The organism is Fumia xinanensis, assembly GCF_014384905.1.
GTDB lineage: Bacteria > Bacillota > Clostridia > Oscillospirales > Ruminococcaceae > Fumia > Fumia xinanensis.
In genome coordinates this window covers 115,343-230,685 of the sequence record NZ_JACRSV010000004.1, presented here as the reverse complement: position 1 = coordinate 230,685, position 115,343 = coordinate 115,343, and the positions used below count along the sequence as shown (strand labels likewise).

At 44.3% G+C, this 115,343-nt stretch carries 99 protein-coding genes, 1 pseudogene and 1 other annotated feature (2 of these 101 running past the window's edge); of the genes and pseudogenes, 64 read left to right on the top strand and 36 right to left on the bottom strand.

Translation table 11 applies throughout. The annotated features are described in order from the left end of the window. Together H8710_RS12160 and H8710_RS12155 are read right to left on the bottom strand one after the other, a co-directional pair. A protein-coding gene (locus tag H8710_RS12160) for a DUF4855 domain-containing protein (protein WP_249296106.1) crosses the window boundary here: on the bottom strand, positions 1–1,058 show its beginning. The gene continues 5,221 nt to the left of window position 1, outside the view; the window shows 1,058 of its 6,279 coding nt (coding positions 1–1,058); it begins with the start codon at positions 1,056–1,058; the stop codon falls past the left edge of the window. A 497-nt stretch (positions 1,059–1,555) separates the two neighbouring features. Continuing rightward, a complete protein-coding gene (locus tag H8710_RS12155; RefSeq protein WP_249296105.1) occupies positions 1,556–7,087 on the bottom strand; it encodes a DUF4855 domain-containing protein in 5,532 nt (1,843 codons plus the stop codon). Between the two features lie 275 nt (positions 7,088–7,362). Between H8710_RS12155 and H8710_RS12150 the strand changes: the two genes are divergently transcribed. After that, complete coding sequence (locus H8710_RS12150; protein WP_249296104.1) at positions 7,363–8,199, top strand: AraC family transcriptional regulator; 837 nt, start codon at positions 7,363–7,365, stop codon at positions 8,197–8,199. 153 nt (positions 8,200–8,352) lie between these two features. Here H8710_RS12150 and H8710_RS12145 read toward each other — a convergent pair whose 3' ends face one another. Together H8710_RS12145 and ileS are read right to left on the bottom strand one after the other, a co-directional pair. Next, on the bottom strand, positions 8,353–13,740 hold the full coding sequence (locus H8710_RS12145; protein WP_249296103.1) for a discoidin domain-containing protein: 5,388 nt from the start codon (positions 13,738–13,740) through the stop codon (positions 8,353–8,355). A gap of 415 nt (positions 13,741–14,155) precedes the next feature. Next, entirely contained in the window at positions 14,156–17,317 is a 3,162-nt protein-coding gene (ileS, locus tag H8710_RS12140) for an isoleucine--tRNA ligase (RefSeq protein WP_249296102.1), read from the bottom strand. Between the two features lie 473 nt (positions 17,318–17,790). Between ileS and H8710_RS12135 the strand changes: the two genes are divergently transcribed. Further along, positions 17,791–18,024 (top strand): helix-turn-helix domain-containing protein, encoded by a 234-nt coding sequence (locus H8710_RS12135; RefSeq protein WP_249296101.1) that lies wholly within the window; start codon positions 17,791–17,793, stop codon positions 18,022–18,024. 36 nt (positions 18,025–18,060) lie between these two features. Here the strand turns inward: H8710_RS12135 and H8710_RS12130 are convergent, their stop codons facing one another. From H8710_RS12130 to H8710_RS12100, 7 genes are all read right to left on the bottom strand, one after another. Further along, positions 18,061–20,145, bottom strand: coding sequence for a glutamine synthetase III family protein (locus H8710_RS12130; RefSeq protein ID WP_249296100.1), 2,085 nt, complete (start codon positions 20,143–20,145; stop codon positions 18,061–18,063). Positions 20,146–20,193: 48 nt separating this feature from the next. Beyond that, positions 20,194–20,757, bottom strand: coding sequence for a sugar O-acetyltransferase (locus tag H8710_RS12125; RefSeq protein ID WP_249296099.1), 564 nt, complete (start codon positions 20,755–20,757; stop codon positions 20,194–20,196). A gap of 10 nt (positions 20,758–20,767) precedes the next feature. After that, the gene (gene asnA / locus H8710_RS12120) at positions 20,768–21,781 is read right to left on the bottom strand and encodes an aspartate--ammonia ligase (protein WP_249296098.1); all 1,014 of its coding nucleotides are present in this window, start codon (positions 21,779–21,781) and stop codon (positions 20,768–20,770) included. 151 nt (positions 21,782–21,932) lie between these two features. Continuing rightward, the gene (locus H8710_RS12115; protein ID WP_249296097.1) at positions 21,933–23,198 is read right to left on the bottom strand and encodes a methionine gamma-lyase family protein; all 1,266 of its coding nucleotides are present in this window, start codon (positions 23,196–23,198) and stop codon (positions 21,933–21,935) included. A 25-nt stretch (positions 23,199–23,223) separates the two neighbouring features. Continuing rightward, positions 23,224–24,243: a M42 family metallopeptidase gene (locus tag H8710_RS12110; RefSeq protein WP_249296096.1), complete on the bottom strand. Its 1,020-nt coding sequence runs from the start codon at positions 24,241–24,243 to the stop codon at positions 23,224–23,226. A 3-nt stretch (positions 24,244–24,246) separates the two neighbouring features. Continuing rightward, entirely contained in the window at positions 24,247–25,290 is a 1,044-nt protein-coding gene (locus tag H8710_RS12105; RefSeq protein ID WP_249296095.1) for a zinc-binding metallopeptidase family protein, read from the bottom strand. A gap of 764 nt (positions 25,291–26,054) precedes the next feature. Further along, the gene (locus tag H8710_RS12100; RefSeq protein ID WP_249296094.1) at positions 26,055–26,336 is read right to left on the bottom strand and encodes a DUF1294 domain-containing protein; all 282 of its coding nucleotides are present in this window, start codon (positions 26,334–26,336) and stop codon (positions 26,055–26,057) included. Between the two features lie 126 nt (positions 26,337–26,462). Here H8710_RS12100 and H8710_RS12095 point away from each other — a divergent pair, with 126 nt between their 5' ends. From H8710_RS12095 to tig, 4 genes are all read left to right on the top strand, one after another. Further along, positions 26,463–27,716, top strand: a complete 1,254-nt coding sequence (locus H8710_RS12095) for a carboxylate--amine ligase (RefSeq protein ID WP_249296093.1) — start codon at positions 26,463–26,465, stop codon at positions 27,714–27,716. Beyond that, a complete protein-coding gene (cuyB, locus tag H8710_RS12090; RefSeq protein WP_249296092.1) occupies positions 27,713–28,483 on the top strand; it encodes a cysteate racemase in 771 nt (256 codons plus the stop codon). Before H8710_RS12095 ends, cuyB begins: the two co-directional genes overlap by 4 nt. A 25-nt stretch (positions 28,484–28,508) precedes the next feature. Then, positions 28,509–30,353 (top strand): asparagine synthase (glutamine-hydrolyzing), encoded by a 1,845-nt coding sequence (gene asnB, locus H8710_RS12085; RefSeq protein ID WP_249296091.1) that lies wholly within the window; start codon positions 28,509–28,511, stop codon positions 30,351–30,353. 221 nt (positions 30,354–30,574) lie between these two features. Further along, on the top strand, positions 30,575–31,690 hold the full coding sequence (gene tig / locus H8710_RS12080) for a trigger factor (protein WP_249296090.1): 1,116 nt from the start codon (positions 30,575–30,577) through the stop codon (positions 31,688–31,690). Positions 31,691–31,773: 83 nt separating this feature from the next. Here tig and H8710_RS12075 read toward each other — a convergent pair whose 3' ends face one another. Both H8710_RS12075 and H8710_RS12070 read right to left on the bottom strand, forming a co-directional pair. Continuing rightward, positions 31,774–33,006 (bottom strand): 5-bromo-4-chloroindolyl phosphate hydrolysis family protein, encoded by a 1,233-nt coding sequence (locus H8710_RS12075; RefSeq protein WP_249296089.1) that lies wholly within the window; start codon positions 33,004–33,006, stop codon positions 31,774–31,776. Positions 33,007–33,167: 161 nt separating this feature from the next. Beyond that, positions 33,168–33,902 carry a DUF3298 and DUF4163 domain-containing protein gene (locus H8710_RS12070; RefSeq protein WP_249296088.1) on the bottom strand — a complete coding sequence of 245 codons (735 nt, stop codon included), beginning with the start codon at positions 33,900–33,902 and terminating at the stop codon, positions 33,168–33,170. 237 nt (positions 33,903–34,139) lie between these two features. Between H8710_RS12070 and H8710_RS12065 the strand changes: the two genes are divergently transcribed. Genes H8710_RS12065 through H8710_RS12050 form a run of 4 tightly spaced genes read left to right on the top strand, consistent with a single transcriptional unit; the run spans position 34,140 to position 39,043 of the window. Beyond that, positions 34,140–36,323 (top strand): DUF6259 domain-containing protein, encoded by a 2,184-nt coding sequence (locus H8710_RS12065; RefSeq protein WP_249296087.1) that lies wholly within the window; start codon positions 34,140–34,142, stop codon positions 36,321–36,323. 16 nt (positions 36,324–36,339) lie between these two features. Beyond that, a complete protein-coding gene (gene murQ / locus H8710_RS12060) occupies positions 36,340–37,254 on the top strand; it encodes an N-acetylmuramic acid 6-phosphate etherase (RefSeq protein WP_249296086.1) in 915 nt (304 codons plus the stop codon). Beyond that, entirely contained in the window at positions 37,251–38,189 is a 939-nt protein-coding gene (locus tag H8710_RS12055) for a BadF/BadG/BcrA/BcrD ATPase family protein (protein ID WP_249296085.1), read from the top strand. Before murQ ends, H8710_RS12055 begins: the two co-directional genes overlap by 4 nt. Further along, a complete protein-coding gene (locus H8710_RS12050) occupies positions 38,186–39,043 on the top strand; it encodes a MurR/RpiR family transcriptional regulator (RefSeq protein WP_249296083.1) in 858 nt (285 codons plus the stop codon). The genes H8710_RS12055 and H8710_RS12050 overlap by 4 nt, the downstream gene beginning before the upstream one ends. Positions 39,044–39,105: 62 nt before the next feature. Here H8710_RS12050 and H8710_RS12045 read toward each other — a convergent pair whose 3' ends face one another. The 5 genes from H8710_RS12045 to H8710_RS12025 all read right to left on the bottom strand — a co-directional run bounded on the left by H8710_RS12045 (position 39,106) and on the right by H8710_RS12025 (position 44,079). Then, positions 39,106–40,839, bottom strand: a complete 1,734-nt coding sequence (locus H8710_RS12045; RefSeq protein WP_249296081.1) for a proline--tRNA ligase — start codon at positions 40,837–40,839, stop codon at positions 39,106–39,108. Between the two features lie 115 nt (positions 40,840–40,954). Next, positions 40,955–41,185, bottom strand: a binding site (T-box leader). Positions 41,186–41,278: 93 nt separating this feature from the next. Further along, on the bottom strand, positions 41,279–41,866 hold the full coding sequence (locus H8710_RS12040; RefSeq protein ID WP_249296080.1) for an accessory gene regulator ArgB-like protein: 588 nt from the start codon (positions 41,864–41,866) through the stop codon (positions 41,279–41,281). Next, positions 41,866–42,006, bottom strand: coding sequence for a cyclic lactone autoinducer peptide (locus tag H8710_RS12035; protein ID WP_249296078.1), 141 nt, complete (start codon positions 42,004–42,006; stop codon positions 41,866–41,868). Before H8710_RS12035 ends, H8710_RS12040 begins: the two co-directional genes overlap by 1 nt. Positions 42,007–42,060: 54 nt before the next feature. Further along, complete coding sequence (locus H8710_RS12030; protein ID WP_249296076.1) at positions 42,061–43,350, bottom strand: sensor histidine kinase; 1,290 nt, start codon at positions 43,348–43,350, stop codon at positions 42,061–42,063. A gap of 9 nt (positions 43,351–43,359) precedes the next feature. After that, positions 43,360–44,079, bottom strand: a complete 720-nt coding sequence (locus H8710_RS12025; protein ID WP_249296075.1) for a LytR/AlgR family response regulator transcription factor — start codon at positions 44,077–44,079, stop codon at positions 43,360–43,362. A gap of 639 nt (positions 44,080–44,718) precedes the next feature. On the opposite strand from H8710_RS12025, the gene H8710_RS12020 reads away from it, so the two are divergent. The 5 genes from H8710_RS12020 (at position 44,719) to H8710_RS12000 (ending at position 49,586) form a co-directional block, all read left to right on the top strand. Next, on the top strand, positions 44,719–45,603 hold the full coding sequence (locus H8710_RS12020; RefSeq protein ID WP_430413315.1) for a DUF6017 domain-containing protein: 885 nt from the start codon (positions 44,719–44,721) through the stop codon (positions 45,601–45,603). Positions 45,604–45,679: 76 nt separating this feature from the next. Further along, a complete protein-coding gene (locus tag H8710_RS12015; RefSeq protein WP_249296071.1) occupies positions 45,680–46,363 on the top strand; it encodes a hypothetical protein in 684 nt (227 codons plus the stop codon). Positions 46,364–46,382: 19 nt separating this feature from the next. Beyond that, positions 46,383–46,985: a hypothetical protein gene (locus H8710_RS12010; RefSeq protein ID WP_249296069.1), complete on the top strand. Its 603-nt coding sequence runs from the start codon at positions 46,383–46,385 to the stop codon at positions 46,983–46,985. A 71-nt stretch (positions 46,986–47,056) separates the two neighbouring features. After that, on the top strand, positions 47,057–48,469 hold the full coding sequence (locus tag H8710_RS12005) for a leucine-rich repeat domain-containing protein (protein ID WP_249296068.1): 1,413 nt from the start codon (positions 47,057–47,059) through the stop codon (positions 48,467–48,469). Between the two features lie 154 nt (positions 48,470–48,623). Beyond that, entirely contained in the window at positions 48,624–49,586 is a 963-nt protein-coding gene (locus H8710_RS12000; RefSeq protein WP_249296065.1) for a ParB N-terminal domain-containing protein, read from the top strand. 63 nt (positions 49,587–49,649) lie between these two features. Here H8710_RS12000 and H8710_RS11995 read toward each other — a convergent pair whose 3' ends face one another. Beyond that, entirely contained in the window at positions 49,650–50,156 is a 507-nt protein-coding gene (locus H8710_RS11995; protein WP_249296134.1) for a hypothetical protein, read from the bottom strand. Positions 50,157–50,379: 223 nt separating this feature from the next. On the opposite strand from H8710_RS11995, the gene H8710_RS11990 reads away from it, so the two are divergent. From H8710_RS11990 to H8710_RS11775, 44 genes are all read left to right on the top strand, one after another. Further along, positions 50,380–50,745: a TnpV protein gene (locus tag H8710_RS11990; RefSeq protein WP_249296132.1), complete on the top strand. Its 366-nt coding sequence runs from the start codon at positions 50,380–50,382 to the stop codon at positions 50,743–50,745. Next, complete coding sequence (locus H8710_RS11985; protein WP_249296131.1) at positions 50,742–57,305, top strand: GNAT family N-acetyltransferase; 6,564 nt, start codon at positions 50,742–50,744, stop codon at positions 57,303–57,305. Before H8710_RS11990 ends, H8710_RS11985 begins: the two co-directional genes overlap by 4 nt. 92 nt (positions 57,306–57,397) lie before the next feature. Further along, positions 57,398–58,636, top strand: a complete 1,239-nt coding sequence (locus tag H8710_RS11980; protein ID WP_249296063.1) for a HipA domain-containing protein — start codon at positions 57,398–57,400, stop codon at positions 58,634–58,636. Between the two features lie 59 nt (positions 58,637–58,695). Continuing rightward, complete coding sequence (locus H8710_RS11975; RefSeq protein WP_249296061.1) at positions 58,696–59,571, top strand: hypothetical protein; 876 nt, start codon at positions 58,696–58,698, stop codon at positions 59,569–59,571. 62 nt (positions 59,572–59,633) lie between these two features. Further along, positions 59,634–60,686, top strand: coding sequence for a DUF3991 and TOPRIM domain-containing protein (locus H8710_RS11970; protein WP_249296059.1), 1,053 nt, complete (start codon positions 59,634–59,636; stop codon positions 60,684–60,686). An 89-nt stretch (positions 60,687–60,775) separates the two neighbouring features. Then, positions 60,776–61,219 (top strand): hypothetical protein, encoded by a 444-nt coding sequence (locus H8710_RS11965; protein WP_249296057.1) that lies wholly within the window; start codon positions 60,776–60,778, stop codon positions 61,217–61,219. A gap of 101 nt (positions 61,220–61,320) precedes the next feature. Continuing rightward, positions 61,321–61,659 carry a nucleotidyltransferase family protein gene (locus H8710_RS11960; protein ID WP_249296055.1) on the top strand — a complete coding sequence of 113 codons (339 nt, stop codon included), beginning with the start codon at positions 61,321–61,323 and terminating at the stop codon, positions 61,657–61,659. Continuing rightward, positions 61,637–62,053, top strand: a complete 417-nt coding sequence (locus H8710_RS11955) for a HepT-like ribonuclease domain-containing protein (protein WP_249296053.1) — start codon at positions 61,637–61,639, stop codon at positions 62,051–62,053. Before H8710_RS11960 ends, H8710_RS11955 begins: the two co-directional genes overlap by 23 nt. Before the next feature lie 89 nt (positions 62,054–62,142). Beyond that, a complete protein-coding gene (locus tag H8710_RS11950) occupies positions 62,143–62,379 on the top strand; it encodes a hypothetical protein (protein WP_249296052.1) in 237 nt (78 codons plus the stop codon). A gap of 220 nt (positions 62,380–62,599) precedes the next feature. Further along, positions 62,600–63,085 (top strand): MT-A70 family methyltransferase, encoded by a 486-nt coding sequence (locus tag H8710_RS11945; protein ID WP_346727116.1) that lies wholly within the window; start codon positions 62,600–62,602, stop codon positions 63,083–63,085. 52 nt (positions 63,086–63,137) lie between these two features. Continuing rightward, the gene (locus tag H8710_RS11940) at positions 63,138–63,626 is read left to right on the top strand and encodes a ribbon-helix-helix protein, CopG family (RefSeq protein WP_249296048.1); all 489 of its coding nucleotides are present in this window, start codon (positions 63,138–63,140) and stop codon (positions 63,624–63,626) included. A gap of 106 nt (positions 63,627–63,732) precedes the next feature. Further along, complete coding sequence (gene mobP3, locus H8710_RS11935) at positions 63,733–64,971, top strand: MobP3 family relaxase (protein WP_249296046.1); 1,239 nt, start codon at positions 63,733–63,735, stop codon at positions 64,969–64,971. A gap of 60 nt (positions 64,972–65,031) precedes the next feature. Beyond that, the gene (locus H8710_RS11930) at positions 65,032–65,349 is read left to right on the top strand and encodes a hypothetical protein (RefSeq protein ID WP_249296044.1); all 318 of its coding nucleotides are present in this window, start codon (positions 65,032–65,034) and stop codon (positions 65,347–65,349) included. A gap of 43 nt (positions 65,350–65,392) precedes the next feature. Next, complete coding sequence (locus tag H8710_RS11925) at positions 65,393–66,091, top strand: hypothetical protein (RefSeq protein WP_249296042.1); 699 nt, start codon at positions 65,393–65,395, stop codon at positions 66,089–66,091. A gap of 165 nt (positions 66,092–66,256) precedes the next feature. Continuing rightward, positions 66,257–67,246, top strand: coding sequence for a Fic family protein (locus H8710_RS11920; protein ID WP_249296040.1), 990 nt, complete (start codon positions 66,257–66,259; stop codon positions 67,244–67,246). Between the two features lie 133 nt (positions 67,247–67,379). Next, complete coding sequence (locus tag H8710_RS11915; RefSeq protein WP_249296038.1) at positions 67,380–67,745, top strand: hypothetical protein; 366 nt, start codon at positions 67,380–67,382, stop codon at positions 67,743–67,745. 12 nt (positions 67,746–67,757) lie between these two features. After that, positions 67,758–68,492, top strand: coding sequence for a DUF7768 domain-containing protein (locus H8710_RS11910; protein ID WP_249296036.1), 735 nt, complete (start codon positions 67,758–67,760; stop codon positions 68,490–68,492). After that, positions 68,489–68,950, top strand: coding sequence for a TRAG family protein (locus H8710_RS11905; protein ID WP_249296034.1), 462 nt, complete (start codon positions 68,489–68,491; stop codon positions 68,948–68,950). Before H8710_RS11910 ends, H8710_RS11905 begins: the two co-directional genes overlap by 4 nt. Positions 68,951–68,952: 2 nt before the next feature. Continuing rightward, entirely contained in the window at positions 68,953–69,507 is a 555-nt protein-coding gene (locus tag H8710_RS11900) for a hypothetical protein (RefSeq protein ID WP_249296032.1), read from the top strand. Continuing rightward, entirely contained in the window at positions 69,491–71,062 is a 1,572-nt protein-coding gene (locus H8710_RS11895) for a VirD4-like conjugal transfer protein, CD1115 family (protein ID WP_249296130.1), read from the top strand. Before H8710_RS11900 ends, H8710_RS11895 begins: the two co-directional genes overlap by 17 nt. Before the next feature lie 37 nt (positions 71,063–71,099). Then, the gene (locus H8710_RS11890; RefSeq protein ID WP_249296030.1) at positions 71,100–71,465 is read left to right on the top strand and encodes an Mbov_0395 family pilin-like conjugal transfer protein; all 366 of its coding nucleotides are present in this window, start codon (positions 71,100–71,102) and stop codon (positions 71,463–71,465) included. A gap of 83 nt (positions 71,466–71,548) precedes the next feature. After that, positions 71,549–71,827 carry a DUF6133 family protein gene (locus H8710_RS11885; RefSeq protein WP_249296028.1) on the top strand — a complete coding sequence of 93 codons (279 nt, stop codon included), beginning with the start codon at positions 71,549–71,551 and terminating at the stop codon, positions 71,825–71,827. Between the two features lie 70 nt (positions 71,828–71,897). After that, positions 71,898–72,206, top strand: coding sequence for a SpoVG family protein (locus H8710_RS11880; protein WP_249296027.1), 309 nt, complete (start codon positions 71,898–71,900; stop codon positions 72,204–72,206). 60 nt (positions 72,207–72,266) lie between these two features. Next, a complete protein-coding gene (locus H8710_RS11875) occupies positions 72,267–73,100 on the top strand; it encodes a conjugal transfer protein TrbL family protein (protein ID WP_249296025.1) in 834 nt (277 codons plus the stop codon). Between the two features lie 65 nt (positions 73,101–73,165). Beyond that, positions 73,166–73,375: a mercury transporter gene (locus H8710_RS11870; RefSeq protein ID WP_249296023.1), complete on the top strand. Its 210-nt coding sequence runs from the start codon at positions 73,166–73,168 to the stop codon at positions 73,373–73,375. 46 nt (positions 73,376–73,421) lie between these two features. Next, entirely contained in the window at positions 73,422–73,760 is a 339-nt protein-coding gene (locus H8710_RS11865; RefSeq protein ID WP_249296021.1) for a hypothetical protein, read from the top strand. After that, positions 73,745–74,968: a DNA (cytosine-5-)-methyltransferase gene (gene dcm, locus H8710_RS11860; RefSeq protein ID WP_249296019.1), complete on the top strand. Its 1,224-nt coding sequence runs from the start codon at positions 73,745–73,747 to the stop codon at positions 74,966–74,968. Before H8710_RS11865 ends, dcm begins: the two co-directional genes overlap by 16 nt. Next, positions 74,965–75,078, top strand: a complete 114-nt coding sequence (locus tag H8710_RS11855) for a DUF3789 domain-containing protein (RefSeq protein WP_249296017.1) — start codon at positions 74,965–74,967, stop codon at positions 75,076–75,078. The genes dcm and H8710_RS11855 overlap by 4 nt, the downstream gene beginning before the upstream one ends. Beyond that, positions 75,071–75,661: a hypothetical protein gene (locus H8710_RS11850; RefSeq protein WP_249296015.1), complete on the top strand. Its 591-nt coding sequence runs from the start codon at positions 75,071–75,073 to the stop codon at positions 75,659–75,661. Before H8710_RS11855 ends, H8710_RS11850 begins: the two co-directional genes overlap by 8 nt. Next, the gene (locus tag H8710_RS11845; RefSeq protein ID WP_346727114.1) at positions 75,655–76,107 is read left to right on the top strand and encodes a prepilin peptidase; all 453 of its coding nucleotides are present in this window, start codon (positions 75,655–75,657) and stop codon (positions 76,105–76,107) included. The genes H8710_RS11850 and H8710_RS11845 overlap by 7 nt, the downstream gene beginning before the upstream one ends. A gap of 22 nt (positions 76,108–76,129) precedes the next feature. Further along, positions 76,130–76,909, top strand: a complete 780-nt coding sequence (gene cpaB, locus H8710_RS11840) for a Flp pilus assembly protein CpaB (RefSeq protein ID WP_249296013.1) — start codon at positions 76,130–76,132, stop codon at positions 76,907–76,909. Further along, positions 76,899–77,654: a CpaE/TadZ family protein gene (locus H8710_RS11835; RefSeq protein ID WP_249296011.1), complete on the top strand. Its 756-nt coding sequence runs from the start codon at positions 76,899–76,901 to the stop codon at positions 77,652–77,654. The genes cpaB and H8710_RS11835 overlap by 11 nt, the downstream gene beginning before the upstream one ends. Next, entirely contained in the window at positions 77,644–78,999 is a 1,356-nt protein-coding gene (locus H8710_RS11830) for an ATPase, T2SS/T4P/T4SS family (RefSeq protein ID WP_249296009.1), read from the top strand. The genes H8710_RS11835 and H8710_RS11830 overlap by 11 nt, the downstream gene beginning before the upstream one ends. Further along, positions 79,000–79,929, top strand: a complete 930-nt coding sequence (locus H8710_RS11825) for a type II secretion system F family protein (RefSeq protein ID WP_249296007.1) — start codon at positions 79,000–79,002, stop codon at positions 79,927–79,929. A 63-nt stretch (positions 79,930–79,992) separates the two neighbouring features. Further along, positions 79,993–80,865 (top strand): secretion protein F, encoded by an 873-nt coding sequence (locus H8710_RS11820; RefSeq protein ID WP_249296005.1) that lies wholly within the window; start codon positions 79,993–79,995, stop codon positions 80,863–80,865. 9 nt (positions 80,866–80,874) lie between these two features. Further along, on the top strand, positions 80,875–81,270 hold the full coding sequence (locus H8710_RS11815; protein WP_249296003.1) for a DUF4320 family protein: 396 nt from the start codon (positions 80,875–80,877) through the stop codon (positions 81,268–81,270). Then, positions 81,267–81,812: a hypothetical protein gene (locus H8710_RS11810; protein WP_249296001.1), complete on the top strand. Its 546-nt coding sequence runs from the start codon at positions 81,267–81,269 to the stop codon at positions 81,810–81,812. The genes H8710_RS11815 and H8710_RS11810 overlap by 4 nt, the downstream gene beginning before the upstream one ends. A 150-nt stretch (positions 81,813–81,962) precedes the next feature. Continuing rightward, positions 81,963–82,514, top strand: coding sequence for a DUF6550 family protein (locus H8710_RS11805; RefSeq protein WP_249296000.1), 552 nt, complete (start codon positions 81,963–81,965; stop codon positions 82,512–82,514). Between the two features lie 88 nt (positions 82,515–82,602). Then, on the top strand, positions 82,603–84,327 hold the full coding sequence (locus tag H8710_RS11800) for a DUF8193 domain-containing protein (protein ID WP_249295998.1): 1,725 nt from the start codon (positions 82,603–82,605) through the stop codon (positions 84,325–84,327). Positions 84,328–84,521: 194 nt separating this feature from the next. Continuing rightward, a complete protein-coding gene (locus H8710_RS11795) occupies positions 84,522–85,208 on the top strand; it encodes a TraC-like domain-containing protein (RefSeq protein ID WP_249295996.1) in 687 nt (228 codons plus the stop codon). A 24-nt stretch (positions 85,209–85,232) separates the two neighbouring features. Next, positions 85,233–87,083: a VirB4 family type IV secretion system protein gene (locus H8710_RS11790; RefSeq protein WP_249295994.1), complete on the top strand. Its 1,851-nt coding sequence runs from the start codon at positions 85,233–85,235 to the stop codon at positions 87,081–87,083. 51 nt (positions 87,084–87,134) lie between these two features. Continuing rightward, positions 87,135–87,911: a M23 family metallopeptidase gene (locus H8710_RS11785; RefSeq protein WP_249295992.1), complete on the top strand. Its 777-nt coding sequence runs from the start codon at positions 87,135–87,137 to the stop codon at positions 87,909–87,911. Further along, positions 87,911–88,063 (top strand): hypothetical protein, encoded by a 153-nt coding sequence (locus H8710_RS11780; RefSeq protein WP_249295990.1) that lies wholly within the window; start codon positions 87,911–87,913, stop codon positions 88,061–88,063. Before H8710_RS11785 ends, H8710_RS11780 begins: the two co-directional genes overlap by 1 nt. Beyond that, positions 88,041–89,069, top strand: coding sequence for a hypothetical protein (locus tag H8710_RS11775; RefSeq protein WP_249295988.1), 1,029 nt, complete (start codon positions 88,041–88,043; stop codon positions 89,067–89,069). The genes H8710_RS11780 and H8710_RS11775 overlap by 23 nt, the downstream gene beginning before the upstream one ends. Positions 89,070–89,797: 728 nt before the next feature. On the opposite strand, the gene tkt is transcribed toward H8710_RS11775, so the two are convergent. The 16 genes from tkt to H8710_RS11695 all read right to left on the bottom strand — a co-directional run bounded on the left by tkt (position 89,798) and on the right by H8710_RS11695 (position 110,646). Then, positions 89,798–91,822 (bottom strand): transketolase, encoded by a 2,025-nt coding sequence (gene tkt, locus H8710_RS11770; protein WP_249296128.1) that lies wholly within the window; start codon positions 91,820–91,822, stop codon positions 89,798–89,800. Positions 91,823–92,162: 340 nt separating this feature from the next. Beyond that, positions 92,163–92,909, bottom strand: a complete 747-nt coding sequence (locus H8710_RS11765) for an SDR family oxidoreductase (protein ID WP_249295986.1) — start codon at positions 92,907–92,909, stop codon at positions 92,163–92,165. Positions 92,910–92,926: 17 nt separating this feature from the next. Further along, entirely contained in the window at positions 92,927–93,922 is a 996-nt protein-coding gene (locus tag H8710_RS11760) for a biotin synthase BioB (protein WP_249295984.1), read from the bottom strand. Further along, complete coding sequence (locus tag H8710_RS11755) at positions 93,915–94,931, bottom strand: radical SAM protein (protein ID WP_249295982.1); 1,017 nt, start codon at positions 94,929–94,931, stop codon at positions 93,915–93,917. Before H8710_RS11755 ends, H8710_RS11760 begins: the two co-directional genes overlap by 8 nt. Continuing rightward, positions 94,924–95,862: a hypothetical protein gene (locus H8710_RS11750; RefSeq protein WP_249295980.1), complete on the bottom strand. Its 939-nt coding sequence runs from the start codon at positions 95,860–95,862 to the stop codon at positions 94,924–94,926. Before H8710_RS11750 ends, H8710_RS11755 begins: the two co-directional genes overlap by 8 nt. After that, positions 95,840–98,215, bottom strand: coding sequence for a non-ribosomal peptide synthetase (locus H8710_RS11745; RefSeq protein ID WP_249295978.1), 2,376 nt, complete (start codon positions 98,213–98,215; stop codon positions 95,840–95,842). The genes H8710_RS11750 and H8710_RS11745 overlap by 23 nt, the downstream gene beginning before the upstream one ends. 15 nt (positions 98,216–98,230) lie before the next feature. Next, positions 98,231–99,334 (bottom strand): nucleotidyltransferase family protein, encoded by a 1,104-nt coding sequence (locus H8710_RS11740; protein WP_249295976.1) that lies wholly within the window; start codon positions 99,332–99,334, stop codon positions 98,231–98,233. Positions 99,335–99,362: 28 nt separating this feature from the next. Further along, entirely contained in the window at positions 99,363–101,033 is a 1,671-nt protein-coding gene (locus H8710_RS11735) for an ABC transporter ATP-binding protein (protein WP_249295974.1), read from the bottom strand. A 27-nt stretch (positions 101,034–101,060) separates the two neighbouring features. Next, complete coding sequence (locus H8710_RS11730) at positions 101,061–102,824, bottom strand: ABC transporter ATP-binding protein (protein WP_249295972.1); 1,764 nt, start codon at positions 102,822–102,824, stop codon at positions 101,061–101,063. A gap of 2 nt (positions 102,825–102,826) precedes the next feature. After that, complete coding sequence (locus H8710_RS11725; protein WP_249295970.1) at positions 102,827–103,234, bottom strand: hypothetical protein; 408 nt, start codon at positions 103,232–103,234, stop codon at positions 102,827–102,829. 5 nt (positions 103,235–103,239) lie between these two features. Then, positions 103,240–104,952: a non-ribosomal peptide synthetase gene (locus H8710_RS11720; protein WP_249295968.1), complete on the bottom strand. Its 1,713-nt coding sequence runs from the start codon at positions 104,950–104,952 to the stop codon at positions 103,240–103,242. A gap of 22 nt (positions 104,953–104,974) precedes the next feature. Next, positions 104,975–106,132, bottom strand: coding sequence for a hypothetical protein (locus H8710_RS11715; RefSeq protein ID WP_249295966.1), 1,158 nt, complete (start codon positions 106,130–106,132; stop codon positions 104,975–104,977). Next, entirely contained in the window at positions 106,122–107,153 is a 1,032-nt protein-coding gene (locus H8710_RS11710) for a phosphotransferase (protein ID WP_249295964.1), read from the bottom strand. The genes H8710_RS11715 and H8710_RS11710 overlap by 11 nt, the downstream gene beginning before the upstream one ends. Next, positions 107,074–108,198 (bottom strand): pyridoxal phosphate-dependent aminotransferase, encoded by a 1,125-nt coding sequence (locus tag H8710_RS11705; protein WP_249295962.1) that lies wholly within the window; start codon positions 108,196–108,198, stop codon positions 107,074–107,076. The genes H8710_RS11710 and H8710_RS11705 overlap by 80 nt, the downstream gene beginning before the upstream one ends. 14 nt (positions 108,199–108,212) lie before the next feature. Continuing rightward, the gene (locus H8710_RS11700; RefSeq protein WP_249295960.1) at positions 108,213–109,262 is read right to left on the bottom strand and encodes an ATP-grasp domain-containing protein; all 1,050 of its coding nucleotides are present in this window, start codon (positions 109,260–109,262) and stop codon (positions 108,213–108,215) included. Positions 109,263–109,749: 487 nt separating this feature from the next. Continuing rightward, complete coding sequence (locus H8710_RS11695) at positions 109,750–110,646, bottom strand: ArsR/SmtB family transcription factor (protein WP_249295958.1); 897 nt, start codon at positions 110,644–110,646, stop codon at positions 109,750–109,752. A gap of 137 nt (positions 110,647–110,783) precedes the next feature. Between H8710_RS11695 and H8710_RS11690 the strand changes: the two are divergent. From H8710_RS11690 to H8710_RS11680, 3 genes and pseudogenes are all read left to right on the top strand, one after another. Then, positions 110,784–111,969: pseudogene (locus tag H8710_RS11690) on the top strand (IS256 family transposase). A 370-nt stretch (positions 111,970–112,339) separates the two neighbouring features. Next, a complete protein-coding gene (locus H8710_RS11685) occupies positions 112,340–113,134 on the top strand; it encodes a hypothetical protein (RefSeq protein WP_249295956.1) in 795 nt (264 codons plus the stop codon). Next, the gene (locus H8710_RS11680) at positions 113,127–113,579 is read left to right on the top strand and encodes a signal peptidase I (RefSeq protein ID WP_249295954.1); all 453 of its coding nucleotides are present in this window, start codon (positions 113,127–113,129) and stop codon (positions 113,577–113,579) included. The genes H8710_RS11685 and H8710_RS11680 overlap by 8 nt, the downstream gene beginning before the upstream one ends. A 58-nt stretch (positions 113,580–113,637) precedes the next feature. Here the strand turns inward: H8710_RS11680 and H8710_RS11675 are convergent, their stop codons facing one another. Beyond that, the gene (locus H8710_RS11675) at positions 113,638–114,297 is read right to left on the bottom strand and encodes a 4'-phosphopantetheinyl transferase family protein (RefSeq protein WP_249295952.1); all 660 of its coding nucleotides are present in this window, start codon (positions 114,295–114,297) and stop codon (positions 113,638–113,640) included. Positions 114,298–114,448: 151 nt separating this feature from the next. Here H8710_RS11675 and H8710_RS11670 point away from each other — a divergent pair, with 151 nt between their 5' ends. Continuing rightward, complete coding sequence (locus tag H8710_RS11670; protein ID WP_249295945.1) at positions 114,449–114,712, top strand: HPr-rel-A system PqqD family peptide chaperone; 264 nt, start codon at positions 114,449–114,451, stop codon at positions 114,710–114,712. After that, positions 114,709–115,343 carry the 5' portion of a radical SAM/SPASM domain-containing protein gene (locus H8710_RS11665; RefSeq protein ID WP_249295943.1) on the top strand. It continues 382 nt past the right edge of the window, so the window shows 635 of its 1,017 coding nt (coding positions 1–635); its start codon is at positions 114,709–114,711; the stop codon falls past the right edge of the window. The genes H8710_RS11670 and H8710_RS11665 overlap by 4 nt, the downstream gene beginning before the upstream one ends.

The following is a 115,343-nucleotide window of genomic DNA, read 5'->3' as shown; positions in this document are numbered from 1 at the left end:
ATAAACAGCCAGCTGTCCGCGGAACCGGCGGTCAGAGTCAAACGCACAGCCTGAGCCGCAATAAATTCTCCATCCGGAACAACGAACACAAAATCGCCTTTTGCAGTATCAAATACCGGCATATTTCCTTCAAAAGCCTCCTGCCAAACGCCGTCAGCGTCTTTGTATTCTATCAAAATGGCAGAGGGATGATAAATGTTTTCCGCTTCTTCTTTGAAAGCGCTGAACTGAATTTGCTGAAACTCCTTTAGACCGCCTAAATCAAAAGTCAAATCAATGCTTTTGTCGGCGATTGCTTCATCGTTGGGCGTATGGAATCCAACTGTACCGGAATCTTTCCAAATAGGACGAATTGCCTTGACGCCATCTGTTAAACGCTCTCTTTGGGCATCGGGATGATCGCGGTGGAAATCTTCCTCTCTCAGCGAAGTAGTATAAGGCAATCCATAAACGATGTTATTGGGATTTTGTTCAATAATTTGCTCGCCCCAGACGCGAATTTCGGTAAAAAAGGTCCACCAGTCGATGGAATGGGTAATTTTTACATACCGCGCAGTTTCTGGTACGTCCAGTGTATAAGAATAAGTATGTACCTCATCCGCCTCAGGAGAAGCAGGAGTTTCCACCTGCACCGGTTCACTCCAACGGATGTTATCTTCCGAATAGGAAAAAGCGACATATCTCGGATAAGTGATTCCAACGCCTTCGGCGTTCAGAGCATCGATTTCTAAAACGGAAATCAGGCGAGCTTCACCCAAATCTACGATAATATCCGTGTTATCGATAACTCCACTGTAATGAAATCCAACCCAATTGCTGTCCTTATAGTCGGCAGAGGCAACGACGCCATCGGTCAGCTTGTCCTTATTGTCATCTGGATAGTCAGGGGATGCTGAAATATCGCTTTCGTAGCTGCATCCCAAGGCCAGATTGGTCAATGCTGCCTTCTGTGCACTAAAATCAACGGCGCCCGCCGGGAAACTGCTAAACAAGCATGAAACACAAAGCAGGCTCGCCACGAAGGCCGATAATCGTTTTTTCCAAACCTTTGTTGACATAAAAATCCTCCTACATCTTCTCCCATAACAAATACTATAAATTTGAATCATTTATAGTTCAAAATATATGATATCTTTATTCTATCGACAAGCCTTGTAATTGTATAGAGTTTTATTTTAATTTTATAGTATTATTTTTACTAAAAGTAAAAATAATACTATAAAATTAGTTAAATATAAAAGTAAAATATTTAATATTATTTTTAATTTATATTTTATGAATTTTATAACCAAATAAATGTTATGAGTTTAATTTGATTTTTTTGTTTTATTTTTACTATTCAAAACATACACTTAACAGATGTCAAACTATTATTAAAATATGGAAAATATATTGATAGGAATATATAGATAGCAACAAAACACCTATCCCTTGCAGATGGGATAGGTGTTTTGTCTTTGTGGAGCATTACGGGTACAGCAATACTCTACGATATATGGAGATTAAAAGGAGATGGCTTATTAGGGGAACACCGTTCCCTATTGAAATAACCTCGTTATTTCACCCAGGCGCCGGAAGCGTCTAACTTGTAACCGCCTACGGTGGTGTTAGCTGCCATTTTGCCGCTGGAGTTAAAATAGTAGCATTTTGCATTTACCCAATTCCAGCCAGTTGCCATGGCTCCGCTGTCTTTCAGGTAATACCAGGTATTTCCCTGCTGTAACCAGCCGGTCATCATTGCGCCGTTGCCTCTCATATAGTACCAGGTGTTTCCTACCTGTACCCAGCCGGAGTTTGCCATGCCGCCCCAACTGTAGAGGTAGTACCATACGCCTCCGTTGTAGAGCCAGCCGGTCTGCATCACGCCGCCTGCGTTCAGGAAGTACCAGGTGTTGCCCAGTTTGAGCCAGCCTGTCGCCATCACGCCGTCGGATTTCAGATAGTACCACTTGTTATCGACTTTCTGCCAGCCGGTAGCCCGGATGCCGTCTGCGTCCAGGTAATACCACTTGCCGGACACTTTGGCCCAGCCGGTGACATACTCGCCGTCAGCGTCTTTCAGCTTGTAGCCGTCTTCGGTCTCTTCCCAGGTGTAATTTTCGTCGCCGGTGGGAGGAGTCTCGGGATCCGGTTTATCGTCGGGTTTCGGGGTAACGCTTCCGCCTCCGGAAGAGCCGCCTCCGCCAATAGAGCTTCCGCCTCCAGGACGAATTCCAGTGTCAATAGACGGCGCATAATGGAATTCGGTAACATAGGGAATTTTTTCAGTCAGAGTGCCCTTCATCAGCTGATAAGTGGCGTCGTAAAGATTTCTGGCTTCGATCTTATCGGAGTTGGCCACTTTATTCAGGCCGTAGCCTCCGACATACCAGTTGCGGTATACATCGGGACCTCCATAACCATATTCAATGGCGCCGTTGAGGTAATCAATGTATTTATTTGCCCAAGTCATGTCGTCGCTGGCAACTCTGTCGTCAAACTCCATTTCGATACCCGCCTGCCCGTAACTTGCGAGTCCGGCAGCGCGCTCGATCCGCCGGTTGCCAATTACACCTTGGCTGCCAGGTTCTCTCGCCTCATCGAAATAATGGTTCGGCTGGATAGCAACGGCATCAAAGCCGAAATCTTGCCCCCAGAGGTTGCCGCTTGCATCGTAATAGGGGATCCAGAAATAGTGCATGCCAAGTTCGTGAACACGTTTCCCCGCATAAGCAGGGGATTCCTGGCTGTATACGATGTTTTCTTCCAGCCAGTAATAGCCGGAAAAATCAATATATTCGTAATTTCCCGCCTGGAATTTTTGATAAATGGTCTCAATATACCAGTCTAGCAGATACTCGCGGTCCTCTTGTTTGCTGAGATCCAGTTCTCTGCCGTTGAGGGTGCCGAATTTTGTTACACTCCATGGCATACCAGGGATAGAGATAACCATCTTGACTTTATAGTCGGGATTGTGCAGTTCCTGGGATGCAATCTCAGCAGCTTTATTCAGGTTATCGACATCTCCGCCTTCTTTAAACATCTTCTCAATGTACCATTCCCAGTCTTTGAGGCTGGGAGGGGAGTCGCCGTCCACGCTGATATCGGGCAGGGCATTTCCATATTGGGTGGAAAGTGCCAAAAACAGCACCGCGTCAAACATTGTATCTACTGCTTTGTTCTCGGAATTCACATAAGTGAGGTGGGGTCTGAATTTTTCCACCGACCAGTCTCCTACAGGCCGATTCACTTCGGCATCGTGTCCGTAGTTTCCGTTGTAGACGAGGAGCATATCATGGATACCGTCCGTTTTTTCGCCGGGCTTCATATATTCCTGCCCATTCTCCAGTTTGCGGGTGCCGTTTGCAACGAGAGCCCCCTCTTTTTGGCCGTCATAACCCATGACTTCGATTTCGTCAATGCAGCACCAGTTGACAGGTTCATAATCCACGCGAATGTATCTGGCGGCAACCATATCTGCATCAGACACATGGTCTTCCGACTCTACAACGTTTTTGCCTGTTGCGCGCCAACCGTAAGAAACGACTCCGAATTTCTCGTCGCCCCAAGTTCCTTCGCCGTAATACCAAACGTCGTTATTGGTTTTGGAAGATAGAGGCAGCCAGGTTTTTCCATCCATGGAAGCGTAAGTGTGAAGCGCAAAAGGCTGATTGATATATCCCTTTCCGCGCAGATAGCCACTCATACAGCTGGTCTGGACACTGGTGACTGACTTCACATCCTGTAAATCGATAACAACGCTCTTTAAAGGCCAGGATTCATCCTGGTTTCCAGTAGGGAGGTATCTCCAAACGAAACCAAACCAGGCAGGATCCTTCTGGTCGGCCAACGTTGCGCGGATACCGTCGGTCAGTTCGCGGCCATCAGTGTCCGGGACATCAGAGGGAGACGCCTCAGGAGTGATGGTATAAGGTTTCTCCAAAGCCACGTTATAATGGTCCCCATGGGGTTCCATAGGCCGACCGGCAGTGGAAGTTTTGCCGCGTTTGCCAAAAATTTGCACCTCATCGAGACAGGTAGCGGAGCCTTCGGTCAGGTCAAATTCAATGCGTATATAACGAGTATAGGCCATGTCTGCATTTTCGATGGAAGCGCCGAACTCATCGACAGCACCATCCCAAATGACGTCATCAGAAGGAGTTTCCCGGCCGAAATCCTTAAGGGTGAACCAATCAGAGTTATTATAGGAAACCTTGATTTTCAGGTTCTTTGGAAGGGCAACGTTCTCTCCAGTGCGCTTCATCCCCATCACGATTTGGGAGACTGAATTCATATCCGTCAAATCAAAATTGAGAACCACATGGTTTTCCGGCTCATAACCCGCATTGTAATCCAGTCTTGCCCAATTGCCCTCTCCCCGCAGTGTATCGGTCAGAGCGGTGGCAATATCCGCTTCGTCAGAACCGCGGGACGCAGTGTAATCGTAGTTTTCAATAAGGTTTACCAAATCGCCGTTGTCAGGGTTTTCACCAGCGTCTTCCTTATGGTCATTGACCTTCAAAACTTCAATTTCGTCCATATAGAGGCCGTCCTGAAGCCCGTAGTAAACGAATTTTAAATAACGTGCGGAAACCGCTTTTTCCAACACATAGTCCAAGCGTTTAACACCCTCCGCTGTATCTCCGCCGGCAATATTCACATTGCTTAGAAAACTCCAGTTTTCCTTGTTGTTGGAATAGAAGATGCTGACAGAGCCGGGATAACGGGCGGATACTTTATTTTCGGCCAGATAAGCGCCGATTCCGTCCGCAGTTGTATACCCCACCCATTCTTTGGAAAGATAGCTGTTGCTTCCTCTCCGGCCATCGGTCAGTTTATTGCCCTGATCGGGACGAATGTCGTTGGAGGGCCATGTAGTCTCATAAGTCGCACCATAAGCAGCGTTATTGGAGTCCACAGCCACTGGTTCTAGATTATCGTCCAGAACATTCGCTGTTTTCGGGCGCTGCGTCTCTGCAACCTGGAATACCTGAATTTCATCGATGAACGCCCAGGTGTTGAAGGTCATGGTTACTTTTACATAGCGGCCTTTAACCTGTTCAGGAGCCTGGTAGCAATAATTATAGATACCAGCGGCATCAGATTTGCCCTGTCCCTGCAGGAATCCGGTCTTTATGCGTTCGAAACTCTGCTGGGAACCCAAGTCGAGAATCAGTTCCGATTGAGAAGCACCAACGTCCATACGAGTCCAGGTTTTTTTGTCGTCAGATGTGTAAACAGCGATCAGATCGGGATAATAAATACCATATGGAGAGTCTTGCAGAACATTGAGCGCAACTTCCTGGAAAGACTGGGACTCGCCTAAATCCACGACGATTTCCTGTACGGTCTCGTCGGCGGGGGCGTGGTAACCGACCCACGCGGGATCCTGATAGGACAGACGTCCCTTTACTCCGTCAGTCAACGAAATATTTTTCTCATCCGGGTAAGCGTTATCAGCTGCTAAGGATACCTCATACGGGCGCCCTTTGGCGATATTGTTACTGTCGTCTGGAGGGGGAAGTTCTTTAATGACATACTGAGGCGTCTCTTCATTATAATCCGCCAATACTTCCAGCTCATCCAGGAATGTCCAGGTATTGCCGCCCTCAATTCCAAATCGGATTTCTTTCGCACTCAGGCTCTCCCCTTCGGTTGCGAAAACCAGATTAACTCTGGAGCCCTCTCCGTCAGGTTTTCCGATATAGAGTGTGGTCCAATCAGTCTCCCCTTCTTTCCGGGTTTGAATGACGATTTGGGAAGGTATAGAAATACCGCTTTTAGGTGCAGTAAGCACGCCTATATCAATCTGTTTAAACTGAATGGTTTCATCCAGCGCATAAGTAAGCTCAAAATACTGGTTGGCCCCGTTAGAATAAATGCCAACCGAATTGGCATTATCCCAAGCACCAGATCTCTTTCCGTCGGTTAGTTTTGTACGGGCAGGATCCCCGTAAGAGCCGTGATATGCATCACCTTGCAAAGTAGAAGTGTAGGGAATGCCAAAAATCAGACTATCTGATTCAACGGGAGGCTCTGGCGGCTCCGGCGGATTGATAGAAGCATCTTTGCCCCATGCCCGAATTTCAGAGATAAAGACCCATCCTCCGGTAGGTGCCGTTAATTTCACATAACGGGCGTTAACTGGCTTTGAAAGTTCATACTTATAAGTATAGGTTGAGTCAGCCGGCGCTGTATCATGAAAAGTCTCTTGCGGCAAATCGGTCCAGGTTTGTTTGTCATCGGAATAGGAGAATTTTACCCATTCCGGATAAGGGATACCTCCGTTGTTCATGGAGTTGAGAAAAACGCCTTCCAGCTTGGATAATTCTTTTGTCGAACCCAAATCCACCGTAATTTCAATATTGTTCACCCAAAGATACGCCGACCAAGCGGGATCGCTGTAGGAACTAGTTCCTTCAACACCGTCAGTCAGTTCCCCTCCGCTGTCGGGATAATTAGCATGCGCCGCGCCGGAGGTTTCATAGGGTTGATGCAGCGCCATATTCTCCAGATCTTCCTGTGGAGGAACGGGAGGTTCCACAATACTTTCCGGACTCCACACACGGATTTCGGATACGAATACCCATCCAGCAGTCGGGAAGGTTAGTTTTACATACCGCGCATTGACTGTTTCAGGCAGCTCATAGGAATAGGTGTAAGCAGTATCCGCAGGCGCAGTATCAGCAAAGGATTCCTGTACAATCTCGGTCCAGGTGTCCTTATCGTTCGAATAGGAAAAACGGACCCATTCCGGATATGGAATCCCGCCGTTATTTATGGAATTGAGGAAAACTCCCTCCACCTTGGAAAAATCCTTGGATTCTCCCAAATCAACTGTAATCTCCAAATCTGCTACGTACAGATATGCGGACCAAGCGCTGTCTCCATAGCTGCTGGTCCCTTCAATGCCGTCGGTTAATTCTCCTCCGCTGTCAGGATAATCCGCACTGGGAGCTCCGGACGTCTCATAAGAACAATGGAGCGCTAAATTCTCTACAGGCTGATCAGTGGAAGCGCTGGCCGGAATACTACCGAGTGTACAGGTCAGCGACAGCATACAGCACATCAGGGAGGCAAATTTCTTTTTTAAAGATGTTTGTCTCATACTCTTCTCCTTCTCGATTTGGTTATAATCTCATTTATAAAAATCACAAATGATAAAAATGGATGAATTCAACTCCGCCTCCTTTTCTTCATCATTTCTGATATGTTTCACCTAAAATCTATTTAAATTATGACTGTTTTCTGTTATAATAGATAGTAGTAATTGCGTGTCCTTTTTATAAATTTGTTGTTTCAGTGATAAAATAAGATAACTTTGTGGTAAGATTATACATGTTTGTTAGAGATTGATAAAAACCGGAAAGGGAATTAGAAAATATGGGAAAATATATTGGAAAGAGCTGCATGGGAGACACCTGCTACATTCATCAAAAGCCGAGCACCGTTGTGGCGGTACACCAATGCGGATGGCAGGCTTCTGATAAATTACACTCATATGGCCCAGCCGTATGGGATCATTTTTTAATCCATTTTGTGGTAAAAGGAAAAGGAGAATTTTTTTCTCAGGGGAATACTTATCCCGTTCGTACAGGACAAGGTTTTCTCATTACGCCCAATCAATCCGCCTCCTATCGCGCGGATGCAGATGACCCATGGGAATATTACTGGGTGGGATTTAACGGGATTGAGGCACGGAACATGCTGGAAAAAGCAGATTTAAGCGAGGAAAATCCCATTTTCACCTATGACAAAGACGACAAAGTCAAAGAGTATCTGGAAAATCTATACCGGTCCTTTCATTCTGCGGGCTACAAGGAATACGCCATGATCGGCTATCTTTATCTGTTTTTTTCCTGCATTGCCACTTCGAAAGCGGGAAAGCCAGAAGCAGCGGAGGAATACATTAAAAACGCCACAGAATATATTGAAAACAATTGCTTCCACCGCCTCACTGTTCAGGATGTCGCAAGACAAGTGGGAATAGAACGTTCTTACCTGTATCGCATCTTCAAGGAAAAAATGGGATGTTCTATCTCAACCTATATTCTAAACCGTAAAATCGACAAAGCAAAGGCTTTACTCGCCGAAAGCAACATGCAGATTACTGAAATCGCCTGTTCTTTAAATTTTGACAGCGTATCTCATTTTTCCATGGCTTTTAAAAAAATAACCACTATCTCACCCAGGGCTTATCGAAAAATGTCTCAAAAATAGCTCAGTGCTTATCATGCAAAGCAAAACCCCCGATCTTTCCGATCGGGGGTTTTGTCTGCCAAGGCAATGCGTTCACCACCAGAGCAATGATATGGAGATTATAAGAAGGAGAACTAGTATAAGGAGCATACGCTATAGAAATAACAGCTAAGCTTATTTCACCCAAGCGCCGCTAGCGTCTAACTTGTAGCCGCCTACGGTGGTGTTCTGCGCCATTTTGCCGCTGGCGTTAAAGTAGTAGCATTTGTTTCCTACCCAGTTCCAGCCGGTCGCCATAGCTCCGCTGTCTTTTAGGTAGTACCAGGTGCTTCCCTGCTGGAGCCAGCCGGTAAACATAGCGCCGTTGCCTCTAAAGTAGTACCAGGTATTGCCTACCTGTACCCAACTGGTGTTGGCCATACCGCCCCATTCGTAGAGGTAGTACCAAACACCGCCATTGTAGAGCCAACCGGTCTGCATCACGCCGCCTGCGTTCAGGAAGTACCAGGTGTTGCCCAGTTTGAGCCAGCCTGTCGCCATCACGCCGTCGGACTTCAGATAGTACCAATTGTTATCCACTTTCTGCCAGCCGGTAGTCCGAATTCCGTCTGCATTGAGGTAGTACCACTTGCCGGATACTTTCGCCCAGCCGGTGACGTACTCGCCGTCAACGTCTTTCAGCTTGTAGCCGTCCTCTGTCTCTTCCCAGGTGTAGTTTTCGTCGTCAGTGGGAGGAGTCTCGGGATCCGGTTTATCGTCGGGTTTCGGGGTAACGCTTCCGCCTCCGCCGGAACCAGAACCGCCGCCAGAAACGCCTTCATTCACAGAAACACCGTCTCCGCCAATTTTTCCTGTTCCTATTGCCGGTACAAGTCCCTCTGCACTGTTATAAGCAGGACGAACGTAAGAGTTTCCTTCGGCGTAGTCAACATTGTCAACGTAGGGTTTAATCGTATAAGTGCCTTTGATGTACTGGTAAATGTACTCATACATATTTCTGACCGTATTATTTGAAGAATAGCAGAATTGTTCAATGGCATGAACATCGTTATACCAGAACTGGAAGACTTCAGGCCCACGCATACCAACCTCTGTGCAGCCATTCAGATAGTCGAGGAACTGGTTGTATTTGCCCGGCTCGTTTCTCAGAATGCCGTCGCCGACTTCCATTTCGACAGAACCGCCACAATACGCCATCATTTTTGCGTGTTTTACAATAGATGATGTAGTCAAATGATAGTTTGTCGTTTTGTCATTGCCATTCTCAATCAGATATTCGCCGAAATAGTGGTTGGGCTGCAAAGAGACATTTTCTGTGCCGTACTTATCACCGTAGAGCTGTGCGTAAGCAGCACTGTAAGGAATCCAGAAGGAGTGGACATCGTTGGCCTTGCAGAAATCACTGACAAACTGTCTGTATCCGCCGCCGTCTCCACCTTCTCCTACCCATGTGAAGCCGATAAAATCAATATGTTCATATCCTTTTGCCTCAAAGCGATTCAATACCTCCTGCATATACCAGTCCATAGCAGCGGTCTGATCAGCAGATTTGCTCATATCGAGATTTTTTCCATTTACTTCTCCCCAATTGGTCGCCCTGCTGTCAACACAGGGGACCATGATAATGGCTTTGGTAGAGAAATTCGGATCCTTTAATTCCATTGAAGCCGTTTTGGCAGCAGATTCCAACGCATCCAGATCGCCGCCTTCTGCAAAGGTTTTATCCAGATACCAATCCCAGTCCTTTTTGTATGTCGGATTAGAATTTGCAGTAACATCATGGTATCCGGCTCCATATCTGGAAGTAAGGCCGAGGAAATAGTAAGTGTCGAACATGGTATCGACAGCTTTTCCCTGCCGGTCAATATAAGTCAAATAGGGACGGAATCTTTCAGGAGTCCAGTCGCCGGTATGGGTATCCGAACTGCTGTCATAGCCGTACCAGCCATTGTAAACGAGTAAAGCATGGTTCGCATAATCGTTCTGTTCACTGGGTTTCGTCCAGTTATCGGTGCTGTTTTCCAGTTTGCTGAGATTGGTCAGTTCTTCAGCACCATCTACAATACCGTCATAGCCGTATACTTCCACTTCATCAACCAGCTGCATGCAATAAAGCTCGATATCATAGCGGACGTATCTTGCAACATAAGGAGCATCCTTATTAGGAGTCAGATCCTGAGAAGTACCCTGGGTATCTTTAAAGCGCCAGCCATAGGAATGGATACCGGTTGCGCCAAGGCCAAGATCCCAGTTTTTATACATGGGCATCCAGTTTTCTCCATCCATGGAGGCGAATACGCGCATGGTCCAGGGCTGTGTATAGAAGGAAGATGAACCCATACCCAAAATGTTCAGTCGGGTAGAGGTAATGGATTTTGCCTCTCCTAAGTCCACAATAATGGATTTCAGCGGCCAAGTTTGACCTGCATCTCCGGAAATATGAACATAGCGCTGATAGCCTACCCAAGCGGAATCGTTGGTGTCTGCAGTTCCGAGAATACCGTCGGTGAGCTGAACGCCTCCGACATCGGGGAAATCATTGGGAACTTCCACTTCGTCCAAGGTATAGGGTTTGCCCAAAGCGAGGTTATAGGAGCCGTCTGGATTCTTATCCGGAGCAATTGGAGCCGCATCAGAACAACGGCCGCGCTTACCAATGATTTCAATTTCATCGACAAACACTACGTCGTTGCCTACAGGAGCGTCAAATTCAACACGGATGTATCTGGTGTAAACAGCTCCTGGGTTGGCCATGGGGGAATCAAAAGGATCTTTCCCGCCTTCCCAAGTAAGCTTCGAACCAGTTTCTGTCCCAAATTGTTTCAGCAAGGTCCAGGTCTCGCCATCAGCAGAAGTCAAAATCTTCAAATTCTGCGGCAGCACTTGATTGTATAAAGCATTTTCCTTGCCGCTGAAAACAATTTCATAAACAGAAGCAGGGTTTTTCAGATCAAAGTCTACTGAAACATGGGCGCCATCCTTAAATCCGAGCCAATTGGTGTCGTATTTGCTGCCGGTAACAGCGAATCTGCCGTCGGTTAGAGCAGTAGGAGCCTTGTTGGCGTTTTGAGAGGGGGTTCCGGTCAGGGTGTAGCCGTAATCCCGGATCAGATTGTTTTTCCAGCCATTATCAGGTTCTTTGTCCGCATCGACTCGTTCATCTTTGACAGCCAGGATTTCAACTTCATCCATAAACATCCAGTAGTCGTTAAAGTACACGCTGACTTTTACATATCTTCCGGAGGCAGAACCCTCTGCGATATAACGCTGGAGGCCGTTATTTCCTCTTGTAAAGTAGTTGTTTCCACTTTCTGCAAACGGCTTCCAAGAAGACTGGTCGTCTGAAGTTTCAATTTTAATGTTGCCGGTAGGTGCATAAATGCCAGTAACAGAATCGGTAAGAAAACCAACCTTCACCTGTTCAAAGCTCTGAGTGGAGCCCAAATCAATGACCATACTGAAACAGTCCACTCCCGCGTCGGTCTTGCCGCCGCTGTGGAAGCCCACCCACTCTCTGGACGAGTAAGTGGAAGTCCCGCGCTTGCCATCGGTCAGCTGCTTGTTGCCGATATCCGGATAACTAGAGTTTGCGGAAAATGCAAGAGCATAGCTCTTTCCGTAAGAAATGTTGTTGGGATCCATCTCTTCCTCGACAACGGGAGCTTCCGGAACAAAAGTGAGGTCTCGCATCACTTTGATCTCATCAATAAACACCCAGTGTTTTGTCGGGAAAGTCACTTTTACATAGCGGGCAGTTGCCGCGGCATCCAAACCGCGTTTCAAGCTGTAGATGGAAAGTGCTTCGTCAGCGGGAGCGATTGTATCGTTGAACAGCTCGTTCCAGTCGGAACCGTTGCTGGAAGCCTCCACCTGAACTGATTCCGGATAGGAGATACCATGCCCTCTATCGTTTAGGAAATTCATCTCGATTTGCTCAAAAGTGGTAGGCGCTCCCAAATCAACAACGATTTCAGAGGTGCCGTTATTGTTTTCGTAGCCTGCCCACAGGTCGACGGAATAGTCCATTGTACCGGTTCTGCCGTCGGTCAATTTTTTGTTGTCCGCATCCGGATAAGTAGCGGAAGCGGCAGGTTTCGATGTATAGCTCTTTTCAAAGGCAAAGTTATCAGACTGATCCCCGGGCATGGAACTCTGAGGATATTCTAAAACTCTGAACTCATCTAGGAAAGTCCAGCTGGAATCGCTTGTCACTTCAAGTTTTACAAAACGGGCAGATTGCACTTTATCAGCAACAAACTGATAGCCGTAAATCATGTTAACAGTTGGGCGTACGATGGTATCGTCTGTCAACGCAGTCCAACTGCTGCCATCGTTCGAAATAGACACTTTGACGCCAGTAGGGCAATAAATACCTGCAGACGGGGTGGATAAAAAGTTAGTAGCCACTTCCATAAAGCGCTTTTTCTCGCCCAAGTCTACGACGATGGACAAAGGATTTTCATCAGAAGCATCATTTTTGTTAAATCCAACCCATGCCGAATCCCTGTAAGACGCTTCGCTTGCAACGACAGTATCCGTCAGCTTTTTGTTTCCCGTATCAGGGTAGGATGCATTCGCTCTCCAGGAAGAAGTATACGAAGCTCCCTCTGCCAGATTATTGGGGTCAGGGTTCAAAACCGGATCATCGGGATCAGGGTCGATACTGCCGCCGTCGGTCACCTTCAAATTACATCTTACGCTGACCGCTATGGCGGTAGCAGCACCATTGGTATTAGTGACCTCAACTCTGTAAACGCCCGCATCTTCTAAAGTAGCGCGGGAAATGTTGTAGGAGCTGCTATTTTCGCCGACAGGTTCGTCGTCTTTATACCACTGATAGCTCAGTGTTCCGCCATCCGATACTTCAGCCTCCACCTGGAAGTTGACCATATCGTCTACGTAGACGGACTGTGTGGATGCTAAATTTTTAGTAAACCGGGGAATTTCACAAGCGTCTTCACCTACGTCACCCAATACACGGAATTCCGAAAAGAAAAGCCAGGTAAACTGGGTGTAGGTAAATTTGAATCTGACAAACCGGCCCGTTACCGTTTCGCCCGGTACAGTAATAGCCTCAGCGCCTTTTTCAGTCGAAGCGACTCTATCTTTTCCGTTATAAAAAGACGCCCAGTTCAATCCATCGCTGGAATAGTCGATTTCCTCTGTCAAAGGCAAACCGATAGCAGCGCCGCCGTACACATAGCTGACATATTCGACCGTGTTAAAGGTACGGTCTGTACCTAAATCCAGAGTCACTTCAACGATTTGGGGACTACCCGCAAATCCGACCCATCGAGGGTCTTTATGCTCCGTAGCGTCTAGGGCCAATTCCCCATCGGTCAATTCTTTGTTGCCTGTATCAGGATAGGAAATATTTCCATTTTCCCCATACGGGTCTGTGGATGTGTAAGTACAACCCAAGGCATAATTGACCTTTCCATCAGCAGACCGGAGTTCTCCACCATCCAGTGCGCCGACAGGTACGCTGCTCAAAGCACAGCTAAGGGCCAAAATGCCGCTTAGTAGTGCCGCAAGCCTGCGCCTTCCTCTCTTGTTTTTCATTTTTACTCCTCCTAACCATACTTGAACGCCACATGTTTTATCAAATCTCCAAAACATATCACGTTTCTCACCGGTTCACATCGCATCCATAAAAAATTAATTTTAATTCGATGTTATTTATATATTAATAGGTATTTGGCAGGAGAATCAATAGTTTTATTTATACTTTATAGTTTTATAATTTTTAATTAATAAATATTAAACCATAAAGTATAATTAGAACTATAAAAAGGCTTTAAAAAGTTATAAAAGTAAAAATAAAACTATATTTTGCCTTCCAGTATTTTCTTTTACTGCTGCATTTTATTTCTTCTGTCTCAAACTTAATCGTAAAAAGCAAAAAATCGCTTAAATTTACCTCACAAACAATACATGCGGTGCAGGACATACCTGCACCGCATTTTATTCATTCTATTTACTGACGGTAAACCTCAACCCCCAACTGGGTATCCTCCCCGTTGATGTTCCAATCCATGGTAAAGCCATCCATTTGGCCGGTCACAATATCAACCGCCAAAACGTCGTGCTTGATTTCATTCGCGTGAGCGGTGAGAATCTGCGCGACCTTTTCGCTGCCTTTCTGGTACACGGTAATATGATCCATCACGTCGAAATCCGCTTCTTTCCGCATAGACTGGATTTTGCTGATGATTTCCCGGACAAAGCCCTCTTCGATCAGCCCGTCGGTGAGGCGGGTATCCAGTACCACAGTAACACCCCGGTCGGACAGTGTGGTGTACCCCTCCACCTGAGTGGTCTCGATGAGCAGATCCTCTTCCGCCAGCTGAATATCGCCGTCGGACAGAGAAACGGTGACAGCGCCTTCAGTATCCAGTTGCTTTTTGGCCTTAGCGCCATCGAGGTTCGCCAAAACATTTCGGATTTCATTGATCTTGGGGCCGTACTTCCGGCCCAAGGTCTTGAGCTGGGGCTTAAAGGCATAGGAAACAAACTCCCCGGTATCCTCGACGAAATGGAGTTCCTTGATGTTCAGCTCCTCCCGGATAATATCCCGGTACATCTCATCCAAAGGATGATCCGCTTTCACCGACATACTCTGGAGGGGCTGGCGGTTCTTTCGGCTGGATGCGTTCCGCGCCGCCCGGCCCAGCGTGACGATCTGGAGCACTTCCTCCATATCGTCCTCCAGCTTTTTGTCGATGAGAGACTCGTCGGCAACCGGGAAGTCACAGAGATGGACGCTCTCCGGCGCAGAAGGGTCGACGCTGCAAACCAGGTTCCGATAGATGTCCTCACACATAAAGGGAATCATGGGAGCCGCCACCTTGGAGACCGTCACAAGAGCAGTATACAAGGTGAGATAGGCGCCCACTTTGTCCTGGGTCAGTTCCTGAGACCAGAATCGCTCCCGGTTACGGCGGACATACCAGTTGCTCATTTCGTCCACAAATTCCTGGAGCGCACGAGCCGCATCGGGGATGCGGTAGTTTTCCAAAGCGCTGTCCACCTCTTTGACGAGGCTGTTGAGTTTCGACAGCAGCCATTTGTCCATGACAGTCAGGGACGCTGGGTCCAGATGATATTTCGTCGCGTCAAAGTTATCGATGTTGGCGTACAGCACAAAAAAGGCGTAGGTGTTCCACAAAGTGGAAAGGAACTTCCGCTGACCTTCCTGCACTGCTTTGCCGTAGAAACGGTTGGGGAGCCAGGGTGCGGAATTGGAGTAAAAATACCAGCGGATGGAATCGGCGCCATATGTCGCCAACGCGTCGAACGGATCGACGGCGTTTCCTTTAGATTTACTCATCTTCTGGCCGTTTTCGTCCTGGACATGGCCCAAAACGATGACGTTTTTATAGGGGGCCTTGTTGAACAGCAGGGTCGAAATCGCCAAGAGCGAATAAAACCATCCTCGGGTCTGGTCAACGGCTTCCGAAATAAAGTTCGCCGGGAACTGGGCTTCAAACAGGTCTTTGTTCTCAAAGGGATAGTGATGCTGGGCAAAGGGCATGGCGCCAGAATCGAACCAGCAGTCGATGACTTCGGGCACCCGCTTCATCTGCTTGCCGCACTTCGGACATTTGATGGTCACCGCGTCCACATAGGGCCGGTGCAGCTCGATGTTGTCGGGGCAATTGTCGGACATTTCCTTCAGTTCCGCAATGCTGCCGATGGCGTGGCGGTGTCCGCACTCGCACTCCCAGACGTTTAAGGGCGTGCCCCAGTACCGGTTTCGGCTGATGCCCCAGTCCTGAACATTTTCCAGCCAGTCGCCGAAGCGGCCTTTGCCGATGCTCTCAGGAATCCAGTTAATGGTGTTGTTGTTGCGGATGAGGTCGTCTTTGACGGCGGTCATCTGGATAAACCAGGATTCCCGGGCGTAGTAGATGAGGGGGGTGTCGCAGCGCCAGCAGAAGGGGTAGCTGTGCTCAAATTTGGGCGCGTCAAAGAGAAGCCCTCTTCGGTCCAGGTCTTTTAGGACCTCCGGGTCGGCGTCCTTGACGAATAATCCGGCGAAAGGCGTGTCCTCAGTCATGTGTCCGCTGCCGTCCACCAGCTGGACGAAAGGCATATCGTACTTGCGGCCCACCCTTGCGTCGTCTTCACCGAAGGCGGGAGCCTGGTGGACGACACCGGTGCCGTCGGTCAGGGTGACGTAACTGTCGCAGGCGACGAAAAATGCTTTTTTGTGCTGCTTTTCTGCATAGGGAGCGGCGCATTCAAAGAGGGGCTCGTATTCCTTGTATTCCAACGTCTTGCCCGGGAAGGTTTCCAGCACTTCATAAGCGGGGGTTCCCGCTTCCTTGTCGGCAAGTTTGCCGAGAACAGTGTCCAGCAAAGCCTCTGCCATATAATAGGTGTATCCATCGGCGGCTTTTACCTTGGCGTAGGTCTCATCCGGGTTGACGCAGAGCGCCACGTTGGACGGCAGGGTCCAGGGAGTGGTGGTCCAGGCGAGGATATAAGCGTCCTCATCCTTCACCTTAAACCGGACGATAGCGGAGCGTTCTTTTACATCCTTATAGCCCTGAGCCACCTCGTGGCTCGAAAGCGGGGTCCCGCAGCGGGGGCAGTAAGGCACGATTTTAAAGCCTTTATATAGAAGGCCTTTGTCCCAAATTTGTTTTAAGGCCCACCATTCCGACTCGATGTAGTCGTTGTGATAGGTGACATAAGGGTCGTCCATATCCGCCCAGAAACCAACGGTCTCAGAGAAATCCTCCCACATTCCCTTGTATTTCCAGACGCTTTCCTTGCATTTTTCAATAAACGGCTCCAGACCGTAAGCCTCGATCTGGTCTTTGCCGTTGATGTTCAGGAGTTTCTCCACTTCCAGCTCTACTGGCAGGCCGTGGGTGTCCCATCCGGCTTTGCGGGGGACTTTGTAGCCCTTCATGGTGCGGTAGCGGGGAATCATGTCCTTGATGACTCTGGTCAGCACATGGCCGATGTGGGGTTTTCCGTTGGCCGTCGGGGGGCCGTCGTAGAACATATAGGTGGGACAGTCCTTTCTGTCCTCGATGCTCTTTTCAAAGATGTGCTGTTCTTTCCAGAACTCTTCGATCTTCTTTTCCCGTTCCACAAAATTCAGGTTTGTAGAAACTTTCTCGTACATTTTTTGTACCTCCCAAACATTTACCGTTTCTTAAATGAAAAAATCCCCCGCCCCGTATGAACAGGACGAAGGATAAACTTCGCAATACCACCTATTTCAACATACCATCATATGCGTCCCCTCTAACGGCGGGAAACCGGCGGCGCTTACTGAGCAAACTGCTGTTGGGCGCGCGACTCCAGAGGGATTTTCAGCAGATGGCTACTCATACAGGGCTTCCACTGTCCCCCGCTCGCTTTGATTTTCCCCAAAAGCCTACTGTCTCTGTCAACGTCTTTACCATTTACATTTATAATAGAAAGATTATCACGAATCCTAAAAATTGTCAAGCCCAAAGTTGATTTTCAGCCAAAGTCGTGCCGAGTTTCTCCGCCGCTGCTTTTATTTCCAACAACTTCTCAAGATGTTTTAGGCGATATTCCCTTAAAATCAGCCAAAAAGGCTTTCCCCATTTTATACTGAACAAAGGAGGGATGATTGTGTTAAAACATCTTCGAGATTTACGGGAGGACAACGATTTGTCCCAAACAGATATAGCGAGAGTTCTATTTATTAATCAAAAGACCTATTCCAACTACGAGCGGGAACAATTAAATATTCCCATCGCAGCACTCATCAAACTGGCGGAATTTTTTGAGACCAGCGTGGATTACCTTTTGGATCTGACCGACGAGCCGTCTCCCTATCCCCGTAAAAAGTCCCGATAGCAAATATCCCCCGGCCAATGGCCGGGGGATATTGATTTATACCCGATACAACAAATCGGTGTAGGTGGGAATCGGCCATGCGTCGGAGGAAACCAGTCTCTCCGCCCGGTCGACAGCAGTTCTCAGCTCGGCCATCACCCGGCGGATGGAATCCCGGTGGAACCGGGCGTTTTCCACGTAGTCTGCAATCTGGTCGCACTGGTCAAGCTCTATATCCAATTCACAGCAGAGGTCGTCCACCTCGGTAATAAGTGTAGACAGCTCCCGTACAAATTCCTCGATGTTAGCGTTATACACCTGCATTTTGGCGAGTTTTTCGTAAGACTCCGCCATCTTTCCGGCAAACTCCACCATGTGGGGGAGAATTTCTCTCCGGCACATCTGAGCCATGGTGTGGCCTTCAATGGAAATCACTTTGCAGTAGTTTTCCAACATGATTTCGTACCGGGACAGGCACTCCGCCTCGTTCATCACATGGTGCCGCTCCATCAGCGCGATATTTTTCGGCTCCACCATCGCTCCGATGGCATCGACAGTGTTAGAAAGGTTCGGAAGGCCCCTCTTTTCAGCCTCCACCACCCAGTCGTCGGTGTAGTTGTTCCCGTTGAAGATGACTTTTCCGTGGGTTTTGACGGCTTCCCGAACGATTTTCTGGATTTCTCCGTCAAAGTCTACACAGTTTTCCAGCCGGTTTGCAATTTCCATCAGACTGTCCGCCACGATGGTGTTGAGCACGTAGTTGGCGATGGAAATAGATGCGGAGGATCCTACCATCCGGAACTCAAACTTGTTACCGGTAAAGGCGAAGGGGGAAGTCCGATTGCGGTCACTGTCGTCTTTTGGGAGCTTCGGCAGCGTCGCCACTCCCGTTTCCAGCACGCAGGAAGGCGTCTGGTCGGGGTTTGCGCCGTCGGCAATGTTTTCCAGAACGTGGGTGAGCTGCTCCCCCAAAAAGATGGAGATGATGGTGGGAGGTGCTTCATGCCCCCCTAAGCGGAAGTCGTTTCCGGTGTTGGCGGCGGACATCCGCAACAGATCGGCGTACTTGTCCACTCCGATGATGACAGCGGACAAAAACACCAAAAATTGGAGATTCTCATAAGGGGTTTTTCCGGGGTCCAAGAGGTTCTGCCCGTCGTTTGTGGACAAAGACCAGTTGTTGTGCTTACCGGAACCGTTGACCCCGTCGAAAGGCTTTTCGTGGAGCAGGCAGGCGAGGCCATTTTTCTTGGCCACCTCCCGCATGACTTCCATAGTGAGCTGATTGTGGTCGCAGGCCACGTTTACCGACTCAAAAACCGGCGCTAATTCGTGCTGGGCGGGAGCTGCCTCGTTGTGCTCGGTTTTGGAGGTGACGCCCAACTCCCACAGCGCTTCGTCCAGCTGCTTCATAAAGGACGCCACCCGCAGGCGAATACGCCCGCAGTAGTGATCCTCCATCTCCTGCCCTTTCGGAGGCTTCGCCCCCAAAAGGGTGCGGCCGCAGAGCTTTAAGTCCAGCCGCTGCTCGTATTTCTCCCTATCGATGAGAAAATACTCCTGCTCGGCGCCGACAGTAGGCGTCACATGGGTGGCCGTCTTGTTTCCAAAAGCCCGCAGCACCCGAAGCGCCTGCCTATTGAGGGCTTCCATTGAACGGAGCAGCGGGGTTTTGGTGTCCAGCGCTTCTCCGGTATAAGAGTAAAACGCCGTCGGAATGTAAAGGGTATTGTCCCGCACAAAGGCGGGCGAGGTGCAATCCCAGGAAGTGTAACCCCTGGCTTCAAAGGTGTTGCGGAGGCCACCGTTGGGGAAAGAAGAGGCGTCCGGTTCCCCCACAATCAGTTCCTTGCCAGAAAATTCGAGAATCACCTTGCCGTCCTTCTGGGGGGAAATAAAGCTGTCGTGCTTTCCGGCGGTAAAGCTCGTCATGGGCTGGAACCAGTGGGTAAAATGGGTCGCGCCCAGCTCCACCGCCCAGTCCTTCATGGCCGTCGCCACTACGTCCGCCACTTCCGGCTCCAAAGGAAGTCCCAAGTCGATAGACCTTCTGAGAGATTTGTAGGTATTCTTCGAGAGTTTCTCGCACATGACCGCGTCGTTAAAGACTTTGCAGCCAAACCTGGAAAAATCAAAGCTCATATTTTTCCTCCATATTTTTGATGCAGGGCATCCACTTTTTTGAGGGTTCTATTTCTTGACAGAAATTTCTTTGATTACCCGGGCCGGATTGCCTCCGACCACGGTGTTGGGTGCCACGTCCTTGACGACCACAGCACCCGACGCGATGACCGCGTTGTCTCCGATGGTGACGCCGGGATTGATGGTGGCGTTTCCGCCGATCCAAACGTTGTCGCCGATCACAATAGGTTTGCCAAGCTCCCTACCGCTGTTACGCTCATCCGGGTCCAGCGGATGGGTGGCCGTAAAAATGTGTACCGATGGGGCCAGCATACAGTTTTTGCCGATGCGCACCTCGCACACGTCCAAAATCACGCAGTTGAAGTTGGCGTAAAAATTCTCCCCCACGTGAATGTTGCAGCCGTAGTCGCAGCGGAAATCCGATTCCACCCAGATGTCCTCCCCGGTGGAACCGAACAGTTCTTTCAAGAGAGAGACCCGTTTTTCCTCGTCGTCTTCCGGCGTGTTGTTCAGTTCCCGACAGACAGCACGTGCCTTGGCTCGCAATTTCACCAGTTCCGGGTCAAGGGGGCGGTAAAGCTCCCCTTGAAGCATCTTTTCCCGCTCAGTCATATGATTCTCCTCAAAGCAGTATGATTTGGTGTTTTGCACATTCGTCGATCATTTCCTGATCCCAGATGGAGGCCTGCACCTCGCCGATATGTGCTTTGTGGAGCAGCACCATACAGAGGCGTGACTGGCCAATGCCGCCGCCCATAGTCAAGGGCAGTTCGCCGTTTAGGAGCATTCTGTGAAACTCCAAGTTTCTCCGATCCTCGCAGCCCGCTTCTTTGAGCTGATGTTCCAACGACTCCACATCCACCCGGATTCCCATGGAGGAAAGCTCGATGGCCCGGTCGAGCACCGGATACCAAACGAGTAGGTCGCCGTTCAACTCCCAGTCGTCGTAATCGGGAGCACGGCCGTCGTGTCGTTCCCCGTTTGACAGTTTTTTGCCGATCTGGGTGATAAAGACGGTGCCAAACTCTTTACAAACGGCGTTTTCCCGCTCTTTCGGGGAAAGGCCGGGGTATTTTTGAAGCAATTCCTCCGAGGTGATGAAGGTGACCTTTTCTTCGATAAAGCTCTTCATCTGAGGGAAATATTTATGCAGCTTGTTTTCGGTAATCTTCAAAGCCTGAACGATCTGCTTTACCGTCCGCTGCAAGGTTTTAACATTTCTCGTCTCCGGTGTGATGATTTTTTCCCAATCCCACTGGTCGACGTAGACCGAGTGGAGGTTGTCGAGCTCCTCGTCCCGGCGGATGGCGTTCATGTCGGTGTAGAGGCCCGCTCCCGGTTCAAAGCCGTACCGCTTTAACGCCAAGCGCTTCCACTTAGCCAGGGAATGAACGATCTCCACATCCTCGCCGATATCGGAAATATCAAAAGCCACCGGCCGCTCCACACCGTTTAAGTTGTCGTTGAGCCCGCTTTTTCCAGTGACGAACAGCGGCGCTGAAACCCGCGTCAAATTCAGGTGATTGGAAAGTTCCCTTTCAAAAGTGTCTTTTACCAACTTGATGGCAATCTCCGTCTGCATGATATTCAGTTCCGGAGAGTAGTGTTTCGGAAATATCAGATTTTTTGCGGCCATAGGGTTCTCTCCTCTCGGTAATTGGCAATTCTCCGCCCATTTTTACATTTATTAATCATACCATGAAATCCCCGCTTTGGCAAGGTTTGCCATCTTTTCCGGACACAAAAAACAGAGAGGCTTCCCTCTCCGTTTTTAGTGGATTTTGCTATTATTGGAGTATCAAGCCCTTTTCCAGCATCGACTGGGCCGCCAGCAGCACCCCAATTTTTCCAGTGTTGTATGTAAGCCCGCCCTGCAGCCAGACAGCATAGGGTTCCCTCAGCGGGCCGTCCGCCGACAACTCGATAGAAGCGCCCATGGTAAACGCCCCCGCCGCCATGATGACCTCGGAATCGTAGCCGGGCATTGCCCAGGGCTCCGGCGTCACATAGGCGTCGATGGGAGAGCCTTTCTGAATTCCCTGACAGAAAGCGATCATTTTCTCCGCATCCCCTAAAGCTACCGCCGCAATGATGTCAGTGCGGTACTCATCATATTGAGGGTAAACCTGAAATCCCAGCTCCTGAAGCAACGCAGATGCAAAACAGGACACCTTGACGGCGTTTGCCACCACTGACGGAGCGTAAAACAGCCCCATATAGAGGCTCCGATTCTGGTTCAGGCTGCAACCCGCCTCCCGTCCTATTCCCGGAGAAGTGAGGCGGTAGGAGCATTGCTCAATGAGATCGGCCCGCCCCGCGATGTACCCGCCGGTCTCGGCAATGCCGCCGCCGGCGTTTTTGATGAGGGAGCCGACGATGAGGTCAGCCCCCACGTCGGTAGGCTCTAACTTTTCCACAAATTCACCGTAACAGTTGTCAACAAATACGATGGTATCGGGGCTGACTTCCTTGATAGCCCTCACCATCTCCCCGATTTTCTCCACAGTCAGGGAAGGCCGAAAGGAGTACCCCCGGGAACGCTGAATATGGGCCAGCTTCGCCCCTTTCACCGCCTCTTTGATAGCGGGAATGTCCGGTTCGCCGGACTCCAGCAAATCCACCTGTTTATACTGGATGCCATAATCCTTGAGGGAGCCGTTTCCCTCCCCGCGTATGCCAATGACTTCTTCCAGCGTGTCGTAGGGACTGCCGGTGACCGCCACCATGGTGTCGCCCGTCCTCAGTACGCCAAAGAGCGCCACTGTCAAGGCATGGGTGCCGGAAACGAAGGTGTGACGCACCAAGGCGTCCTCCGCCCCCATTGCCTGGGCGAACACCCTGTCCAGAGCATCCCTTCCCATATCGTCGTAACCGTAGCCGGTGGTTCCCACCAAATGGGCGGCGGAAATCCGGTTGTCAGCGAAAGCTTTTAACACCTTCGCCTCGTTGTGAGCCGCCACATCATCGATCCGCGCAAAGGCCTCTTTGCAAAGGGCTTCGCTCTTTTGAGCCAATTCTTCGATTCTCGGGTCTATCTGAAAAAATTCCGTCATTTTTCTTCTCTTTTCTGTCCTGATTTTATTTACCGATCTCCTGTAAAAGCTCCCAGCAAAGCCCCTTCACCGCCTCGACATCGCTTTTTTTCACCACGCAGTAGGGAGAATGGATATACCGGCAGGGAGCCGATATAGCGATGGTCTTGACTCCACCGCGGGAGCGATGAATTGCCCCCGCGTCGTTTCCGCCCGCCACTTTGGTTTTGGTCTGCACGGGAATCCCTCGTTCCGCCCCCAGTTTGTGGCAGAGCTCGTATAAATCCCGGGGATAGATGGTGGCGCTGTCCATAAATCCGACAACTGCCCCTTTCCCCAGACGGCAGACCGCCTGCTCCCCTTCCACTCCAGGAAGATCCGCCGCAGTAGTCGCCTCCAGCACCACCGCAACGTCCGGTGCAATGGTATAGGCGGCCACTTTAGAACCCCGGGTGCCGATTTCCTCCTGCACACAGAAGGCAAAATGGGTGTCAAAGGGAAGTTCCCTCTGGATAAGGTCAATAAGGATGGCGCAGCCCAGCCGGTCGTCGATGGCCTTGCCCTTCAAACACCCGTCGCCAAACGTTCCAAAATCCCCTTTAAAACAAATCTGTTCTCCAAGCTTTACAAGGCTCTCCGCCTCTTCTTTGCTGGAACAACCCAAGTCTACATAGAGCCTTTCCGAATCGACAACGGTTTGCCGCTCCTCCGCTGACTGAAGATGGATGGGCTTTGTCCCGATGACGCCGGGGATTTTCTCCGGCCCCACCAGAACCTGCCGCCCGATAATCACTCGATCGTCCACGCCGCCTACTTTGGCGAAGCTGAGGTTGCCGTCTGAGGTATACCCCGTCACGATAAATCCCACTTCGTCCATGTGAGCCGCCAGCATGATTTTTTTCCGGGGCGTTTCCTTCCCCTTTTTAAAGGCGAGGATGTTTCCCAGATTGTCGATCTGATAGTTGCAGTGGTCCTTGATTTCGTCAATGATCATCTCGGCGACGGTGCCTTCCGCTCCTGCAATGCCGTTTGCGTTGCAGAGCTTTTCTAAGGTTTTATCAAACATCGGCTATTTCCCCCTTTCCGACCAGTCGTGGCTTAGAAGATAGTCGGCGATGAGCGCGCCCACCGCCTCCACATCGGATAACTCCACCACTTCGACAGGGGTGTGCATATACCGCAGCGGCACCGAAACCACCTCAGTCCGCACCCCGCCCCGAGTAATCGTCACTTCGTCAGCGTTGGTACCAGTGGTACGCCCCTGAATCACTTCTATCTGATAAGGATAGCCTTTTTCTTTGGACAAAGCGATCATCTCGTCGCCCATCCCCCGATTCAGGGACGGCGCAATGCCGATCATGGGGCCTTTCCCCATTTTGCCGCATTTTTTCTCGTCGGCGTCTACAGTGTGGGCAAAGCTCACGTCCACGACGATGGCGGCGTCGGGATTTACTTTATAAGTAGCGACAGCCGCTCCGGTTCCCCCCACTTCCTCCTGAGAGGAGAATACCACTGTTAAAGAACAGCCCAATTTCTTCCCCTTCAAAAGCTCCAGCCCATGAAGAATCGACGCAATACAGGCCCTGTCATCCAACGATTTGGAACTGACCCGGCCGTTTTTCAGTTCCACAAACTCGCCTTTCAGCGTCACACGATCTCCCAGCGAAACGATTGCCTCCAATTGTCCCTTGGAATATCCGGTGTCGATGGAAATATCGTCGATTTTCGGCACCTTTTTCCGCTCGTCCTCCGCTGTCAGGTGAGGGGGCTTGGAGCCGATGATACCGGTGATTTTCTCCCTGCCGTGAACCACAACTTCCTGGGCTAAGAGCAGCCGCATATCCAGCCCTCCGCAAGGAGCTACCTTCAAAAATCCGTCGTCGGTGATGTAAGTCACCACCATGCCGATTTCGTCCAGGTGGGCGTCCAGCATGACCCGAGGGGCATTCTCCCCCGCGTCGTATACATTGGCGATGACGTTGTGACAGTCGTCGATGACGACGTCGTTTGTGTATTCCCGAAGCATTTCAGCGGCAACTTGGGCGGTTTCTCCCTCTTCGCCGGAAACGCCGTAGCTTTCGCAAAGCTTTCTCAGCTTCTCTTTCAGTTCCATGGTCACAATCCTTTCTCTGTGGGCAAAACCTACCCTATATATGCAGTGCGCCCAAAGCACAGAATAGACAACTGCTTTATATTATACCATAATTTCATTGTGCGCAGCACAATGGGCGGCACAGCCGCAGGGGCGTTAGCCCCAAATTATGATACAATGTTCTCTCAGGCGTCCGAAGGCTTGTGAAACAAGGCTTCGGCTTACGCCGTGAGGTTATTATACCATAAATCCTCCGCTTTAGCGGATAAAAAGACGCGAAGCGGCTTTGGCGGCCGTGCAGCGGCCGGGATTTATGATAAAATGTTCTCACTAGTCCTGCACTAGCAAGACAAAAGCGCCTTTAGGCGCTTTGCAAACAGCTTTTGCTGTTTGCCTGTGAGGTTATTATACCACATCCGCAAATTCCTTTGGGAATTTGTAGGCGGGTTTACCCGCCGTAGTTCTGCGCCAGCAGAACCGGATGATGATAAAACGTTCTTACTAATCTTGCGCTAGCAAGACAAAAGCGCCTTTAGGCGCTTTACAAACAGCTTTTGCTGTTTGCCTGTGAGGTTATTATACCACATCCGCAAATTCCTTTGGGAATTTGTAGGCGGGTTTACCCGCCGTAGTTCTGCGCCAGCAGAACCGGATGATGATAAAACGTTCTTACTAGTCTTGCGCTAGCAAGACAAAAGCGCCTTTAGGCGCTTTACAAACAGCTTTTGCTGTTTGCCTGTGAGGTTATTATACGTCCAAATGAGAAAATTATCAAGAAACAGCCGCTAAAACAACCATCCTGTTTTCCACTGAATGATTGCAATAGCCGCCACCCACAAAATCAGAATCAAAGGGATTCCCACCGTAAATTTGGGATGCCTCGTCTTATGGCGAAAAACCTGCATCCCAATATAAAAGCCCAGTGCGCCGCCGCAGAGGGCGTTAAAAATAAGCGTCTGTTCCGGCACCCGCCACTTTCCCTTTTTGGCGCAATGCTTGTCCCACCAGCAGATAAAAAATCCGATGGTATTGAGAATCAGCAGGTATAAAAACAAAATTTTCCCCAAAGTCCTCCCTCCATTTCTGCACCCAGCAAAATTTTTGAAACAAAAACCATAAATCTTGTTTTTTCCATATAATAATAGTATAATAAACGATATATGTAAAGAAATTTGCAAAAATATCGGAAAGGAATGGCTGCAAATATGTCAACTTCCAGCCAGACACAAGATTTTATCCCCGTCCTGCTCGGCAGCGACGTGAACGTATACGGCATGGCTCGCTCCTTCCATGAAGCGTACGGAATTCCCTCCGTCGCCATCGGCAAAGGGCTCCTGGGCGCCACCTCCAACAGCCGCATCGTCTCGGTGAAAGTGGTGGAGCCGAATCTCGAAGACGATGCCGTTTTCTGCGACACCCTCATTAAATTCGCCTCCCGCTACCCCAAGGAGCAGACCCTCCTTTTGGTTCCCTGCGGCGATAATTATATCAAGCTTCTGGTCCGCAATCAGGATAAGCTCCGCTCCTATTACCGCTTTGAGTGCATCGACGAGGAATTGCTCATGCGCCTTTCCATCAAGGAGAGTTTCTACGAAGTCTGTACCGAACACGGCTTCGCTTTCCCGAAAACCACCACCTGTACCTTTGAAAACTACAAAACGGTGGAGCTCCCCTTTGACTTTCCCGTCATCATCAAGCCCTCCAACAGCGTGGCTTACTGGAACTGCAAGTTCCCCCACAAAAAGAAGGTCTTCATCGCCGAGAGCAAGCAGGAGTTTGACGCAATCCTCAATGCCATCTATGGCTCCTCCTACAAAGATCACCTGATCTTGCAGGAATACATCCCCGGTGACGACTCCAACATGCGGGTGATGAACTGCTATTCCGGCAAGGACAAAAAGGTCAAGCTCATCGCTCTCGGAAACGCCCTTTTGGAGGAGCATTCCCCGGAAGGCATCGGCAGTTACGCCGCCATTATAAACAGTGTGGACAAAGAGCTGTCGGAGCGGATGAAAAACTTCTTAGAGGACATCGGCTACATCGGTTTTTCCAACTTCGACATGAAATACGATCCCCGGGACGGCCAGTACAAGCTCTTTGAAATGAATCTCAGGCAGGGACGGTCCAGCTTTTTTGTCACCGCCGCCGGTTACAACCTGGCAAAATTCCTGGTGGACGACGTGATTTACAATAAGCCGATGGACTGCGTCATCGCAAGCAACAAAGTCCTTTGGTCCATCATTCCGAAAAAAATCATCTTCCAGTATGTCAAAGACCCCAAGGTAAAAGAAGAGGCGAAAAAGCTGATCCGGGAAAAGAAATTCTGCCGTTCTCTTTACTACGCCCCCGACCGCAATATCAAACGGCGAATCTACTTTGCCAAAAATCAGATGAGTTATTACCAAAAATACCGGAAATACTTCGGCAACAAAGGACTGCATGAATGAAACATTTAGGTGTCATCGGCGGGCTGGGTCCCATGGCCACCGCCTATTTCTTAGAACTGGTCGTTAAAATGACCGATGTAAAAACCGACCAGGAGCATCTCCCGGTGACGGTGTTAAACCGTCCCGCCATCCCCGACCGGACGGCCTATATCCTCGGAAAAAGTGAGGAAAGCCCCCTTCCGGCCATCATCCAGCACGCAAAGGAGCTGCAAAACTTCGGCGCCTCTTGTATCGCCATCCCCTGTATCACCTCCCACTACTTTTACGACGAGTTTTCCCGTTCGGTGGACATTCCCATTATCAACATTGTCGCTGAAACAGCCGCCTACCTGAAAGCCCACGGCATTCAAAAAGCCGGCATTATGGCGACCACAGGCACGATTTCCACCAATCTCTTTCAGGCCGCCCTGAATCAAAAGTCGATAGGCTGGGTTATCCCTTCCGACGAGGGCCAGCAAAAGGTCATGCACCTCATTTACGGCAATGTCAAAGCTGGACTTCCCGTAGAGACAGAACTTTTCCGGGAAGTGTCTGAAGAACTGCGGGAAATGGGCTCTGAGTGCATCATCTTGGGCTGCACCGAGCTCTCCCTCATCAAGCGGGACTACCCCATCGGATCGGGCTACTTAGACGCGCTGGAAGTGCTGGCCATGTGTTCCGTCACCCAGTGTAAAAAGCCCCTTAAACCCCAGTACCAGAACCTTCTCACCGCTGAGACGGCGGGACGGCTCCAAAATTTTACCTCCGGCGCGCAGGCCGGGCGTTAAACCTATCACAGAAAGGATTTCACATATGTGTGGTTTTGCAGGATATATTGTCAACGGCCTCATGGGAGACCGGAAAGCCATCATCAAAGCCATGGCCGACCGCATCCGCCACCGTGGCCCCGACCAGGACGACTATTACTTGGACGACGACATCGCTTTAGGCTTTCGTCGCCTCTCTATCATCGACCTTGAGGGCGGCAGCCAGCCCATCTTGAATGAAGACGGCAGCATGGTCCTCACCTTTAACGGGGAAATCTACAATTTTAAAGAGCTGCGGGAAGACCTTATCCAAAAAGGGCACGTGTTCAAAACCCATACCGATTCGGAGGTCTTGCTCCACGGCTACGAGGAATACGGCTCGGAACTGCTGCAAAAACTCAGAGGCATGTACGCCTTTGTCATCTGGGACAGAAAGCAGAAAAAGCTGTTCGGCGCCCGGGACATCTTCGGCATCAAGCCCTTCTACTACTACAAAAAGGGTGGGGAATTCCTCTTCGGCTCCGAGATTAAATCCTTCCTGGAACACCCCCGCTTTGAAAAAGAGCTGAACGAAGATCACCTCCCTGATTACCTCTGCTACGAATACATTCCCTGCGAGGAAACCCTTTTTAAAAACGTCTACAAGCTGCTGGGTGGCCACTACTTCGAGTACCAAAACGGAGAAATGTCCATCCACCAGTATTACGACGTAAAATTTAACACCGACGAGTCAAAGTCCCTGGAGGAATGGGAAGCCCTCATCACCGACGAGTTTACAAAATCGGTGGAGGCCCACAAAATAAGCGACGTGGAAGTGGGTTGTTTCCTCTCAAGCGGCGTCGATTCCAGCTACGTAGTCAAGGAAGTCTCCAAGGCCATGAAGGACGTGAAAACCTTCTCTGTGGGCTACGAGGAAGAAAAATACAGCGAGCTCCCCTACGCCCAGGATTTTTCCAAGGTTATCGGGGTGCAGAATATCTCCAACAAAGTCTCGGCCGACGACTTTTTCGGGATGGCCGGCAAAATCCAGTATTACATGGACGAGCCTCTGCCCAATCCGTCGGAAGTGCCCCTCTATTTTCTCGCTGAAAACGCGGCGAAGTACGTCAAAGTCGTCCTCTCCGGCGAGGGTGCCGACGAACTGTTCGGCGGTTATCCCATGTATCTGGAAGGCGGCCACTTTGCCGATTATGAGCGGATTCCCCTGGCTCTGCGCAAAACAGCGGCGGCCATCGCCAAAAAACTCCCCCACTTTAAGGGCAAAAAATTTATCATCCGCGGCGCCATGAAACCTTATGAACGTTTCGCCCGCAGCAATTATGTCTACACCAGTGAGGAACGGGGCAAATACCTCAAGAAAAATATCCCCTCAAAGGACCCCACCGAGTACGCAAAACCGTATTTTGACAAAGTAAAAGACCTGGACGAGCCCACTCAGCTCCAGTACGTGGACATCTACACCTGGATGCTCTACGACATCCTCCAGAAGGCCGACCGGATGAGCATGGCAAATTCGCTGGAACTCCGCGTTCCCTTCCTGGATAAAAAAATGCTGGAACTTGCGGTACAAATCCCCGCCCGATACCGCGCTCATAACGATGTAACCAAAATTGCCCTCCGGGGAGCCGCTATCAAACAGATTCCCGAACGCACCGCCAATAAAAAGAAACTGGGCTTTCCTGTGCCTTTAAACGACTGGCTGCGGCAGGACAAGTACTACAGTATGGTCAAAGAAAAGTTTGAGGGGGAGATCGCCGACCGGTATTTTAACCGGGATGCTATTATGAAGCTGCTAAACGACCACAAAGAGGGAAGAGCTCTCAACATGAAGAAAATATGGTCTATCTACAGTTTTATCCTCTGGTATGAGCAGTTTTTTGTTTTGAATTAGTCGTGAGCCAGCGTATCTTTACGATACGCTGGCCTTTTGTCAAGAAACAACATACACGAAAATAAGCGTCCAAATTTGTGCCCATTTCTGAATTTTGTGTTGACTTTCTGAACTTTTTCCTGTAAATCTTTCATTTCATCAGATAATGTGATATAAAAAGGATTAGCACTGTTGGAAGATCGGGAGATTTCTCCCTATAAAGAAAGGAATTTAAAAATATTATGAAAAAAAGCTTTGCAACTGTTCTGGCTGCCGGTTTGTGCGTCGCCACATTGCTTTCCGGATGTCAGGGCAAAGTCACCTACAGCAACGATTACGTCGATTTAGGGCAATATAAGGGTCTCAACTACGCTCCTGCGGATCTTTCTGTCACCGATGAAGAGGTCAATCAGCAAATTCAGCAGGTTCTCGCCTCTCAGTCCACCACTACTGAAATCACCGACCGCACCGATGTCCAAAACGGCGATACCGTAAACATTGACTATGTGGGCACAGTTGACGGAACTGCCTTTGACGGCGGTACCGCTCAGGGAAGTGATCTAACTATTGGTTCCGGACGTTTCATCCCCGGTTTCGAGGATCAGCTTATCGGCGCCAAAGTCGGCGAGACGACCACAATCAAAGTCACCTTCCCGGACCCTTACAAGAATAACCCCGATTTGTCAGGAAAAGAAGCGGAATTCACTGTAACCATCAACAAAATCAGCAAAACGGTTATTCCGGAATTGACCGATACTCTTGTTCAGAGCCTTCCAAATTCCACCGCCACTACGGTCGACGAGTACAAAAAATCTGTCAAGCAGCAGCTAACTGATTACAAACAGCAGCAGGCGGATTACACAAAGCAGACAACCGTCTGGCAGCAGGTAATGGACAATGCAGAACTGAAAAAATACCCCGAAGGTGAAGTGGATCAATACGTTAAAGATGCCACCGATTACTATACTCAGGCTGCTTCTGTCAACGAGATGGAATTAGGTGATTTCCTAACCTCTTATTACAACATGACCTTGGAAGATTTCAACTCCCGTCTTCAAAATGAAGCGGAACAAGTCATTAAACGGGAAGTCGTTGTCAACGCCATCGCAGAGGCGGAGAAATTGGCAATTACTGATGATGAATATAAAGCTGGGGTGGAACGCTACGCCAGCAACTACGGATTTAGTGATACTGCCGCTTTTGAGGCGCAGTACGACAAGGACGTCATTATGAACTCACTGCTCACCGAAAAAGTGATGAATTTTGCGGTAGAACATGCCAAAGAAAAAGAAGGGTTCGTCTACCAGAGCCCAAGCAGTGAAAACAGTTCTGAAGGCAGCTCTGAAAGCAGTAAATAAGCGCTAAAAACACGAGGCTATCTTTAGCCCCGTGTTTTTTATATGTATGGAAAAGGCCCTCTGCCTAAACAGAGGGCCTTTTTTTACCGTGGTTCAACCGGTTCTTTTTCTTTTTGCCGTTGGGGAATCTTAAATTCGGTTCCGGTCAGTCCATCCTGGGCCAATACCTTTTCCAGGGTGGAAATATCCGTTGTGATATCGAGTATATCCTCTTCATAAAGGCTGTTGAGCAAATTGGCAAAGGCAAGGTTAATGGTATCCAGAATATGGAGAATCTCACTCTGTGCATACTGGATTTCCTGACTCCGTTCTGCTTTTTCACCAAATTCACGGTAAGCGTTGACCAGCTTCAATGTAGTAGGCAGATAGTAACTCATAAAATTCTGAATGTCAGAAAGCTTTTCTGGATGCTGCTCCACATACCAGAATACTTTTGCAGTCACATTCTCGAGTTTATCGAGCTTTTCGGAAATCTCCTGCCCTGGAATAGCATCGTTTGCAGCCCGAATTTGATTGATGTACTCCCGTCCTACCGCAATCATGGCCGCCTGCTCGGACTGCTCGCCATCGTCATTTAAAGAACTCTCCTTCTTCTGTTCCATCCGCTTTTGAAGATTCAGATATTGCTGATAGGTCTCCCGGTCCAACATGACGCAGGTCTCTTCCTCATCCAAAAAAGCCTGTTCGAACATGCCGTTTTGAATCATTTTCTTTAAATCTTTCACTACAAAATCCTTTTGCCGGCCGCTAAACGCTGCCAACTGTTCAATAGAGCCAAAAGAACTCCCCTTTAAAAATGTGCGATAACGAAAAAATCGTCGGACCCGCGCCAGTAGAGAATTTCCTTTGCAGATCATAAGTATAAAGGCAGCAATGATTGGGGTTAATATCAAAGTGCTGGTCAAAAGGGTACCGGTATTCCCTTCCGCCAGCCCAACTGACAGCAAAACAAGCAAGACAATAGCGCTGGGCACTAGACCGATCCAGCCGAACACCGTAAATAGAATACCTGCAGTGCGTCCGGGAATGGATTTTTTTTGTGGATACATGGCTGCCTTCTGCCAACTGTTTGCCGGCATGCCCCCGCCGTTCCATTGCTGATTAGGACGTGGCGGCGCTTTAGGCTGTGTCCTTACACCTGTATTGATTTCTACCTTAAAGCCCTTTGCAGCATTTTTAACTTCATCTTTAAACTGCCTGGCTGCTTCGTCCACACCGTTTTTTACGTTGGTAAATCCACCCACAGGCGCATTTTTTAAGTCCTGAATAAATTGGTTGATTGTTCTTCCAATGTCATAATAATCTTTCTGACTCATTTTTTCCTCCCGCCGTTTGGTTTTCCGCTATTTGGAAAATGCTCCTCACCGGGGCGTCTGCCGTTCATCATAAAACCGGCCAAGCCGACTAAATGCAGTTTTGCTTCTTCTGGCGCATGCCATATATGTCTTTATGATATTATACCGCATCAGCCTGAAAACTACAATACGCCTTTAAGATGATCAGCTGTAAAATTTTTAGGACAGTATTTTCCCCCATTGCATCGGGGCTTCAGCACTGTTCTGGAATAGGGAATTAAAAAAGTCTGAATGCCGCTTGAATATGGCGCAATGTCGTACTGTTGGTAGTAAATCACCAGACCCTTACGTGCAAGAAAATAATTTTCGGCGTGGAAGTTTTCGATGACGTTACTTTTATGAGGCTCAAAATAAGTTGCTTCTCCTGCTTCAATGTTTTCCCGCATCTGATCCAGGACTTTGTCAATTAAAAAAGTCTTATAATAAACAGGCTGGGCAATAAAAGCAGAAACCGGCAGCCTTCGTCCGCTTTGCAGCCCCCAGGTATCGGAAAAACGCATGGTATTGCCATGGGCTCCCCCAGTGAACTCATAGCGGTCGAAATACAAGCTCAGGACGCAGTCATCATTATAGGTAATACAAAAATCCAAAATTGCCTCATAGGGAACGATGGGAAATTGCCCTTCCGGATCGTAGAGTACCTGTTCCGCTGCTTGAGCGTATAGAACCGTTCGGCAATGCTGCCGATATTCACGTGCCTTTCTTTGGTAAAACCGGTTAATTTCCGCTAAGCTGCGCCTGAATGCACTGGAAACAAACTTGGGATATGTAATCCGGTAATGGAGTACCTCTTTATCTCGGACGGTCAAAGTTTCTTCCAATATTTGTTTTTCAATTTGAATGTAATAAGAGAACATCACTGGCACCTCCTTTAATTATTCTATGCGAAGGAGTCAGTAAAAGTTAAATAAAGCCAAATTTTATACTTTTCGTTACAAAAATAATATAAAATATGTTAGATTTACTCTAGCAGATACATTATTTTTTTATTGCTGTTGAAATTTAATTTCATATATGATAATATAATATTGAAACTTATGTAAATCTCCATCACCAAATTTGCAGTATTCTGCTAACGAAAGGGGAGCGTTTCAATGTATCAAAGCCGATACCATTATCAAAATGATCTCCTGTCGGTTGCAATAGACAGCCTGACCGGAGAACTTTTGGAACTCATCTATAAACCTACCGGGGAAAACCTCATTAAAAATTCCTCCTTTTTGCTTCACCAGCCCTTCCAGCTTTTTGCCTCTTTAAAGGGAGAAAAAATTCGTCTGTTTGGAGGAGATACTTACTCCATCGCACGGGACGCACAGTTAAAGCCCCATATTACCCATGAAGAGACTGAAAATGCACTCCTTATCCGGGTATCTTATAATAAGTTGACCGACGGAGAAAAAAGCTACAACATCCCCCTTTGCTACCAAATCGAGCTGTCGAGGGACACATCAGAGCTTCATTGGCAGCTTTCCCTGTCCAACCGCCAGCCGGAGCTGCTCATTGAGGATCTGCGCTTTCCCTGCCTGAACGGAGTGTACCTTGGAGATACCTGGGAGGACGACACGCTGGTTTATCCCTATAACGCCGGCCTTAAAATCCAAAATCCGGTGGGGTTCTTTTGTGAGAAATCCCCCTGTATTTACTGGAAATGGCAGGAATACCGCTATGTCTACTCCCTGGGAAATATTGCGGCTGGGCCGGATGAAGATGGACTGTACGCTATGGATTTCTCCTATTCCGGTCCTCTTTCGATGACTTGGCTCGACTATTACGGGGAGGACTTGGGAATTTATTTTGCAAACCACGATCCCCTGCCTCACAACTGTTCCCTGCGGGCTGAAACCTATGGCACCAGCAGTCCCGGAATGAACTTTTCCTTTGTGCATCACCCTTACTGTGAAAATGGAGGGAACTGGAACTCCCCGCCGCTCGTCACCGCCGTCCATCGGGGAGACTGGCATAGAGGCGCGGAGATCTACCGCGCCTTCCGGCAAAATAACGTCCCCGCCAAAAAGCCGAAACGTCCCCACTGGTTTGAAAAGAGCCCCGGATTGGTGGCTCATTACGATTTTAAATATCAAAACGGCGGCGTTGTGCATCGGTACAAGGATATTCCCCGCCTTTTGGATGAAGCGCGGGAGATGGGCCTAAACCACCTGCTGCTTGCAGGCTGGCACCGCGACGGATTCGACCACGGATTCCCTGAATACCGCGCCGATGCCGACCTGGGCACAGAAGAAGAATTCCGCGAGGCTGTCAGCATCGTCCGGCAAAAAGGCGGACACCTTTCCTTTTACATCAATTCCCGCATCGCCAACACCAAATACGACCCTACAGGCGCTTTTACAGCGGAAAATGCCGTCCGGCAAAAAGACGGCTCTCCCTTTGTGGAGGCCGCCGGCAACCGGGACTTGAATTTTGCCGTCATGTGCATCCATTCTTCTGAATGGCGCAATCGCCTACAATCTGCCGTGCAGTACGCCACTGAACGGATAGGCGCCGACGGCGTTTACCTGGATCAGCTCGCAATGGCTCCGCCCTGCATTTGCCACAATCCGGCTCACGGCCACTCCTGGAACGATTGGAATGAAGGATACCGTTCCCTTCTTAAGCAGATAAACAATAAAACGTCCACTGACGCACCGATGAGCATTGTTGCTGAAGGGGTATCTGACGCCTACAATGCCGACGTCTCGGGCTTTTTGGTATCCACCTTCTCCTATTACTACACCGGCGCGTTTCCAGAGCTTTATAAGTACACCTTTCCGGAGCAAATCCTGGTGGATATGCTCTACCCCGAATCCAACATGGCTATGCGGCCTGTCCACATCGGTCAGGCATCCACCGACATCATCAACAAAGCCTTTGTCACAGGTTCCTACTTCTGGGTTTACGACCTGGTGGACGACAACACCTTTCATCGGGACCCCAAACAGTTTCGTTACCTGAAAGATGTCATCACTTTGCGAAAATACTGGCTCGAAACCTTCGGCCACGGCATTTTTCGCGATACCGACGGCCTTTTGGAAATCCCCGGCACATTGATAAAGCGGTTCGAACTGCCGGGAGGCGTCCTGCTGGCAATAGCCCAAAAGCAGGCTGCCTGCGGAGAATGTTCGATGGAATACAGCCCCAAAATAGCCAGGGCAGCTGTTTATACCGTAAAAGAAACAGCAGTGCAAAAACGCCTGCTGTCCTTTAGCGCACAGGAGGAAAAAGTGACTTTTTCCATGCCCCAAGAACCCATTTCGCTCATCGTATTCGACAATATGGAATAACAGGAGGAACTCACAAATGGATTACAATCAACTGACAACGGAGCAGGTCAATCCCTTGACGGTTGACATCGACCTCTGCTCCACCGAGGAAATTGTGCGTTTAATCAACGACGAAGACAAAAAAGTAGCCCAGGCGGTGGAAGCCGTTCTCCCCGATGTGGCAAAAGCGGTGGACACCATTGCGGCGCGGATGGAAAAAGGTGGACGCCTTTTCTACATCGGCGCAGGCACCAGCGGCCGACTGGGAGTAGTGGACGCATCGGAATGTCCTCCCACCTTCGGCACCGACCCCAGTCTTGTGGTCGGGATTATTGCCGGAGGGGATACAGCCCTGCGCACCGGAATCGAGGAGATCGAAGACCAGGCGGAACAGGGTAAAGCCGATCTGCTCCGCCATCAAATAAGCGCGCTGGATACCGTCGTCGGCATCAGCGCAAGCGGTTCCGCCGCCTACGTGGCAGGCGCATTGCAGGAAGCAAAAAAATTGGGAGCCGCCACCGTCGCCATCTCCAACTCCCCTCATGCCCACATCGCCGAAGTGGCCGACATCGCCATTATCCCTGTCGTCGGCCCGGAAGCCATTATGGGCAGCACCCGTATGAAAGCGGGAACCTCCCAAAAAATGGTGCTCAATATGCTCTCCACCGCTACGATGGTCAAGTTGGGTAAAACTTACCGGAATCTGATGGTGGATATGATTCCCAGCAACCAAAAACTGCGGGATCGGGCTGTCCGCATCCTGATGAAAGCCACCAATCTCCCCCGGGAAAAGGCAGAAGAGGCCTTGACCCTTTCCGGCAACACTAAAACGGCTTTGGTCATGCTGCTCACAGACTGTGACGCCGCTACTGCCCGCAATGCTCTTTCAAGCCATAACGGTTCGGCGCGGAAGGCCGTCGCCTTTCTTCAGCAAGATGGTGCCTCTCTATGAAGTACGTCATCGGCATCGACGGAGGCGGCACCAAAACCCATCTCAAAGCCTTGGATTTACAGCAAAACACCGTCGGCGAGGCACGGGGAGGGGCCAGCAACCTGACCGCCCTTTCAAAAGAAACGGTAAAGGAAAATCTAAAACTCCTGCTCGCCGATTTTTATAAGCAGACTGGACTTTCCCAAAAAGATTGTGTCTCCGCCTGTCTGGGAACGGCTGGAGCCAGCAGCATCACCTCCCAAAACCAGCTGTCTGCCATTTTGGCAGAAATTTTCCCCGGTATCCCCGTCCTTCTCACAAACGACGCTCTTCCCCTTCTTTACAGCGGCACTCCCTCCGGCTGCGGCATTGTCCTGATCGCCGGGACAGGATCAGTCTGTATGGCGAAAACCGCTGCAGAGGACATCTTCCGCATTGGTGGGTGGGGGCATCTCATCGGCGACGAGGGAAGCGGTTACCAAATCGCCTGCCGGATGCTCGGCGCCGTTATGCGGGCCTTTGACGGAAGGGGCAGACAAACCGTGCTCACCGATTTGCTGCTGGAACATCTGAAACTTTCCTCCCCGATGGAACTCATCGACTACCTCTACCAGTCGGGCAACGGCAAAAAAGAAATTGCCTCTCTGGCCGCCTTATGCGACAGGGCTTTTGCGCTTGGCGACGATACAGCCAAAGCGATTTATGAGGAAGCCGCCGAAAGCCTCTGTGAAATGGTAACGGCAGCGGCGCAAAAGTTTCCCCCCAAAAAACGGGAACCGATTGTTTGTGTCTACACCGGTGGAATGGTCACAAAATCTCCCGCCCTGCGAGATTTGCTCAGTCGAAAGCTACAAACAAAGGCCCCTAATGTAATTTTTCAGGAGTGCCGCCACGACGCCGCCTACGGCTGCGCGCTGATGGCGATGGAAAAGTGGAATCAGGGGGAAAATTTATGAGTGGAACATTGCTTCGCATCCAAAAATGCAGGGAAAATTTCAGCCCGTCCGAACAGAGAGTGGCGAACTATGTACTGGAGCACGCAGGAAACATCGTCGGCCTCCCGGTAGCAGAACTGGCAGAACACAGTGGCTCCAACCGGGCAGCCGTCGTCCGATTCTGCAAAAGAATGGGTTTTGAAGGATACCGGGATTTTACCCTGGCTCTGGCAGCAGAGCTAGCAGTGGAGCAAAACAGGGAGAAACGAGAATCCGCCGATATTCTGCCGGGCGACAGCGTGGAAACCATCCTGCAAAGCATCTGCGCAAACAGCATCCAGTCCATTCAGGACAGTTGTACCCTGCTTCGCCCCTCCGACGTCCAGTTGGCCTCCGACCTGCTCATAAAGGCCAAAAAAATCGATTTTTACGGCATCGGCGCTTCTCAACTTGCAGCACAAGACGCCCAGTATAAGTTCATGCGCATTAATAAGAACTGTACCGCTTATCCCGACGGACACCTCCAGCTCACCTCCGCCTCTCTCCTATCCGAAGAGGACGTGGCCGTAGCAATCTCCTGGTCCGGCGAAACCAAGGACGTGGTAGAAGCGGCCAGTATGGCCAAATCTAAAGGTGCCGCGGTCATTACCATTACCCAGTACGGCAAAAACCGCCTCTCTCAATGCGGAGACATCGCTTTTCAGCTCACTTCGCCCGAAACCACCATTCGTATCGGCGCTATGAGTTCCAGAATCGCACAGCTCACTTTGATCGACATTCTGTTTTCCTGCGCCGTGAGCAAAGAACCTCAAAACATTGACCGCTATCTGAAACAGACCCGACCTGTCGGAAAGAAAAAGCGGTATCAAAAATAATTATTCTATAAAAAACCGCTGTGCGTTGCTGCACAGCGGTTTTTTGTATTTTATCAGAAATTTTATTTACAGCCTTTTTGGACCTCGTCATACAGCTCTTTCAGTACCGCCCCAACAGCCTCTACAGCCTCGCCGACCGGCACTTTTTTACTGATTTTTTTATCTCTTGTGACGATTTCGCAGCAGCCTTCCTTCATGTTGCGGGGGCTGACGATAACGCGCACCGGAACGCCCAGCAGGTCTGCGTCGGAGAACATGACGCCCGCCGTTGCCTTGCGGTCGTCATAGATGACTTCGATCCTCTCTTTTTGCAGCTCGTCATAGAGCTGATCGGCAAAAGCGTGGGTTTCCGGGTCGTCGGAGCGCACACAGCAAATGTGAACTTCCCAGGGGGCGATGGTGATGGGCCAGATGGGGCCGTAATCGTCGTGGTGGACTTCACAAACAGAAGCTGCCAGCCGCCCTACGCCGATTCCATAACAGCCCATAATGGGATGTGCCGCTTTCCCGTCAGCGTCCAGATAGGTCATATTCATGGATTTTGTGTACTTGGTACCCAATTGGAAAATATTGCCCACTTCAATGCCGCGGGAGATGGTGATAGCTTTCTTGCCGCATACGGGACAAATACCACCCTCGGCGATTTTGGCAAAATCGTGATATTCTACCTTTCCGCAGTCTCTTTCGATATTGAGGCCAGTGTAATGGTATTCTTCTACATTGCCTCCGCAGGAGAGGTTTTGGGCTCCTTCCAGAGAACGGTCAAACAAAACGGTAAAGTCCCCTTCCAGCTTGTAAGGTCCGATGTAACCGGCGTTGAGGCCGCATTCTGGCGTAATCACAGCCGGATGAATGTCTTCTCCCAGGAAATTTGTCAGCTTCGTCTCGTTGATGTCCAAGTCCCCCCGGATGAATACCACCACGTAAGCGTCGTCGCTATTTTTCTGGTAGACGACCGCTTTGCACGAGCTTTCGAGAGGGGCGTGCAGAAATTCACATATATCTTCAATGGTGTGGATATTTGGGGTGTGGACCAGCTTAATTTCCTCCAGTTCCCCAGTTTTTGCATTGTCTACGATGTTTTCCGCCGCTTCCATGTTGGCTCGGTAGCCGCACTCTTTACAGAGGACGATGCTGTCCTCGCCCACCGGGGTCAGCAGCATGAATTCGTGGGAGATACTGCCGCCCATCATGCCGGAATCCGACTGGACAGAAATCACTTCGGGAACGCCGGCCCGGGCAAAAATCCGCTCATAAGCCTTATAACACTTGTCGTAATACCGCTCCAGGTCCTCCTGAGAGGTGTGGAAGGAGTAGGCGTCCTTCATGGTGAATTCCCGGACGCGAATGAGGCCGCCGCGGGGACGTGCTTCATCGCGGAACTTTGTCTGGATCTGATAAATCATAAAGGGGTATTTGGTGTAGCTGTTGGCGTACTCCCGCACCAGCTGAACCGCCGCCTCTTCGTGGGTCATCCCCAGCACCATCGGAGAGCCGTTCCGGTCGGAAAACCGCAAAAGCTCGCTCCCTACCGATTGATACCGCCCCGACTCATCCCAAAGGGTACCGGGTAGCACCACCGGAAACAGGACCTCCTGTCCGTCGATGGAGTCCATCTCCTCGCGGATAATCCGCTCGATTTTCTGGGAAATCCGTTTCATAGGAGGATACTGGGAAAAAATCCCATTGGCTACGTATTTGATGTAGCCGCCCCGCACCATGAGCGCATGACTGTCAATCGCACAATCCGAAGGCCGTTCTTTAAAGCGATCCCCTACCAGTTTGTCTAGTTTCATCTTTCTATCTCCTTCCAGTTTTTACACAAAAAATCTGACCCGCCTCAATTGAAATCGCAGACGGATCTTTGCAGCGCTGTGCTGCTGCAATAAAAAACGCCCCAAGTCCATTAAGACTTAGGGCGAAATCATCCGCGGTACCACCTAAATTCAGAAAAAATCTGCACTCAAGGCAGGGAGTTCCCCTGCCGCCCCGATAACGGCGGGCGCCGATGGATTTGACCGGCAGATGCCGTTTCACCCATAGCTCCAAGGTGGGTTCACTCCTTACGCCAAAGGCTTACACCTACCGCCTTCTCTCTTGGTGACGTGCAAAGAAGCTACTGTTCCTTATCACAGCGTTTTGTTATTGCAACCATTATATAGCAAAGCTCGCGGCTTGTCAATGCAAAAAAGGCAGGAATACCGGAGAATCGCTGATTCTCTGGTATTCCTGTTCTTATGAAGAAAGATATTTGATTTTAAGCACCAATTCCATTGCCACTAAAATAGCAGACAAGAATATTGCAGTTGAAACAGCAAGACCAATTCGATTCCAATGCATCGCAACTGTAAGTATCATCCCTGCGGTTAGCACCCCTGTGATTACCCGCGCATAACGCCGGTAATGGACAATCTCTTCGGCATCCAGCGGTTTGTTTGGATTCTCCATAGGAGCCCAGCGCCAGATGACCGCCAGCCCAATCAGCATCTGCCCAACAGAAATCGGAAGCAAAGCTGCCTCCGGCATCAATCGGAAGACGCAAAGAACAATTGCGGTGATTCCATAGGAGATTAAGGTACATTTTCCCTGGGTAGAGGCGTGCCATCCTCCCGCGTAGGGGCGCAGGCTGAAAAAAGCCAGTAAGAACAATGCCGTTTCCGGCAACACTTTCAAAAGAAGCCCTACCACGAGAGCAAAGGCAAAAAATGGAATCTGATACAGCAGATGAACAACGCCAAACTGATATATTTCCTGATCTTCCGCATCAATCGTGCGGCTGGAAACCAAGCTTGCCGTAATTTTTTCCGCCAATCTTGCGATCATTAGAATCTCCGCAGTTTCTTCACAGCCTCAGGCATTTTGGGCTGATAGGTAAGTGTAGGGCAAGAAGTATTTGCCTGACGAGCACAGGACTTTTCAGCTGTTTTGGCAACCATTTTGAGAATGAAAGACTGTTTTTTCATTTTGAATCCTCCTAAAATTTTTAAAATATTGAAAAGCTGTATTTCACAGCAACTTCACTGGTTTACCGGATCAAGTATCAAGCGCACGATAAATATCTGATTTTCGGTGAGAATTTCCAGTTCACCGTCGTAACGACTTACGATCTCCTGAACATTTGAAAGCCCGATCCCCATATGTCCTTCTTTATTGGTACAGAATGATTGGGTCGGTTCTTCGGGGCATTTTCCCTCGTATCTATTTTCGATACTTGCGATCAGCTTCCCGGCATAACTGTGGATACGAAGTTCTATTTTACGCTGATTCTGAGGCAGCGACTGACAAGCATCTATGGCATTATCGATGAGATTGGCGAATATGGTAAGCAAGTCCATTTCATCAAAGCCATCCAGTGAAAAATGTTTGAAATTGAGGTGAAGCAGAATCTTGTAGGATGCTGCCAATTTCTTTTTATCGTTGAATAAAATGTTCAGCAGAGGACTAGGGCAAACTTTTGGAACGCCCAGCATATCCATGTTTTCTTTAATTTTTTCCACATACACTGCTTTTTGTGAAGTATCATCCATTTGCTCTAATGTCTGCAGCTGATTTCTAATATCGTGGATAATCCGACGGGATTGTTCATATCGGCTTTCTATCTCACGGTAATTGGTGGAGATAATATGTTCCTGCTGACGATAAAGCTGTAACTGCAATTCGGCCTCTTTGGATCTGACGATAGCCTCCGTTTGATGAACAACATAAAGGTTTAACGCAAGAAATCCAAAGCACATGGCAGAAACTACGACCGCTGTTGTGGTAGTATTGACAAACTCAGAAAAATAGAAGACGATTCCTAATTCTCCTAAACTGGAAACTGCAAGAAATATATTCTGTTTCAAGCTTAGCGGACGGTTAGGTACATGATCCATCCAGCTTAAGACTAAGCGGTATGAAAAATAAATAATCATCTTGCTTAATAGGTTGTACCACATCAATCTTGCATTTTGCATCATTCCAGATAACTCAGATTGTCCATTTATCGCCAACATTACATACCCTAAAACCAAATCAATAATGACGCAATAGGTCATAAAGAATACATCGCAAAAAATTTTGCGGCGGGATGGACGGTATAAAAGAACGCTGAGTAAGATAAACGCAATTACAGAATAAGCTGTATTGATTATAGCAGAGAATAGCTGGTTGACTGCAACGCAAATTCCCACAAAGGCAAGAAATGCTGCGATATAAATCCAGTTCGCTTTATACTTCTTTCCGTACAAACGAAAACAAAAATCGAACAGTAGCAAACCCATCATAGCATCGGGCACCAGAAAGCGCAAAAGGTATTCTAGTTTTTCCATGGCCGATCCTCACAGAACGAAGAACGTGCTGTATAAAAACTGTTGATAGCGCCTTCGGAAATCTGCGGAACGTTTTTGCGACATAGGCAATTCTACGCCGTTTGCCAAAGTAACATTCATGCAGGTAAAGCGGCGGACATGCATGAGATTTACAAGAAAATTTTGGTGAGACGATACAAATGGAAATTTTTCAAGAAGCTCCGTCATCTGTTTCATGGTGTAAACGGCTACATATTTGCTTTCCGTTGTATGTATTTCGACTTTTCGGTTTTTGTACTCAACAAAAATTATTTGTTCCGGCACTAGACGGACATCTCCGTCTACAGTATGAAGAAATATTTCAGGGGTCTCCTGATCGTTATGTAAATAATCAATGGCGTCTTCCAACTGTCGCTTAATATCATCCGCCGTAAATGGCTTAATGAGATAACTGAAAGCATGAAGCTGAAAAGCGGCCGACTGATATTCTTCATAACCCGTCACAAAAATGATTTTCGCGCGTTTGTTGCTGGCACGCAGTTCTTGAGCGATCTGTATGCCACTCATCCCCGGCATCTCGATATCCAAAAAGAAAATATCGCTGCCTCCGGCTTTGTTGAGCATTTGGGAACCATCTTGGTAAATTTCCACTGCAGAAGTGATTTGTGTGTCTTTAAAGTACTGATCGGCAATGTTACGAATCTGCGTAACTACCTTGGGATCGTCATCACAGATGGCTAATTTCAGCATGTGAGCTCCTCCTATGCTTCTGCATAAATAGATTTTATTGGAATTTCCAGAATAATGCAATAGCTATTGCACAACTGACAAATTTCCTGTCATAACTTACAGATTTATTATACTACATCGTGAAAATCTTTCAATAAAAACTAAATCTATTTAATAATATATCTAAAAAATATTGATCATTGTGTTTATCTGCTGTTTAATATTCTAGATATATTATATGATATTTTAATTTAAAAACAAAAAGCGGTGCGGGTTTAAGTGAAAATTCACTTAAACCCGCACCGCACAAATATTTTTGGCGCGCCATGCAGGACTCGAACCTGCGACCTTTTGATTCGTAGTCAAACACTCTTGGAAAACATTTTGACAAATCAAGTATAAATTTACGGATTCTATCTAATAAATTGTGCAAATAGCATAAAAATACATACACATTTAGGAAACAAGGGCAACCGATTTTCATAACCGCAACAGGTGTTGGTTAGAGCGTTTGTTAGATAAAGTTAGATGAAGTGCAAAGGGACATTGTTCTTATAGACAATGTCCCTTTTTTTATTCCGTGATTGAAAATAAAAAGAATAAGGAAGTGATACTACTATGGCAGTTTTTCGGATAGAGCGAAATAAAGGATACACCGTAATGAGCAATTACCATCTACGCGACAACAAGCTGTCCTTAAAGTCAAAAGGGCTATTGTCTCAAATGCTGTCTTTGCCGGAAGATTGGGATTATACCCTGGCAGGGTTATCACACATTAACCGGGAAAGCGTTGACGCTATCCGCACCGCCATATGGGAACTGGAAAAAGCCGGATATATCATCAGGCGGCAGGGCCGGGACGAAAAAGGCAAAATGTTGCCAATCGAATATATTATATACGAACAGCCGCAGGAGAAGCAATCAACAGAGGAAAACTCTCCGGTGTTGGAAAATCCAATACCGGAGAATAAACCGCTGTTGGATTTCCCGACATCGGCTAATCCGACGGCGGAAAACCCGGTATCGGAAAATCCAATGCAATTAAATAAAGATAAAATAAATACTGAGATATTAAATACTGATTCTATCCCTTCCTTATCTCCGGGCAATGTCCACTCCTCCTTTTCAAATGCAGAGAAGGAACAGATAGGAAAAAATGATCATCATTCCATAGAAATATATCAAGAGATTATCAAAGCAAATATTGAGTATCCTTGCCTGATACACGATCCTGAAATCGGGGAAGAACGCCTGAACGAAATCCTGAACGTCATACTGGATACGGTAGGTTCATCAAGAAAGATTATCCGAATTGCCGGAGATGACTACCCTGCCCAGTTTGTCCGGGAGAGGTTTCTACAGTTGAACAGCTCACATATCAAATTTATCTGTGACTGCATGAAAGAAAATACGGCTAAAATCCGCAATATGAAACAGTATTTGCGGGCGGTGCTCTTTAACGCACCGGCCACTATGGATCACTGCTACACAGCCCTTGTGGCTCATGATATGGCCCATAACAATGGAGGTGGTTGCTATGATTGACATTGCGACAACAGAATAAGGTCATTGTAATCTGTCCCTGTTTTACAGGGACTTTTTTAATGGGAGGACAAAAATAATGGACAACAAAATAGTGACTGAAACTATCCCTGAAAAAGACGAACGGAAAAGTTCCCGCAAAAGAGCATATATCCTCATTGCCGTTTTGCTGCTGATTATCCTGCTCATTCTTCTGCTGCAAAGATGCACACAGGGGAATCCGGTGGATGGCGGCGTACATCCATCCGTTTCCGATTCCATTACAAACGGCAGCCTCACACCGGAAACGACAGAGCCCATTGAACCCGATTACTTCAATGTCAAAATCAACGCCACGCCGGTTATAGAAAACGGGAAAATGAATTTGCGGGCGGAAAACAACAGTGAAAACAAATTTGCCTGTCAAATTGAAGTAGTCGTACAAAGGTATAAAGACGAGACGGCATTCCCCGCAGCAGAAAAAATATATACCGAAAGGGGGGAACAATTCTATGCGGTATCCATTGATCCGGATACGAAATCCTACAAGTTAACACCTATTGACAACATCACAGGTTATCAATACGTATCCCTCGACGATTATGAAACCGTTATCTACCAGTCGGACAAAATTTTTCCCAATCAGTCTCTGGAGTATTGCACCATTACAGAGAATTTGGAAAAGGGCAAATATTTTGGCACGGCAAAGTATACGCTGTACGATCCGGAAAGCGGAGAACAAGCCGGCGTATTTAACGTCATGCTTGATATAACCGTAAAATAAAACTTTGGAGGTAAATTGAATGAAGAAAAGTCTTATGGGCATCATGCTAGCAATTGTAACTGCCATCGGAATCCCCACAACTACCGCATTTGCAACGGAACCAATTGAAAAAACTTCAAATACGGTTCTTGTAGAAGGGACAGTTGAAGCAATTACCACTTTAGATATTGATGTTCCGGTTAAGATCACTTTTTTAATTGATGCAGATCGCGACTTTCAATCTGCTGATTTTGAGGTGGTGAATAATGCCCCTGTTCCCATTACCGTTACTGCTACATCCATCAAGGCCCAGTCCGCGACTGCCGCGAAAGTTGTGGCAGAAAATGTCCATACTGACACCGAATGGAACAATCTAAATAAAACAGAAACACAGTCACAAATTGCCTTGGGCCTTCAAGTAAAGGGAAAAACTGAAGATTTAATGGAGGCTCCAACAACACAAACAAAATGGTTTGGTGCGGAAAGTGGAGACAGCAATATCAAACTCGGAGTTATTAAATCTGCATATAACACAAGCGTCAGTCCACGGATGCAGTTGGCATTTGATGCAAAATACGGTAAGGCATGGGTACAGGAGACAACCCTGAATTACGACTTAATCCTAACCTTCAGCATTAATTAGTTTACAACTCATGGAGGACGGTATTTCCGTCCTCCATCCATCTTTAACTTCAAAAAATGGGAGGAAATAGTATGAAGTCCCCAAAATTGCTTTGCACATTACTGGCGTCTATCATTGCCGCGGCCTCCATCCCCTTCAGCGCCGCCGCATATAACAGCGCAGATTGGATCATTGAACGGAATCAGAGGAAAGCTTGGATTACCGGATATAACGGCACCGATACCGATGTGATCTGTCCGGATATTGTAGAGGATGATTACGCCACTACTACTATCTACATCGACGAAATTCAATCTTCGGTACTGGCCAATAAGGGTATCCGGTCTCTCCAATTGCCGCAACATCTTAGCACTATTGGAATGAACTGCTGTACGGACAATCAAATAACAGAGATTTCTCTGCCCTCCAGTCTATCACTTATTGGAAGAAATGCTTTCCGAAGCAATCAACTGAAGTCTCTGGACTTATCCAGCCTACATGGATGTACCATTGAATACGGCGCTTTTATGAGTAATCAGCTAACCTCTGTGGAATATCTACCGAATACGCTCACCTTAGAGCAGGCAGTGTTTAACGATAATCTCTTGCCTGACAGTGAGGCTTGGTTTTATGCAAAAAATGAGCCAACAAAGCTGATCAGCTACGGCGGGGCGCGGCGTGATAACGTATCTATCCCGGCTGGAACTGAGACATTGGACGAATATTGTCTGGCCAGTAATCGAATCACGTCCTGTACCATTCCAGATTCGGTAGTCAGAATATGCAGTTGGGCGTTTTATGAAAACAATCTGACAGAAATTATCATTCCTCAAAGCGTAACGAGGATTGACAGCAACGCCTTTTCCAGCATCCCCAGCTTAAAGACAATCTATCTCGCTGGCAGAGAAAATACCGATGGAATGACTTTGGGACAACAGTGGAACGGATCGGCATCTGTCGAATTCCTTTCGTCTCCCCCACCTCCGGCAGAGGATGTTATGCAAAGCATAACCGTTGCAGGCAGTGTAGAGCCTTTGACCGTAATTGATATTGACGTTCCTGTTCAAACGACCTTTTTGATTGACGCCAAACGCAATTTTAAGTCCGCTGAATTTTCCATTAAAAGTAATACCCCGGTTCCCGTTGCCGTTACCGCCACATCTCTCAAAGCAAAAGAAAGTAACCCGACAAAGGTTGTAGCACATACTGCCTATTCCGATACTGAATGGAATAACCTGAATCAATCCGATACACAATCTCAAATTGCCCTGGGTATCCAAATCATTGAGGATAAAAGCGATCTATTAGAATCTCCACCAGCAGATACCCAATGGTTCGGGGACGAAAATACCGACAGCAATATTCTTTTGGGTACACTTCCATCGGCTTACGGCACAAACCAACCGCCCCAGCTTACCTTACAGTTTGATTCCCGGTATGGAAAGTCATGGGGAGATGTATCCTCCATCGAATATGATTTAACCCTCACATTCAGTGTTGCATAACCTATTATGTTGTTTTCCTATCTGTAAAAATACAACTTTATATTGCAAAATAATTATACTTGTTGTATAATAAGGAGGCGGTATAATACCTAAAATCAACCCCAAATTAAAAACTTTAGACGACCTGTACTCCCTGGAAAAAGAAAGCCATTTTTTGACGGAACAACCGCAGGCTGGGAAAAAATCTATGGAAGATTCGGTGACGTTTCTCTCCCCTCATCTCATCTGCCCTTTCCGTCGACACCCCTTCCGGCTTTATGAAGGAGAACGGCTTGACGACTTTGTGGCAAGCGTGTCGGCGCATGGAATCCTGACACCGGTTATCGTCCGCAAAATAGAGCAGGACGAAAACGGGTATGAATACGAGATGCTTGCCGGACATAATAGACGAAACGCCGCTATGTTGATTGGCCTAGAATACATTCCCTGTATCGTCAAGGAAAATCTGTCCGATGAGGAAGCGTGGATTTATGTGATCGAGACAAATGTGCTTCAACGTTCCTTTTCAGACATGCTCCCATCGGAAAAAGCGGCGGTACTTTCGATACAGTATTCCAAAATGTTCAGCCAGGGCAAACGAAACGACATCATCGAAGAATTAAAAAAGCTCAACAAGCCCGATTATAGCAGGGAAAACATATCCTGTGGAAGCGACTTCCACAAGTTGAAAAACAGGGATAAACTCGGCGAAGCTTATGACTTAACAGGGCGTGCGGTTGCAAACTATGTCCGCGCCGCTACCCTTATCGACCCGTTGAAAAACAGGCTTGACAACAAAGAACTGACCCTGACCATATCAGTGACACTGTCATATTTATCCGAGACAGAGCAGCAGGTGGTTGAATCGGTACTATCGGAAAATGAGTATAATCTGGATGGAAAAAAGGCGGCGCTTCTGCGCAGCTATGCGGGCCGGCTAGATAAGAACCTCACCGAACAGATTTTGTCCGGTGAGAAAATGAGGAAGCCGAAAAGCAATGCGCCGCCGCCCTTCAAGCTGAAAGCGAAAATCTATTCCAAATATTTTAAGCCGGATACCAAGGCTACTGAAATAGAACAGGTTATTGATGAAGCATTGTCGCTGTACTTTTCCCAGCGGAAACAGAAGGGAGTATAATTACGCGGAGACACTCGTTCCGCTTAAGAAACGGAGGTCTGATATTTGCGTCAAGACGAGCGTTTAAAAGTGATTTACCAAACCGCCGCAACGATGATTGTGCGAAGCGAAAATACCTGGCGGGATTATCTGAACTTCGCTTCCCGTATCCATAAGCACGATTTTGACACCGCCCTGCTTGTATACGCACAAAATCCCAACGTTTCGGCGCTGGCGACAATGGAACAGTGGAACCGGATTGGCAGAAGCGTCAACCAAGGCGCGAAAGGCATCGCCGTCTGTAATTACCAAAACGCCCGGTTGACAGTTTCTTACCTGTTCGATATATCGCAAACCAGCGGGCGGGAAATAAAAATGACAGATTGGCAGCTTGACGGAATCAGGAGAACAGAGCTCGTAAAGCGATTGATAGGGACAAATAACCTCACCGCCGCTACTTTTTCCGAAGCAGTATACGAACTTGCCGCAGAGAAAGCCGCTGAAAGCTGGGAACCCTTCCATCGTTCCATTAAGGCAAATACTAAAAATCACATTTTTGGGGAACTGCCGGAATACGGGCTGGAATCCCAAATCACTGCCCTGCTTACTGACAGCATATCCTACCTCATCGGCAAACGCTGCGGCCTATCGGATGAGGAAATCATCACTGGGGACGGTATGAACACAATCAATCATTTTAATACCATCCCTATGATTGCCGCCCTCGGTAATACGGTTACATCAGCATCAAAGGAAATGCTGATTGAAATAGAATCTGTAATGAAAATACTCAATATGGAAAGGGACCTGCAAAATGGACAGCAATCTGAGTCTCAGCTACACAGAGAAGGACGGAATCCTGTACCCGAACATTCAAATCTCCAACGACCCGAAAGCAGATCAGCCGCTGGGACGGTACGGGAGGATGGCGCTGGAATACCTGATGGAGAACCACCCCAACCGGTATACAGCTTTGAAAATGGATGGCAGCCTGATGGAAACAATGCACCGGGTACAGACGGAAGCCTCGAACGAAATCGAAGCCCTGACCCAGCAGATGCTTCAGGACGATCCGATGCCGCAGACCGAGGACACGATGGAACGGACGCGCCATTTAAACAGCTTGAAACATTCGGCGGAGGAAACGGTGCTTTCCGAAATCGTCCTGATTCCGAGATAAAAACTGAACCGTCAGATAAAACAGAGCCGTCAAAAGACGGTTCTGTTTTTTTACCTTCGGATTCAGAAATTGGGTCCCTTTCCCTGGATGCCACGGATAACGCCCCATTTTCATTTGAATACCGGCTGCTAAGTCGTCTGCGTTCCGACTGCGAATATTTCTTAGGATATGGCAATCGTGCAGAAAAACATTTATGGGCCGGAAGCGTTGAAGGCCAGATCGCCAAAATGCGCGAGCTATACCGTCTGCTCCCTCAAAAACCGGATTGGCTTACCGAACAGGATATTGACAACTATGAACATCGAATGAAGACTGACGAAAAATCCGCCGGACCGGAAAACAGGAATACAGATACCGGTGTTCCAAAGTCGAAGCAGAAAAACGACCTTGCTTCCCGGAATTACCGGACATTTGCCAAGCTGTTTCCCGATATTGTTTCCCAAAAATATAGTTATCTGCGGCTGGAATCCGAAGGTTTTGAACCCCTTTCGTTGGAATGGCTGTCCGGCAAGGAATTATCCATGATGCACACCTACACCCAAAACGGCGACCTGATGCGCGATCCCGATATGGTGTTGCGGATTGATTCCGACACGCAAACCATACAAGCCGTCTCCTATGAACTGTCAAGCATGGGCATCTACCAGGAGGTTTTTACAGAGGGAGGCTACCGGCCGAAGCTCCAAAAAGAACTCAATTCGTTTCTCTCTAATTGGCTCTCCAACATTGCTTCTCAGGGTTATGAATCTGTCCGGGCTGTTGAAATGGTAGACGGCGAGGAACGGGAAATCACATTTGACGTAGTAGAAGAGCCCGCACCGGAACAGGAACTCGCCCTTTCCCCGCTGTCGGTCCCGAACTTCAAAGAGGATACCGAACAGCTTTCGCTTTTCCCATCGGAGAATGAGGGCCGGTATCTGGATGAATCGGAAAAATCCACCGAAGCTGCGGGAACAGAAACAGTCGAACCGAATATCGATGAGGGAATCAAAATCCTCGATGAAATGATAGACGCCCATAACGGGCAGATCGACATGGAAATGACGATATACAAAGGGGAAATCCCGGTCGGTTTCATGCAGTACAGTGTCTATGAAGGTGTTCCGAAAATCAGCATGATTGAAATCTTGCCGGAATACCGCAGACAAGGATATGCCACTCGCCTGCTTCGGTATTTACAGAAACAATATCCCGATGTCGAAATAGAGTGGGGGCTTCTGACAGAGGACGGAAAAGCCCTCTACGACGCTATCACCTTTTCAATTGAAAATCCTGATTTTGTCCGTGCAAAAAACGACTTAGAGGATATTATCGCTGAATACAAGAAATATGATTCCGTTTTAAATAATGGAGGCATTCTATCCTCGGTTCAATCGGCAGACATGGATGATTTAGAGGATATACAATATCGGTTGGAAAATGAACTGCGGGAACTCCGACCAACCCGTGTCTTTGTCCGGTTGGATGAGGATAAGATGAATGGACAACTCCCCGGTACTGAATCGGAACCCTCCCTTCCTGATGAGGATGCAAAGCTTCCGGCTTCCATTTCTCCAGAACCCGTTCCTCAAAATTTTCGGTACACGGCTGGTATGGATTTGTACCCCCGCGGGGAGAAATCCAAGTATCAGGCAAACGTCACAGCGATTAAACTGCTGCGGCAGATCGAAGCAGAACGCCGTCCTAGCCACCCACGTCAGCGGTCGCTGACGCGGGAAGAACAAATTGTCCTTGCCCGTTATTGTGGATGGGGTGGCCTGTCCAACGTGTTTAATGAAAAATCTGATGGCTGGTCAAAGGAATATCAGGAGCTAAAAAGCCTTCTGACCCCGGAAGAATACAAAGCGGCGATGGAATCCACCCTCACCGCCTACTATACCGATCCCGAACTGATCAAATATATCTACAAAGCGGTGGAAAGTTTTGGTTTTACAGGTGGCCCGGATCGAAAGATTCTCGATCCGGCGACGGGTACAGGGAATTTCTTCTCGGTACTGCCGGAATCTCTGTATGGGACAAAGCTCTATGGCACCGAAATCGACTCCATTACCGGCCGAATTGCCCGACTGCTCTACCCAGAAGCAGACATTCAGGTGAAAGGATTTGAATCAGCCCAATATGAGGACAACAGCTTTGATGTCTGTATTGGGAATATCCCATTTAACAGCATCAAAGTGTACGATTACCGGTATAAGGACGAAGATTTCCTAATTCACGACTACTTCATAGCCAAATCCATTGACCTGACAAAACCGGGTGGCATTATCGCATATATCACTACCAAAGGCACGATGGATAAAGGGGATTCTTCGGTGCGGAAATACATCGCCAGACGTGCGGAGTTCATCGGTGCGCTGCGCCTCCCCAATACGGCGTTCAAGGCCATTGCCGGTACCGAGGTCACATCCGACATCATTTTCCTGAAAAAGCGGGCGCAGCCCATTGAATTTTCCGATCAAGATTACCCCGATTGGATTAAGACTGAGCTGGAAAGGGCGCCGAAATGGATAGCGTACAACCTGTATTTTCACCGTCACCCGGAAATGATACTCGGCGAAATGCAACGGAGCAAAAATATGTACGGCCGGGATGATGGGACAGCCTGTATCGCGCCGGAGGGGTACGATCTGTACGCTGAGATGGAAAAGGCTATCGGCAACCTGAAAGCGACGTTTGAGGCGAAACCTAATTTGCCGCCTGCCAAACTGCCGGATGAAATCGAAGAAAAAGTAGCTCTGTATATGCCCGCCCCTGAAGGAACGAAAAACTATACCTATCAAATAATCGAAAATAAAATTTTCTTTTGTGAAAAAAACGAGCTAATCCCGCAGCCGTATACCGGCAAAAAAGCGGAACGAATTAAAGGACTGTGCGAAATCCGCACGGCCCTTTTGGATGTTATCAGCATTCAGTCCCATCCCCCTTATGCAGAATCGGAATTAAAGGACAAGCAGGCGGTCTTGAATGAGGTGTACGACCGCTTTGTCAAAAAGCACGGCGTCATTAACAGCAAAGGGAATATCCTCGTCTTTTCGGACGACGACCAGTTTCCCTTGCTTCGCTCCATCGAAAACGAAGTCAAGGAAAAGGACGGAACCGTCCGTTGGGAAAAAGCGCAGATTTTCAGCAAAGCCACCATCCATCCCCGTATCCTCCCCGACCATTGCGACACTGCCGAAGAAGCCCTGTACCTTTCACTCAACACAAGGTTAAAGATTGACCTAGGGTATATGTTCTCCCTGACGGGAAAGGAGCCCCATGAACTGATCGAAGAATTGGGCGATAAGGTGTACCTCAATCCCCGTTCCTATTACGGCAATATCCTGGAAGGATGGGAAACCGCCGAAGAATACCTGTCGGGGAATGTCAGGGATAAACTGCTGTACGCCAAAATCAAGGCAGAGGAAGCCCCCGACCTGTTCACTCGGAATGTGACGGCTCTGGAGGCGATCCAACCCGCGCCGTTAAAGCCCGCCGATATTGATACTTCCATCGGTACGCCCTGGATTCCCATCGAGTATTACCAGCAATTCATGTATGAAACCTTTGAGACAGCCGTGTATAACCGGGCAACGAGTGAGGAGAGATACAACCGGAATCGGATTACGCTGGAGTATATGGAGTATACCACGGCGTGGTATATCAACGGAAAAACGTTGGAACCGGATTCTGTCCAGGCAACCAAAACTTACGGCACAGAGCGGAAAAACGCCTATGAAATCTATGAGGATTGTTTGAACCAGAAAAGCGCCACTGTCCGGGATAAGGTAGAGTATAGAGACCCCATTACCGGCCAGAAAAAAGAAAAATACGTTATCAATACTACTGAAACACGGATTGCGCGGGCAAAGCAGTCTCAAATCAAAGAGGCATTTGCCGCCTGGATTTGGAAAGACGCTAAACGGCGGGATACGCTTCTCAAAATCTACAACGATCGCTTTAACGTCTTTGTCCCCCGCCAATATGATGGGAGCCACCTCATTTTCCCCGGCATGTCAGAGGAAGAAAAGTTGCGGCCCCATCAGGCGGATTTTGCCGCCCGCGTCATTTACTCCGGGACGGGGCTGGCAGCCCACGAAGTGGGAGCTGGCAAGACTGCGGCGCTGATTGCGGCCGGGATGTTTTTAAAAAACTTAGGCGCCATCCAAAAGCCGGTATACGTTGTCCCAAACCCGTTGGTAGGGCAATGGGCGACGGAATTCTACCGCTTTTTTCCCAATGCAAACCTCCTGGTATCCACCGTCGAGGATTTCAGTGCCAAAAACCGCAACCGTTATGTATCCCGCATCGCCATGGGGGATTATGACGCGGTCATCCTCGCCCATTCGCAATTTGAACGCATCCCGATTTCGGCAAAGCGGCAGGCAATACAGATACAGGAGCAAATCAACCAAATTTCCTATGCAATAGAGCGCGCCAAGGAAGAAAAAGGGGAAAACTGGACGGTGAAACAAATGGTACGGTTTAAAATGAATTTGGAGGCAAATCTTGAGAAGCTGTCAGCCGAAGAAAAGAAAGACGACCTTTTGAGCTTTGAGGAACTGGGCATTGATTTCATGTTCGTAGATGAGGCCCATATGTATAAAAACTGCTTTGTCTATACGAAATTATCCCGTGTAGCTGGTATTAACACCTCATCTTCCCAGCGCGCCTACGACATGATGCTGAAATGCCAATACCTACAGAGTATCAACAACGGACGCGGCGTGGTATTTGCCACCGGTACGCCTATCAGCAACTCTATGTCGGAATTGTACGTCATGATGCGGTATCTGGAGCCCAATGTCCTGCGTGACCTGGGAGTTGCGGATTTTGACAGTTGGGCGGCTACCTTTGGGCGGATTGTATCGTCTTTGGAGATTACGCCGGAGGGCGGCGGCTGGCGGATGCGCCAACGGTTTTCAAAGTTCGTGAATCTACCGGAACTGATGCAGGCGTTTCGTTTAGTAGCCGACATTCAGACCGCCGATATGCTCCATCTCAGCCGTCCGGCCATCAAAGGCGGCAGGGCCGAAGTAATTTCCACCGACGCGACAGAATACCAGAAAAAAATCATGGAGGAGTTTGTTCAGCGCGCCGAGGCCATCCGCACAAAGAGGGTCGATCCCCGTGAGGACAATATGCTTAAGTTGACCGGTGAAGCCCGGCTGATGGCCATTGATCCCCGGTTGATTGATAAGACAGCTCCCAATGATCCTCAAACTAAGCTAAACTTCTGCATTAACAATCTCTACCGTGTTTGGGAGGATACCGCCGCCGACCGGCTGACACAGCTTGTGTTCTGCGATGTTTCCACCCCCGGAGCAAAAGACGTTATCGAGATGCAGGAGGTGTCCGAAGGAAAATTTGAAATGATACCGGGGCAGTTTGTCAACGTGTACCATGAGATTAAAATGCGTTTGATGGAGCGCGGCGTCCCGGGGAATGAAATCGCCTTTATTCACGACGCCAAATCGGAGGCCCAACGGCAGGCTATCTTTGAACAAATGCGAAGCGGCGAAATCCGTATCCTTTTGGGAAGTACCGGCAAGCTGGGAACTGGCGTGAATGTCCAGGATCGGGTAATCGCCCTTCATCATCTGGATGTACCCTGGAAGCCGTCGGACATCACCCAAAGAGATGGGCGTGGCCTGCGGCAGGGAAATATTAACCCCGAAATCATGATTTTCCACTATATCACTGTTGGAACCTTTGACGCATATTTATGGCAGATTCAGCAGCAAAAATTAAGCTATATCACACAGATTATGACCGGGAAATGTATCGCCCGATCCTGTGAGGATATTGACGAAACGGTGCTGAACGCTGCGCAGTTTAAAGCCATTGCCACCGATAATCCACAGTTACTGATAAAGATGGAACTGGAAAACCGGGTGTCCGAGCTACGGCTTTTACAGAGAAACCATGAAAATGAGCAGTCTGAGTTGGAACGGCTGATCTCCCGTACCTATCCGGCGCAGATCGCACAGCACGAAAAAAATATCATGGAAATCTCTGCGGATGTTGATTCCTTAAAGCAGACAGAGGGCAAAGACTTTTCTATTGTGCTGGAGGGTAAAACCTACGATGAGCGCGGCAAGGCGGGTGAACTGCTTCTGTTGTACGTCCGTATGCTCAAAGACAGCAAAGATAAGGAAAGGCTGATTGGCGAATACCGTGGGTTTACCCTGTCTGTCTACAAAGATACCTGGTTTTTTCCACATATTCAGATTGCCGGGGAACACAAATACTGCTGCGATTTGGGCGAAACCGCCATCGGTACGATTTCCAGGCTTGAAAATCTGACAGAGAGGATACCGCAGTATCTAAAAGCAGAAAGCCTTGATCTGGAGAGCGTCAAGGGACAGCTTGAAAGCGCCAAAAAGCAATACGGTGCCCCCTTCCCCTATGAAGCGGAATTATCCGAAAAAAGCGCCCAGCTATCCGAAGTGGAAACCGAACTGGAGCTTGGAAAGGATGACAGTGAGGAGATTATCATGGATGAAAATGAAGATGGGGCTGAAAACACAGGAAACTGTTCTGCTCAACAGGTTTCGGTTTGTGCCGGGGCGGAGATATAGAAGGGTTGTACAAGACAGTTTCTTGAAGAAGATTGATTTTTGTGTTATACTAAATTATCGTATTATTTACTTTAAAAGGAGGTGCGATTTTGATGCGCTGTACGTTGATGCATAAAAAGATTCCTGTCGCTCAAATCACATTGGATGACGACACCTGTTCTGTCTCCAGTATAGATGAAATTTACGCTCCTGCGCATTTTCCGATGGGTATTGCTGCGGGAAATCGTGCCGCCTTAAACGACTGGTGGCGGGGACGGGCGATTCCCGCAAGCCGCGATGGAATCCGCGACGCACTGGAAGAACTGAGCGTATCCTCTACAGAACAGCTTTTGGATAAATGCTTTGGCCTTTCCCTTTCCGACCAATACTGGATTTGCCCAGAAGGTTCCGGGCTTGCCTGGGAGAATGTCAACTTTTTTGACAATGACTTTTCTGATGACGTTGGAAATATCCTCTTCGGCAAGGGTTCGTCCGGTGACGAAATCAGTCTTATGTCCCCTGATAATACCTCGGATGGATGGCTGAAAAAGAAATGGACGATTATCGACGGAAAACGTTGCCTTTTAAAAGGCGGAAGCGGTGCTACCCGCCAGGAGCCGTACAATGAGGTACTGGCTTCCGCTGTGATGCGCCGGTTGGGGATTCCCCATGTCAGCTACGGGATTACCATGCAGGAAGAATACCCCTATTCCGTCTGTGAGGATTTTATTACCCCTGACACTGAACTCATTTCCGCATATTACATCATGCAGACCATCAAAAAGCCGAATCACCTGTCTGTTTACCAGCACTTTCTCGTATGTTGCGAGGAACTGGGTATTCCCGGAGTGCCTGATTTTCTCGACCGTATGATTACACTGGACTATCTCATTGTCAATGAGGACAGACATCTGAACAACTTTGGAGCCATACGGAATGCCGAAACACTTTCCTTTACTGGCATGGCCCCCATTTATGACAACGGCACTTCCATGTGGTTTTCAAGTCCCACCAGCCTGATCCGTGCCAACTCGCCCAAGCTTCCTTCAAAACCGTTTAAAACCACCCATACCGAGCAAATCAAGTTGGTGCAGTCCTTTGATTGGCTCGATTTATCCGCGTTAGAAGGAATTGAAGAAGAATTTTATGAGATTCTAAAGGATTCGGTATTTATAGAGGAACCCCGGCGCAACGTACTTTGCCGTGGGCTGAACACCAGAATTAAATTGCTGTCGGAAGAAGTCAGGCAGCATAGCCATTTTATTCACAATATGGCTATATCGAACAGGCAGAACGACATCCAACGCGATATTGCTTATTCCGGTGATAGTGAAGAAGATTTAGAAATCTAAATAACAGTATTGATTTGCCCCGTCATTTGACGGGGCTTTTTTATTGGAGGCGATAATTCATGCCGATGGTCGCGCATAAATCCCCATATACCCTGCTCATTTCTGAGGACGATATGCCGCTAAACCCCCGTAAAGAGTCCGACAATTTAGGGAAAATGGTTTGTTGGCACAGCCACTATCAATTGGGAGATCAACATAAATTTGATGAACCACGGGATTTTCTAACACAAATACTATTTCAGACGTATGCTTCCAATGCAAAAACCATTTATGACTTTATAAAGGCTGGAAAAGCCGCAGATGCAAAGTTCCAATACAATCGCTCCAATCGAGAGTGGGAACTTTGGGAAAATATCGGTTTGGCGTCCTCCGATTGGTACAAAACGTCAAGTTATCCCGCGTCTCTGAAAGGTGGAGACATCCCCTGCTGGTTTCTGGACGATTGCCTGTCGGCGCTGAAAAACTTCGAAATGATTTCCTTGCTGGAACAATCCGGCCAGATTGTTTTGATGCCGCTGTATCTATACGATCACAGCGGCATTACCATGTCAACCTCCCCCTTCTCCTGTCCGTGGGATTCCGGCCAAGTTGGCTGGATTTACGCCGATCGTGACATGATGGAGAAGGAGTATGGGGTTGTAACTCCCGAAGTGATAAAACAAGTACAAACGGTTCTGGAAAATGAGGTAGAAACCTACGACTATTATCTCACCGATCAGTGCTACGGTTTCCAGCTTTTTGAGGGGGATGTTGAAATTGACAGTTGCTGGGGCTTTTTAGGCGATATTCGCAGCTTACAAAATAACCTCAAAGAATATATGCCGGAAGGGTTTGAGAACATCGTTGAAAATCTGCAATATGAAAGTGACAACTTCGACATCGAAGAATATATCCACGAGCTGAAAGACACAGATGAACTGGAATATGCACGTTAATCTGCTTGTATACCTATGAGACAAACAGCAGATTAAATCCTTTTTTATTGGAGGTGATAAATATGCGACAAGGCAGTACAAGTGTCTATCGTCGCTTCACAGCTGAGGAAATCAATAGGGCAAACAGTGTGGATATTGTCGCCCTTGCGGAAAAATACGGGTACGAAGCGGAAAAAAGCGGCAGAAAAGCCATCCACATGAAGCACAGCGGCGGCCTCTATCTCTTTCCTGAATCCAACCGTTTTTTTCAATGGACAGCCGCAGACAACGGTATAAAAGGTGGGGCGGTTGATTTCGTCATGCGGGAAGAAAACCTGTCATTTCCCGAAGCTGTTGCCAAACTGCTTAGTGAGGACTATACCCCAAGTGTCCGCGAAATAAAACCATATGTTCCGAAACCGAAAGAACCGTTGGTGCTGCCTGATAAGGCTGCCAATTTCAAGCGGGCCTTTGCCTACCTTGTCTCTACACGCGGGATTGAAGCTGAAATTGTTTCCCATTTTATGAATGACAAAAAGATATTTCAGGAAGCAAAATACGGCAACACCGTTTTTGTGGGATATGACAGGGACGGCACACCGAAATACTGTGCTATGAGGGCAAGCAGCCCTCAAAAAAGCTTTAAAATGGATGCAGAAAACTCCGACAAGAGTTTTCCGTTTTTTTATGAGGGAAAAAGTGACCTTGTAATTGTCAGTGAGGCGCCGATTGATATGCTGAGCCATGCCACGCTGACGAAGCTGCATAGAGGCGACTGGCGACAAGACCACCGCATCTCCCTGGGTTGTCTTTGGGACGGCGCGCTGGAACGGTATCTTTCCTGGCATCCTGAAATTAAGCGGATTGTCTTTGCATATGACAACGATTACCTGGCCCGCAACAAAGATGGTATTTTAATAAACTGGGGACAGAACGCCGCCCATAAGCATGTTCAGAAATACACCGAAAAAGGATATATCTGCGCTATCCACACGCCGCACCTAAAGGATTTCAATCTGGAGCTGACCGAGCTCCGCCAAGGGCGGTCGATTCGTGATATGGATGAACAGCGCATAACTGAATTGGAAGCTGAATTTGCAAAAGACGCAGAAAGCGAGGAGGATTTAGAATTATGAAATAAGTTGTAGCCTATCTTTTATACAAGCATGATGAAGGTAGTTATACACTTCAGAGAGTCAAATTTGAAAAAGAAGCTTATCAATCAATGCTATCGGAATATGTCTGTTTATCCGGCAACGAGGACGATGTGTTATCCAGGCTTCCGTTGATTCAGTATGGAGAAAAAACGCCGTTTAATTTGCTGTTTGTTGATGATGAAGGGATTCGGGTAATTCCTGCTCAGGTCGAAGAAAATTTTTGGGACGAATATATTGAACATGACTCTATTTTACCGGCATCCACACGGGATGAAATTATAATCGACATTGACAATCTAAGAGAACATAGACTTAAAATATACTTGGAGTTAGAGGATGCTTTATGTGTATATTCCTATTTAGATGATGCCTTTCAAGACTGTACCGACTTTGAAGAAGCAAATCGTTTGCGGTGTATCATGGAATCCCTGAATAAAGCAATTGACGAGGATTACGCCAAGTTTAAAGATGTTAAAGACAAGGAAGCGTTATATGAAGATATTGAATTGTGAAGCTGATCGAGGTCAGCAACATAAGTTATGCCGCTTGAAAACAAGGCTATAATGTGATATACTAATGTTGAAAAGATATACCCATAAGGAGGTGGAACTGAATGACAGAAAAAATTTACACAATAGACGAAATACGCGATATTGTAACGCCGATTGCAAAGCATCATCATGTTTCCAAAATGTATCTATTCGGTTCCTACGCGCGGGGTGAAGCAGATGCCTCCAGCGACATAGATTTGCGCATTGATGCCGCGAACCTGCGTTCGCTGTTTGCTTTAGGGGGCCTCTATGCGGACTTAGAGGAGGCTTTGAATAAGTCTCTTGATTTAGTTACCACAGAATCGTTGAGGGCTAACAAACATGATCCGATGACACGGAAAATGATACGAAATATCAGAAAGGATGAGAGACTGCTTTATGAGGAACTCTCCACAAGCTAATATAGATATTTTAAACCGCATCCTAAAATATTGCGAAAATATAGAGAAATTGATTGAACGTTTTGGAAAAGACTATACTATCTTTCAAAACGATTTAGCCTACAAAGATGCTATTAGCATGAATATTTTGCAAATTGGCGAGTTATCCGGTCATTTGTCCGAAGAATACCGAATAGCTACCAAAGATCGGATGCCATGGAAATCAATTAAATCCATGAGAAATTTTTTCGCACATAGCTATGGGCAAATGGACTTATCTGTCATTTGGTCAACGGCAGTCGAAGATATACCAAAATTAAAAGCCTTTTGTTTTGAGGAAATACAAACAAATCGGCTGTTAAATGACGACTCAATTGCTTTTTCAGAGGAAGATGATGAGGATTTAGAAATTTGAGTTGAACATAATCTGGGCGCTGGTGAAAATCAGCGCCCTATTTTTATGCTCTGCTAACAATTGGAAATGTTTTAAGAGAGGATAGTAAAATGGATATTTTTGATGTGACCGCAGCCTGCCTGGGCTGCACATATATTTCCGACCTGCGTCATATCCGCATTACAGAACCACAGGCCGATACAATTCGTTCCCTACCGGATAGTATCTTTCCCCTGTCGGACTTCAACCGGCTTTCGGAATACATCACGGGTGAGAAGGCTTCCTTCCCCACTGCTGTTAAAGCAAAGGAAGCCATTATACACTCACTTCTTTTTTCATCGGTATAAAGCCGTCCCTTTGGGACGCCCCTTAACCGGAACCCGCAGGCGAAGCCTGAAGGTTCCGGTTAAGGCAGGAATAGCCGTCATACTTCCAGTACACTCACAGCTTGAAAACAGAGTTTTCAACGGGTTTAACCCTATGACCGACAGTATGATTTCACATCCTGCCGTATGATTTTTGACATACTCGAAAGGAAGGGAAAGGTATATCTAAAAAAAGTATAGCATCATTTACGCTGATCCCCCTTGGCAATACAAGATGTATTCAAAAAATAACTTAAGGGGGACGGCAGAAAGCCATTACCCCACCATGAGCCTTGAAGAAATACAGAAGATTCCGGTACAGAATATAGCCGATGCCAACTGCGCTCTCTTTCTATGGACGACCTTTCCCCTGCTTCAAGACAGTTTTTCCGTTTTGAAAGCATGGGGTTTTTTATATAAGACCGTGGCGTTCGTCTGGATCAAACAAAATAAGAAATCGGATACCCTGTTTTGGGGACTTGGAAATTGGACACGGGCAAATGCGGAGTTTTGCCTTTTAGCGACCAAAGGATATCCGAAAAGGCAGTCTGCGGCGGTACATCAGGTCATCATTTCCCATATTGAAGAACACAGCAAAAAACCGGATGAAACACGGACGCGTATTGTAAAGCTCTTGGGCGATTTACCCCGCGTCGAGCTGTTTGCCCGTCAGAAAACAGAAGGATAGGACGTTTGGGGAGATGAGGTAGAAAGCGATGTTTTATTGACAGGAGGCGATAGTGATAGAGAAACGGAAAGATAATATTCCACTCAAAACTGAGCGTGTTTCACTCCATCTGCCAAAGGATACCATTGATACCCTGAGACGGCTTGCCGCGAAAAACGGCACAAATTTATCCAAAGAGATACGCCATGCTATTGACGGTTATCTGGATATTGAAGTTAGCGCGGAAAATATTGGCCTCATTAACGGCGTTATCAAAGAGGAATTGTCCCTCCAAATCAAAAAGCTGGGAAACCGGCTTGCCGGACTTATCAACCGCCTGACGATTATCTCGGCGGCGGGCTACTATGCCAACATCGCCATCATATCTGATTTAATTGACCGCGACCGATATTCTACTTTTGAAAAAATTGAAGCGGCGGCTCGGAAAAAGGCGCTTGCATACGCCAATCAAAAGAACGCCGACGCCATAGCCGCCTTTTTGGACGACAAGGAAATGAAAAAGACAATTCGGGCAGTTAAAGGAGATTCGTTTGAAAGATAAATCTTTCAAACAGCGAGTTTGGAGCTTTGCCGCTGGAAAGCATAGCGGCAATTTCGCCTGCGGCAAAACCGCTTCAAACATCGCGTTCTAAGGAAAGGAATTGTGTATGTCGATTCTCATGTATAAGCAGCGGCACAAGCATCCCAATTACCGCAAAACGCCCAAATGCAATTACGCCCACATCGGGTATATCGCCACCCGTCCCGGCGCCTCCAAAAAAGAGGGGATGCGGCACGGTTTGTTCGGCAAGCTCTCGCCATCGGATGAAGTAACCGAATTTCAGTCATGGCAGGAGGTCGGGCGACTGGTACGGGAACTCTCTTACCGCCGAGTAAATATCTTTCGCGGCATCATCTCCTTTTTACCTGAAACTGCCGTTGAATTGCATCTATCCGACCACAAAGCCTGGGAGGAGTATATCGAGCAGCATATACGGATACTCGCTCAGAAAAACGGTATCCGTCCGCAGGATTTACAATGGGCTGCGGCACATCATAATGAGCAAAACCATCCCCATCTCCATGTAGTGTTTTGGGATAAAAACCAAAAGACAATGATTCCCTATGTCTCTCCCCAAATACCGGACAACATACGAATTGCCTTAATTAAAGAAACTTTTTCGGAAAAGATACAGGCTTTCCTGGCGGCCAAAGATAAAGCCCGGACAGAACTTTCAGAGATAACGGACAAAGCCGCCGCAGATTTTGAGGCCTTTGTGAAGGAATTAAAGCCAAAGGAATACCGCAGTCTGCTGGAGGAATCTTCCGATATTGGTGAGGAAGAAATCGGCAGGCCATCGTTTGGCGATGTAATCGGCAAAGCCGACTTGACAGCGTTTATCCCCTATCTCTTTCCCCTGAAGGATAAAATGCCGAAAGCCGGTCGGCTTTTGTATCAACTGTTGCCGGAGGAAGTCAAAGCAGAACTGGATTCCTTTGTTATACTGCTCAAAGAAAAGAATGAGTACATCCGGCAATTGACTGAGGATTACGCCGACAGCAAATGCCGCCTCGCTATGCTGTATAACAGCAGCCCGGAAAATGTGACGGAGATAAGAAAAAAAGCGATTGCAGAAGTAGATAAGCTGATTGCAAATAAAGTCCTGAAGGCCATTAAAGTGTTGTTGAATAAAGACAGGGAGCTGGCGTCTTATGAGTACAGCCAAGCGCAGAAAGAGTATTATGCCGAAGAAATGCTCTGTGAAATCTTGATGATGCTGGAACAGGCGGTTATGGCGCTGGACGACGAATATGAAGGACAGGAGGAGGCCATGAGTACGGATTTATCCAAATTCGCAAAGAAAGAGTGGTATTTAAAACACAAAGATAAAGGGATGGAAATTTAAATTTCCATCCCTTGTTAATTGAATTGAGGGCTGCCGCCTGTACAGAAAGGAACGATAAAATTGAATGTTACAGTAAGCTCATATAAAAAGGGCGGTATCGCCATCTACATCCCACAAAAGAGTTTCGGCATCCATTACGATGCGCGTATCCCCTACCAATTTCCAAAACATCACCCCTGTCATGGATGCCCATATACTCTAAAAAGTAATATTCCATCCTGCATGTTTCCAAACCGACCGGACGGCTCCTGCTTTCGGTACGACTTGGAAAGAGAGAAAAAAGTAAGGCTCTCCTATGCCGAACAGGAGGCTGCACAGAAGATATTGGAGTTTATTAAAATCCTAGAAGCCGTCAAACGGCGAAAAAGATTTCGTTGAGGAGGTTGGATATTGATAACAATGATTGGCAAGGAGGTATTACATGAGGAGTAAAATAGACTTTTACCGGCTATATTTCGATCAACTTGCACGGCGTGAATTCCACCCTCATCGGAGCGAATCGACGGACTATATTGCAGACATCTATCGTAAGGGAAAGCTTATCGCCTATTTCAGCAAAGCGGATACCATCGCTCCGTGTTCACAGACGCAGCTATTGATGAAGGAAAAAGAATTTTCTAAGCTAATGAACCAGATTCAAGACATCGCGCAAGCAACCGCCTTGAAAATGGGCATCTGTACAGAATGCCCTTATACCGACCAAACTGAAAAAATGTCAAACGGATGGTATAAGCTATCGGAATACCAGCATTTTACCTTGGCGGCGCGGGAACATCACCTGTTTGGATATGTATTTAACACATATATGACTAATCCCGCAGGAGAAACGGAGAATCGGCGCATCTTTTACTCCCGCGAACCCGCCGCACAGGATTTTGCCATCCGTTCAGGACTGATAGATGAAAGGACGCTTTTCTCTGAATCGGAGCTGCGAATCCTTCATGCTGGCCTTGTGAAAATGAACGTATTGGATAACAACGTCTCCAATGACGACCTGATGACAGTGGGACAAATCATAGATAAAATTGAGGACATTATACCTGAACTAAGAAAACAGAATTATGATTTCGATTTTGAATCGGAGTTTATGCGGGAAAACGATATAGAAATAGGAGATTAGTGGACAAAAATCCGTCTATTCTACAATGACATTTTCGATTGGCCAGGATGATGTTATATAAAAATCCGAACATGATATTTTGATAGATGAATGAGCGATGTATTGCTGAAACATAATCACTATGGTATACTAAAGGCGTACAATCCATTCTAAATGAGGTATCCTATGAAAAACAAACAGCCTCCATTTCAAATTACGAATACAATTATTGATTATGTGGCAGAAATCTCTGAACTGGTAGGTAAACTGTCACTGACCAATCATCTTACCAGCAGTCCCCAGTTACGCCGTCTTAACCGTATTCGTACCATACATGGTTCCCTTGCAATTGAACAGAATACGCTAAGTTTGGAACAGGTAACAGCCGTTTTAAACGGAAAGCACGTCTTAGCGCCGCCGAAAGATATTGCAGAAGTAAAAAACGCATATGAAATTTATGAGCGTTTAGAGGACTTGGACCCGTATTCTATTGATGACTTGCTTATGGCGCACGGTATTATGGTGCACGACTTAGTGGAAGAAGCCGGTGTGTTTCGTTCCCATCCGGTGGGAGTAGTGGATCAGGAAGGCCACGTTCTCCATTTTGGAACGCTCCCGCAATATGTGCCCGATTTGGTAAGCCAATTACTGGACTGGACCCAAAACAGCGACCTGCATATGCTCATTCGCAGTTGTGTGTTTCACTATGAGCTGGAATTGATTCATCCCTTTGCAGATGGAAACGGGCGAATCGGGCGCCTATGGCATACGCTGTTGCTGTCAAAATGGGTTCCTGGGTTTGCCTGGCTTCCCATAGAGTCTATCATTCATGCCAATCAGCAGGATTATTATGCGGCTATCAATGCTGCAAATGAGGCCGGAGAATCAACGGTATTCATAGAATTTATGCTGTCAGCTATCAAAGCATCCCTCATAGAAGCCGTTAATGTGAGAGATGAAATGAGCGATGACGTTACAAATAAGGCACAGCTTCGCTGGAATAAGATTCAGGTATATTTACAAAAGCACGACTATATTACGAATGCCAATGTTCAGAAATTATGTGATGTGTCGTCAGCTACAGCTAACCGGATTCTCACCTCGCTGGTAAAAGAAGGCCGACTTATCCGTTGCCATAGAGGCGGGCATTGGGCATACGAGCTTCTTAAAAAGTAATGCTTTATAAACCGGAAGTCTGTAAACAGCGTGACAAAATTATCCCAATAAAATATTCGATATATCAAGAGCCTGTGAGGAAAAACTCCACAGGCTCTTTCTTTATCCCAAAAAAGCAAAAGGAGGAACGACAATGCGAGATGGACGGCCCAATCCAGATATATGGGGGAATATTCTTACCTGTATTGAAATTGCAGAAGGAATTTATGAAATCGTCGGCAGTCGGAAAAGAGGGCTGGAACTGCCAAAAGAATTGGCAGAAGAAATCCTGCCCGAATCAGTGATAAATGGAGCTGAAACGGACGGAGAATCCGTCTGTTTTACCGACGATGTATCCAATGCCTTAGTTGCGGACACTTTACTAGAACAAGAACTTATAACTGATTCAAAAGAAATATCCCGGCTGGAAGCGCTGCGTCAGCTCAATGAACCGGAATACAGCACTGGATTTGAACCCCCAATTTCAGACATAGAGCTGGAAGGGCTCGAACTTGAATGAGGTGATAAGTATTTGAGACTGACATATATCTGCTCTCCTTTACGCGGAGACGATACTCACGGGAAAAGTATTGAACAAAATATCAGAAAGGCGGAGGAATACTGCGCCTACGCCGCTTCCTGCGGCGTTGTTCCACTTGCCCCGCACACCATCTTTACAAAATACCTGGATGATGAAAAGCCAGAACAGCGGGAACAAGGGCTGAAAATGGGGCTTGAACTGCTAAAACACTGCGATGAAATATGGGTGATGGGAAGTACGGTATCTACAGGTATGTACGGTGAAATTGCACTTGCCGAAAAACTGGATATGCCCCGCCTGTATGTACCCGATGAGTATGTGCAGGCGGGGTATAAAATACGGCAGAACGACACCGCCTTTTCATATGAAGATTGTATCCCTGAAAGTGAAAAGATGAATTATGAAAATCAAATTCTGGTTTTAAAACCGGAGGCATACGGTCAGTGGTCTAAAATCACAGCGGACGATTCCCTTTGGCTTGCCAGAACCGGATTGGGTTGTACCTTTGGCGCCCGCGGACAAGCTGTTTATGCCGAAAATCTGCTATCCGGTAGATACGTTCAGTGGGAGCGTTCGGACTTTTATGGTGTCGTTGACCCATTGCGGCTGTTCTCATGGACCTGCGACAAGCCGATTATAAGTCAACGGGTCGAAGAAATCCTACAAAGTATGGAATCTATCCTGTCTGAACGGGAAAATGCTGGAGAATTAGAGGCGGAGCTATGAAGATCAAACAGAAATTGTTAGTCTGTGCCCTTATTTTTCTGGGAGGCTGTGTGCTCAACCTATTTTTTTCTACTGCACTTCACGGCTTACTCTCCCATACTTCTCCCCGCCTCATCTTCCAGCCGGTGGGATATTGTCTAAAAAGCCTGGTAACGAACAAACAGCACTTTTTACTGTTTCTCTGTATCCAAGGTTTTTTTCTGATTCTCGCCGTCCTGTTTTTTACCACCAATTTGTATCCCTATCAATCTGATTTGGAGGAAATCACGCCGGATATTCAAACGCCCCGCGCTGTCGGACAGTATCAGCACGGTTCGGCCCGGTGGCTCACCGATACTGAAAAAGACAGGGCATTTCACAGTTTTATCCTCGATCCGCACGACAAATTTGTAAAATCCCTGATTGACAGCGGATATGAGGATATTGACTTTCTAAAACACCAGAAGGAGGATGAATAGACATGGATCGCTGCGACTCCTATATCAATTATCTCAACCGCAATATTCTTCCGTTTATCGACTATGAGAGGCTTCAGCAGTCTTATGATACAGAAGATAAAAGCTATGCAAAATTAGTGTTAAATACGCTGCATGAAGCGGCCGTGAAAGAATACGGTTCCGACTGCCTTAAATGCCGCGGGGAATTGGAATATGCTATACTTCCCGGTATCATCCGCAGTTTGGGGACGGGAAGGATCTGCCTTGCACTGCTCGGAATTGATTTGCAATCGTCCGGTGAACATTGTGAGACACACTTTCTCACAAAGTATGGGGTGGCAATACAAGGGTATATTGAAGATGAAGAAATACTGGCATATATGCAGAAAATGTACAGTGGAGAGTATACTTACGCCTATACTCCGACGGTTATAGGGGATATCCATCTGGATAAAAACAATCTGCCGGAAGCAATCAAAGACTTTTTTTCCGATTTTCAAAATCATACAGACGCCTTGATACAAGCTGTAATAGACGAGGAAGCTGAGGGAGCGAATGAGGATGATTTGGAACTTTAACCATTCAGCCTTTAAAAAGGAATCCAATGTAAACACCCTTAATTTAAAAAAGGGCGGTATTGTTATCGGTATGAGACGGGAGGGAGATAACGAACGAATCTATTATGTCGAAGAAGATTCCCACCTTTTGTGCATTGGAGCGACGCGAAGCGGAAAGTCCCGGTGCCTTGTGCTCCCGTCGATATGCACCCTCGGTCTCGCTGGTGAAAGTATCTGCGTCTCCGACCCGAAAGCAGAGCTCTATCACTATACCGCCGATTTTCTAAAAAAACTCGGCTACGAGGTGCTTTGCCTCGACTTTAAAACGCCCGCCAAAAGTATGCGGTATAATCTGTTACAGCCTGTTATCGACGCTGTTAACGAAGGAGATACCGACCGGGCGGAAATGATGGCCTGGGATTTAACCACCAATCTGGTCGGAGAGGCAAAAGGGGAAAAAATCTGGACAAACGGCGAGTGTTCCATCATTGCCGCCGCAATCCTTTGCGTGGTCTGCGATAACCAAAAAAGGCCGGAACTACAAAACATGACGAATGTGTACTGGTTTATCTCGGAGATGTGCAAATCAATTGGAGGCAAAATGCCGATTCTCGAATATGTAAAAAAACTGCCCAATTCCCACCCGGCCAGAGCACTGCTTTCCATTTCCGACGTAGCCCCTTCGAGGACAAGGGGAAGTTTCTATACCTCTGCCCTCACAACCCTGCGCCTGTTCACCTCAAAATCCATTTACGCCATCACCCATAAAAGCGACTTTTCCCTCGCAGACATGGGCAGTAAAAAGCAGGCCCTCTTTATTATCCTGCCGGATGAAAAGACCACTTTCTACCCCATTGCCAGCCTGATTGTCAGCCAGCAGTATGAGCTTTTAGCCGAAGCGGCAGACCGTCGCGGCGGACGGCTCAAACAACGGACAAACTTTTTGCTGGACGAGTTTGGCAATTTTACGCCGATTTCTGACATGAGCAACAAACTGACCGTTGCCGCAGGACGCGGGATACGGTATTCCCTGTACATCCAAAGTTTCAGCCAGCTTAAGCAAAAATACGACGATAACATTGCCGATACGATTAAAGCAAACTGCCAAACCTGGGTGTACCTGCAGGCCGACGACCCGGAAACGCTGCGGGAAATTTCCGACAAACTCGGCTCTTACACCACCTCCAGTTATCAGTTGTCGGCAAATCACGCAAAGTTCACCATGCCCTCATCCTCTCACAGCATTTCCCTGTCGGAACGCAAGCTGCTGACTACCGATGAAGTCCGACGGGTCAAGCGCCCCTATCAAATCGTCACCAGCCGGAATCAACCGGCAATGATGATCGCCCCAGACCTGTCAAAGTGGTATTTTAACAAAATGCTCGGCCTGGGGGACGAGGAACACAACCGCCGTGTCCGGGAGGAACGGGAAAATAAACGTCCCATTGTCACCGACACTAACCAGGAAATCATGTTGTGGAACATTTGGGTCTACTATCAAAAGGATATTATGCGCCGTTTGGTACAGCAAAAGAGTGCAGGCGGCGGGTTCCCTTTTCCTGCGGATGACGATTAACACGGATAACGAAAATTTCAAGATATGGAGGTATTTTATGAAGGGAAAACGCAAAGATGTCTATTTAAAACTGAAATGGTGCTGGAAAAAAGCAAGTGTTGGATTATCAACACTTGCTTTTTTTATTATGACAGCTACGCCTGTCATGGCAGAAGGAAATATAGAAAACAGTGAAATTGTCGTAGGCACAAAAAATCTGATTAACGATGTCACTAACTGGCTAATGGTCCTAGCGCCAGTTATCGCTGGACTTTTGATTATCTATTTCTGTATCCGGCGAAGCGCAGCCGATGAAGTGGACCAAAAGAAGTGGAACAACCGCATTGTGGTGGCAATCGTGTCCTGTATTGGTGCGGTACTGGGCAGCGCCACCCTTAATTTGATTCTCGGCTACTACTCCTAATTGGGAGCCATTTTTTTCTTTTACAGATAAAACGGAATTTCCGTTTTTCTGAATAAATCAATTTTATAAGGAGGAGTTTGTCAATGGAAAATTTCATTCGCAAAGCAAGAGGAAAGGCTATTAGGGCAGTATGCGCCGTCAGGGGAAGGACGCAAACACTATCCCTTCACGATTTTTGTACACGCGCCAAAAGTGCAGTGCAGAATCGTGAAGGACAGGGTACGCTTGACGTAGCCATAACGGTGCTCATCAGTATCGTTTTGGGAGCGTTGATTCTCGGCGGCCTTTATCTGCTCGTCGATAGTACCGTACTCCCAACGATTACACAGAAAATCCAGGAGATGTTTAATTACAAAGGTTAAGGGAAAGCAGGGCGGGGCATTTTTATTGCTACCGCCCTTATTCATTTAAGCAAAGAAAGGGATAATTCAGATGAAAATTACCGTTGAAATTTCAAAACTGTTTACCGGCCGTACTGACAACTTAAAAGCCGCTTCCAACATTATTTTAGAGGATGGGGACGGCGAACGTCTCATCATTAAAAACGTCCGTGTTGTCAAAGGGGAACATGGCCTGTTTATGAGCTTACCCAGCCGCCGTAATGTGAATGGCGAATACAAGGAAATGTGTTACCCGTTATCCGCCACATTGCGCAAACGGATGAGTGAAGCTGTATTATCGGCTTATGATTATGAACTGCAAAAGACTGCCGAAAACCCGGACGATATTCCCTCTGCCTAATAACAATATTTTTTGGGGGGACAGAATCTGTCCTCTCTCTGAAAGGGGGTGCGTAATCGTTTGGCTATCATACTGACAATCTTGATAGTGGCAATTTTAAACGGATGCCTTGCCTTTGTCGATCAAATGCTAGATGCGATTGTGCCGCTGTCCCTGTATGCCGAAGAATATATGAAAATGGTTTCCGGGGTACAGATGTTCCGGGATATTTACAATGTAATATTCGGTTTTGGGATTTCCCTCATTATCCTGAAATTTCTCAAAAAAGGATTTGAAACCTATGTGCTGTGGTCGGACGGGGACGCTGATGAAGAACCACTTTCCCTGTTGATTAATTTTTTTAAGGCTCTAGCCGTCGCAATTTCATTTCCTACCCTGTACGGATGGTTGGCAGGAATCATTTCAGAAATGACAACAAAATTGATGAATACAATCGGCGATCTCACATCGGCGGGCTGGGAAGCTTGGGTAGCTGGTATTTCTACTTTGGGGCTCGTCACCGCTATTTTTGCTCTCATATTTATGATAACATTCTTTATTTTGTATTTTCAATTTCTTATGCGTGGCCTTGAAAATATGATTTTACGTGTAGGTATGCCCCTCGCCTGCGTTGGGCTAATCGACAACGACAAAGGCGTATTCAGGCCGTATTTGCAAAAATTCTTTCAATCTATGCTGGCTGTGTTAATCCAAATTTGCCTTTCTAAGTTAGGAGTTGGGCTGATGCTCAACATGCACGTATTCTGGGGTGTCGCCTGTATGATTTTAGCAGTGAAAACGCCGAGATTCTTGCAGGATTTTCTTATCACCACGGGAAGCGGAGGCGGCGGAACCATCGTCAACAATGTATACCATTCCGTGCGGTTAGTGCAAATGCTGAGAAAAGGAGGTTAGGGTTGTCATGAAAGTTATGTCGGATTGGAAATGTACCGGACAACCTTAGTAAGAGGTGAACCTATATGGTAACAATGGACGATATATCAACAGTTATCATCATGCTGGTGCGAATCGGCGCCGTCGCCCGATTCATTTATTGCATGGTGCGGCTACAGGGTGCCGAGGAAGAAGCGGCGCAGTATAAGAAGCGGGCAAAAAACACTGTACTTTTCTACATCATTGCCGAAAGCATTTGGCAAATCAAGGATATTATCCTGTATTATTATCAATAAGAATTTGCCTAAAGTAGACATTTTAGAGAAAGGAAAGGGATGATAGATGGACGAAAAATTGTACATCCCAATGGGCGTAAAACCCGAAGCGGAATTTTTTCGCGGATTTGGGAAAAAGCAAATGGCACAAGCGTCCGTTGGCTCGCTGGCCTGCGGGATAATCGCCTGCCTGTTGTGGTTTATTACCCACAGCATATCAACAACCACAATTGCTGTACTTACGGGGATTGCAGGGAGTATCATGATGACTGCAAAAGATCAAAGCAATTTATCTGTTGTAGATCAACTGCGCAATATGGTCCGGTTTGCACGGTCGCAAAAGGTGTATTCCTATGAGTATGGCGACGAATGGGCAATGGGAGGGAATAAATGGCGCCTGCAATAACCTTCCTGGATTTCTTTTCGGGCATCGGCGGCTTTCGCAAAGGGTTTGAACTCTGCGGCATGACTTGCCGCGGACATTGTGAAATTGACAAGTATGCCGACCGCAGTTACCGCGCCATTTTTGACATAAAGGAGGACGAGTGGTATCAAAACGACATTACCAAAGTCAGCGCAACAGACCTGCCAAGAGTTAATCTGTGGTCTGCCGGATTCCCATGTCAGGACATTTCTGTCAGCGGCTGTCAAAGAGGGCTTGCCGGAGAACGAAGCGGCCTCTTTTTTGAGCTTATTAGGCTCCTCAAAGGCAAAAATTCCGAAGATAGACCCGAATGGCTGGTCCTTGAAAATGTTAAAAATCTGCTTTTTATCAATCAGGGATGGGATTTTACCCTCGTTCTCAGTTCACTGGCCGCACTCGGCTATCATATCGAGTACGGACTTCTCAATTCAAAGTTCCACGGCGTACCACAAAACAGAGAACGGGTCTATCTTGTCGCTTACCGACATTTTGGAGTCTGTGACGGACGAAAAGTATTTCCTGTCCAGTGCGGCGACAGCGAAACTCTTATTCGGCTCATAGATGGTAAACAGGGACAGCGGGTATACGATCCCCACGGGATTAGCTGTACCCTTACCTCGGAAGGCGGAGGATTCGGCGGAAATGCAGGGCTGTATTTTATTGATTTATGCAACGGAAATCCGAAATTGACCGATACGGCCCGTTGTATTATGGCGCGATACGATGGCTGTGCAACCAACCGGAACTGCGAATCCTCCGGGGTATTCATAAGAAACTGTACCGTTTCAGACTGTAGCGATTGCCCCCAAAAAATCAAGGTAAATAACGGCACCAAACAGGGCTATGTGGAAGCCGGATGCGGCGACGGCGTGGTTCTTTCTTTCCCAGAAAGCAAAACCCGGCGCGGGCGAGTAGGACATGGCACAGCTCAAACGTTGGATACTTCCTGCAATCAAGGAACAGTTTTCGCCGGATGCGGACGAATCCGCCGCCTGACTCCCCGCGAGTGTTGGCGGCTGCAAGGCTTTTCTGATGAGATGTTTGACAAGGCTGCCGCTGTCAATTCAGACAGCCAGCTTTACCGGCAGGCGGGCAACAGCGTGACAATTCCCGTTGTGTACACAGTCGGGAAAAGAATTGCAGCGATACAAAATGAACTCGATGCTGAAAGAGAGGGAGAGATTTTATGATTGGATTTTTTATCGGTCTGTTCCTCGGTGGGTTTGTGGGCGTATCAATAATGGCGCTCCTTCAGGTCAACCGGGGTTACAACATTAAACTGGAGGACAAACATGAATGAAACATTACACACGATAGAAGTTGACCGGTGGAGTGAACCGGATGAAATGCATGAGGTAAAACATCTCGGCATGATAAAAGCGGATGACGCTTTCAACCAGCTTTACACCCATCTGCAAGCAAAGGACATGCTGCCGGACGAATATTTTGAGTTTTCTTATGGCAGTTATGTGGATGCCGAGGATGAATTGCCGGAATATATCCATGCAGTCTGTCAGACGGATTTTGGCGAGAGTGAAGGAATCTATTTGGACATTTTGCTAGAAATAGAAAACGGACAACAAATCAGATTTGCAGCCGGTAAAATGCTGAGCAATGATGCAGACGCCTTTTTCCGTATGTCGCGGATTGCCGCAGAATGCACCCTTATGCTTAACGGGCGTGGGAAAACATTTACAAAACACAATGTAGAAGCTGTATTTACACCGGAAGAAAGCTTAACTCTTGGCAAAGTCTTAGAAAAAATGCTCTGTGAGTACAACGAGCCGGAGGAAAAAGTTATGCTTAACCGGCTTTTGGAAAAAGTCTTTCCATTTGACGACCGGTATGGTACGCAGGAAAACAACAGTGAAATAGAATGGTAACAATGCTGATAATAAAAGGGATTCTATTTGCTTCCCTTCTGCTTTTCGCCGCAGTTTGGGATATGCAAAAAAGGGAGATTCCAAATCTGATTCCGGTTTTTCTGCTGAGCTGCGGCCTTTTGGGAATATCGGCATCAACGTTTTTTCCTCACCTATTTGGTCTTTTATTCACCACCCTTCCATATTTTTTAGCTTCGGTATTGATACGTCGGGAGGAGGGTTTTGCAATAGGCGGCGGAGATATAAAGCTAATGGCAGGCTGCGGCTTTGTCATGGGCATATGGGGAGGTATCCTTCAAAACATCCTCTCCCTTATCTTTGCCCTGTTGTCCGGTGTTGTTCTTTCAAAAGTAAAAAAAGTAAAGTTTCGTAAACTGCGGATACCGCTTGCACCATATTTCTGTGCAGGCGGTATTCTTGCATATTGGGCGGTGTATGCCGCTTAAAAAACACAGGAGGTAACAAGTCTTGAATAAGAAAATATTTCAAAATCGTATGCTGATCGGCATCATCTGTATTGTGTTATCCCTTATCGTCTGTTTCGGCATTACGCCGTTGTTCAATTCCTCATTGAAGGCGCAGACTGAAATTGTCCGGGTAAAAGCCGACATTTCCCGTGGAGACAGGATTGACGAATCCATGATCGAAACAGTAACAGTGGGTGCCCACAACCTTCCGTCCGATGTTGTGAAAAATAAGGAGGAAGCAGTCGGCCAATACGCCGAATACGACCTGATCCCCGGTGACTATATCTTGTCAGATAAACTGTCCACCGAACCTCTGACCGAATTTGAATACCTGACAAAACTGGATGGCCAGAGGATCGCTGTCTCCGTTACCATCCCTTCCTTCGCGGCCGGCCTGTCCGGTAAGCTGGAAGCCGGGGACATAATTTCCCTTATCTCGGTAGATAAAGATACGGGTATTACCGAGACGCCTCCTGAACTGCGCTATGTCGAAGTCCTTGCAGCGACGGCAAGCACGGGGGCGGATAAGTCATATGAAGAATCAAAAATGAGTGAAGAAGAAAATCCAGAGCAAAATCTACCTGCGACATTGACCCTGCTTGTTAACATGGAACAGGCCGAATTGCTTGCCAACATTGAAAATAGCAAAACCTTCCACGCTGCCCTCATCTACCGAGGAAGCCGGGAAAACGCCGAAAAGTTTTTATCGGCACAGGAGCAGTATTTTGCGGACGGCGGCGAAAATACCGAACAGAATGGAGAGGATAGCAATGCAGAGTAAGCAAAAACAAATGCTTGCCGTATGGGGCAGCCCCGGCAGCGGCAAAACCGTGACAGCTTTAAAAATCGCCGCCGAATTGGCAAAGGGAAAAAAGAATGTGGCAGTAGTTTTCTGCGACGCCGTAGCCCCGCCCCTCCCCACTGTCATACGGACGAAAAAATCTGCGGACGGTTCATTGGGCGCGGCACTTTCTTTTCCTGTCATCTCTCAGGAAATCGCAATGAAAAACCTCATTGCATCGGAGCAGAATCCATATGTGTCCTTTATAGGATATGCAGCTGGGGAAAATGCCTACACCTATGCTGGATATATCAAAGAGCGCGCCGTAGACATGCTGGTGCTGCTTCGGCATATTGCCGATCATGTCATTGTGGATTGTTCTTCGGTATTAAACGATAATGTGCTGTCTACCGCCGCTTTGGAAGTTGCCGACAATGTACTGAGGCTTTGCCCCTGTGATTTAAAAGGCCTCTCCTACTATATGTCCTATCTTCCTTTAATCGGGGACAGGAAATTCAAGACTGATAAGCACATCCGGGTTTTGACAAATCCCCACCCCTATCAGGGCGGCAGAGAATACGAAAACGCCTATGGAGGCGTATCTTTCTGCCTGCCGTATCTGCCGTCTATCGAGGAACAGGCTGTAACTCAAAATCTGCTGGCTCCCCTTTCCGGCAAGGAAGGAAAGGCCTATGAAAGTATGATTTCCGCAATCACGCGGGAGGTGTTTGACAGTGACCAATAATATGGATTTATTTTTTGACACCGGGAGCAACAAAAAGGAGTTTTCTGAAGTCCTTTCTGAAGTGCAGGAATACCTTGCCAACAAATACGCCGCCCTCATTACCAATAACCCGGAGGAACAGCGCCGTCAGATTACCGCGTATATTGCAAAATATATCTCGGATTACCGTCTGGGCGTCGAAGGGATGACACAGGATGAGCTTATCGAGTGCCTATACTCTGAAATGGCCGAATTTTCGTTCTTAACCAAATATCTCTACAACAACGAAGTGGAAGAAATCAATATCAATTCCTGGAGAGATATTAAAATCACCTATAGCGATGGGCGTGTCGCACAAGCGGATGAAAAATTCCAGTCGCCGCAGCACGCCGTTGACGTGATACGCCGCCTTTTGCACAAATCGGGGATGATACTCGACCAGTCACAGCCGGGGGTAGTCGGGCATTTATCCAATAAAATCCGCATTACTGCCCTCGGCACACCGCTGACCGACGGAGAAAAAGGAGTCGCCGCGTCCATTCGCTTGATTAATCCCAAAAAGCTGTCCCGTGATGATTTTGTGCAATACGGGACGGCAACCGGCGAAATGCTGGATTTTCTTTCGGCTATTCTCCGTTATGGCCTTTCTATCTGTGTGACCGGTTCCACCGGCAGCGGAAAAACCACGCTGATGAGTTGGATACTATCTACTCTGCCAAATACCAAACGGCTCTTTACCATCGAAAACGATTGCCGGGAGTTTGACCTTGTGCGGGAGGATGAAAACGGCAATGTGGTTAACAACGTAGTGCATACCGTCACCCGTTATTCCGAAGATCCCCGACAGAATATCGACCAGGAAAAACTATTGGAATTTGCTTTGACTTGTGACCCAGATATCCTCTGCGTAAGCGAGATGAAATCTGCCGAGGCGTTTGCAGCCCAGGAAGCAGCCCGCACCGGACACGCCGTTATTACCACGACGCACGCCAATTCCTGCGCCGCCACCTATTACCGTATGGTAACGCTCTGTACCCAAAAATATGATATGGGAGACAAAACCCTCTACAATCTCGTCACCGAAGCGTTCCCGGTTATTGTATATGTGAAAAAACTAGAGGATAATTCCCGCAGGGTCATGGAGATTACTGAGTGCGAAATCCTGCCGGATGGAACGCGGCAGATTCACACCCTTTATCGCTACCATATATCCGAAACAGCCGTCACAGACGGCAAAATCCAAATCAAGGGTGAATTTCAGCGTGTCAACGCCATTTCAAAATCCCTACAAAAAAGATTGTTGGAAAACGGTATGCCGTTAAATCTGTTGGAAGAAATATCTGGCAGAAAGGAGGAAGCAGAATAGATGTCGATTCTCATTGTCCTTGCCTTTATCGGTTTTCTCGCGGGCATCTTCCTGTTACTTGATATGTCCCCTTTTGAGTTCCTTACAAACCTGACGCAATCTTTTGCGGTTCGGCATAAATCTCTCGCCAGGCAGATTAAAGAAATACGTCACCCAAAAGAACCAAAAGGAATTAAAAAAACGCTGCGTGAGGTAAAAGAAACGCTGGAATTGATGGGTAAAAGCGGACAGTTTGCCGCCCTTTGCACCCTGTCCTTTTTCCTGTTGATCGTAGGTTGCCTATTTTGCATCTTAATCCAAAATTACTTTATGCTCCCTATCCTTGCCGTTGGGATGGCGCTGCTGCCGTTTTGGTATATCATCTTCACTTCTCACAATTACAAGAAAATGATAAATAACGAGGTGGAAACGGCACTGTCGGTCATTACCACCTCCTATCTGCGCTCGGAAAGCATTATCACGGCTGTGGCGGAAAATATCGACTATCTACACCCGCCCGTATCCGATGTGTTTCGCTCTTTTTTAGCGGAAACCAGCGTCATCACCACCGACGTGAAACAGGCACTTTTAAGCCTAAAACCAAAGCTCCAAAACGCTGTTTTTTGGGAATGGATTGACGCAGCTGTTGCCTGTCAGGACGACAAGACGCTAAAAAGCACGCTGACGCCAATAGTGGAAAAACTTTCCGATATGCGGATTGTTTCTGCGGAATTGGATTACCTCATGTATGAACCGTTAAAAGAGTTTATTACAATGGCACTATTACTGGTCGGTAATATCCCTCTGCTCTATTTCCTGAACAGGGATTGGTATCTTACCCTTGTGACGACAGGCGTTGGCAAAGCGATTCTGGCGGTGTGCGTTTTGACGCTGTTCATTTCTTTTGCCGCCGTAATCCGTCTGACAAGGCCAGTGGAGTATAAGCGTTGATTCTGTTTGCTTGTCCCACAACGAAATAAAATATAGTATATATAGGATTGAGGTGAACACCTTTTGACCATAATTATCTTGTGCTTCGGAGTTTTATTTGGCTTCGGGGCCTTTTTTATTGCGGCGGCTGTCTTACAGCTTCCAACCAGCGCGGGGACAAGGGCAGTTATGGCCGTCCGCAGCCAGCAAAAACGGCGAACCAAAAGCCTTGATGCGATTGTATTCGATATAGCATCGAAGGTATCAGCGCTGATTCGGCTGTCCGATTTCAAGAAACGAAAAATGGAAGCGACTTTAAAATCAGCGGGCATCGCCATGACACCGGAGACATATATCGCCACAGCGTGGGTAAAGGCGGGACTGACAGCTCTATTTATCATCCCCACACTACTGGTTTTCCCACTACTTTCCCCTGTCATTGCATTTCTGGCAATTACCATCTATTTCAGGGAAATCAAGCGGCCAGAGGAAATAGTCAGACAAAAACGTGAGGCAATAGAAACTGAACTGCCCCGTTTTGTCAGCACGATTATGCAGGAATTAAAGGCTTCCCGTGATGTACTCAATATTTTGAAAAACTATCAGCAAAATGCTGGGACTGCGTTAAAGCAGGAACTGGAAATCACAGTAGCAGATATGGTTTCAGGTAATGAGGAATCCGCACTGATGCGCTTCGAAACGCGGATTGGCAGCACTATGCTTTCTGATATTGTCCGCGGACTGATTGCCGTTAAGCGCGGCGATAACGGCATTGTCTACTTTCAAATGCTTGGTATGACATTTAAACAGTTAGAGATTCAAAAACTAAAACTGGAAGCGATGAAAAAGCCCTCAAAAATGAAAAAGTATTCCTTTTTCCTGCTCGGTTGTTTCCTGCTGATGTATCTAGGAATACTGGGCTATGAAGTGATGAACGCCTTTGGCAAGATGTTTTAGGGGGTGCTTATGACAAAGCTTTTTAAAAACAAACGGGGCGAAGGCTTTGTAGACGTATGCGTCCTAGTTCTTGCTGTCGTTCTGGTAATCGCCTTAGTCGTCAAAGTCATGCCGGTATTTATTGCAAAACAGAGCCTTGACACCTATGCAGCCGAGCTGGTACGGACCGCCGAAATCGCCGGATGCGTAGGCTCTGCGACCACATTAAAGAACAATTCCCTAAAAAAAGAAATGGGCCTAAATCCAGATGTCGATTGGAGTAGAACGGGAAACATTCAGCTTGGGCAGGAGGTGACAGTCACGCTGACCTATCAGATGAATATCGGGTTATTCGGAAATTTTGCATCCTTCCCGATTACTCTGAGCGCAAAAGCGACTGGAACCAGTGAGGTGTACCACAAATGATGAAGATACGAAAGTTTTTAAAAGACAAATCTGGAAGTGGAGGGCCCTTGATTTTGGCCATTGTATTGGGATGTATCCTACTGTCTACAGTGATGTTTGAAAACGCAAGGCTGATGATTGTCGCGCAAGGAATCCGTGACGCGGTGCAGTCCGCCGTCATCGACGTGGCAACACAAAATTGGGACGAAGCTTATGCTGGACTGCGGGAGGGATATTCAGGCGGGTATCAGCTATCAGAAAATGAGTGGTATCGCAATATCACAAACGGAAATATCTATGGACGGCTGCAAAAGGTTTTGGCATTGCAATACGAAAACGGCCAGTATGTGAAATACGCGGGAGAGAATGTAGAATACCGGTTATCCGATCTCACAGTCGATGTATCAAACGCCCCTCTTGCACCGTCAAACCCAAATGGGATTTCACAGCTTACTGCAACTGGAACAATCACTGTGGCCGTGCCATTGTCCTTTGGCTTTGGACATCTGCCAGACATGAAAATTACGATGCGTTTTCAATCGGTATATATCCCCAAATTTTGATTTTTGGAGGGTATGCCCTGGGAAATACAAAAAAAGCGTAAAATATTTAGGCGCTTTGGCCGCTAGACGCAAAACGAATACGTATGGTATATTATTAACAGAAGCATTATCCAATTTGTATAAAAATCTTTATCAAGGAGGTTTGATACTATGACAAAGAAAAAGGCCCTGTTATTTGGCGGTGGTGCTATTGTACTTGTCCTGCTAGTAACGCTAATCGTTATTTTGACTGCCGGTTCAAAAACGCCGGATATACTCGTAAATACAGAATCTACAGATTCCGGTTTAACAGTAAACGATGTATCTGATGTAACATCGGACAATAACGTAAGTATGGTTGATTTACCCAATGTAGAAGATACCGGTACAGAATCTTCGGAATCAGACGCCATACTCGATCCTGAAAAGGGTGGTAGTGTAGAAGTCAATCTTTCTGAAATAGAAAAAGAAGCGACCCCGCCTCCCAAACCGCAGGTAAAGGATGAAAGTCAACTGACCAATCCAAATCAAGAACCTTCCTATGCGGAAGAAGATACTAAAATCAATCCCGACAGTAACACACCGCAAAACGGTGAGAAAAAGAACGGCATGATTTACATTGATGGCTTTGGTTGGATTAAGGATGAAGGCGGCGGTACAGTTGAAAAAAGTTTTGATTCAGATGGGGATATAAACAAGCAAGTTGGAAATATGGGGAACTAAATATATAGCTAAAAAGGAGTACGGTGGACAAGCCGTACTCCTTTTTTATATCCCAATAGATACCTATTTTAGATAGGAGGGTTTTCTCTTGAAGCGATTTTTCGCTTTTATTCTTTCACTTACCCTTGGCCTATTCCTGTTTCCCATTACCGTTTTTGCGGATACCGGGGGCAGCGGTAATATAGATGGTGGCGGTGGGGATATGGGACAAGGTACGTCGAAAAACTCGTGGTCTCCCGGCATGGACGGGGTACGCATAACGGTTATCAACAGTGAAACGCAACAACCAGCCTGTACACCATTTGATCTGACCAGTAAATCTCCTACTGTCAGCTTACATTTCGGAAAGGTAAGCAAGATACAATACAGAGGCGGTACTTTTCTTTCTCCGACTATGGGACAATACCTTTATGAGAAGCCTGCCATTACAATGCCGCGTATCATCAGCGACAATGGTAACGTAAATATTCAAGAAATTAAAAGGTATTTTTGTTCTGAATACGTTGTAAAAGGTATTGCAAATAGTACTGGCATATCCTATGAAGAAATGATAAGCGGTAAATACAAGCTCTTTTTAGAGCCAATTGCCTATTTTAAATACGATGGCATACAAGTTGCCATGACCGCCCATGAAGCGGCTCTATACGACAACCAGGTGGGCGGAAAGCTGCGAACGGCCATGACTTCCCTCACCCACAAGAATCTGCCTCTATCTATGTATCTGGAATATGCGGATTTGAATTTTCCGGCTTATTCAGGAGCGACGAATCGGACGGTTTCAAACGATACCATCATTTCCTATCTTGGCATGGGAATTGTATGGTTTACCGATCCCCCCGAAGCGCCGGAGGAAACAGGATATGACTATGAGTACAGAATCAACACCGACGTTATCACCCCCGTCACCTTATCTGCGTCGGATGAAATCAACCCTGATAATCCGGCGCGTGTTACTTTTTCTATAAATGGCAGCACCTATACAATGGGAAACATTGTAATACCGGAAGGAGAAAGTCAGCTTGCATGGGTACAATGGCATACTCCTTCCACTCCACAGGATATTACCATCTCTGTCAGCACCTCAAAGGGGACATTAAGCCAAACTACTATTAAAGCCAAAGTTGTAGACTTGTCTGGAAAGGACCCGCCCGACCCTAAAGCTACCGATGTTCGAGGAAATTGGTCATCAAATGCAGTACCATATCGGCCGGAAAAAACTTCTGCGTCCTGGTATGTATGGTCTGCTAAATGGCACCCCTATTGGGTATGGATTTCTAACTGGCGATATTATACCAATGGAATTAACGGATATTGGGTAGACGAAGGTTGGTGGGAAGATCGGGGCTGGTACGATTTTACCCGCAACCATTACTCCGCTTCTCTCAACGCATCTATGAACCTGTCACCCGATACGCAATCTCCTACTGCCAGCGGGAAAACCATGAAATCCGGTTACGGGGTTCAAAATCTCACTGTCGCTACTGTCAACACGGCGGCGCCGTCTTTTCATTACACCAATGCGCAGACAGCCATATCCTATTTCCCGGAATTTAACTATGAAACCTATTGGCGATTGCTGAAGTGTACCGCCAGCGGCAAGACGGCAAGATTTGAGTTTGCGGACAATATCTACAGCACCTATAACCACCCTGTACACTTCTCGCCTATTTGGTTTCCAGACGGAACCTATCGTGTCAATACCTATGTCTGCGACATCTGGACGCCAGCAGGTATGCTCTCGGCCAACTTAACTGATTCTGTCAGTATCTCCGGGAATTTATATGATGACTGGCATATCGCGCCGGGTAGTTAGGGAGTAAGAATAAACAATTACTTTTCATGGAAAGGAAAACGGATGGAGCTTATTGGTAAAATGCTTACCATGATTGAAAACGTACACAATGGGGTTGACGTTTACAAGTTCGGAAAATAAAAGAAGATAATAACACAACAGAAACCCGCACTTTAAAAAGTGCGGGTTTTTAATATAAAAAGGAAGGTGAAATATTGTTATTACCAGTTATAATGCTCTGCGTATGCGCACTGCTTGGCGGTGGGGCACTTATTTATATCAAGCTTTCAAAGAAAAAAAAGGCGGCAGCCCCAAATATCAATCCCGCCGCAGTGACAGCCAATGAATTTGTGAATGTAAAAGACATCCGGGGGAATTTCCTCTATACGCGCGACGGTCTTATAATGGCTTATCTCCGTGTGATGCCCATCAGCATCGACTTATTTTCTAAAAGTGAGAAAAAACAGATTGTCCGGCAGCTTACCGCTAATATGTCCAGTGTCGGGTATTCGTTTCAGTTGTTGGCTGTATCTCGTCCGGTGGATATTTCTCCGCTATTGTCGGAACTTTCCGATACCCTGACAAACTGTGGAGATGTAAAGCAAAAGGAGCTACTGAGGCAGGAAATCCTAGAAATGTCTACCTTTGCACTCTCCGGTGACGTGGTAGAAAGGCAATTCTATCTGCTCATATGGGATAAATCAGAAGAAGGGGTTGAACGCGGCCTTCTGCAAAAGCTCAAATATTTGGAAGGATACTTTTTGGATGTAGGAATACAGACCGAAATTTTGGAACAGCAGGAAATCGTCCGCCTATGCAATCTCATTAACAATCCTGCCTATGTTCATTTGGAGGACTCGGATTTTTCACCCTCTATCCCCCTGTTAGTGAGGGACAAATAGTAAAGAAACGGAGGTATCCGCTTGATGAAACTGACAAAACCGCAAAAGGACTTTATTCCCATGAATGAGGCACTTCTAAACGTGATTACTCCAATGGGGCTTGAAATAAAGAAAAACAGTCTGGTCATTGGCGAAAATACAGGTAAGGTATATGGGATTATCCGATACCCGCAGAAGGTGGACTACGGCTGGCTCTCTAAAATCACAAATATCCCGTCTACTATTGTATCAGTGGGCATTAAGCCCATCGATAACGGCGCATTAATTAGTGCCATTTCAAAGAGTATCATCCAAAACCGTGGGACGGCTGAGAGTGCCAAAGATCCGCTGACTCGACAAAGGGCAGAAAAGGCCGCTGAGGACGGAGAACGCATTATGCTTCAAATCGATCAGGAAGGAGAAACAGTTGCGTTGATGAGTGTCACAATCATGCCAGTGGCACAGGACGAAAAGCAATTTAATAAAATCTGTCGCCGTGTGGAATCTGTACTAAATGTACAGAAGTGCAAAGCCCGAACCCTTTCCAACTTGCAGAGAGAAGGATTTCAAAGCATTTCGCCCTCTTATCCCGCTAACAACACGATTGACAATATCACATCCCGAATTATCCCCATGTCAACCTTTGTCGGTGGATTCCCTTTTTCCTCGAATGGCTACAGTGACGGCAATGGTTACTATTTTGGAAAAGATTCTAGCGGAGGCCTGGTAATTGTCGATACTTGGAAACGCGGGAATGACAGAACCAACAGCAACATGGTAGTTACCGGCGTGGCGGGAGTGGGGAAATCTACTGCGGTTAAGCATCTCCTTTTATCTGAGTTTATGAAAGGGACAAAGTTAATTATTATCGATCCAGAATCCGAATACAAAGACCTCTGCCATAACTTAAACGGAGACTGGATTAACGCTGGCGGAGGCTCTAACGGCATGATGAATCCCCTGCAAATTCGTCCTGCGCCCCGCGATGATGAAGGGGAAATGGATAAGCTGTATCAGGATGAGGGAAATAGTATGTCTGATGATGGCCAAACCCATCTCTCTGAGATGGCTTGTCATATTAAAACCCTGGATATCTTCTTTCAGCTTTATCTTCCAAGTCTGACCGATATGCAGAAAGCGACGCTGAAACAATCGGTAATTGAGTTGTATAACCAGTTCGGCATCTTTTGGGATACCGACGTATCCAAGCTCAGAGATGAGGACTTCCCTATTTTCTCAGATTTGTATGCACTGATTGAGAAAAAGGCGAAAGCGGAAAAGACGCGAATGGTCTACCGCGATCTGGCTCTGCTGCTGAACGATATTGCAAACGGCAGCGACAGTTTTTTGTGGAACGGACATACGACCATCCAAACACATTCCCGTTGCATCTGCCTTGACACCCATTCCCTCCAAAATACCAATGACAATATTAAGCGGACGCAGTATTTTAATCTGTTGACCTGGTGCTTTGAGCAGATGTCCAAAGATCGAACGGAACGTGTGCTGTTAATCTGTGACGAAGCGTATTTGATGATTGACCCCAATGTCCCCCAATCTCTTGTGTTTCTGCGGAACGTAGAAAAACGTGCGCGAAAATATGAATCCGGGCTGGTTATCATATCCCATTCCGTTGTAGACTTTTTATCACCGGAAATTAAGATGTATGGGCAGGCGCTTTTAGATATTCCCGCCATTAAAATCCTGATGGGCTGTGACGGAAAAAATTTGCAGGAAACACAGGAGTTATATAACCTGACCGAAGCAGAAGTGGAACTGCTGGAGAGTAAGAAACGAGGTCACGCGCTGCTGGTACTCGGTTCCAAAAGGCTACACATTCATTTTGAAATTCCAGGGTATAAATTTGGGTATATGGGAACCGCGGGAGGTAGATAAAATGAGGGTTCATATCTCAAACGTTTCCATTCCCCAGGAGGTGATATTTTTATGGCAATAGACCCTGCTACTGCCAAAGTATTGGTACAGGCGGCTACTAAAATCATTACGGATAAAGATACCCGGAACAAACTACTATACATCATCCTGATCGCTATATCTTGTGGAGTTGTTGTATTACTTACCCCAATATATATTTTAACCCAGCCATTTGAAATGCTAAGTTTTGCATTTGAATCGCCGGAGGAAGCCGCATTGATTGAACAGTACAAAAAAGAAAATGACGATAAGGTTTTGATATTCGGCTCTGATTTGATTACAGATGGGAAGTATCCCCTGCCAGTCAAGGATGCCAGAATATCTAGCCCGTTTGGTTCACGTACTGACCCGATTACGGGAAAACCCTCCTTTCATACCGGCACCGACTTTGCAGCCGCTTGGTGTTCCCCAATATATGCTGTTGCAGATGGCGTCGTAGTGAAGGCTAATACCAACAAAAGCAGTTATGGAAATTATCTGATGATTCAGCACACCGGGACATATACAAAAGATGATGGTACAACAGAAACTGAAACCTTTTACGCTATTTATGCTCATATGCACGAACTGTATCTGTTTGAAGGTCAATCGGTCATGCAGGGGGCTGTCATTGGATTAGTGGGCGGCGATCCCGACCGGGATACAAATCCTGGAGACAGTACCGGCCCTCATCTGCATTTTGAAATTCGAGAAAACATGTCCGGGCCTGCAATCAGTCCCGATGGATTTATCTTTTCAAGTTCCGATTCAGGACAATTAAAATCTGAAAACAGGAAAGGTGACAGCTAGTGAATGACAAAAAGAAACTGATCGAACTATTTGTTTACATTGCGATTATCATTATAGGATGCATTCTTTTAATTACATCGGGCAAGAAAGATACAGCCAATAAAATGATGGATATGGGGGGGAATACCAGTGTTGCTGTACTTGACGAGTAGCGGAAAATCTTCTCTGGTGGACGCTGCGGCGAACAAAATGGAATTGAATGTCAAAAAGCTAATAGGTAAATTCAACCTGAAAAGTATTGTCGCAAAAGACATGCGAAATTATACTGCCGCCAAATTCTTTGTAGTGGATGCTTCATGCTGCGAGGAAACTCCAGAGGAATTTTGTGTGGCGCTTCAATCCTTTCAGATGATGTTTAGTACCCGTATTATTGTAATTCTTTCCGGTTGTGAGGAAGAAGAAAACTACTTATCTTGCCTATTAACCTGCGGGATCACAAATATTATTATCGCAGATACTCCTGATGCTGTAACAGATGAACTTGTGGAATGCTTGTCCGAACAAGGGATGCAGAGATATATCCGTCAGTATGGCTCTGTGGAGGAAGAAATAACGGTTCCGTCCTCTTCTGAGAAAGTATTGGAAGAAGAAATCCATAGATATGAATGGAACGCGGACAACGTAAAAATTGCGGTTGCCGGTTCGCAGCATCGGTGTGGAACGACTATGACCGCCTTCAATATGGCGTGCTGGCTTTCTGCCCGCGGCGCAGAGGTAGCGTTGGTAGAAATGAACACCAATCGGCATCTGCACTTTATTCTAAACGTCTACGAAGCGGTAAAGGAGAAGGAACACTACACGATTGATGAAATAGATTACTATCTGACGGATGAGCTTGACCAAAACTACAACTTCATCATATATGATTGTGGTGTATTGGATGCCTTGTCACCTATCTTCCGAGACGCCGACAAGCGGATACTGTGCGGCTCGGCGCTCCCATATGAACTATCTACATTCAGTAAGGCGGTGTCTCTGTGCGGAAATCTTCCGGTAGAAAAAATAGGGGTATGTGTTCCCGATGAAATGAAGGATTACTGTGTTTCGGTGTTCGGAAAAGATTTGCAGTTTGCGGAGAGTTCTCATAGTCTATTTTCTGCTAATGCTAATGGTGGGATTTATATGAGGATTGTAAAGGGAAGCATTAAGAGTGGATAAAATAAAGTACGTTTTAATCGAGTTTAGAGACTCACAGATATCTTTAAAAAAGAAAAAGCCATAGACATGGCGATCGATACTACGTTCCAATTTACCTACTGAACCGCCTGTAACAAAATCAAGAGTACGACTATCGAAAGTACTCTGAAAAACATTTTTGAATTTTTGTTTAATCTGACCGCCACGATAACACGGGAAAGGGCAAAGTTATGAAATTCTATACCATCTTCTGGGAGAGCAACGTATAGAAGGCTATCCAGGTGGTAATAATGACCACAATCGCACTCACAAAGAACAATTCAACGTCATGTAGTAGTGGATACAATATACGTGATCTCATCAAAAGATGGGACACCCAGTGATAGAGAATCTCCCCCAAATTAAGACAACGCCTGAACAGACGAAGAGACAGAACGATGACTCAAAAGCTTTTGCGCGGAGTTATATCATAGCATCGAAGGGAAGGCATCACAGAGGACTTAATTTGCTACCTGAATAGGCCAGAATATGAAGAATACTCCAGCAAATTTGCGGAAAGAGAAATCTCCAAAAGCGATGATAGTAGAGCCCAAAATTTAGAACAATTTGAAAATGACAAACAGGCAGATTATGATGGCATATAAGATATTGGTATTTTCGCCGAATATTTTTCACAGGACAGCTAGATTTATTTGTGATAACCCTCCAGTGTGGTATTTCTTATAATCAGTAATAAGAACTGCTTAATTTTATACCTGTTCCTTCTTTTTATTGGCACTCTGATTTTTCTTTATAACCTTTTGGGATATATCCACAATATTATTAACAGAAAAACCATAATACTCATATAATTGACTGCCAGGAGCAGATTTGCCAAAATCGGATAGTCCAATTATTGCACCATCTAACCCGACATATTTATACCATGAGTCTGTAGCAGAAGCCTCTATAGCTACTCGACTTCTAACAGCCTTTGGTAAGATTTTATCCTTGTATACTTGATCCTGTTTTTCAAATATCTCCATGGAAGGCATACTCACTAATCGTACATCAATATTCTTTTCTCGCAATTCTTCACACGCTTTCAACGCCAAGGCTACTTCAGAACCAGTTGCAATTAAAATAATTTCCGGATTTGTTGCCTGCGAATCTATCAGAATATAGCCCCCTTTTAATGCCTCCTTGCTAGTTGAATTCAACTGAGGTAAGTCCTGCCTAGACAGAATCAACGATACTGGAGCATCTCGATTTGTAAGTGCATAATACCAACCCGCCGCTGTCTCCATAGCATCTGCAGGTCTAAAGACAATCATATTAGGAAGTGCTCTCAGCATCGCTAACTGCTCAATTGGCTCATGTGTCGCTCCGTCCTCTCCCACACAAATGCTATCGTGAGTTAGTACATATGTCAATGGTAAATGCATGAGAGCCGAAAGCCGCATTATCGGCTTCATATAATCGCAAAAGACTAAAAAGCAGGAAACGTAGCAATATAAACCTCCATGTAACAGTATTCCATTTCCAATAGCGGCCATACTTAATTCTCTAATACCGAAATGGAAATTTCTACCGCTATAGTCCTCCGCACTAAAATCACCTTTATCTGTCATATACGTCTTAGTAGAGGGGCCAACGTCTGCAGCACCGCCCACAAAATTAGGTAATACATCTTTAATTATGTTTATAATTTTTCCAGAAGATGTACGGGTGGCTTCTGCATTAGAAGGTGTTGCCCAAAAGTCGGGATTACCAAGTAAAATTTGAGAATCAGCATCGGAATAAAATTGCTTAAGTAATTTTGTTTCTTCCGGATAGGCATAAGCATACTTCTCCATGAGTTTGTTCCATAAATCTTCTTTTTTGGCCCCCTTAATTGCAAGCTTTTTATAATGAGCGTATACAGAAGGCGGTACAAAAAATGGTTCCTCATCATCCCATTCTAAAGCTCTTCGTGTCTCCTTGATATTATCCAATCCGATAGGGTCACCATGTATACTAGAAGTACCCTGTTTAGCAGGACAACCATATCCAATAATACTATTTACAATAATTAATGAAGGATGCTCCTTATCCAGCTTGGCTTTCTCAATTGCCTCGCTAATCTCTTCAAGATTATTGGCATCTGATACTCTTAGAATTTGAAAGCCCATAGCTTTATATTTGCTAGCGACATCCTCTCTAAATGCAATAGAAGTATCTCCTTCTATTGTAATATGATTTGAGTCATATAAAATAATTAGCTTGCCCAATTTCCATGTACCTGCCAACGAAGCCGCTTCAGAAGATATTCCTTCCATAAAACAGCCATCTCCAGCTATAACATATGTATAATGATCAAAAATCTGATAATCTACTCTGTTAAATTTAGCAGCTAAATGGGCCTCAGCAGCTGCCATACCAACGGCAGTTGCCAAACCAGCGCCCAACGGCCCAGTGGTGGTTTCCACTCCGACAGTATGGCCATATTCAGGATGTCCAGGAGTCTTCGAATCCATAGAACGAAAATTTTTTATATCATCAATAGAAAGTCCGTAATTAAATAAATGTAAAAGTGAATATAACAACATAGAGCCGTGACCACCAGACAAAACAAAACGATCACGATTGATCCAACGAGGGTTTTCCGGATTATGATTCATGTGATTGGCCCATAGTTCATATGCCATTGGGGCTGCACCTAGCGGAAGGCCTGTATGGCCAGAGTTAGCCTTCTGCACAGCATCAATAGTCAAAATACGGATAGCATTTATACATTTTTTATCAATATTTTTCATTATCATTTAAGGCTCCTTTATAAAAATCATCGCATCTTTATAATAATTTAAATATGAAATACTGTCAATAACTTGAATTAATTGTTTGCTTATAATTCATTTATAAGTTTTAAGCCTATTTGCAAGGTACTTTCATTGTCTAAAATCTAGCTGGAGTATTCCTGAGACTAGTAAAAATTATCATTCTTAATATATAAATTATTTATCTAACAGCATATACCAATTTATCAATATATTGCTCTAAATATAAAGTTTGATAATATCTATTAAATGGTATGAATATAAGTCCAACAAAATAAATTTCCAGTTTTTCTATATTTTCCAAATTTAAAGGGTCAGCTTAAAGCTTATCGTATTTTGCATGAAGTAAATCGGCAAATAAATTCTGACTTTCCTTTTTGATAGGCCGGATAGTAATATCTGATATGTTTGATCTTTCCGACTGATTTAAAACCATTTCAACCGTATAAGCCACATCATCTGGATCGAGTGCCAAACTCAAATCATAATCATTATATTCAGGACCAAATAAATTCGTATTAACTAGTCCCGGACGAATAGAACAAACTTTTATCTCATATTTTTTTAGTTCATTCCATAATACTTGTGAAAATCCAGAAAGGCCAAATTTAGATGCAGCATAGGCAGTACAGTATTCAATACCTTTAATTGCAGAGATTGATTCAATATTGATAATTTGCCCCCGACATTTTTCAATCATATCCTGAATAACCATTTTTGTTAAAATAATTGTACCAATTAAGTTGATACGAATTATTCTTTCGAGCATAATTGAATTAACAGCTGTTACAGGACCAAATTCTGCAATGCCTGCACAATTAATGATAACTTCAGGGGTATCAAATTCTTTCTTGATTTTTAAATATGTCTTTTCGATATGATGAATGTCCTCTAGATCCAAATAATATGCGGCTACTTTTTCTTTATTCTGGTAACATAAGTTCTTCATAGCATTAATATTTCGTCCCAATAAGACAATAAATAGATTCTCTTGCTTGAGAAGTGTTCTTAATATACTCTGTCCAATACCACCGGTTGATCCCGTTAAAATAATAATCTTTTTCATGTAAACACATTCTTTATCTATATTCTTATTTCTGATCCAACAGTTCCAACAGTCGATTTAAAAGTTGACAATTGACAACCAGATTTACTGATAATCTCGTTTAATTCTTCATAATTATTTAGATATCTGTTTTTTCCTGAATAAATTGAATAACTGCCACGATATTGAAAAGGTGTTATATTTAACGATAATTCATTAGATGCAATTTGCAAAGCGCATTTTTTTCCAATAGTCCCCAATGTTGAATTGGAGGGGATAGATATATTCTTATCCGATTTAATTATTCTCAGTAACGCAAGATAATTTAGTGCCAGATCAGGGTCACCTTTTGCTTCTTTAGCAAAAGCTGACTCTGCATTTGGAATAAAAACAGAAGTACTAGCCATACTAACTTGTAAACGTGACATCAAAAAAAGATCATCCACTATAGTATCAATAGTTTGTCCAGGTAGCCCAATTATATTTCCTGTACCGACCTGTCCACCTCGATCTATCAGATTTTGTATCGTATCTATTAAGCTATTCAACCCCATTTGGCAAGATTTTACTCTAGAAAACAACTTAAAATCTGAGGTTTCGAACTTTAATATAAACCGTCTAGCACCATGATTAAAGAGTACATCATACTGATCGTTGGTTAATTGTCCCAAAGCTAATTCCGGGACCATATCTTTACTAATGATATACTGAACAGCTCTGCAAATAATTTCAAAGTCAAATAATGGATCTGATCCAGAAGCTAAGTGTATAACATCAATTCCTAAATCATGTGCAAAATCAATCTGATTTAAAATATTATCAAGTGTAAGTCTATAACGATTTAATCTTTTTGATGAGAATGCATTACCACAAAAACCACAATTGCATTTACAGTAATTGGAAATTTCTAACACGCCACGAACATAAACCTTATTCCCACAATGCTTTTGACGGATATTTGACGCTTTAAAAAAAAGTTTTTCACGCTCCTGTCCTTTTGCCAGTAACGCATTTTTTATATTTTCTTTACACATACTCTGCAACTTTTAATCCCACCTTTTCACTACACAATTGAATATAATTATATTGGGTAAGAGTTCTGTTAACTGACGTATACATACTGAATTTATCTGAAAATGGATAAGGAGTTATATGTACTGACATCAAATTGGCACCTGCTTGTAAAGCCTCAATCTGGCCATTGGGGCCAAAAGATGAGGAACAGGTTATGATAGGGGTATATTCTAAAGATAAGCGCATAAGAGACAGAAAATTCAAAGCCATATCTTTACTACCTGGTGGCTCGTCTTTTAGAGCAGATTCTCCATTAGGACTGAATACACTTACACTTGCCATATCAGGAGCAAGTCTTTGCAATAGTAACAGATCCCTAGCTAAATCTCGTAGAGAAGTGGTAGGTAAACCCGCGATAATACCTGTCCCAATTTTATACCCGATTTCCCGCAGATAAAATAAATGAGCCAAGCGTTCAATCAAGTTCTTTCTTCCCTTTAAATTCGAATATGTTTCGGCATTTGAAGTTTCAAACTTTAAAATATACCTTCGGGCACCAGCCTTATATAAATAAATATAATCATCTGGTTTTAATTCTCCTAAAACTAATGTCACCGCAATATTTCTGTCAGTTGCATAAGACACTATTTTACCAATAGTATCTATATTTATATCCTTATCTTCTCCACCAACTAAATGTAGCTGAGAAACTCTCATATCCTTTAATAAATTAATTGATTTTGTCATTTCATCAAATGACAATCTATAACGTTGTAAGTTTTGATTCGATTTTGCCATTCCACAAAAGCTACAATTGTTAGTGCAAACATTACTGTATTCTAGACTACCTCTGACAAATACCCTATCTCCAACTAGTTGCCTTCTTCTTATTCTTGCCTGTCGATGTAACTCTTCGCTATCCGCTCCAGTACACAGTAACTTTTCTACTATAACATTTTCTTTTTGAGAAAGAATATCTCCCAAAGAATTTAAGATGGTTTCCGCTTGAATAAAATATTGCTTATCCACAAAACAATTCTCCTGTCTTCAACTTTTTATGTATCAATTCAGATAATTTCTCTTCTTCGTTTGATATAGACAAAATCATATCAAGAATAGTTTTTGAAGAGTGTTGTTTACTTATCAAAGTTTTGGCTGTTTGATTTTTCACATTTCGCCACATTTCACCTATTTGACAAAAATTTTTTGATAATTGAAGATAAGGTATCAGACTATTTTTATTACCCAAATAAAGAAAGAGTTTACCAAGATTTATACGTGAATGCATAATATATACCAACGCACGTAACAATGGACAGTAGGCTATGTTAGTGTTTTCAATCATTTCCTTTTGCAAATCATACTCTCTAAAAAAATTAGCAAACTTTCTGATCGAAGGTGCAACCGCATAAGAATCTCTTAATATATAATGTAAAATTTTATAAATATTAACCATTGTAGTGTCTTTTGAATCTTTGGTAACAGTAAATAGTCTACCATTGTAGCATAGCATATCCGCAATAGATATCTTGGCTGGATTAACTGAGAGATACGGATCGTCGCATATAAATAACTTTTTAGCTTCCATTCTTTTAACTATAAAACAATGTTGTATATGCGTTTGATGATATGCCGCACTCCAATTGCAATGAAATACATCTAAATAGATACATAGAAACTGATTAGCCAACAGTCTTTGTTCTATTAATTCGATACTTTCATTTATTAACTCTAGGTTAATACCCAATAATTGCTTACAAATCTCCTGATGGGGAAACAAGCTATGGTATTCAGCGGCACCAATATAGTCACCCAAAATCCCATTACCATTATATTCACAGAAAAATTTCCAATTATCTGCATACATATAAATATAAGGTAAGTCGTTATGTAAGGCGAAGGTCATAATAATATCTTCAACACAATTGTTTGTGATATCATGTATTCCCTGCATTATCATTTTTCTCCCTTCTGTCGCAGAAAAGATTGCATAGTGATTGCAAATCATTGTAGAAGTCCTGAATAGATAACTGTATACCGTACACATTATATATTTTTGTTATCAGACTAATAGCTGTGATAGAATCTCCCCCCAAATCAAAAAAGCTCTTTGACTTATCGATATGTTGTACCGGTATACTTTGCAAAATCAAAGCATACTCTTCAGGATATTGGTCAGTACTTTCCGGAGAACATATCTCAAAAGATTCAGGTAAGGGTAATAAATCTCTGCTAATCTTTCCGCTATTATTCAGCGGCATCTTGTCAAGTGATAATATAAAATGAGGTATTTCATAGCTTGGTAACATTAACTTGAGCATTTGCTTAATCCTATCGGGTTGTAAATCCTGCAACATACTAATATAATAGGCACATATATAATCCCGATCACCTTTATGTATTATTGTCGCATAAGCATCCACAATACCATTTATATTTAATAGTTCGTTTATTATTTCATTTAGTTCAATTCGAAATCCATTTAGTTTTACTTGATTGTCACGTCGACCAATAAACTCAATATTTCTATCAGGTAACATCTTACCAATATCACCGGTCCTATAAATCTTTTCTTCCACACTAAATAGAGTATGAATAAAATTTTTTTCTGTTTGAGCGGGCATTTTATAATATCCTTCACCTACGGAAATTCCGCCAATACAAATCTCACCAATCATCATTGGAGGTAATAATTGGTTGTTCTTTCCAATTATATATACATTCACATTTGGTATGGCTTTTCCCAGGGGTATATTATTATACAGTGACCGGTTTTTCCGATGCCATGTAGTAGCGCATACAGTGCATTCGGTAGGGCCGTAAGCATTGATAAAGTCTATATTCTTACTCACTTTGTCTACTAAATAAGGTGGGCAAGCCGAACCCGCAGATAATAAGACTTTTATTGTATGTATTCTATCAAAATCAAGATTGCATATATACGCCGGAGGTAAAGTAAGAACAGTAATCTGATTGTCATTTAGGCATTTATAGAACAATTCTATATTATAAATTTGCAAATCATCTATTATATAAAGAGTGGCGCCTGTAAAAAGTGCCATAAAAATCTCAGATATCGATGCGTCGAAAGCTATTGAAGCAAATTGGCCTACGACATCAGAGCAATCAACCTTTAAATCCCAAACAAAATGATATTTTAAATTGACAACTGAGCAATGAGATATCATAACCCCCTTAGGTCTTCCTGTAGTTCCCGATGTATAAATAAGATATGCCAAATCCCCAGGGGCTACTTTTTGATGAGTTAATATGCTTTCTTCATCGATATTTGTTTTGATTTTTTGGAATTCGCATATAGGTATAGAAACATCGATAGGAATATTCGATATATTGGTAATGATTAAATCGACATCACTATCATTGACAATGTAACAAACCCTATCCACTGGTAGATGTTCATCAATTGGCACATAAGCACAACCTGTTTTTAAAACAGCCAGCATGCATATAATAAAATCTGATGTGCGAGCCATATACAGGCCTATCCTTTTAGTTGATAATGAATATTGCGATAAAATACGTGTTGCTATACAAGACGAAATTTTGTCTAACTCAGCATATGTATATTTTTCATTACTATCAGCAAGAGCGATTTTATCACTATAAAGAAGAACTGTTTTATGAAATTCGTCAATAATATTTTCCTGTCCCGTTACCAATTGCAGTTTTTCGTAATAGTTTGTACAATTAAATGATACTGTTTTGAGCACAATATCAGGATTTGATAAAAAAATTTTTAATAGTTCTAAGTAATTAAGAATAAATGCCGTTAATTCCGCTGTGAGAATTTTATTAATGCTATATATTACCTGAAGTTCAACTTTATTATTCAATATCTCAAAATTAAGCAAAATGTCATTATAATTGCTATATGCTAGGGGTAAGAAGGTCTCCTTACAATGGGTTCCACATATAAAGGAAAATTCTCCTCCTTTTTCTCCATTAAACAATTTATCAATTGAATAAATTTGACTGCTTTTTTCAGATACCAATTTATAAATACATTGTCGTAAAGTATCATCATCATTTATCGTATAATTACATACTTGAATTTTATCTGGATATAAAGAATCCACATAATTTAGGCTCTTATAGCTATCATCTGATAAATTAATTAAGATAACAAGAAGCGCCCTTAAGCAAATTTCAGTTGAATGTGTGTCTCCACTATAACTGAAATTACAGGCTTTCATTACCTGGTCTATCATTTTCTTTTCGATTGAAAAAAACAAATTATCTTTAACAAGAGGGCCTTCTTCTATTTTTGAAAAAAATCTTGAACTAAAAATCATATAAGCACCTTCGACCTAAAACGTTTTATTCATCTCAAAACTTATTTCATTTAATTCATCATAATTGTCAGAAGCATAAAGACGTTCCATAAAGGTCTTATTCCACATCTTTATATTTTTTTCTTTATCATCATAATACTCATTGAGAAACGCTGTATTTTCCATATGTATTTTTTCTAATATATTATCTTCATATCCGTCGTTATAAATTAGTTTAAGATAAAAAAGTGTATAATATAAAGGAGACAGCAAATTGTGCTTAAAGGCGTAGGCAACGATCTCTTCATTATGAAGGAGCCCCAGATGTTGATTATAAAGTATATATTCACGGATATCGCAAAATTTGATGATATTTATATCCTTATTGTACAATACTGACATAGAGTGTGTGGATTCATGATAAAGATGTAGAGACATATATACAACTATATGATTAGCATTAACCATACCATGATTCTCATAATAATCTATGATTTCGCTTATAGGTTCAGAATTGTGAGAATCATCAAATGAATGTCTAAAATCAATTTTAAAAAATGGTATATATTCTGATGAGGATAGTTTCAAATAAGGATACACATTTGTTGCACCGAGTTTCCAAGCTATATCCTCTTTTCGGTCGACAGGTATTAATTTACGATTTTGGATATCGTAAGTAGCCTTCATAAATCCTATTTTTTTGATTACTTGTTCTATTTTTTTCTCTTCAGCCTTTTTAATCAAAAAATCCAAATCCCCTAATGCCCGAGTTCCCCTGTCCTTATAAATCATATCAATCAGCATAGCGCCCTTAACCGGAATAAGCGTTATGTGCTCATCTTTTAAAGCTTCAACTATCCGCTCTTTTTGTTCAATATATAGACCATTTTGTATCTTTGTTCCTGTGTATATACAGTTCATTAAATTTTTAATATACTTGGGAATATGTTTGGCATTAAAATAATTCAAATTAGTCCATATCAAACTGACTACTTTATTATGCATAGCATATTTAAATAGTTCACACCAACTAATATTTTCTTTCAGGAGTGTGTTGATTTCTTCAACATCTGAACTAGAAAAAGTAACCCGACTTAACAGAACTAGCAATTTCTTTTCAATCTCATAAGACTTTTCCATATTATCCCCTTTTCACAATTTTAAAAAATCAAAGATTTATATCAATAATTCGGTCACACAACTCAATTGAAGATTTACGATGAGCTACAATGATAACAGTTTTATCTTCACTAATATATCTAATTGCGTCTTGGATTAAATTTTCATTGTATTGATCAAGCGCACTGGTCGCTTCATCAAACAAATACATATCCACATCACGCAAAAAGGTTCTTGCCAAGACAATGCGTTGCTTCTGCCCGCCCGAAAGTTTGATTCCTCTTTCACCTATAATAGTATCATATTTATCGGGTAAGCTTTGGATATAGTCATGAATATTAGCCATTTTACAGACATGGGCAATTTCAGCATCATCAGCGTCGACCTTCGCATATTTAATATTTTCTTTAATAGAAGTATTAAATAAAATATTATCCTGCATAACGAAACCTATCTTTTTATGAATATCCGAAATATTTAACACCTTGATATTTTTGTTACTCAAAAAAACAGATCCTGCAGTTGGTACCAATAATCCTGATATTAACTTCAATATTGTTGACTTGCCCGCTCCGCTTTGACCCATAATTCCAACTCTTTCTCCCTGTTTTATTGTCAAGTTTAAATCATGGATGACATCATTTAATCTATTCGGATAACGGTAACTAACATTTTTAAATTCAACAGAAGTGATTTTATCTATTTTTTCTGCCGTTACTTGTTTTGATTTATTTCTACATTTTCTCAGGCCATCCAATAATCTATCACTAGATGCCCGATTACTCTGTAAATCTGCATCTTGTTGTGACACCAATTTAATGGACTCCATTAACTGATTATAATACTTCTCAAATATCAATAAAGATGTAATAGTTAAGTGCCCATTGATTATTAATAAGCCACCCAAAAAATATAGACAGAATTTCATTATGAATTCATTTTTAATCTTTGGAATGACTAATAAACGTGTAGTAGCACACAGGTGCCATTTACCATAATTTTTTGCAAATATATGATTATATTTAATCAGCTGGTGTTCTTCATACTTCTGTAAATTGAACACCTTTATCTCCTGCCAACCTTGTAGTGATTTATGTAGCCAAGATGACTGTTTTTGATCATTTTCACGATTTATTTCGCCAATTTTCCACTCTTTTTTACTAATACAATGATCAACAACAAACGTTATTGGTATTACCGCTAATGCAAAAAGAGCCAGTGACCAATTAATACAAAAGATTAATATGAGCGATATAATACTAGCTATAACATTAAGCACAAAACTAATGGTTTGATATTCAATGAATGAAGCAATACATCCAGGATCATCATCTATTCTCATTTTTATATCCCCAATACTCATTGACTCATATTCTGAGAACTCCATGAGAAATAATTTGCGCAAAAACATTCTTTTTACTCTGAAAATAATTCGATTATTTATTTTATTATTTAAATAGGTTTTACAATAACCAATTAAGACACTAATAAAAAAGATGAATATATATCCACTAACTACCCAAAGCAGTGATAAAAATCGTTGCTGTAAAAGAACATCTTCAATGAATATTTTGTAAAAAATGGGTTGAATTAATGTCAATGATAAAGAAATAATACTCAAAAGAAAACTAATAAAAAATAATTTCCGAACGCCATACGCATAGGGCCGGATTTCTGATAAAATATATAACCGATACCTTATTTTTTGAAATCCCTTCATACATTTTTCCTTTCAAATGAGATGGTATTAATACTTTTCAGGATTTTGTTTGATCGAAAAAAGAGTATGAAAAAGTTTGCTATTTTGCATGAGGACTGTTGGAGATCCTTTCTCCATAATTACCCCTTTTTCCATTATCGCTACGCTTTCACTCAACATTACTGAACTTTGTCGATGAGCAATAATAATAGCCGTTCTATTATATAACACTTTTTCCCAAGCCTTATGAATCAAATTCTCGGTTTTCTCATCCAATGCAGAAGTTGCTTCATCAAAAATAATAATTTTGGGGTTTTGTAAATAAATGCGTGCAATTGCTATTCTTTGTTGCTGTCCGCGAGATAATCCAATTCCATTAGTTCCAACAACGGTATCAAAACCGTTTGGCAATGATTGAATAAATTCTAATATACCTGCATTTGTACATGCTGAACACATATCTTGAAAATCAGCTCTCATATTACCTAATAATAAATTTTCTTTTATTGTCATATCAAATATCAAAACATTTTGTTGAACAATTCCTATATTGTGCCTTATTGATTTAAGAGAGCATTCCGACAATCGCTGTCCATCAATTTCAATGTATCCACCATCGGGTACATAAAAACCAGTTAGTAAATATGCAAGAGTTGATTTTCCACAACCACTAGTTCCCACAAGCGCAAGCCGCTCACCGGGACTAACTTTTAAATATAGATGATCAATTATATTCTTATTTGAATCCTTATAGCTGAATTGTACATCATGAAATTTGATCTCACCCTGACTAACTACTAATTCTCTTTTTCCATCTCTGTCTTTTTCTGATGGGTTTTGCATCATAACACGAATCTTATCAATTGCAGAGAGGCGCGAATGCGAATCCATAATTTTAATTGTAAAGGCCTTAATCTCATTGGATAATATATCAAAATAGGATAATATCACTAATATTATCCCAACAGTTAATCCCAGTTTCCATGAAAATATAGCCAAAAAAACGAAAAGCATAAGCTGTATCGATAAGCTAAAAAATGTGATCATATTTTGCGCATTCTGTTGCAAAACACCATTTTTGATATTTAATTGGAATAGTTTGCGAATTTTTATTACAAATTGTTTATTCACAATTTTTTGGGCATTAAGCAATCGAATATCTTTTACTCCAGAAATAACTTCAAAAAGCCAACTAGTGTAAATCCCATAATGCTTTGTGCTTTGATTACTAAAATTTCTAATTTTCTCTCCAAGCCGAAGTACAACCAATACAGATATAGGAACCGTACAGGTGATTAAGACCCCGATACGCCAATCTATGATATATAGATAACACGAACAAAATAAAATTTTTAGTATCCCATTAATATTATGTATAATATTTCTTACAATAAAATTCATACATTCCATAGTATAAGTTTGAATTGTAGCAATTATTTCACCCGTATTTGAATCAGATAAGTTTTGAGCTTCCGAATAAATTATTTTATTAAAAATACATCTTTTGAGCTTCAATGTAAAATGAATACTAATATAAGCGTATATCTGATAGACAAAATAATATATTAAACAGCTAAAAAGATATGTCAGTGCCGCAATACCTGACAATTGCAAAAATAAATCTATGTTATAATAATAAATCATTTGATTTACCATTAATCCTAAAAGTAAAGGTTGTATAACCCCTGCAACTGCATCCATAAACCATCCGATATAAAAAGCTACAAATTGAATTACATGCCCCTTTAAATATGGAAAAAGAAATTGAATAGCTCCGAAAAAACTAAGTTGCTCACCTTTTTTAATATTCATTTTTATTTACCACCTTTAATAAATAATTGATTAAATAAATTGGTGGTTTCTGTTTCAATATCAACATATATTTTAGAATTATCAATTGATTTCTCATCTGCTTTTAAAAGATTATTCGTTTTAAAAGACAACATATTGTTTTTAATTTGAAAATTATGAATTCTATAGACAATTTCATTTTTATTGGTATAAGCATATACTCTTATCAATTGAGTATTATTAATATCCTCTACAATAATTTCCTTTTTATCTGCCGATAAAGTTGCACTTTTTGTAATGTAAACCGGATATTCTATTTTAAACGAAAAAAAAAGGAATAAGCAGAAACTAATTGATACTAATATAAAAAATAAAATTGGAGATCTTACAAAATATTTCATGAAAAAGTTTACTAATGATTTTGTTTTCATTAAAATCATTCCTTTTCACATTTTCTATTAACATAATTAATAAAAGCCCTCAAATTTTCAAATTTCCTATATTCCAGATATTCATCATCAAATCTAATATCAAAAATATCTTCAATTTCTACAATTATCTTAATAAATTGGATTGAATTAATTCCCAAAGATACTAAATCTTTATTTTGAATATCATCATCACTAATAACTAATCCGCCTATTAAAGAAATAATATCGATAATACGTTTGTCTGTATCAATTTTGCTATTTGCAAAGGTTCTGACTTGATTACTGAACAGCTGATGCTGATAATTTTCAATTAAACGTTTTCTATCAATTTTAAAATTGTCTGTATATGGAAGTTCGTCTACCTGTATCAATTGAGAAGGTATCATGAAATCTGGAATCTTTGATTGTAAAAAAGAACGTATGGCAGAAGGGGTTGCCTGTCCGACAAAAAATCCTACAATAGAATCTCCAGAATCTTGTTGAATATAAACTACAGCGCATTTCGATATATTCTCCATACTAATCATATTGGATTCAATATCTTCTAATTCCAACCGCTGTCCATTTAATTTAATCTGATTATCAATTCGGTAGAGATATTCAAGATTGCCATCTAAATTGATACGTCCATAATCACCAGTCTTGAAGCCACGGACAAGACCGATTGATGGCAAGTCTATAACTCTAAATTTCTCATTTGTTAAGGAGGGATTGTGGAGATAGCCTTTTCCAACAATCTGACCAGTTATAAAAATCTCGCCCACCTCATTCACAACTGGGATTTCCTGTTTATTTAGTACGAAAATCTGCGCATTTAAAATAGGTGTGCCAAGGTTAACGGTAGACTGATTGGTTAAATCTCCTATTGTAGCCCAAATCGTAGTTTCGGTTGGGCCATATAAATTGTAGATACTAGCATGAGTTTTATCTTTCAAAAATTTCAATAAGTTTTGAGGAAATACTTCACCCCCTATCATTAATATTTTTAGATTCGCAAGTACCGTGTTTTGCGGACTATATTCAAGCAAGAAATGTAACTTAGATGGAGTAATTTGCAATACATCTATTTCTTTGTCAACTATAATTTTTTGCAACTTTTTGGCGTTCTTATATGTACTATCATCTGCAATAATAACTGCTAGTCCTTTTTGAAGAGCCAACAATGTTTCGACGAAAAATATATCAAATGTTGAAGAAGTATGGCATAAAATTCTGGATTTTGATGTAAGGGGTATACGCTCACAAAATCCTTCGATAAATGCGTTTATATTAGAGTAAGAAATTTCTACACCTTTAGGATCACCAGTGGAACCAGAAGTATATAATATATATATAGTATCATCGTCACGATGCGGCTCCATTTTAATATCATTCAATGTATTGTGTTGCAATAAATCTATATCAATAATTGGTATATTGGGTAGTTTATTATTCTTTCCCTGTGTAATAATTAGTTGAACATTACAATCTTCCAGAATGTATTTTATACGATCTGAGGGATCATTTTTTGATAAAATCACATATGGAATATTTAAATAAACTAAAGCAATCATCGACATTACAAGATATTCATTTCGATTAAGATATAAAGCAATAGGCTGTCTGCTTTTAGGAAGAACAGCTTGCAAATCTGCTACGAAATGATGTATTTCCTTATAGTTAAGTTTCTGATTTTCACATTCAATACAAGCATTTTCGTCGATTTTATAGGAAAACATAAATAACACCTTCTTCAGTATTTTAAATCCCGTACTGTTCTTTTAATTGATCCAATAAAGGCTGGAGATTGTCTGCTCCCTCCAATATTATTACAGGAATTTTATTCCAAATAAAAGCCAGCATTTCTTCTTTATTGGTTAACATAATGTTTTGTATTTCTGGGGCTTTTCCAATATTTGACCACCAATCCTCTTCTGGGTTTTCTGGAGTAAATATTTGATTATTTAAAACTTCTAAGAATTCCTCATAACTCGCTTCTCTAATTGAAGCATTTTGATTTTTAAGTATAGAAGGTAGAATGATCATTTTTAGTTTACTATTTAGCACAAAATTTTTATTACTGAATCTTTGAAAGTCTGTGATGCTTAGGTCTACCTTTCCATCGCTGTCCCCTCTCCATAAAACAGAGGCGTCAACATTTCTGTATTTTTCTGGAATCAAGTCTTCAAACTCTCTACCATATTTACTTAACGTACCAGCAAGTACCCGCAAACGTGTTGGAAAACCGAATACTTGGATCGAATCCCTGTGTAAATATAGATGTACTTTATCTACAGATAATGGTGCCAAATTAAGGTAATGTAGGAAATCAAAAAAGACTGTTGTTTTGCCACTTCTCTTTGGCCCCACAATTAAAATTGCTCCATCAGAATCAACAGCGGCCCCATGAATTAAAATCGATCCAGACAAATTGCACAACTTGTTAATAATATGCTCAAAATATTTATATCCATCCTTTTTAAAGGATAAACGCTCCAAATAATTACTAGGGATAATATAGTAGTACTGTTTATCCTCTTCCATTGCTATAAAAATCGAGGGCGTTTTTTGTGTTATATAGACTTTATAATCATGCAGATCATATTCGTATGCTCGTATCATACCCCTTTCTTTAGTACAATAGGATAATACTATTGTGTTAAATTCCAAGTTGCTTGTCTTTAGGGTTTCATAGATTGTTGCGTAAAGTGTATCATCACAAATTGTTCCAAACACAAATTGCTTGGAACAAAAATCTCTTGAGGATTTGTTCAAATGGGTTTCGATATATGAAAGGAATGTGTCATATAATTTTTTATTATTGTAGAGATAGGTAAAATTGATGTTCAATACGCACATCTCATCGACCTCAACATGTCCATTTTCGATCCACTGAAGTACACTATGCTTAATATTCATTTGCTATAACTCCCTCGAAAAATTTATCAGGGTAATTTTTATAAAAATTACTTTTATCCTCTACTTGAGTAGATAAGTTTATAAAATTTTCATAATAGAACTCCTTGTTAGGAAAATATTGTCCATAATATGGATGCTTCATTTCAAAAATATACATCCGTGCTAGCCAACACAATTCATATAAAATAAAATTTTTATCAAAATTTAGATTTGCTATACTAAGATAGCCCTTTAATATATTTTCCTTTTGGTCTTTTGTATAAAAATTGGTATTCAGGTATTTTAACTTGATGAAATCATATTCCTTAATCCCACCACGAGCCGAATCCCAATCAATCAGTATGGGATAACCAAATTTATCTATAAAAATGTTATGGGCATGGACATCATGATGGATTAAAACGGGAGTAATCTTTTTGTATAAATCTGGTTCATATGATGTATCCCATAGTTTTAAAAACGTTGTTGCTAATTCACCATTATATTTTTCAAAACAGTTTATAGCATTTAAAAAATAATTGGCATAATAGGTATCAGCAGACTCATGTTGAGATGATAGCAGATCTTTTCCATAACTCTTAACTTTTATTTTATGTAGTTGTGCAAGAACAAATCCCAGTTTCTGAAAATCAATATTAAAGTTCATATTGGTTAATATACCTCCTCTTATTTCCTCCATTATTTCATAAGAGTACGGGATATCATCCATTTTATTATTATAAATATATGATTTGGGATAATTACTAAAGCTATTGAGTTTTAGTAGTTTTTCTAAATAGAACTCCTTACCCTCTCCTTGCCAAAATTCCGAATCATCAGACATATAAATTTTCAAAATAAAATTCTCTAAATTATGATTATAAATCACAATTAATCGAAAAACGATATTTATACGCCCTTCAGCTAAAAATTGGTATGATTCTAAATGGCTACCATTCCATTTATATACTATTGAGCTGAAAGCATGTTGAATATTTTTTTGTGTTGTCAATGTAGTCAAAAATTGATCGTATAACATCATTCATTACCTCAAAATTATAAATGGTAATGCGGAGATAATTTTGAAGCCCATTATATGAACGAACTAAATATCCTTGTGAATTGAGATAATCCTTCAATTTTTCACCATCTATATTTTTTACTTTTATATATACAAAATTGGATTGAGACTGAAAAGCTATTAAGTAAGGATTCTTATTTATTGTCCTTATAAAATACTCACGTGCTTTTATAATTTCGTTGCGTATTTCGTCATAATATTCGGAATCTTCTAACGCAGCTTTTGCCATTTTTCTAGATATAGATGATACTCTGAAAAGTGGCAAAGACAATGAAAATATTTTGTTTAACTCCCTATTACAAACACAATAACCAATTCGTTCGTTTGCTAAACCATACAGTTTTGAAAATGTTCTAACAAATACCACATTGGAGTAATTCTCCACAAAATAGTTTATTGGTAGCAATTCTTCAGAAAATCCCCAGTATGCTTCATCCACTAATATTAAGGTGTCTTTACATGCATTTATAAGCGTTTCTAAACAAGAATAAGAAATAATATTTCCCGTTGGCATGTTCGGCGTTGTCACCACCAATATTTTGGGATTGAACTTCTTCGCCATATCAATGATTTCCCTAATATTGAATACATATGTTTCTTTTTCTTCCTCTATATTATAATACCGAATGTTTGCTCCAATGCATTTAGCAATACTCTGATAATAACCCCATCCTGGAGAAGGTAACATAATACAATCTTGTTCAGTGGCATTCATTGTAAAAATTGTACGAATTATTTCGCATGATCCATTATGTATAAAAATATTATCTTCATGAAATTCAAATTTGTCACTGATCTCCCTAACTAATTCATCATATTCTTTCAAATCATATTGGCTAAGATCATTCTTGCCAATATCTTTTAATATTTCAAGACATTTTTTTGAAGGACCAAAAAGATTTTCGTTAAGATGTAATCGTAAAGAATTGGTAGACGTCGTAGGAGCCTTATAAGGAACCAAATGATTATATTTTTGATATTTATCAAAAAACGATTGATTTTTCATATTATTTTCCTCGTTTAACAATATAATTTAAATTTATTAGCTTCCTCAATAGTCGTTAATACGGGAGGGCAATCTACATATTTTATCCACAAGAGATTTGGTTCTAATGGACTATACTTATTGGTAATCATCGGAAGTTCTTCATCTAGTGCCAGTTTTGTCCACAAATAAGGAAAGTTTAGTCCGGCCTTTGCCATAAAATATGTAGATGTGAAGAATCTGCTTGCTTGAATTTCAGTCGGATTTGGAATTCCGTCGAAACTATAAGTAAAATCAACTGAAACAATCCCATGTGGTTCTGGCATAATTGTTTTTATAGATCTTATTGCTAAATCATCTAAATCAGAATCCCGAGCAGTAATTTGAGCTCCTGTGATTCCAGTAACACCCGAGGGAGATAAATAGTTAAATTCCCAATATAATCTTTTCCGAATTTGAGAAACAATCAATTCTCCCTTTTTCCAAAGTCCACTCCAACTAGTAGTATTGGGGGATAAAATTTCTGCCGCAGTGAATGTTCCCCAACCATTGTGATAGTTAATCCAAGAATAGGCAAAATTATAGTCTTTGGCGAGTATGGAGCCTTTTCCCCCACAACCTTTTATTGCTCGTAGCCATACTCCTTCTTTATATTTATTAAAAACATCTTTTAAGGTCTCTACCGAATCAATCAGATAAGTATTTGGAACACATATTCCATTATCTCGTAGAATTTCATAAGTGCGAAATTTATCCTCAAATATTGTTATATATTTCTCATCCGGAAGATAAGTTTTGGCTGATAATTCGCTTCTATGAGCAGATATCATCCATAATTCGGCATTAGTTTTGGATGGATAAACAACATCAACACCTTCTTGATCAATAATGTACTTTATATATGGTAAATATTCTGGATCGGAGGACTCGGGACATAAGAACTTTTTATCTGCCTCAGCATTAAATAGGCTATACTTGCTTTGCTCCAAAGCAATAAGTTCATATTTTTCGGGAGCCAATCGTAAAGAACGGCAGAAATTTATTCCAGCACTCCGACCAGCATTTGTTATTAAGATTTTCTTCATTTATGAGTCAATCCTTTCTAGTAACTGATTTAAAATAATACAAAAGTTTGTATATTTTGACCGCTCTTATAAATATTTTGTCTATCTAAAGACCCAAAATGTACTTCAGTAATTTGAACAAGCTTTGATAATTGTTTTTATTAAAATATATTGAATTTATAATTTGATTTTAATCTATAAAATTACATTTGTCAACATTTGTTTTGACATTTTATATATAATATATCAATATTTTTATTTTATTTTATCTATTTTTTAATTTACAACCTATAATATTAAATAGATAGATATAAAAATAGGCCGAAGTGTAAAATACACTTCAGCCTATTTATCTTAAAATTTATCGAGATTGGGCAGTTGTACACCCCCACGATCTAGCAGCAGCTTTAATCTGAACCTTGAGCTCCTTTGCTGTCAAAGTAAGGACATTGGCTTATGCCATAGCTTCATAATGTCACCTCCTGTTTCATTTTGTTCCGTATTTTTTTTAAACCTCAATGAGATTATCAAAATACTTCCGATTCAGACTATATAAGATTGTTCGTCCCTGATTACGAATATTGATGATACCAGCTTTGGTCATCATATTCAAATGGTAATAAGCATTAGTATTTGATATTCCAAACATCTTTTCAATATCTCGGATAGGCATTTCATTCCGTTTTAATAAAGCATCAATAATCCCGGTCCGATTCTTTTCAGACACTGCTACTCCGAAAACATCCAATTCCGGTAACTGTGACTGATTCTGTAAAAAGTCAAGCATCGCTTCAGATTCTATCCCAAGCATGAGAAAGATACTATTATCTAAAAAACAATTTATAATACAATTTTTATAAATAATGCAAGGTGAGATATAAATATCCTTTTCTTGATCAATAAAAAACTCCTTGCCTTTCACTTGTGATATCTTAGCAGCCAGTTCTGCAAAATTCAAATCGCTTTGAAAGTCAGCAATTTTTATATAATTTCTTTCATAATACTGCTTGAATTGAACTTCCTTTGATATAAGCTCAAAATTCAATTTTTTGAGAATCCATTCATAATTGACAAAAAAGACACAAAGTTTTTCTTTCACATAATCGCTGTAATAGGACTCATCAACTAATTGGATTAAACTCTTGAGGTTGTGTTGATATTTTTCAATTTCTTCATCTTTTAATTGAGGGAAATAAAATTGAATCATACTGTGCACAACTTTTTCAGTATCTAAGAGGTCATACTGTAATTTTTCAAAGCTAAAGTCTAATTGATATTTCTCAACATTATTGTAGAAACAGTACTGAGGCAAGAAACATTTTCCATCTTCTTTCAGATAAAAAAACAGAAATATTTCATCCGGAATGGACGAAAATTCAAACTCTAGCCTATCGAAAAATTCCATGTTTTCCGTTGATTTATCAAAATTGGATAAGGTACAATAAGTTTCGCAAAATGAAAAGTAGATAAAAAGAGACATGGTTTGCAAAACTCTGGTAGAATGAAGTCGCGACACACCATTCTGAAAGGAGACAGCAAACCATGTCTGAAAAGATTTTACAGCTTAACGAGGAAGTAATCAAGGGTCAAATCAAAGAGCTAGTACGAGGCAGCGTAGAGGAAACCCTCAACGAACTGTTGGAAGCCGAGGCAGAGAAGTTGACCCAGGCGGCTCGGTACGAGCGCAATGAGCAGCGGCAGGGGTATCGCAGCGGCCACTACAGCCGAAACCTCACCACCACTTCCGGAGACGTTACCCTCAAGGTACCCAAGCTCAAAGGGATCACCTTTGAGACTGCTATCATTGAGCGATATCGCCGCCGGGAAAGCAGTGTAGAAGAAGCTCTCATCGAGATGTATCTGGCAGGCGTATCCGTCCGACGTGTGGAGGACATTACCGAGGCTCTGTGGGGCAGCAAGGTATCTCCTTCCACCATCAGTGAGCTAAACAAGAAAGCGTATGTCCACATTGAGGATTGGCGGAACCGCCCTCTGCAAGGTGGGCGCTATCCGTATGTCTATGTGGATGGGATCTACCTGCGCCGAAACTGGGGCGGAGAGTTTGAAAATGTAGCCATTCTGGTGGCGATTGCGGTGAATGAGGACGGATACCGTTAGGTTCTTGGTGCCGCCGAGGGAATGAAAGAGGACAAGGCCAGTTGGGTCAATTTCTTCCAGTGGCTGCGTGGTCGTGGCCTGGATGGAGTCAAACTGGTGGTGGGCGACAAGTGCCTTAGTATGTTGGAAGCTGTGGGAGAAGTGTTCCCCGAGGCCAAATACTAGAGGTTACGGTTCACTTCTACCGCAATATCTTCTCTGTAACGCCTCGTTCCAAGGCGAAGCTGGTAGCCAAGATGCTCAAAGCGATCCATGCTCAGGAGAGCAAGAAAGCGGCCTGTGAGAAAGCCCGAGCGGTGGTAGAAGAATTGCGCTCCATGAAGCTGAAAGAAGCAGCCAAGAAGGTGAAGGACGGCAGGAAATGCTAACTTACTGCGATTTTCCCAGCGAACACTGGACTCGCATCCGTACCAATAACGTCATTGAACGGCTCAACCGGGAGATTCGCCGTCGTACACGTGTGGTGGGCAGTTTCCCGGACGGCAACTCCGCCCTCATGCTGGTCTGTGCCCGGCTGCGCCATGTGGCCGGCACCCAGTGGGGCAACAAGAAGTACATGAATATGAAGCACCTGGAGGATGCCCTTGAGGACACCTCCATTGCCGGCTGACTTCACTCATGCCAGGCCCTGCAAACCATTTTGCGAAAAATCCTTGACATTACCCAAAATTGAGATAAGAAGCCAAATGATTCTTGTTGAAATGAAAGATAAAAATATGTAGCAAATCAAGGACATAACCAGGCTCTTTTAAAAATTTAATGTTGCTCATTTTTATCGCCACATTTCTAGTGTCAATAATTTTAGTTCAGTCTGTATAGTAATATACTATGCTTTTAAAGGTTTTAAATAGACAATTATTGAATAAATATCCTAATTTATATGGATAAATGTTAATGTTTTAATATTTCTTGTCTATATATAGAATTTTTTTTGGAAAATATTGTATAATATTAGCAAAATGATTATAAGGAGTTCCCGTATGCTGACTTTATATCTAACTACACCATTTCAAACTGATTTTACAATACAAACAAACTGTAATCATCTAAGCCGCTCTTTATGCTTAAAGTATGGAAAGTATATTACAGTTTCAAATAAGCCCAAGGGCAAAGTCATTACTGCTATTCGGGAAGATAGTCAGTACCGGATTGCATTTGAAGGAAATACTATGACTACGCCAAACGCAATATCTGAAATCACCCATATTATCTGCGATAACACCCGCTATGATAAAACAATATTTGCTCTTCACGGGGCAGCAGTCGGATACAGGAAAAAAGCATTTCTCCTTTTGGCGCCTACAACTGGCGGAAAGACCACACTGGCGAGCTATCTGACCCACATCGGCTTTGATTACATAACTGACGACTGTATTTTGTTGGATCGGACGAGCCTTGCGATCCACCCAAATCAAACGCCGATTCATCTGCGGCAGGGCGGACTTGAAGTTTTACAAAAATTGCAGTCGGCGCCTGATAGCTTAGAACTATTCGGAGATGAAGAAAATATTCGATATGCCTATACTCCGGCCAATTGTGTGGAAAGGCCTATGCCTCTTGGACACATTTTCTTTATCCAGAGGACGGAAGCCGAAAATCGGTTGATCGAAATGTCAACTAATGATAAAATGGCCGCCCTAATGAAGGCCCCGGTCACTGACTATACCATCAATGCTGATTATCTGAATTTCATCGCCACGCTGGCAAAACAAAAATGCTCCCAACTATTTTATTATGATATGGATTTTGTCGCAGAGGTGATTCGGAATGGATGAAAAACTGTTGCAAAAGGTACTATTCGCCCAGATGGCAACAGGAAATGCAATGGAAATCTCTGTTGTGGGCATCAGCATGAATCCCACCCTCTACGAAGGAGATGTGATTACTGTCCAGCGGCAGAAAAAATATGAAATCGGAGATATTTTAGTCTTTACCTATAAAAATGAGGAACTATTGGTGCATCGGCTTTTAGAAAAAAAGGACGGGGTGTTTTTCTGTAAAGGGGACAACGCCTTTCGCCTGGAAGATATTTCTGATAACCAAATTGTCGGAAAGGTAATTGCTATAAACGGCCATCCGATCCGCCCCTGTCCTGCACGGCTTATTGCTTTGTCGATGCAGGTGAACCGAGCCTTTGTCCGCTGTCGATACGATGCAGAAAAAACAAAACAATCATCTATATATCAATTATACCAGAAATTTATTTTGGAAGGATCATAGATCCTCTAAATAAAATACCCTCCACTATACAAAGCGAGAAAATGACAAATATGAATAGCTACGACAAAAGTTTCTCAGCCAGACTTTCCATCATGGACTCAGACAGTTCGACAAGCGGCAGCCTGTAGTTCACATATTCACTACACACCGATATGAGGTAATTATCTGTTGTTATAGTCTCAATATGAGGTGATATGTCAGGTTCTAGAACATCGAAAGAAGGTAGCGGAATGGCTAGCCCTTTTCCAATGTATTTGATGTACGCTTCTTTTCGAGTCCAAATTTCATAAAAACGTTTATCGACATTAGTGGATGCCTGTTTGATATATTTTTGTTCATTAATAGTAAAAAAACGATTTGCTATATCTAAAGGAGCGTCTCGTGTTTTTTCAATATCAGCTCCAATTGGCTTATCCGATATTGCCACTATGACAGCTTCTCTTGTGTGTGAAAGATTGAAAGAAAAATCGTGAGTCCCCAGAAGAAACGGCTTACCATATTGGTTTTTTCCAAAAACAATTTTCTTATTACAAATATTTAAAGTTTTTATTGTTATAAGCCGTACCAGAATATCAGAATACAGACTAAGTTTTTTATCTATATCGTTTTGAAATAGTGTGATTTGTTTTTGCTTCTCTTTTGGCAGAAAGGACATAAGCCACTCAAATTTATCTGCGACAATTGCAGGACTTATCTTTGTATAATAACACTGAATCATACGATGTCTCATTTCCAGCTTGATCCGGCTAGTAACACTCTATTTAAAGCACTTTTTTGTGGATATATTTCTTCTAAAATAATGTGAATAAAATTATCTACTTATATATCAATTATATCAGAAAATAATTTTAAGAAAAGAGGAAAATATTATGATTTATCAAAAAAACAAAAAAATGGAGTACATCCAAAACGACGAAACTTCTCTTGCCGTCTTTGACCCGGAAAGCGGAGACACCCACTTTTTTGATGAAGTCGGCATCGATATTCTGGGGGCTTTGGAAGAGCCCTGTGATTTGGACATGTTGCTCCAAAAGCTGTGCGCGATTTATGAGGTTTCCCCCGACGAAATCCTGGAGGATGTGGAAGAGTTTTTGCAGGATACCGTTGCGAAAAGGATTGTTGAAGTACTATGAGAGTAAAAGTCATCTATGTGGAAATTACCAACCAGTGCAATTTGAATTGCCGCACCTGCTACAATCGCTCGAGCTTAAACAGGGAGAGAAAAGAGGTTTCCAAGGCGCAGCTCATAACCATGATTGAAAAATTTCTCCCCTATGGGCTGCGCCGGGTCATTCTCTCCGGCGGCGAACCCACTTTACACACCGCTTTCCACAATGTTCTCGATTTAGTGGATCAGTATCCCGATCTGTCTTTTGGTATCGTGACCAATGGGACAAACTCTGACGACAAGCTTATTGAAATGCTGAATACGAGAAAAAATTTCACCCTGCAAATCAGTCTGGACGGCTCCAGTGAAGAAAAAAATGAGAAAACCAGGGGAAAAGGAATTTTTAAAAAAGCAATCTCTTTTGCGCAGCAAATTCACAATGAAGGCAGCACTCCCCTACTCAAAATGGTCATTTCACAGCTGAATTACGACGACATCGAAAGCTTTTATCGGCTGGCTATCTCTCTTGGATTTCTCCCGGAGTTTTCCTTTATCTACAAATCCGGCAACGGGTCGGAGCATTGGGACGATAAAAGCCTGTCGCCGCAGCAAAAAATGCAGGCTCTGAAGCTTATTGAGCGTCTCAATCAGGAATT

What these genes read in the sequence shown, in the direction of transcription:
- H8710_RS12155 (WP_249296105.1), bottom strand. Translation starts at nt 7,087, where the DNA reads ATGAGACAAACATCTTTAAAAAAGAAATTTGCCTCCCTGATGTGCTGT.
- H8710_RS12150 (WP_249296104.1), top strand. Translation starts at nt 7,363, where the DNA reads ATGGGAAAATATATTGGAAAGAGCTGCATGGGAGACACCTGCTACATT.
- H8710_RS12145 (WP_249296103.1), bottom strand. Translation starts at nt 13,740, where the DNA reads ATGAAAAACAAGAGAGGAAGGCGCAGGCTTGCGGCACTACTAAGCGGC.
- ileS (WP_249296102.1), bottom strand. Translation starts at nt 17,317, where the DNA reads ATGTACGAGAAAGTTTCTACAAACCTGAATTTTGTGGAACGGGAAAAG.
- H8710_RS12135 (WP_249296101.1), top strand. Translation starts at nt 17,791, where the DNA reads ATGATTGTGTTAAAACATCTTCGAGATTTACGGGAGGACAACGATTTG.
- H8710_RS12130 (WP_249296100.1), bottom strand. Translation starts at nt 20,145, where the DNA reads ATGAGCTTTGATTTTTCCAGGTTTGGCTGCAAAGTCTTTAACGACGCG.
- H8710_RS12125 (WP_249296099.1), bottom strand. Translation starts at nt 20,757, where the DNA reads ATGACTGAGCGGGAAAAGATGCTTCAAGGGGAGCTTTACCGCCCCCTT.
- asnA (WP_249296098.1), bottom strand. Translation starts at nt 21,781, where the DNA reads ATGGCCGCAAAAAATCTGATATTTCCGAAACACTACTCTCCGGAACTG.
- H8710_RS12115 (WP_249296097.1), bottom strand. Translation starts at nt 23,198, where the DNA reads ATGACGGAATTTTTTCAGATAGACCCGAGAATCGAAGAATTGGCTCAA.
- H8710_RS12110 (WP_249296096.1), bottom strand. Translation starts at nt 24,243, where the DNA reads ATGTTTGATAAAACCTTAGAAAAGCTCTGCAACGCAAACGGCATTGCA.
- H8710_RS12105 (WP_249296095.1), bottom strand. Translation starts at nt 25,290, where the DNA reads ATGGAACTGAAAGAGAAGCTGAGAAAGCTTTGCGAAAGCTACGGCGTT.
- H8710_RS12095 (WP_249296093.1), top strand. Translation starts at nt 26,463, where the DNA reads ATGGCTGCAAATATGTCAACTTCCAGCCAGACACAAGATTTTATCCCC.
- cuyB (WP_249296092.1), top strand. Translation starts at nt 27,713, where the DNA reads ATGAAACATTTAGGTGTCATCGGCGGGCTGGGTCCCATGGCCACCGCC.
- asnB (WP_249296091.1), top strand. Translation starts at nt 28,509, where the DNA reads ATGTGTGGTTTTGCAGGATATATTGTCAACGGCCTCATGGGAGACCGG.
- tig (WP_249296090.1), top strand. Translation starts at nt 30,575, where the DNA reads ATGAAAAAAAGCTTTGCAACTGTTCTGGCTGCCGGTTTGTGCGTCGCC.
- H8710_RS12075 (WP_249296089.1), bottom strand. Translation starts at nt 33,006, where the DNA reads ATGAGTCAGAAAGATTATTATGACATTGGAAGAACAATCAACCAATTT.
- H8710_RS12070 (WP_249296088.1), bottom strand. Translation starts at nt 33,902, where the DNA reads ATGTTCTCTTATTACATTCAAATTGAAAAACAAATATTGGAAGAAACT.
- H8710_RS12065 (WP_249296087.1), top strand. Translation starts at nt 34,140, where the DNA reads ATGTATCAAAGCCGATACCATTATCAAAATGATCTCCTGTCGGTTGCA.
- murQ (WP_249296086.1), top strand. Translation starts at nt 36,340, where the DNA reads ATGGATTACAATCAACTGACAACGGAGCAGGTCAATCCCTTGACGGTT.
- H8710_RS12055 (WP_249296085.1), top strand. Translation starts at nt 37,251, where the DNA reads ATGAAGTACGTCATCGGCATCGACGGAGGCGGCACCAAAACCCATCTC.
- H8710_RS12050 (WP_249296083.1), top strand. Translation starts at nt 38,186, where the DNA reads ATGAGTGGAACATTGCTTCGCATCCAAAAATGCAGGGAAAATTTCAGC.
- H8710_RS12045 (WP_249296081.1), bottom strand. Translation starts at nt 40,839, where the DNA reads ATGAAACTAGACAAACTGGTAGGGGATCGCTTTAAAGAACGGCCTTCG.
- H8710_RS12040 (WP_249296080.1), bottom strand. Translation starts at nt 41,866, where the DNA reads ATGATCGCAAGATTGGCGGAAAAAATTACGGCAAGCTTGGTTTCCAGC.
- H8710_RS12035 (WP_249296078.1), bottom strand. Translation starts at nt 42,006, where the DNA reads ATGAAAAAACAGTCTTTCATTCTCAAAATGGTTGCCAAAACAGCTGAA.
- H8710_RS12030 (WP_249296076.1), bottom strand. Translation starts at nt 43,350, where the DNA reads ATGGAAAAACTAGAATACCTTTTGCGCTTTCTGGTGCCCGATGCTATG.
- H8710_RS12025 (WP_249296075.1), bottom strand. Translation starts at nt 44,079, where the DNA reads ATGCTGAAATTAGCCATCTGTGATGACGATCCCAAGGTAGTTACGCAG.
- H8710_RS12020 (WP_430413315.1), top strand. Translation starts at nt 44,719, where the DNA reads ATGAGCAATTACCATCTACGCGACAACAAGCTGTCCTTAAAGTCAAAA.
- H8710_RS12015 (WP_249296071.1), top strand. Translation starts at nt 45,680, where the DNA reads ATGGACAACAAAATAGTGACTGAAACTATCCCTGAAAAAGACGAACGG.
- H8710_RS12010 (WP_249296069.1), top strand. Translation starts at nt 46,383, where the DNA reads ATGAAGAAAAGTCTTATGGGCATCATGCTAGCAATTGTAACTGCCATC.
- H8710_RS12005 (WP_249296068.1), top strand. Translation starts at nt 47,057, where the DNA reads ATGAAGTCCCCAAAATTGCTTTGCACATTACTGGCGTCTATCATTGCC.
- H8710_RS11990 (WP_249296132.1), top strand. Translation starts at nt 50,380, where the DNA reads ATGGACAGCAATCTGAGTCTCAGCTACACAGAGAAGGACGGAATCCTG.
- H8710_RS11980 (WP_249296063.1), top strand. Translation starts at nt 57,398, where the DNA reads ATGCGCTGTACGTTGATGCATAAAAAGATTCCTGTCGCTCAAATCACA.
- H8710_RS11975 (WP_249296061.1), top strand. Translation starts at nt 58,696, where the DNA reads ATGCCGATGGTCGCGCATAAATCCCCATATACCCTGCTCATTTCTGAG.
- H8710_RS11970 (WP_249296059.1), top strand. Translation starts at nt 59,634, where the DNA reads ATGCGACAAGGCAGTACAAGTGTCTATCGTCGCTTCACAGCTGAGGAA.
- H8710_RS11965 (WP_249296057.1), top strand. Translation starts at nt 60,776, where the DNA reads ATGCTATCGGAATATGTCTGTTTATCCGGCAACGAGGACGATGTGTTA.
- H8710_RS11960 (WP_249296055.1), top strand. Translation starts at nt 61,321, where the DNA reads ATGACAGAAAAAATTTACACAATAGACGAAATACGCGATATTGTAACG.
- H8710_RS11955 (WP_249296053.1), top strand. Translation starts at nt 61,637, where the DNA reads ATGAGGAACTCTCCACAAGCTAATATAGATATTTTAAACCGCATCCTA.
- H8710_RS11950 (WP_249296052.1), top strand. Translation starts at nt 62,143, where the DNA reads ATGGATATTTTTGATGTGACCGCAGCCTGCCTGGGCTGCACATATATT.
- mobP3 (WP_249296046.1), top strand. Translation starts at nt 63,733, where the DNA reads ATGTCGATTCTCATGTATAAGCAGCGGCACAAGCATCCCAATTACCGC.
- H8710_RS11925 (WP_249296042.1), top strand. Translation starts at nt 65,393, where the DNA reads ATGAGGAGTAAAATAGACTTTTACCGGCTATATTTCGATCAACTTGCA.
- H8710_RS11920 (WP_249296040.1), top strand. Translation starts at nt 66,257, where the DNA reads ATGAAAAACAAACAGCCTCCATTTCAAATTACGAATACAATTATTGAT.
- H8710_RS11915 (WP_249296038.1), top strand. Translation starts at nt 67,380, where the DNA reads ATGCGAGATGGACGGCCCAATCCAGATATATGGGGGAATATTCTTACC.
- H8710_RS11905 (WP_249296034.1), top strand. Translation starts at nt 68,489, where the DNA reads ATGAAGATCAAACAGAAATTGTTAGTCTGTGCCCTTATTTTTCTGGGA.
- H8710_RS11900 (WP_249296032.1), top strand. Translation starts at nt 68,953, where the DNA reads ATGGATCGCTGCGACTCCTATATCAATTATCTCAACCGCAATATTCTT.
- H8710_RS11895 (WP_249296130.1), top strand. Translation starts at nt 69,491, where the DNA reads ATGATTTGGAACTTTAACCATTCAGCCTTTAAAAAGGAATCCAATGTA.
- H8710_RS11890 (WP_249296030.1), top strand. Translation starts at nt 71,100, where the DNA reads ATGAAGGGAAAACGCAAAGATGTCTATTTAAAACTGAAATGGTGCTGG.
- H8710_RS11885 (WP_249296028.1), top strand. Translation starts at nt 71,549, where the DNA reads ATGGAAAATTTCATTCGCAAAGCAAGAGGAAAGGCTATTAGGGCAGTA.
- H8710_RS11880 (WP_249296027.1), top strand. Translation starts at nt 71,898, where the DNA reads ATGAAAATTACCGTTGAAATTTCAAAACTGTTTACCGGCCGTACTGAC.
- H8710_RS11870 (WP_249296023.1), top strand. Translation starts at nt 73,166, where the DNA reads ATGGTAACAATGGACGATATATCAACAGTTATCATCATGCTGGTGCGA.
- H8710_RS11865 (WP_249296021.1), top strand. Translation starts at nt 73,422, where the DNA reads ATGGACGAAAAATTGTACATCCCAATGGGCGTAAAACCCGAAGCGGAA.
- dcm (WP_249296019.1), top strand. Translation starts at nt 73,745, where the DNA reads ATGGCGCCTGCAATAACCTTCCTGGATTTCTTTTCGGGCATCGGCGGC.
- H8710_RS11855 (WP_249296017.1), top strand. Translation starts at nt 74,965, where the DNA reads ATGATTGGATTTTTTATCGGTCTGTTCCTCGGTGGGTTTGTGGGCGTA.
- H8710_RS11850 (WP_249296015.1), top strand. Translation starts at nt 75,071, where the DNA reads ATGAATGAAACATTACACACGATAGAAGTTGACCGGTGGAGTGAACCG.
- H8710_RS11845 (WP_346727114.1), top strand. Translation starts at nt 75,655, where the DNA reads ATGGTAACAATGCTGATAATAAAAGGGATTCTATTTGCTTCCCTTCTG.
- H8710_RS11835 (WP_249296011.1), top strand. Translation starts at nt 76,899, where the DNA reads ATGCAGAGTAAGCAAAAACAAATGCTTGCCGTATGGGGCAGCCCCGGC.
- H8710_RS11825 (WP_249296007.1), top strand. Translation starts at nt 79,000, where the DNA reads ATGTCGATTCTCATTGTCCTTGCCTTTATCGGTTTTCTCGCGGGCATC.
- H8710_RS11815 (WP_249296003.1), top strand. Translation starts at nt 80,875, where the DNA reads ATGACAAAGCTTTTTAAAAACAAACGGGGCGAAGGCTTTGTAGACGTA.
- H8710_RS11810 (WP_249296001.1), top strand. Translation starts at nt 81,267, where the DNA reads ATGATGAAGATACGAAAGTTTTTAAAAGACAAATCTGGAAGTGGAGGG.
- H8710_RS11805 (WP_249296000.1), top strand. Translation starts at nt 81,963, where the DNA reads ATGACAAAGAAAAAGGCCCTGTTATTTGGCGGTGGTGCTATTGTACTT.
- H8710_RS11790 (WP_249295994.1), top strand. Translation starts at nt 85,233, where the DNA reads ATGAAACTGACAAAACCGCAAAAGGACTTTATTCCCATGAATGAGGCA.
- H8710_RS11785 (WP_249295992.1), top strand. Translation starts at nt 87,135, where the DNA reads ATGGCAATAGACCCTGCTACTGCCAAAGTATTGGTACAGGCGGCTACT.
- tkt (WP_249296128.1), bottom strand. Translation starts at nt 91,822, where the DNA reads ATGAAAAATATTGATAAAAAATGTATAAATGCTATCCGTATTTTGACT.
- H8710_RS11765 (WP_249295986.1), bottom strand. Translation starts at nt 92,909, where the DNA reads ATGAAAAAGATTATTATTTTAACGGGATCAACCGGTGGTATTGGACAG.
- H8710_RS11760 (WP_249295984.1), bottom strand. Translation starts at nt 93,922, where the DNA reads ATGTGTAAAGAAAATATAAAAAATGCGTTACTGGCAAAAGGACAGGAG.
- H8710_RS11750 (WP_249295980.1), bottom strand. Translation starts at nt 95,862, where the DNA reads ATGATAATGCAGGGAATACATGATATCACAAACAATTGTGTTGAAGAT.
- H8710_RS11745 (WP_249295978.1), bottom strand. Translation starts at nt 98,215, where the DNA reads ATGATTTTTAGTTCAAGATTTTTTTCAAAAATAGAAGAAGGCCCTCTT.
- H8710_RS11740 (WP_249295976.1), bottom strand. Translation starts at nt 99,334, where the DNA reads ATGGAAAAGTCTTATGAGATTGAAAAGAAATTGCTAGTTCTGTTAAGT.
- H8710_RS11735 (WP_249295974.1), bottom strand. Translation starts at nt 101,033, where the DNA reads ATGAAGGGATTTCAAAAAATAAGGTATCGGTTATATATTTTATCAGAA.
- H8710_RS11730 (WP_249295972.1), bottom strand. Translation starts at nt 102,824, where the DNA reads ATGAATATTAAAAAAGGTGAGCAACTTAGTTTTTTCGGAGCTATTCAA.
- H8710_RS11725 (WP_249295970.1), bottom strand. Translation starts at nt 103,234, where the DNA reads ATGAAAACAAAATCATTAGTAAACTTTTTCATGAAATATTTTGTAAGA.
- H8710_RS11720 (WP_249295968.1), bottom strand. Translation starts at nt 104,952, where the DNA reads ATGTTTTCCTATAAAATCGACGAAAATGCTTGTATTGAATGTGAAAAT.
- H8710_RS11715 (WP_249295966.1), bottom strand. Translation starts at nt 106,132, where the DNA reads ATGAATATTAAGCATAGTGTACTTCAGTGGATCGAAAATGGACATGTT.
- H8710_RS11710 (WP_249295964.1), bottom strand. Translation starts at nt 107,153, where the DNA reads ATGATGTTATACGATCAATTTTTGACTACATTGACAACACAAAAAAAT.
- H8710_RS11705 (WP_249295962.1), bottom strand. Translation starts at nt 108,198, where the DNA reads ATGAAAAATCAATCGTTTTTTGATAAATATCAAAAATATAATCATTTG.
- H8710_RS11700 (WP_249295960.1), bottom strand. Translation starts at nt 109,262, where the DNA reads ATGAAGAAAATCTTAATAACAAATGCTGGTCGGAGTGCTGGAATAAAT.
- H8710_RS11695 (WP_249295958.1), bottom strand. Translation starts at nt 110,646, where the DNA reads ATGGAATTTTTCGATAGGCTAGAGTTTGAATTTTCGTCCATTCCGGAT.
- H8710_RS11685 (WP_249295956.1), top strand. Translation starts at nt 112,340, where the DNA reads ATGCTGACTTTATATCTAACTACACCATTTCAAACTGATTTTACAATA.
- H8710_RS11680 (WP_249295954.1), top strand. Translation starts at nt 113,127, where the DNA reads ATGGATGAAAAACTGTTGCAAAAGGTACTATTCGCCCAGATGGCAACA.
- H8710_RS11675 (WP_249295952.1), bottom strand. Translation starts at nt 114,297, where the DNA reads ATGATTCAGTGTTATTATACAAAGATAAGTCCTGCAATTGTCGCAGAT.
- H8710_RS11670 (WP_249295945.1), top strand. Translation starts at nt 114,449, where the DNA reads ATGATTTATCAAAAAAACAAAAAAATGGAGTACATCCAAAACGACGAA.